The 115,343-nt window shown below is 34.8% G+C and carries 61 protein-coding genes (1 of these 61 only partly in view); 45 read left to right on the top strand and 16 right to left on the bottom strand.

The features are described from left to right. Window positions 1-150: 150 nt before the first annotated feature. From MY04_RS26250 to MY04_RS26235, 4 genes are all read left to right on the top strand, one after another. Complete coding sequence (locus MY04_RS26250) at window positions 151-1,632, top strand: arylsulfatase (RefSeq protein WP_066215944.1); 1,482 nt, start codon at window positions 151-153, stop codon at window positions 1,630-1,632. A gap of 286 nt (window positions 1,633-1,918) precedes the next feature. Then, window positions 1,919-3,508 carry a sulfatase family protein gene (locus tag MY04_RS26245; RefSeq protein ID WP_066215941.1) on the top strand — a complete coding sequence of 530 codons (1,590 nt, stop codon included), beginning with the start codon at window positions 1,919-1,921 and terminating at the stop codon, window positions 3,506-3,508. A gap of 252 nt (window positions 3,509-3,760) precedes the next feature. Then, the gene (locus tag MY04_RS26240) at window positions 3,761-7,312 is read left to right on the top strand and encodes an MBG domain-containing protein (RefSeq protein WP_158297929.1); all 3,552 of its coding nucleotides are present in this window, start codon (window positions 3,761-3,763) and stop codon (window positions 7,310-7,312) included. A 173-nt stretch (window positions 7,313-7,485) separates the two neighbouring features. Further along, a complete protein-coding gene (locus MY04_RS26235; protein ID WP_066215934.1) occupies window positions 7,486-10,233 on the top strand; it encodes a T9SS type A sorting domain-containing protein in 2,748 nt (915 codons plus the stop codon). A gap of 208 nt (window positions 10,234-10,441) precedes the next feature. On the opposite strand, the gene MY04_RS26230 is transcribed toward MY04_RS26235, so the two are convergent. Both MY04_RS26230 and MY04_RS26225 read right to left on the bottom strand, forming a co-directional pair. Beyond that, a complete protein-coding gene (locus tag MY04_RS26230; RefSeq protein WP_066215933.1) occupies window positions 10,442-12,076 on the bottom strand; it encodes a hypothetical protein in 1,635 nt (544 codons plus the stop codon). 2 nt (window positions 12,077-12,078) lie between these two features. Further along, entirely contained in the window at window positions 12,079-13,731 is a 1,653-nt protein-coding gene (locus MY04_RS26225) for a glycoside hydrolase family 31 protein (RefSeq protein WP_066215932.1), read from the bottom strand. Window positions 13,732-14,328: 597 nt separating this feature from the next. Between MY04_RS26225 and MY04_RS26220 the strand changes: the two genes are divergently transcribed. Continuing rightward, a complete protein-coding gene (locus MY04_RS26220; protein ID WP_066215930.1) occupies window positions 14,329-16,533 on the top strand; it encodes a sialate O-acetylesterase in 2,205 nt (734 codons plus the stop codon). 45 nt (window positions 16,534-16,578) lie between these two features. Then, complete coding sequence (locus MY04_RS26215; protein ID WP_158297928.1) at window positions 16,579-18,351, top strand: hypothetical protein; 1,773 nt, start codon at window positions 16,579-16,581, stop codon at window positions 18,349-18,351. A gap of 57 nt (window positions 18,352-18,408) precedes the next feature. On the opposite strand, the gene MY04_RS26210 is transcribed toward MY04_RS26215, so the two are convergent. Next, window positions 18,409-22,458: a hybrid sensor histidine kinase/response regulator transcription factor gene (locus MY04_RS26210; RefSeq protein WP_158297927.1), complete on the bottom strand. Its 4,050-nt coding sequence runs from the start codon at window positions 22,456-22,458 to the stop codon at window positions 18,409-18,411. A gap of 684 nt (window positions 22,459-23,142) precedes the next feature. Here MY04_RS26210 and MY04_RS26205 point away from each other — a divergent pair. From MY04_RS26205 to MY04_RS26120, 18 genes are all read left to right on the top strand, one after another. Beyond that, entirely contained in the window at window positions 23,143-24,441 is a 1,299-nt protein-coding gene (locus MY04_RS26205; RefSeq protein ID WP_158297926.1) for a hypothetical protein, read from the top strand. Between the two features lie 177 nt (window positions 24,442-24,618). Further along, a complete protein-coding gene (locus MY04_RS26200) occupies window positions 24,619-27,123 on the top strand; it encodes a T9SS type A sorting domain-containing protein (RefSeq protein WP_084006148.1) in 2,505 nt (834 codons plus the stop codon). A 45-nt stretch (window positions 27,124-27,168) separates the two neighbouring features. Further along, the gene (locus MY04_RS26195) at window positions 27,169-30,285 is read left to right on the top strand and encodes a SusC/RagA family TonB-linked outer membrane protein (protein WP_084006147.1); all 3,117 of its coding nucleotides are present in this window, start codon (window positions 27,169-27,171) and stop codon (window positions 30,283-30,285) included. 12 nt (window positions 30,286-30,297) lie between these two features. Then, the gene (locus MY04_RS26190) at window positions 30,298-31,902 is read left to right on the top strand and encodes a RagB/SusD family nutrient uptake outer membrane protein (RefSeq protein ID WP_066215916.1); all 1,605 of its coding nucleotides are present in this window, start codon (window positions 30,298-30,300) and stop codon (window positions 31,900-31,902) included. Window positions 31,903-31,912: 10 nt separating this feature from the next. Further along, window positions 31,913-32,662: a hypothetical protein gene (locus MY04_RS26185; protein ID WP_158297925.1), complete on the top strand. Its 750-nt coding sequence runs from the start codon at window positions 31,913-31,915 to the stop codon at window positions 32,660-32,662. A gap of 531 nt (window positions 32,663-33,193) precedes the next feature. Continuing rightward, entirely contained in the window at window positions 33,194-34,633 is a 1,440-nt protein-coding gene (locus MY04_RS26180) for a purine-cytosine permease family protein (protein ID WP_066215912.1), read from the top strand. Next, window positions 34,620-34,796 (top strand): hypothetical protein, encoded by a 177-nt coding sequence (locus tag MY04_RS26175; RefSeq protein WP_158297924.1) that lies wholly within the window; start codon window positions 34,620-34,622, stop codon window positions 34,794-34,796. The genes MY04_RS26180 and MY04_RS26175 overlap by 14 nt, the downstream gene beginning before the upstream one ends. Before the next feature lie 805 nt (window positions 34,797-35,601). Continuing rightward, the gene (locus MY04_RS26170) at window positions 35,602-38,742 is read left to right on the top strand and encodes a SusC/RagA family TonB-linked outer membrane protein (RefSeq protein WP_066215910.1); all 3,141 of its coding nucleotides are present in this window, start codon (window positions 35,602-35,604) and stop codon (window positions 38,740-38,742) included. A gap of 9 nt (window positions 38,743-38,751) precedes the next feature. Then, the gene (locus MY04_RS26165; RefSeq protein ID WP_066215909.1) at window positions 38,752-40,332 is read left to right on the top strand and encodes a RagB/SusD family nutrient uptake outer membrane protein; all 1,581 of its coding nucleotides are present in this window, start codon (window positions 38,752-38,754) and stop codon (window positions 40,330-40,332) included. Window positions 40,333-40,462: 130 nt separating this feature from the next. Then, on the top strand, window positions 40,463-42,505 hold the full coding sequence (locus MY04_RS26160) for an IPT/TIG domain-containing protein (RefSeq protein ID WP_084006145.1): 2,043 nt from the start codon (window positions 40,463-40,465) through the stop codon (window positions 42,503-42,505). Between the two features lie 216 nt (window positions 42,506-42,721). Further along, the gene (locus MY04_RS26155) at window positions 42,722-44,350 is read left to right on the top strand and encodes an arylsulfatase (RefSeq protein ID WP_066215905.1); all 1,629 of its coding nucleotides are present in this window, start codon (window positions 42,722-42,724) and stop codon (window positions 44,348-44,350) included. A 46-nt stretch (window positions 44,351-44,396) separates the two neighbouring features. Continuing rightward, complete coding sequence (locus MY04_RS26150) at window positions 44,397-48,623, top strand: PKD domain-containing protein (protein ID WP_084006144.1); 4,227 nt, start codon at window positions 44,397-44,399, stop codon at window positions 48,621-48,623. Beyond that, a complete protein-coding gene (locus MY04_RS26145; RefSeq protein ID WP_066215901.1) occupies window positions 48,620-53,182 on the top strand; it encodes an IPT/TIG domain-containing protein in 4,563 nt (1,520 codons plus the stop codon). The genes MY04_RS26150 and MY04_RS26145 overlap by 4 nt, the downstream gene beginning before the upstream one ends. A 250-nt stretch (window positions 53,183-53,432) precedes the next feature. Then, window positions 53,433-57,620, top strand: coding sequence for a PKD domain-containing protein (locus MY04_RS26140; RefSeq protein WP_158297923.1), 4,188 nt, complete (start codon window positions 53,433-53,435; stop codon window positions 57,618-57,620). A 223-nt stretch (window positions 57,621-57,843) separates the two neighbouring features. Beyond that, window positions 57,844-58,407 (top strand): glucose-6-phosphate isomerase family protein, encoded by a 564-nt coding sequence (locus MY04_RS26135; protein WP_066215898.1) that lies wholly within the window; start codon window positions 57,844-57,846, stop codon window positions 58,405-58,407. Further along, window positions 58,404-59,363, top strand: coding sequence for an ROK family protein (locus MY04_RS26130; RefSeq protein WP_066215896.1), 960 nt, complete (start codon window positions 58,404-58,406; stop codon window positions 59,361-59,363). Before MY04_RS26135 ends, MY04_RS26130 begins: the two co-directional genes overlap by 4 nt. Beyond that, window positions 59,350-61,095, top strand: coding sequence for a class I mannose-6-phosphate isomerase (locus MY04_RS26125; RefSeq protein WP_066215894.1), 1,746 nt, complete (start codon window positions 59,350-59,352; stop codon window positions 61,093-61,095). Before MY04_RS26130 ends, MY04_RS26125 begins: the two co-directional genes overlap by 14 nt. Before the next feature lie 11 nt (window positions 61,096-61,106). Further along, the gene (locus tag MY04_RS26120) at window positions 61,107-61,895 is read left to right on the top strand and encodes a glucose-6-phosphate isomerase family protein (protein ID WP_066215892.1); all 789 of its coding nucleotides are present in this window, start codon (window positions 61,107-61,109) and stop codon (window positions 61,893-61,895) included. Window positions 61,896-61,942: 47 nt separating this feature from the next. On the opposite strand, the gene MY04_RS26115 is transcribed toward MY04_RS26120, so the two are convergent. Together MY04_RS26115 and MY04_RS26110 are read right to left on the bottom strand one after the other, a co-directional pair. Then, entirely contained in the window at window positions 61,943-62,935 is a 993-nt protein-coding gene (locus tag MY04_RS26115) for a sensor histidine kinase (protein ID WP_066215890.1), read from the bottom strand. Window positions 62,936-63,166: 231 nt separating this feature from the next. Further along, entirely contained in the window at window positions 63,167-64,270 is a 1,104-nt protein-coding gene (locus MY04_RS26110; RefSeq protein ID WP_158297922.1) for a helix-turn-helix transcriptional regulator, read from the bottom strand. 561 nt (window positions 64,271-64,831) lie between these two features. On the opposite strand from MY04_RS26110, the gene MY04_RS26105 reads away from it, so the two are divergent. The 5 genes from MY04_RS26105 (at window position 64,832) to MY04_RS26085 (ending at window position 80,240) form a co-directional block, all read left to right on the top strand. Further along, window positions 64,832-66,589, top strand: a complete 1,758-nt coding sequence (locus MY04_RS26105; RefSeq protein ID WP_066215886.1) for a coiled-coil domain-containing protein — start codon at window positions 64,832-64,834, stop codon at window positions 66,587-66,589. Window positions 66,590-66,762: 173 nt separating this feature from the next. Continuing rightward, window positions 66,763-69,831, top strand: coding sequence for a SusC/RagA family TonB-linked outer membrane protein (locus MY04_RS26100; RefSeq protein ID WP_066215884.1), 3,069 nt, complete (start codon window positions 66,763-66,765; stop codon window positions 69,829-69,831). A 12-nt stretch (window positions 69,832-69,843) separates the two neighbouring features. After that, complete coding sequence (locus tag MY04_RS26095) at window positions 69,844-71,271, top strand: RagB/SusD family nutrient uptake outer membrane protein (RefSeq protein ID WP_066215882.1); 1,428 nt, start codon at window positions 69,844-69,846, stop codon at window positions 71,269-71,271. A gap of 33 nt (window positions 71,272-71,304) precedes the next feature. Beyond that, window positions 71,305-72,747 (top strand): FISUMP domain-containing protein, encoded by a 1,443-nt coding sequence (locus MY04_RS26090; RefSeq protein ID WP_066215880.1) that lies wholly within the window; start codon window positions 71,305-71,307, stop codon window positions 72,745-72,747. 17 nt (window positions 72,748-72,764) lie between these two features. Beyond that, window positions 72,765-80,240 (top strand): S8 family serine peptidase, encoded by a 7,476-nt coding sequence (locus MY04_RS26085; protein ID WP_066215876.1) that lies wholly within the window; start codon window positions 72,765-72,767, stop codon window positions 80,238-80,240. A 58-nt stretch (window positions 80,241-80,298) separates the two neighbouring features. On the opposite strand, the gene MY04_RS26080 is transcribed toward MY04_RS26085, so the two are convergent. Continuing rightward, window positions 80,299-81,159 carry an SDR family oxidoreductase gene (locus MY04_RS26080; protein ID WP_066215873.1) on the bottom strand — a complete coding sequence of 287 codons (861 nt, stop codon included), beginning with the start codon at window positions 81,157-81,159 and terminating at the stop codon, window positions 80,299-80,301. 457 nt (window positions 81,160-81,616) lie between these two features. Here MY04_RS26080 and MY04_RS26075 point away from each other — a divergent pair, with 457 nt between their 5' ends. After that, window positions 81,617-82,753: a T9SS type A sorting domain-containing protein gene (locus MY04_RS26075; RefSeq protein WP_066215871.1), complete on the top strand. Its 1,137-nt coding sequence runs from the start codon at window positions 81,617-81,619 to the stop codon at window positions 82,751-82,753. A 49-nt stretch (window positions 82,754-82,802) separates the two neighbouring features. Here the strand turns inward: MY04_RS26075 and MY04_RS26070 are convergent, their stop codons facing one another. Next, on the bottom strand, window positions 82,803-83,837 hold the full coding sequence (locus MY04_RS26070; RefSeq protein WP_066215866.1) for an L-dopachrome tautomerase-related protein: 1,035 nt from the start codon (window positions 83,835-83,837) through the stop codon (window positions 82,803-82,805). Window positions 83,838-84,164: 327 nt separating this feature from the next. Here MY04_RS26070 and MY04_RS26065 point away from each other — a divergent pair, with 327 nt between their 5' ends. Next, complete coding sequence (locus MY04_RS26065) at window positions 84,165-85,310, top strand: T9SS type A sorting domain-containing protein (protein ID WP_066215864.1); 1,146 nt, start codon at window positions 84,165-84,167, stop codon at window positions 85,308-85,310. A gap of 67 nt (window positions 85,311-85,377) precedes the next feature. Here the strand turns inward: MY04_RS26065 and MY04_RS26060 are convergent, their stop codons facing one another. The 4 genes from MY04_RS26060 to MY04_RS26045 form a co-directional block, all read right to left on the bottom strand. Further along, the gene (locus MY04_RS26060; protein WP_066215862.1) at window positions 85,378-86,142 is read right to left on the bottom strand and encodes an MBL fold metallo-hydrolase; all 765 of its coding nucleotides are present in this window, start codon (window positions 86,140-86,142) and stop codon (window positions 85,378-85,380) included. Between the two features lie 123 nt (window positions 86,143-86,265). Beyond that, window positions 86,266-86,835 (bottom strand): Crp/Fnr family transcriptional regulator, encoded by a 570-nt coding sequence (locus tag MY04_RS26055; protein WP_066215861.1) that lies wholly within the window; start codon window positions 86,833-86,835, stop codon window positions 86,266-86,268. Between the two features lie 127 nt (window positions 86,836-86,962). After that, window positions 86,963-88,396 (bottom strand): DUF1254 domain-containing protein, encoded by a 1,434-nt coding sequence (locus MY04_RS26050; protein WP_084006142.1) that lies wholly within the window; start codon window positions 88,394-88,396, stop codon window positions 86,963-86,965. Between the two features lie 88 nt (window positions 88,397-88,484). Continuing rightward, entirely contained in the window at window positions 88,485-89,465 is a 981-nt protein-coding gene (locus MY04_RS26045; protein ID WP_066215857.1) for an AraC family transcriptional regulator, read from the bottom strand. A gap of 488 nt (window positions 89,466-89,953) precedes the next feature. Here MY04_RS26045 and MY04_RS26040 point away from each other — a divergent pair, with 488 nt between their 5' ends. Genes MY04_RS26040 through MY04_RS26030 form a run of 3 tightly spaced genes read left to right on the top strand, consistent with a single transcriptional unit; the run spans window position 89,954 to window position 95,369 of the window. Then, window positions 89,954-91,015 carry an efflux RND transporter periplasmic adaptor subunit gene (locus MY04_RS26040; RefSeq protein WP_066215855.1) on the top strand — a complete coding sequence of 354 codons (1,062 nt, stop codon included), beginning with the start codon at window positions 89,954-89,956 and terminating at the stop codon, window positions 91,013-91,015. A 2-nt stretch (window positions 91,016-91,017) separates the two neighbouring features. Then, window positions 91,018-94,056: an efflux RND transporter permease subunit gene (locus MY04_RS26035; RefSeq protein WP_066215853.1), complete on the top strand. Its 3,039-nt coding sequence runs from the start codon at window positions 91,018-91,020 to the stop codon at window positions 94,054-94,056. Window positions 94,057-94,058: 2 nt separating this feature from the next. Further along, window positions 94,059-95,369, top strand: a complete 1,311-nt coding sequence (locus MY04_RS26030) for a TolC family protein (RefSeq protein ID WP_066215852.1) — start codon at window positions 94,059-94,061, stop codon at window positions 95,367-95,369. 62 nt (window positions 95,370-95,431) lie between these two features. Here MY04_RS26030 and MY04_RS26025 read toward each other — a convergent pair whose 3' ends face one another. Both MY04_RS26025 and MY04_RS28280 read right to left on the bottom strand, forming a co-directional pair. Continuing rightward, complete coding sequence (locus MY04_RS26025) at window positions 95,432-95,905, bottom strand: lipocalin family protein (protein WP_066215848.1); 474 nt, start codon at window positions 95,903-95,905, stop codon at window positions 95,432-95,434. Window positions 95,906-96,193: 288 nt separating this feature from the next. After that, window positions 96,194-96,328: a hypothetical protein gene (locus MY04_RS28280; protein ID WP_257794097.1), complete on the bottom strand. Its 135-nt coding sequence runs from the start codon at window positions 96,326-96,328 to the stop codon at window positions 96,194-96,196. Between the two features lie 442 nt (window positions 96,329-96,770). Between MY04_RS28280 and MY04_RS26020 the strand changes: the two genes are divergently transcribed. From MY04_RS26020 to MY04_RS26000, 5 genes are all read left to right on the top strand, one after another. Then, entirely contained in the window at window positions 96,771-97,871 is a 1,101-nt protein-coding gene (locus MY04_RS26020; RefSeq protein ID WP_066215846.1) for a hypothetical protein, read from the top strand. A gap of 74 nt (window positions 97,872-97,945) precedes the next feature. After that, window positions 97,946-102,196: a DEAD/DEAH box helicase gene (locus MY04_RS26015; RefSeq protein ID WP_066215844.1), complete on the top strand. Its 4,251-nt coding sequence runs from the start codon at window positions 97,946-97,948 to the stop codon at window positions 102,194-102,196. Between the two features lie 409 nt (window positions 102,197-102,605). After that, the gene (locus tag MY04_RS26010) at window positions 102,606-103,199 is read left to right on the top strand and encodes a hypothetical protein (RefSeq protein ID WP_158297921.1); all 594 of its coding nucleotides are present in this window, start codon (window positions 102,606-102,608) and stop codon (window positions 103,197-103,199) included. A 197-nt stretch (window positions 103,200-103,396) separates the two neighbouring features. Next, the gene (locus tag MY04_RS26005) at window positions 103,397-104,026 is read left to right on the top strand and encodes an AsnC family protein (RefSeq protein WP_066215842.1); all 630 of its coding nucleotides are present in this window, start codon (window positions 103,397-103,399) and stop codon (window positions 104,024-104,026) included. 3 nt (window positions 104,027-104,029) lie between these two features. Then, window positions 104,030-104,911 (top strand): DUF3307 domain-containing protein, encoded by an 882-nt coding sequence (locus tag MY04_RS26000; RefSeq protein ID WP_066215840.1) that lies wholly within the window; start codon window positions 104,030-104,032, stop codon window positions 104,909-104,911. Here the strand turns inward: MY04_RS26000 and MY04_RS25995 are convergent. Further along, window positions 104,908-107,214, bottom strand: coding sequence for a serine/threonine protein kinase (locus MY04_RS25995; RefSeq protein ID WP_066215838.1), 2,307 nt, complete (start codon window positions 107,212-107,214; stop codon window positions 104,908-104,910). The genes MY04_RS26000 and MY04_RS25995 overlap by 4 nt on opposite strands. 42 nt (window positions 107,215-107,256) lie before the next feature. Beyond that, window positions 107,257-107,814 carry a sigma-70 family RNA polymerase sigma factor gene (locus MY04_RS25990; RefSeq protein ID WP_066215837.1) on the bottom strand — a complete coding sequence of 186 codons (558 nt, stop codon included), beginning with the start codon at window positions 107,812-107,814 and terminating at the stop codon, window positions 107,257-107,259. Window positions 107,815-107,919: 105 nt separating this feature from the next. On the opposite strand from MY04_RS25990, the gene MY04_RS25985 reads away from it, so the two are divergent. The 5 genes from MY04_RS25985 to MY04_RS25965 all read left to right on the top strand — a co-directional run bounded on the left by MY04_RS25985 (window position 107,920) and on the right by MY04_RS25965 (window position 113,391). Beyond that, complete coding sequence (locus MY04_RS25985; protein WP_066215835.1) at window positions 107,920-108,618, top strand: protein phosphatase 2C domain-containing protein; 699 nt, start codon at window positions 107,920-107,922, stop codon at window positions 108,616-108,618. Between the two features lie 205 nt (window positions 108,619-108,823). Continuing rightward, window positions 108,824-108,982, top strand: coding sequence for a hypothetical protein (locus tag MY04_RS25980; protein WP_158297920.1), 159 nt, complete (start codon window positions 108,824-108,826; stop codon window positions 108,980-108,982). A gap of 204 nt (window positions 108,983-109,186) precedes the next feature. Continuing rightward, window positions 109,187-111,232 carry a 7TM diverse intracellular signaling domain-containing protein gene (locus MY04_RS25975; protein ID WP_066215834.1) on the top strand — a complete coding sequence of 682 codons (2,046 nt, stop codon included), beginning with the start codon at window positions 109,187-109,189 and terminating at the stop codon, window positions 111,230-111,232. 10 nt (window positions 111,233-111,242) lie between these two features. Then, a complete protein-coding gene (locus tag MY04_RS25970; RefSeq protein ID WP_066215831.1) occupies window positions 111,243-112,757 on the top strand; it encodes a membrane dipeptidase in 1,515 nt (504 codons plus the stop codon). A 211-nt stretch (window positions 112,758-112,968) separates the two neighbouring features. Continuing rightward, window positions 112,969-113,391 (top strand): hypothetical protein, encoded by a 423-nt coding sequence (locus tag MY04_RS25965; RefSeq protein ID WP_066215830.1) that lies wholly within the window; start codon window positions 112,969-112,971, stop codon window positions 113,389-113,391. A gap of 47 nt (window positions 113,392-113,438) precedes the next feature. On the opposite strand, the gene MY04_RS25960 is transcribed toward MY04_RS25965, so the two are convergent. Further along, the gene (locus MY04_RS25960) at window positions 113,439-114,302 is read right to left on the bottom strand and encodes a DUF302 domain-containing protein (RefSeq protein WP_066215828.1); all 864 of its coding nucleotides are present in this window, start codon (window positions 114,300-114,302) and stop codon (window positions 113,439-113,441) included. 400 nt (window positions 114,303-114,702) lie between these two features. On the opposite strand from MY04_RS25960, the gene MY04_RS25955 reads away from it, so the two are divergent. After that, on the top strand, window positions 114,703-115,343 hold the beginning of the coding sequence (locus MY04_RS25955; RefSeq protein WP_158297919.1) for a M43 family zinc metalloprotease. 907 nt of this gene lie beyond the right edge of the window; 641 of the gene's 1,548 nt are visible here — the first part of the coding sequence; its start codon is at window positions 114,703-114,705; the stop codon falls past the right edge of the window.

Raw genomic sequence — 115,343 nt, 5'->3', positions numbered from 1 at the left:
GATATTAACTATGCGATTTATTCCAAAAAGGTAAACAAATATTTCAAAGTAATCTCTATACCTTCTAATGAACAAAAAGGACCCATTGACTCAATAATAATACCCTACATTTGATAGTGTTATTTTGATTTATATTAATGAAATGTGAAAATGAATAAACTAATCATAAGTACTCTATCACTATTAATGTTTTTTTCATGTGCTAAAAAAACAAAAGATAATACTGCACAAGCAGTAAAAGAAGAAAGGAGACCCAATATTATTTACATTCTAGCAGACGACCTTGGATATGGCGATTTGGGATGTTACGGTCAAAGTAAAATTGAGACTCCCCACATCGATAAGATGGCAAATGAAGGAATGTTGTTTTTCCAACATTACGCTGGAAGTACGGTTTGTGCCCCTTCTCGAAGTGCACTGTTGACAGGTCTTCATACTGGTCATACGCCAATTAGAGGCAATAGAGAAAATAAACTTGAAGGTCAACATCCTTTAAGAGCAGAAGCCTTTACAATGGCAGAGATGTTACAACAAAATGGATATACCACAGGTGCGTTTGGTAAGTGGGGATTAGGTTTTGTTGGTACAGAAGGAGATCCCAATAATCAAGGATTTGATGAGTTTTACGGCTATAATTGTCAAAGAGAAGCTCATCGTTATTTCCCAAAACACTTATGGCATAATGACCAAAAAGTGTTATTAGAGGGGAATGATTTTAAAAATACGGTTACGTATTCTGGTGATTTAATTCATGAACAAGCCTTAAAGTTTTTAGAAGATAATAAAGACAAACCTTTCTTTATGTACTATCCTAATGTAATTCCTCATGCTGAACTGATTATGCCTGAGGGAGAACTGATGATGAAATATAGAGGTAAATTTGAAGAGACTGCACATGTAGACAAAAGACCAGGTGCGAATTATGGAGATGAAAACTTTGAAGTAAAGTACTACTGTTCGCAACCTGAGCCTCGTACTACTTTTGCTGCTATGGTATCTTTGTTAGATATTCAAGTGGGAGAGGTATTCGCAAAATTAAAAGAATTAGGTATTGATGATAATACAATCGTTGTCTTTTCTTCTGATAATGGACCTCATATTGAAGGTGGAGCAGATCCTGAATTCTTTAATAGTTCTGGAGGATTAAGAGGAGTAAAAAGAGACCTTTATGAAGGAGGAATTAGAATGCCAATGATTGTTCGATGGCCAAATAAAGTAAAAGGGAATTCTACTTCAGAACATGTATCTGCCTTCTGGGATGTGATGCCAACTTTTGCTGAGATAGCAGGAATAAATCAACCAAAAAATATTGATGGTATATCGTTTTTGCCAGAATTATTTGGTAAAGAACAAAAAACACACGAACATCTTTATTGGGAATTTCATGAGCAAGGTGGAAAAAAAGCAGTTCGTAAAGGAAATTGGAAAGCAGTACAATTGCATAGTTATGAGCCTAATAAGACAAGGGTAGAATTATATGATCTAAATACTGATAAGGAAGAAAAGAATAATATTGCTTCACAACATCCAGAAATAGTAGCTGAATTAGTCAAAATTATGGATGAAGAACATGTGGAAGAGAAAGATTATCCTTTCGTTCCAAAAGATGAAAGATACAAGAATAACATTTAAGTAATTAAATAAGAATAAAACTGTTGTTTTTGATAGGATGATTTACGGACAGTTAATGACAACATTTATCTAGTAGAAAATATAATAAAAAACAATAGATACATTGATTAAGTAGACCTAAGCATTGAGACCACACATATTCTTTTTGTGTGGTTTCATAGTTTATATTATTCTATGTGAGGCATGTTTTTTTGGACAAAAAATCCCTCTTTTTGAACTAAAATAGAATAAAACCTAAACCCAATGTATCTATTTTTGTGCAAGTGATTACAAAATTAAAAATGAAATGAAAAAGATTTTTTTATATACCCTAATGTTCACGTTAGGAATTAGCTGTTTAATTTCTTGTTCTTCAAAACCTGAAAAAATAGAAAGGCCAAATATATTATTTTGTATTGCAGATGATGCAGGTCTTCATATGGGAGCCTATGGTGCTAAGTTTGTAAAAACTCCTGCATTCGATAGAATTGCAGATCAAGGAATTTTATTTATGAACGCTTATACTCCAAACCCAAAGTGTGGACCATCAAGAACTGCAGTACTTACAGGAAGAAACTCTTGGCAACTTGAGCAAGGAGGAAACCATGCAATGGTATTTCCTCAAAAATTTAAAACCATCATGGAAACTCTAGAAGAACATAACTATCATGTTGGTTATGGTGGTAAAGGTTGGGGACCAGGCGACCCTGGAACTATCAATGGTAAGCCAAGGTTAGTAACCGGAAATTCGTACAATAAATTCAAGAAGACACCTCCAGCTAAACAAATGTCCTCAGATGATTATGCCAAGAATTTTGAATATTTTCTATCTCAAAATACTGAAAACAAACCTTGGATGTTTTGGTATGGATCACGAGAACCTCATAGAAGGTATGAATTCAAAGCTGGGGTAAATAAGGGAGGAAAAAAACTATCTGATATTTCTAAAGAAGAAATTTATAAATTTTGGCCAGACAATGATACAGTGAGACACGATCTTTTGGATTATGCATTTGAAATCGAACACAGTGATGATCACTTGGGGCAAATGCTTGCCCTTTTAGAAGAAAATGGACAGCTTGATAATACAATTATTGTTGTGACATCAGATAATGGTATGCCATTTCCGAGGGTAAAAGGTTCCGAATATGAAAGAGCTGCTCACTTACCATTGGCAATTATGTGGCCTAAAGGAATTAAGAATCCAGGTAGAATTGAGAACGATTTTGTGAGTTTTATTGATTTTGCTCCTACCTTTTTGGAAATCTCAGGGATTACAGAAAAAGAGAGTAAAATGGCTTCTATAACAGGAAAGTCAATGACTGATATTTTTAATCAAGAAAAAAAATATGAAAGAGATTTTGTTTTGCTAGGTAAAGAACGACATGATATCGGTAGACCTAACAATCAAGGTTATCCAATTAGAGGAATTGTAAAAGACAACTTTATGTTTCTTCATAATTATGAAACGGACCGATATCCTCATGGAAATCCTGAAACCGGATATCTCAATACAGATGGAAGCCCAACCAAAACTTGGATCCTAAATGATAGAAGACAAAATGGTCATAGTGTCTATTGGGATTTATCTTTCGGAAAACGAGGAGCATATGAATTGTATGATATTGAGAAAGATCCTGACTGTTTAAACAATTTGGCTTTAGAGGATAATTTCCAAGGAAAAATGAATGAATTAAAGACGCTTCTTAAAAAAGAACTTATTGCTCAGAATGATCCTAGAATGTTTGGCAAAGGTGAGATATTTGATAATTATCCTTTTGCAAATAAAGACTCTTGGAATTTCTATGAAGAATATATGAAAGGGACATCAAAAGCTAAAACCAACTGGGTAAACCCTTCAGATTTTGAAGAAAAAAACTTTATACTAAAGAAGTAGAATACTTTCATTCAAAATAATTGACTATCTATAAAAAGTGGTTTCTGTATCGACGATATATTTATATAGCGTTGATATAGAGATCACTTTTTTCTTTATATACCTTCCTTCACCAGCTAAAGATGTTTATACAAGTCGTTTTGGACTTTTATTTTACCAACTTGGACTAAAAAGCCCTAATAAGAAAGCTATTTTGGACAAAATTGTAGTCGGAAAAAATTATATGAAATGAGTTTTAATAAACTATGAATTATGAAATTTAAGAACTACTTTTTAAAACAAATTGGACTGTGTTTACTCTTCTTAATAATGGGAGTATACAGCGTTCAGGCTTCAGATTTAATCTATGATTTTTCGGGAACAGAAGTCCCTTCGAACATCACAACAACAAGTGCTACTACAGATTTAGTAGATGGTAAACTGAACTTTAATACCAACGGAAATTCTTCATGGAAGTCTATTCTTTATTTGGGTGTTAACCAAGAAATTCCCATTTCACCAGTACTTCGCTTCAATTATAAACCAAGTGTTTTTGATGTCAATAAAGAAATTGGTTTAGCAATTACAATTACAAAAGATGGTGAGGAAACAAAGAATATCAGTGGCTTTCCTAATTGGCGAATCTACCCTAATTTGGATGCATCTGATGATACTTGGAAATCTGTTGAAATTGATTTAGTTCCTTTATTAGATACATGGGCAGCTCAAAACCCAACGCTAGATATCAATAGTTTTGTAGATCAAATTAAAATCTATGTAGGTACAGGTAAGTCATATGAAGGAACAGTTTCGTTCTCTGAAATTAGTGTGCGTTCTGGTCGTAATTGGGATTTGGAAAGCCCCGTACCAATGCAATATGATGGAAATGACCGTTATTCTGTAACAGGGTTAAAAATTCAAGGGTCAAATGTGGGTACTGTTTTTAATGTAGCTAATAGTGGTTTAAAAAAGGGAGAAGGATTAAATAATTCTCAAGCCCTAAAGATTGCAACTCATAATACAAGTGGTGTAACAAGTCATGTTTCATTACTATTAAATAGAGTAAAAATTGATCAACCTGGTAAGTATGAGTTCTCTTATTGGTCAAAATCTCTGGAAAAACCTACTGCATCACCTTATTGGAATACTGTATCGGCATTTGATGCAGATGGAAAGAATGTTACATCAAGTTATCTAACGGTCGTGGATCGTGGAGGTACAGTGGACTATAATCAGATGGATGAAGAATATACAAAAGTGACAATCACTTCAATTATAAATCCAGATGAAAATGATAATCCCATAGTAAAATATCTAGATTTGAATGTGCAAATGGGTAAATTTGATAATGAATACTGGATCGATAATTTTGAGCTTCAGTATACACCAATTTATTCAGAAAAAGCAATAACAGCTTTTGATATTGATTGGGGTAAGACTACCATCGATGAAACAAATAAAACGATTGATGTTGTAGTGCCACAAGATATGGAATTAACTAATTTGGCACCTACAATTACTGTCTCAAAAAATGCTATAGTTTCTCCAAACTCTGGTATTGCACAAGATTTTACAAATCCAATTACTTATACTGTCACAGCTGAAAACGGTTCATCACAAGAGTATGTAGTAACAGTAACCAATAAAGTAATAGTTCCTAATTTTGATTTAGAACATGAAGATCCAATGACTTTGAATAGATCTGGTAACTGGGAGATTATGGGTATGGTTATCACTGGATCGAATAGAAATACTGATTTTGATTTTGTGAATAGTGGTTTAGTAGCAGGTGAGGGCGTAAATAACTCTCAAGCGTTCAAGTCTATTATTCTTGATAATTCTGAACAAGGTGGAAATTCATCTTCTGGAGTTACCCTCAAATTACATCCATTTGATATTGGAGCAACAGGCATTGGTAAATATACTTACACTTTTCATACGAAATCTGCTAATGAGCCACAAACCAATAGGCTAATGTGGCTAGATGTAAGAGCATATGATGAAGACAATATTGATGTTACAAACCAAACTTTGGGAAAAGTAGATAATGGCGGAACTTTTACTTCTGAAGGAATGACGGAAGGATTTGTAAAACAATCTATAACATCAAATATTCATTCAAATACTGAGGGAGGTAAAAATGCACATTATTTAGTATTGAATGTACAACATGGACAAAACCCTAATACCTATTGGTTTGATGATTTTGCTGTAGAGCATTTATCATTTTCAACAGAAAAAGCAATCACTTCATTCGAGTTACCTGATGGAAGAACAACCATTAATGAAGAAAATAAATTAATTGAAGTAATTGTACCTATCACTACAGATATTACTGCAATCACACCAGTAATTACAGTATCTGAGTTTGCATCTGTAGTAAATGAAATTAGAGACTTTTCTCAACCAGTTATTTATACTGTTACAGCAGAAGATGGTTCAACTCAAGACTACACTGTAGCAGTATTAAAAGAAGTAACAGAAATTACTTTTGAAAATACCACAGTGGTGTATAACGGTCAAACACAAACACCAACTGTAGTAACAGCACCAGAGGATTACGCTTTCGAGTTTTCTTTTCCAGAAGGAGAAGCAATTAATGTTGGTACTTATAAAGTAATTGCTACAATCACAGAACCGGGATATATTGGTAGTTCTGAAACCAATTTGACAATAACCAAAGCACCAATAGAAATCATACTTGACCACTTAAAGCAAAAATATGATGGATCAGGTAAAGAAGTGAGCTATAAATTATCACCAAATGTTGACGTAAATGTATCTATAACATACAATGGAAGTGAAACATTACCGGTAGATATTGGTACTTACGATGTGGTAGCTACTATTAACGATCATAATTATGAAGGTATCAAAAGTGGTGAGTTAACTATAGAATCGTTATCATCAAATAAGGAAATTATATCTTTTGAAATAACTAATGGAGAAACAATAATTAATGAAGAGGAGAAAACGATTAATGTAGTTTTACCAGCAGGATCATCTGTTACTGCTTTAACTCCAATAATTAAAGTCTCTGATTTTGCATCTGTTATACCAAATTCAAATGTCGTTCAAGATTTTACTAATCCGGTAGATTATACTGTAACAGCAGAGAATGGATCTACAATAACCTATTCAGTAATTGTTATAAAAGAAGTAGTAGAAGTAGCTATTTCATTTTCTTCATTAGATTTAGTCTACAATGAGCTAAAACAAGAACCTGTAATTACCACTGTGCCTGCAAATGTGACTTACGAAGTGTCATATCCAGATGGAGAACCGATTAATGCAGGTACCTATAGAATGATAGTAACTATAACTCAAGAAGATCATAAAGGTTCTGAAGAAGTAGAGATTACTATTGCAAAAGCACCATTAATTATCACCCTAGATAATTTAACTCATAACTACGATGGTAACATAAAGGAAGTAACATATACCCTCTCTGAAGATAAGGAAGTTGATGTTTCTATAACTTATAATGGAAAAGAATCGGCACCAACTGAAATTGGTACTTATGATGTTGTAGCTACAATTAATAATAATAATTATTCAGGAACAGCTTCAGCTGTATTTACGATCAAAAATGGTCAGATCACTTCAATTCAAGATGATTTGTCCAATATAAAAATTCAAGTGTTAGCACACCAAATAGAGTTATCGGGTGCTACAAATTATGATGTTGTGATTACAGATCTTAACGGAAGAGTTTTATTCAAAAAATCGTCTTCCCCATTGAATGTAATACCATTTACTTTCTCAAGTAGAATGATCTATATCATAAATGTAAATGGTAAAACGTTCAAGGTAATTAGAAATTAATCAATTCAATTTTCGAAAGGCTATCCCACTTTTTTGGGATAGCTTTTCTTATTGGTTAATAAACTCAAATCAGAATAAATCAAACCTCAATATATTGCTCCTAAGTTTTTTTAAATGATTCAATTTTTATTTTTTTGGAGCATTTTTTATCATCAGCTAAAAGTATGATTAAAATGAAAATAAAGCATATTATATTTTCACTATTATTTTTTCTTGTAAATAGTGGATATTCTCAAAAAATTATTCATGATTTTACGGAACCTGTAGATGGGATCGAATTTAAAAATATCACTTCCGATAGAACACATGATAATACATTAAAAGCCAACATTTCAGAAGAGAATAAAAGCTGGAAAGCAAAGATGTATTTAAATGTAAATCAAGATGTTTTTGCTCAACCAATAGTTTATCTAAAATATAAAGTTAACTCTCAGCACACACTTGATAAAGTTGGTTTAACTGTGATAATAAAGATTGATGGTATCTATGGTAAAAATGGAGATAGTGGAACTTGGAGATTATATCCAACATTCAATGCGGTTTCTAATGAGTGGGAAGAGGTGCAATTTGATTTATCTCCACTAATTACATCATGGAAAAATACTCATGGCAATAATCATGGAAATATTCAAGAAATCAAGATAGATGTAGGGACAAGTAATTTGCCATTTTTTGGTGATATAGAATTTGATTACATCAAAATAGGTGAGGTGCTCTCTGTTTCTAAAGTGGAATTAGATGCTACTTCAACCGATAAAATTAATGTATTTACTACTCAAAAAATCCAAGGTCAAGTCTTTAAAGAACACTTTGAGGTTAAAAAAGAGGGTGTAAACCAACTTCTTAAAAATGTTGATATAATTAACGACACCACCTTAGCAATAGAACTTCAACAACCTATTGAGGTACCACTTGATGTAATGGATATTGCAACAATCAACGTAAGTTATAACGGTCTTGGAGAGGTGAAATCACAGGAGGGTAACGAGTACTTAAAAAGCTTTACATTAACATTATCATATGAAGATTATGGAGAGAATTTGTGGAAATATTGGGGTAAATTTCAAACTCAAACTTATCCATACCCACAGCCTTGGTCAGAGGAAAGTCAGATTATTGATGGCTGGGACTGGTCTTTACCGCCAAATATAAAAGCAGATGATAAAGCATATTTTAAATACAAAGATTTAAGTCTTCCAGAATTTTCATGTAAAAACTTAGCATCAGTTTTAGTTAGATGGGATGAACTTGAACCAACAGAAGGAAATTATGATTTCGAATTACTTAAGAATAAAATAAAGGAGAGCGTAGTTGGTCATGATGGAGTTGTTTTAAGACTATTGTCTTCGGTATGGAAAATTGATTCTTACCCTGTCGAAGGACAATCAATTCCTAAATGGTTAGAAGAAAGAAAAAATGCTCCACGTTGGATGGATGATCTTCCAATTGCTAAAATACCAATGCATAAGGCTATTGATAACAAATATCTAATTACAAATATGGATATCATGGATGAAGAGTATCATTCTCGATATTTACGTTTTATAAGAGCATTAGGTAATAGTGGAATTCCGGAAATGGAAGAGCTTAAGCTAGTCAATGTGTGTTATCGTTCAGCATCTGCAGGAGAAGAATTTACAAAATATAATATCGTTCCGAACCATCATGTAGAATCTCAATATAGTGAAGAAGTAATAGCACAACGTTCAAAAGAACGTCTAAATGTTTGGAGTGAAGCGTTTGGTGATCATGTAAATAAATTACTGTATGTAGGACATGACAAAGATGCTTTTGTCGATCATGCAGGTGATATGGGGATAGGTACAAGATCCGGATTTATAGAGGTTTATACTAATTTGATGCATGCACCTGAATTGGGTATTTTTATTAATCAAGATCGTTACATGGAAATTGATGAAGAGAATAATTTCATTAAAAATAACCTCCCATTTGGTGATGAAAATGAAGAGTATGATAATGAATACAGATTCGGCTGGAAGGAATCTTTTCCATATCGCTATTATATCGCTTCATTTAGAATGATGCAAATGCGTCGTAATTACGTAATGCATGATGATAAAACTCTAAATCCTACTCTAACATGGTATGTAGGAATGGGGTTGTCAAGAAATATTCATAATTCTCCAGATGCTTGGGCACTTTTATCTGAGATGTATATTAGCCCATTTAGTAATAAAAATGAGGATGGTAGTTCTAATGAGGGTGAGGTAAAAAATATAGAACGTTGGCTCTATCAAAGAGATAAAGAAGGTTACGAAACAACACCATGTATGAAGGTGCCTGTTCCTAAAATATTATGGAGCCTTGATAAAAATAAACCTTATGAATATACCGCTAGAAAAGGTAAGAAGATGGGTTTTGATATTGATAATAGATTCTTTAATGGTCAAGAATATGAATCAGCCATTAAAGTAACCTATTATGATGGTGTAAAAGGTAATCTCAAACTAGTGTATCATACAAGTAAGGGGGAACAATATGTAAGTATTACAACCACAGGTCAAGATTTAGTAAAGACAGCTACCTTTATGGTCGATATCAAGACAGAAATATCTAATCAACCTTTTGATTTTGAGATTCATTCAGAAGAAGAAGTACCCATATTTTTTGTTCGTATTATTAAGCTTCAAGAAACAAATAACGATGATGGTATCACTAATAAAAATTCAAAAGAGTTTTCTTCTACTTGTAAATTTTATCCAAATCCTTTTAAAAATGAAGTGAAGATTGAATCACAAAAAAATATTAATGTTTCAGTATTTGATCAGAACCTAAAAGTGATTTTTACAGGTAATGTTAGTGCCTATCAACCGTATATTATTGACACCTCAACTTGGAGCAATGGACTGTATTACCTTAAAACTTCTAATGGTGAAACATTTCAAATTATAAAAAACTGAAATAAAAGGAGTAATGAAGAAAGCCCAAACTGCTTTTTAAGTTATATTCTTTTTTAATAATTTTATTTTCACAATAAAAAAGGAATTGATTTAATAAAATAGTATTAAATCAATTCCTTTTTGTATGTAAAATGATGAAAGAACAGTTTGCTTTAATAATGTGGGTAATAAGTTAATTCTAACAATTCATGATTTATTCTATTACTACTTAATATTTGATAGCTCTAAGCATACTTACCTCAGGAGCAAAATCATTATCTCCTATAATTTCTAAATCAAAATTTTCAGAGCTTTTACCAATACCATTCCAGATGACGAAAGTTGCAGTTTTGATTTTACCAGTATTGGAAACAGACACAGGATTACTTATATCTTTTTTATTTTCACCATACTTTAAAGAAAATGTACCATTGCCATTATCAAAGTAGCTTACTTTTATAACCCATTTTTTATGCTCTTTTTTAAGCTTTTCATCTACTTTAAAACCAATTTTATTGCCTTTTCTTCCGATATAATCATAATCATCACCTTCATCTACATACCAAGTTTTTACAGGTTGTTTCATTTTTATAACAGGTGTGGTTTCATATCCTTTACTATCTCTTTGATATACCCAACGCTCAAAGTTTTTTACCTTTTTGTTTGGTACATAATGATTTTTTAAACGACTTTCTCTAAGTACGGACCATCCTTCAAAAGCATCATTGACAGTTCTACCTAAAGAAGCAGAAACCCAAGCAAACATTTCGGGGTTAAGGGTAAATTCATTAAAAAGAACATAGGAACAACGCATTTGTAATAAGCGAAGATTGGAACTAAAATAGCGGTAAGGGAAGGAGTCGGTTGAATGTCCAAATCTGTATCCTCTTTTTGAGGTAGCCCAAACTGTTTCATACTCTTCATTTTCTTCTCCATGAAAAGAATTATTTTTGATAATCTCATTTTCTTCATCGACAATTAAGTACCCTTCTTTATTTACTTTTTGCCCGATTTCAGCAGATGGGATCTTGTAAAGATACATTTCAACAAAACCTCTTCGAATTCCAAAACCTTTTTTCAGTCCATATTGACTTACACCGCCCATAAAGACTTTTTCTTCAACACCTTTTGTGATTTTAGCCCATTGATCCAACCTTTCAATGACATGTTGAACAGTGTCAGGATTTTGATTGTGAGGACCTATACCTTCATCTCCGTTGGATGGAGAAGCATATCCTACAAATAGACCTTTAACATCATTCATGTGAGGAATTCCGGAATCACCTAAAGCCTGAATAAGTGCAAGATATCGTTTGTGAAACTCAGGATGACTCACATCATAGTTAGTTTTCATGGGATTTTTCTTATGTTCTGTCCTAATTGGGATATTGTATTTTTTAATCCAATCGGGAGCAAAATCAATTGCAGAACTATGTAGTCTTACAATAGAACCATATCCTTTTTCTGCACAAAGCTCAATATTCTCTTTTAGAACACTGAAGTCATATTTTCCTTCTTCTGCTTCCACATGATGCCACTGCACCCAGTGGGAAACTACAGGGGTAATCGGAAATTGATATTCCCAAGCATTTGGGAGTTGATCAATTTTCTTTCGTTGTTTTAATGGATTGAATATGCGGTTAACACAGATCAAACCTTTAGGCATTGCCTTAATATGATTTGGAAATGACCAATCCCAACCATCAATCACATGATCTTCAGCCTTCCAAAGCGGTGTCTGAACTTCTATGAGTGGCGTCTTATTATATTCTCCCCAATAGGGATAAAGAGGGGGAACCTCTTGTGAAAAAGAAGGTGCCCCGATCATTAATAAAAGACTAAAAATTACAAATTGTCTTAGCATGATTATGAAGTTTTAGCCTTTGTAAAATAAGGAAGAACATGTAATGGTGCATCCACTGTAATTGTTTTTCCTCCTCTATACGTTTTACCATTTTGATCTTTCCATTTTCCTTTTGGTAAAACCACCTGACGTTCTCTTTGTCCTTTCTTTACTACTGGAGCAACAAGAATATCTTTTCCTAACATGAATTGATCATCAATTGTATCGAAACCTTGATTAGGAAATTCAAAAGACAAATGTCTGATAATTGGTTCTCCTGTTTTAGAAGACTCATGAGCTAAATTGATGATGTAATCGGCATATTTCTCATGAAGTATAGCCATATCTTTACAGTATGCTGAATTTTCTTCAGACAATACTCTCCATGGTCCAGCAGAGAACTGCATCATTGGCATAAGTGCATGTACTTGTGCAGAACGAACTACCAATTCTTCATCTATTAAAGCTCCATTTAAGAAGGTTCTATACTGTCCCCCACCAATCATATCAGGACATACATAATTATACCCTAAAATGCCTTGAACAAGAATACCAGGTACTAGTTTTTCAAGATCTCCCCATTCATGACCTTTATCTCTAAGGCGTTGAGCAAGTGGCAATCCAGCTGATTTCCAAGCTGCTCTGTATTCATTAAATTCATAATGAAGTCCTAATCGGGCAAAACCTTCTGTTTGATCGGATGGATATACACCATTTTTATAAATTAAATCGCCTTTATACTGATGAACATCTCCAGCATCAAATTTAAAACCATCTATTCCATAATCGTTTACTAGAATATCTAATTTATCTTTAAACCAAGCTTCAGCATCTGGGTTGGATAAATCTAAAGCAGCACTTGCACCATTCCACCAACGAAGAACGGCAGCCTTATTTTTAGTATTTGCCCATAAAATGTTTTGTTTGCCGTTACCATCTCCATCCATGATTAAAAGACCTTCTTCAGCCAAGTAACGGAATATTTCTGAATCAGCACTAACAAATGGACATACCCATAGCATCACTTTGAATCCCATATCGTGAAGTTTTTTGACCATACCTTTGGGATCATCAAATTTGCGAGGGTCAAATCTCCAGTCACCGTAATCTTCTTGCCAGTTATCATCGATCATAATCACACCTGGAGGGAATCCATTGTCCAAAATATTTTGAGCATATTGTAAAATATCTTTTTCATTTTGGTTATACATCAGCTCAATCCATGTATTGTATTGAGGCGCTGTAAACATAAATTCGTGAGGGATTTTTCCATTTGAAGGGAAAAATTTTTGCGTTACAAAATCTTTCACCTCTATGAGATTACTACCCTGCTGTCCATACTCAATGCTTTTTCCTTTTTCAGGAGTAACTGTAATTTTACCTTCTTTAATAGAGAATTGAATAGGATCCTCACTCCAAATAAATCTACCTCTATTTGATAATAAAAGAGGTTGTGATTGATTCCCTTTATTGTGGAGCTTCAAATTGCGAGATAAATCTGTAGTGGAATCAAAAGGCATTAAATCTGCATCGACAATATTACCACCCCACCATAGTTCACCTTCCAACATATTTGTTGAATATTCTTGAGTAGTCTGTTGGACATTCTGTCCCCAAACATCATTAAGTAATAATAAAAGGCCGATAAAAGCGGTATTAATTAAAAAATTTTTCATACTTAAATTGATTATAAATGTCACCTGATGAAAAGCATTAGAATGAAAATAAAGGGGATTTTTATTGATTTATTATGGTCAAAGAAAAATTACAGTTTATTTTTCTTTCTATTGCTAACAATACAATATTACGGCACTTAAAACAATTGTATGTTCCCATTTAGCTCAAAAAAGTAAAGAAATTGTACGCAAGTATTAATGCGATGTGTGCAAATAAAAGTGATAAAGATGTTTCATTAATCACTAAGCTAAACGTATTTAAATTTTCTATTTTAAATACGTATACCCCGCTTTTAAGCTCAAAAATGAAGAAGTTGACAAAAATGACTAAGCATTGGACAAATTGAACCGTCCCATCAATATAGAACCTCCTAGATTTGAGGTATTACTTTCGAGTACCTTTTTCAAGGTTCAATCATTGATCTTAGATAAAATGAGTAACATATAATTTTGAGGAATTATTTTGATGTGTGATGAATTAAACCAACTTTCCTTAGCTGGAGTTAAAACAAATAACCTCTGATTTTATTCATCATCATTTTAGATTAAAAGGTATTTCAGGAAGGGTTTATATGAAATAAATTTTACATATTACTTATGAAATCTTTAAGACATTTTTTGGGTATACTTTTATTACTCACTCTTACTATATCTAGTCAGGCACAGAATAAGGTTAGGCTTTTTATTGAGTCCGGGCAGTCTAATGCCTATGGGGCAGGAAATGGAGCACTTTTGCCCGAAAAATATACTACCCAAAATAAAGAGGTATTGATTTATCATGATAACAAGAAGAATTCAAAGCTGATAAAGATGCAACCTTATGATCGTGTTGCTAAAAAATTTAATATAGAAGGGAAAGCATTTGGTGTTGAAGTACCCTTTGCTTATGAAATGAAAAAGAGATACCCCGATGATATTATTGTGGTAGCCAAAGTAGCAATTGTAGGAGGAACTTCTATTGTTGCTTGGGATAAAAATCATACACGAGAGGATTGGATAGATGACTTAAAAGAGGTCGATAACGAAAATAAAGCTCACTTTAAACTATATGATCGTTTAATAGAGGGGTCTAAAAAGTGTATTAAACTTGTTAAGGAAAAATACCCAAACAAGGAAATCGAATTTGGCGGTTTATTATGGTTACAAACCGAGAGAGACGGTATGAAGCTCGAAACTGTCAATAAATATGAACCTCGTTTAAAACAGTTTATTGCCAATGTGAGAAATGACTTGGATTTACCACAACTACCTTGGTATATTATGAATGCTCATATTGAAAATAGAAAGCATTTAAAGACTCATCAAGCAATGCTTAAAAGGGTATCCGAAGAAGTTTCTAATGTTAGAATAGTGGATGCTAGTAATTTGACAACATACGAAGGTGTGCATTTTGATACTGAGGGTGTTATTGGCCTAGCGAATCGTTTTGCAGAAGCAGTATATGGTTTTGATAGAGCTCCAAAGCCACCTTTGGGTTGGAATAGCTTTGATAGTTATGGTGTATATCTTTATGAAGAAGCTGCAATGAAAAATGTTGAAGCATTTGCAAAAATACTTCAACCACATGGATATGAATACTTTGTGATAGACGCTGGTTGGTTTGGTGAGTTTGAACTGAAGGAAGGAACGAAATATCCTTTGGAAAAACATGCTCGAAAGATGAAATTTAATGAGTATGGCTTATTACAACCTTCAGATACTTACTTTCCAAATGGACTAAAACCAATTATTGATAGATGTCATGAATTAGGGATCAAATTTGGACTTCATTTAATGCGAGGTATTCCTAGGGAAGTGTATGAATTGGACTTACCAATCAAAGGAACAAACTATACTGCTAGGGATATTACTGATACTACAAGTATATGTAAATGGAACCATCAAAATTATGGTATCGATATGACAAAGCCCGGTGCACAAGAGTTTTATAATAACTTAATGGATCAGATGGCTGAGTGGGGTGTAGATTTTATCAAATATGATGATTTAGTACCTTTCCCTGCAGAAGTAGAAGGGATTGCAAACGCAATTGCTCAAAGTGGTAGACCGATGGTATTTAGTCTAAGTCCGGGTGGTTATATTCCTGAGAATGCATTGACATTTTTCAAAAAGGGAAATATGCTAAGAGTAACTCATGATATCTGGGATGATAGAAAGGGAATTAACCAGTGTTTTGATGCATGGAAAAAATGGGAAGGACAATCGGATCCAGGATTTTGGATAGATATGGATATGATTCCTTTTGGTAAATTACAATTACAATCACCTATGCCTGATTGGACGACTTCAAATGATGACTTTGATGACATCAAAAAGAAAGTAAAATCTGGAGAACTAACAGATGTAGAGTTATTGGCAGGGAAGGGTTGGACAAGAGAATCGGAATTTAATACAGATCAAAAGTATACATTTATTACACTTAGAGCACTTTCAGCTTCTCCTTTAATGATGGGAGGTGATCTTCCATCGTTGGATAAATTTTCATTAGAATTGATTACTCATCCTGAAGTGCTTGCATGTAATCAAAATGGAGTAATGGGACATTTAATTTCAGAATCTGAAAACAAAGTTGAGATTTGGCAAACTCCAAAAAAACATTCGGAAGATGGATGGATAGGTATCTTTAACCGTTCAGATGTCCCTCAAAAAGTTATGCTTGATGCTAAAACCTTAGGATTGGAAGATTCAGAATTTTCTTTAGAAAACATCTGGAAAGAAAAGAAAATAAAACTAGGTAAAGCAAGTAAAATTCCTGCTGATGGTGTTTTGTTTATCAAATACTCTCGTCAACAAAATATTTAAGTTTTCATTTTTTAGATCATTGTCAACAGTTTTCAATAATAGTGTATGAAAACCAAATTGATATTTCTAGTAATTATGCTGTGCTCCTCAAATATGTTGTGGGCACAGCATATTTTTCCTAAAGATGCATGGGGTGTATACTCTTGGGGAAACTATCATCCCAAATACATCAATAAAAAGCAGGCTCCTGAAATAAAGGGAGCTCCATTGATTCTAAATTGGAGAAAACTTGAGCCAGAAAATGGTGTTTTTAAATTTGATGAGCAAATAGGTGAGAAGCTATTGAAACTTGAAGAAGAGAATTTATATACTCATCTGATGGTTTGGGTAGCTTTTTCTACAAAAAGAGTTACAGAATCGGACACCACTTGGGCATTTACTCCTAAGTGGATTTTTGATAACGGTGTTCCTCTAGTCTCCTTCGATCCAAGGCCTAACCCATTTGGAGAAACGGTTTCTTACTATTTCCCCTATTACCTTGATGCAAACTATAAGTATTATTTTCACCGTTTGATCCACGCAATGGGAGAATATGTTTTAAGCCTTCCTCCTCATCTACGAAAAAGAATTTTATTTTTACAAAGTGCAGAAGGATCTACAGGTGATGGTCAGCCTTATAAAGGAAAACCACATAATTCTCAATATAAAATAAGCAAGGAGCAATGGAGTAAATTTAGAATAGAAACATGGGAAACTTATGTTGACGCATTTTCTAAAGAGGGAGAATTACAAATTCCAATACTGACGAACTATGATACCAATAGAGAAGTAGAATATAAGTGGATTTTGAATCATCTCCCCAAAGCAATAGGTCTTAAAAATGGAATGTTTTCCCATGGGTATCATATTAGCGACGCACAACAGCGGTTGGAAGAGTTTAAAGGTTTCCAATCAAAGGTGGAAGAACAAGGTAAAGTATTTTTTTCTAGAGGAGAACAAGATCAAGAATATAAAACCTACGGATGGAGTACAAAGAATATCCCTCAAGGTTTTTATTGGTCAGCACTTTATGCAACACACTGTGGACTTAGTTTATGGAATATACCAAAGTCAGCATGTATAGACGAAAAGAATTTTGAAGCATTTAGGACATTCAACCGATATGCAGCACAAGTACATCCAACATCTGCAGACTATGCTTTTTGTGCTTTAAGAAGAGGATTGGATGTGTCTGATACAAATAGTTTTCCAGAGGAGATTTATGGAAAATCACTCAAAAGTAATCAAGAGCGATACATTAAAATTGCAAAAGCATTTGAAGCTTTTGGGGCTCATATGGGAGATCCTTCTAAAGCAATAAAAGGAGGAATGATAAATCGCAAACGTCAAGATTATAATGATGCAGGATGGAAAATATTAAAAGGCAATTACGAACGTCATTTAAATCAAATTAATCCAGAAGAAACGAGTATTGCTTGGTGGAATATCGACAAATCCATTTATGGACGGTTTGCCAGAGGATTTGATTATAAATCAGGTAAAAATACCATGTACTTTGATCTTATAGATGATTTTTTTGGTAAGAATAGAAATAGTATAAAGAATAATATCAACTTAAAAATTATTTACTTTTCTGATGATGGTGGAAAGTGGGAACTAAAGTACCATGATGTTGAAGGTAATATGCAGACTGCTTGTGAGGTGACGAATATAAAAGGGCAAGGTTGGCAAACAAAAAATGTAATTATTAATAATGCTGCTTTACAAAATGGAGGTAAGCATGGAGCAGATTTTATCTTAGAAAATAAAGGAAAGACCAATTGTCGATTTCATATGATTGAAGTGGATAAAAGTAAGGTGGAGTATGTAGAAATGTAAAATAAAGATTAAGAATAAAGAAGTTAATCTTTATTCTTAATCTTCGACACAAATAGTTTATTCTTTTAATGAAGTTGAATCCGGATTTTCTAATTGTTTCTTATACTGTGAAGGAAGCATTCCATATTTTGTTTTAAAGCATTTTCCGAAATATTTTGGAGTTGAGAAACCCACCATAAATGCGACTTCTGAAACTCGTATTTTGGGATCATCTTCCATAATTTGATGTGCTCTTTTCAATCGCATATCATTTAAGATCTCTTTTCCAGATAGGCCAGTTAAACTCTTAATCTTACGATAAAAGTTAGCATGACTCATGCCCATTTCTCTTTCTAAATTGTCAACGGTAAATTCAAGATCAGATAAGTTTTGCTCAATTGCATCATGAAGATTATCTAAAAATATTTTATCAGTAGATGGAAGATTTACCTTACTTGGAGTAAGTGTAATGACTTCTTTCTGACCTTTATCTTCAAAATATTTTTGTATAAGAATTTTACCATTAAGAATATTACTGATTTTCTTTAATAATAAATCCAAGTTGAAAGGCTTAATAATATAGTCAATCGCTCCTTGTTCCAGACCCTGAATTTGAGAAGAATAATCAGCTTTTGCGGTCAATAATACTATTGGGATATGGCTAATATTAATATCACTTTTTATTGCTTTACACATTTCAGTACCCGACATTTTTGGCATCATTACATCACTAAGAACGATATCAGGGTTTTCATTTTTTACAATTTCTAAACCTTCCATTCCATCAGCAGCTTGGAGGACATTGTAAAATGTACTTAACTCATCAGCCAAAAATTTACGTAAATCATTTTGATCTTCAACAATTAAAATCGTTTGTTTGTTTGAAGTGTCCTTTGGAGTATTTTCTTCTGCTTCTATGTTTATTTCTTTAGGAGTCTGTAAACTTGTTGTAGTAGGAGTAAGGTCTAACGGAATTAAGCAGGTGACCGTTGTGCCTTTTCCAAGATCAGATTGTATAGAGATATCTCCTTTATGTGCAACAATTAGATCTTTAGTATGTGATAATCCAATTCCATAACCACCACGGTTATCACTATTCTGATAGAATCTTCCAAATAGTTTATTTGGATTGTCTAAATTAAATCCACAGCCAGTATCAATTACTTTAAAACATAAATGCTCTTTATCCTGATGAATTACTCTAGAGATTTCAATATTTATTTCACCTTCATCAGTATATTTAATAGAATTTGAAATAAGATTAGAAAGTACTTTTGATAGTTTTCTACTATCAAAAACACATTCATCAATATCCGATTTATTAATTACATGATACTTTAAACCTTTTTCTTCTAAAGCATTTTGGAAAAGCTGAATTTCAAGGTTGAAGAAGTTTTCGATATGATGGTTAGTTGTACTCAATGTCATATTGCCAGTCTCAGCTTTTCTAACATCCAAAAGTTGCTCAATAAGATCTTGCAGTTTAGTGACATTGTTTAAGATTAAAGATAGACGATTTTTATCTTTGTCGTCCTGCTTTTTCTCTTTCAAAATTTGTTGGAGAGGAGCACTTATTAGGGTAAGTGGAGTTCTTAGATCATGAGAAATATTGACAAAAAAGCGAGTTCTCATTTCATCTAATCCCCTTAATTTTTCATTGTGTTCATTCTCAAGTATGATTTTATTTTTAGTGGTAATTTTAATGATTGAGAATTGAGTTACTAGATATAAAATGATGACGATAATTATACAGTAAATTAATATAGCCCACCATCTTAGGTAAAAAGGAGTGGCAATATGAATATTCAAACTTTGATTATAATCACTCCATAAACCATCGCTATTAGACGCTTTTAATTCGAAAATATAATCTCCATGAGGCAGGTTCGTATAGGTTGCTATTCGATCTTCAGAAGTTGTTTGATGCCATTTATCTTCAAAATTTTTCAACCTGTATTTATATAATATACTTTGAGGGTTATTATAATGTAACCCAGAGAATTCTAAACGAATATTATTTTCTTTTGGCGATAGATATAAATCCTTTAAAATCGAAATGTCTTTTTCAATATAAGGCACCCCAACTATATCAGAAAGAGGAGTAACAGTTTTATTATTAATTTGAAGTTGTGTGATTTTAGGCTTTAAAATTACATCTGATGATTTAATTTTTTGAGGGTAAAAAGAGTTGAAACCATTTATGCCCCCCATAAATATTTCATTATTATCTAACTTAAAATGACAGTTTTCTGAAAACTCTTTTCCTTGTAAACCATCATATATATTGTAATTATTGAATTGTTCTTTTTCTGGGTCAAAAGCAGAGATTCCATTATTAGTACCTAACCATAAGATATCATTATTATCTTTTACGATGGATTGTATCATATTATTAGGTAAACCATTTTTGGTGGTAAACACTTTATTCTTTCTTTCACCTTTTAATGAAAGTTTGTTTAAACCTTCAAATGTACCAATCCATAACGTTTGTTTATCATCTAAAATCATTGATCGGATAAAGTTATTACTCAAAGCATAATTTGGCGTATTTGTCGTAATTATACTTCCATGTTCCACTAATCCTTTATTATTTAGTTTTATGATTTTTAGACCATAGCCTTCAGTACCGATATATAAATATTTATTTTTTTTATCTAATGCTAATACTCTGGAATTATTTGGCTTACTAAAAGAGGAACTAATTGATTCTTGTAAAACTTTAATCTTATTATTCTCTATTTTTATTAAATGAACTCCTGATATTGATGCGATATAATATTCATTGTGGTGAATACCTTTTATGATATTAAAAACAGCAATATTATCCCAAGAATCTATTTTTTTGATAATACTCCCTTTCATGTAAACATAAGAAACACCATAGTTGTTGGCTATTAAAGAATAATTTGGGTCTGTTGTTTCACATATATCAAAAATAGCTTGTGAGGTGAACCCTTTAGAGATAAAGGTATTTTTTTCTCTATCATAGAGAAACAACCCATCGTTGTGTGTACCAATCCATAGATAATCCGAGTTTTGTGCATATAATGAACGGATGAAATTTGATTGATATTTATCGATATTTGGTGGAATCTTATAGGATATAAATGGTTTAAAAGCTTCATGATGTACTGAAATACCACTACCTAATGTACCTACCCAAATATTATCTTGAGAATCTTTATATAAGGAATACAGTAAGTCTGAACTTAAAGAACTATTATCGTGATACGAATAATTAATATGTTGAAAAATGTAATTTTTCTTTTTGAGGTTTTCCGCTGTAATAACATTAAGTCCACCATTATTTGTGGCAAAAAGTAAGTTTTTATTCTTATCGTAAATAATGTCTTTTACATGGTTGGAACTCAATGTAGAGTTTTCCACATTAATGTAAATATTAGACTGATCTTTAGGGTTGTAAATGGATAAACCTTCGCGATTATAAATACACCAAATTTGCTTATTATCATCAACAAATATCTTATATAGAGATTTTGGTGCAATAGGTAAATTATTTATTTCTTCATTTTCTAAATTTATATTATAGAGTTTTGTAAACGATACTGCATACATATGATTCCCATCAATAACTCCATGTTTTAGTTGTTTATTCTTATATAGATGTTTGAAGGAAAACTCATCTTTTGGTTTTTTCAGGTCAAGTCTGAACAAACCTTCTTTCGCGATGAATGCATATAAGTAATTCTTATAAATCAGTAATTGATTTATCCTTGGATGTTTTAATTTATTTGAAATATCAACCTGATATATTTTATGTGAAGGGATGTTATAGTAACAAAGACCTTGTTCAGTGGCAATCCAAATGTTTTGATTATCATCTTCTACCATGGCACGAATTGTACCGCTTGGAATTGTATTTGGATTTCCCTTTTCAGTATGAAAGATTTCAATTTTATAACCATCATAAACATTTAAGCCGTCCAAGGTTCCAAACCACATATATCCACGACTATCTTCTAAAAAGGAATAGATTTCACTTTGTGAGATTCCATTTGATGAATTAATATGTTGGAATCGATAACTTTTTACATCATCACCTGACACTACAAAAAAATGGGAAAGCATCAGGAAAGTGAAGTTTACAAAAAAATATAATTTTTTCAATTGATTTGTCGTAAGTAATAAGTTCAAAAAATATAGGAAAAATTAGATCTTAAAAGATCAATTTGTATTTAAAGACGATATAAATAATGATATCAATTATGTTCTATCAAAAAATATCTATAAAACTGAATGCTTTGAAGGTATCAAGCTTACTTTAGCTAAACATAACTGCCATAATAGTATAATGTGTAATTCTTTCATACCATAGTAAAGATACAATTATTAAAGAATATATGCATCCATATAATCCTTTTTTATGGTATTATAAGAATAGAATTTCTTACTATTTTATTAAAGTAATTAGATATAAAGAAATTATTTTTTTAGTTTCCTTTTTTAAAGGATCTGATTAGAATGATTCTAATTAGATATATTATTAACTTACATAATGATTCATTTTTTACAATTAAAATAAGGTATAATTAAATAACTATTTGATTTTTCTTCTCGTTTTTAAGCTTAATATAAATACTTAAAATCAGACATTTTTTTAACTTAATCATGACTTATGTATCTAATAAATAATTAGTTAGTGTTTGTTGTGTGAACTATAAAGCCTTATAGTATAGAGTAAAGTGAACAAAAAAGACTATTTATTGAACTAAATCCATGCTTTATTCTAACTGCCATGTTATTTTTTTGCAGTATGGATAATCTATTTTTTTAAACAAAGAAGAAATGAATATGAAATTATTTTTTATTTCCCTCCTAACATTAATAGTATCTACTTTATCATACAATAATGTTAATGCTCAGTCAATACCGTCTCTAGAAAATACTGATTTTGAAAATGAAACTGATTTATATAAATCTAATGATGTCTTTAATATTCAAGGATATACAATAAGCGGTACTAATGCAGAGTTAATGCTCGATGTAAAAAACTCAGGTTTAATAAAGGGAAAAGGGGTTAACGGATCACAAGCATTAAAAATTGTAACAAAAACGCCTTCTAGCTTAAAAAGAGCTTCACATAATATTTCTTTATTCACTGATCCGATTTCAGTAGATGTAAGTGAAAACGCAAACTTTTATTTCAACATAAAAGCAATGTCTGAATCTGAGGAAGAGTTTACTACAAAAAAACCTTTTTGGATTGAAATAAATTATTACAATGAATTAGGAAAAAGAGTGGAAAAGCCTTCTTACATAAAGGTTAAAAACAGAGGAGGTGTTCAGAATTTCATGGGAATGAGTAAAGATTTTAAAAACTTTTCTATAACTCTTGAAGTAAATACACCAAAAGAAAATGATGTGATAATTACTTCTGTACGTTTCCAAATGCAATTAGGCAACTATGACAATACTTACTACTTTGATGATTTTTCATTTATACCTCTAAAACAAAAAAGACCTTTAATAACGAACGTACCATCAGATGGAGAAATATTACCTCTTGAAAATGGAGACTTTGAAGTTCCAAAAGATTTAATAAAATCGAATAAGGTGTATAGAATTCCAGGCTTTTTAGTTAGTGGAATGGGTTTAAATGAAATGTTGGATATTGATCGGTCAGGTTTGGTAAAAGGTGAAGGTGTAAATGATTCACAGGCTTTGAAATTGACTGTAAAAAACTCAAAAGGAATCTCTCATCAAGTAGCCTTAGCAACAGATTTTACAGAGGTAGAAGCAAACGATGAAGGTGTATATACTTATCGTTTCAAGGTTAAAGCCACTGAGGTAAAATCATATGATAATCAACCTCCTTTTTGGATAAATTTGGAAACTTATGATAAAAAAGGAAAAAGACTGCAACAGCCAGCTCATCTTGAAATAATCACAAAAGGAGGGAAACAAAAAGACAGAAATTTACATGAAGGTTATAAAGAAGTTATCTACAAATTTATTTTAAATAAACCTTTAAAAAAGAATGAAGTTATAGGGAAATTTCGTCTTCAAATCCAAGCAGGAAAGTTTGATAATACGTATTTTTTTGATGACTTCAGCCTAATAAAAACACCTCTTAATAAAGAATCTAAATAAAAGGTTTACGACACCATATTAAGATATTTTGAGGTTAAGCAAGGATGGTTTAGCATGTTCATATTTTGTACATGTAAACCAACTATGAAAATATAATACTACATAAACAGCGTAACTTTTATTAAAAAGTACGCTAACAAAACTTCTCTTTACTAAAAAGCAAAAAACTTAAATGAAATGAAAAAAATTTTTACAATACTATTAGTAATGATAGGTAGTGCTGTATTGGCACAAGTACCTATTCCAATCCCTAATTCAGACTTTTCTGACAATACTTTTACTGTAAGTGGTAATAGGATTGATTTAGGTGGTGGTTTTCAGGTAAATACGAATCCTGTAAGCCCTCAGACTATAGAAGATTATATTGATCTCAATGCATCTGAAATTACTACAGAAGGGGGTGTTGATAACTCACCTGCATTAAAATTGATTACTAAACAGGATTTGAGTAACCAAGGTTATAGAGTATTAGTAATGACACCTTTTATCAACGTAAGCGAATATGTATTGAGTGGTGCGGTTTTTAAATTTAAATTTAAACTAAATGACGTCCCTTCAAGTAATCCTTTTTGGGGAACTCTTGATGTTGAAGATAAAGATGGAATAGAAGGTGTTACGGTTATTCCCAATGGAGGAAACATAAACCAAAAAATACCAAGCTTACCTTCTATGGTAGATGATTATGTTGAATATGAAGTAAGTTTAGATGAAAGTTATTCCTCTCTAGCCCGAACTATTCGATTAAAAATGCAAGCTGGTAAACATGCTCAAACATCAATGTTTGACGACTTTACTCTTGAAGTTAAAGGTCAAAAAAATACTGAAATAGTAAGTAGTTCTATATTTGGTGTAGAAGGTATTATCGATCATGAGAACGGAACGATAAATTTTGAACTTCCCCGAGGAACAAATATAGAAGCATTGACACCGAGTTTTGATTTAATAGCAAATTCCACTTTAGACAAAACGGGAGAACAAGATTTTACTTTACCTCAAGAATACACGGTAACTAATATCTTTGGAGATACAAAAACATACACAGTATCCGTTTCAACAATAAAACTAACAGAAGCAGACATTATCTCTTTTGAAGTAGCAGGTGTAGAAGTACCAATTACTACAGAAGGTGATGTAAATTATTTACGTCAAGAATTACCCTTTAATGTTGACTTATCTAATCTTACTCCTAATATTGTCATTTCAGAAGGAGCGACAATTTCTCCAGAATTGGGGCCTCAAGATTTTTCAACACCAATTACTTATACAGTTACAGCAGAAGATAAAATCAATTCTAATGATTATGTTGTTGAGCTTTCAAATTCGGTACCTTCAAATGCTGCAAATCTTTTAAGTTTTAAAGTGAGCTTATCTGATCGAGAAGTTTATGCAGACATCAATCATGAAGATAAGTTAATTTATAGTAATCTTGAAGATGGTACTGACCTAACTAATTTAATGACTGTTTTTGAAGTATCAGAGTATGCTTCCACTAACCTAGAGTCTGGAACCGTAATTGATTTTACTATAGAGAATGAGTTAGTGATCACCGCTCAAGATGGAGAAACAGTGAATAGATATACTATTCAGTTTGATAATTCATTTGTAGGATCAGATGAGAATTTTATCACTTACTTTAAAGTACATGACAAAGAGTTAGCCATTGATGAGGAAACAGGATTAATATCTGCAATATACCCTTACGAACAAGATCTGACAGGGGAAGTTGTACCAGAAATGATTATCTCAAATTATGCTACTGTTTCTCCAGGTTTAAATGAAGCAGTAGACTTCTCTCAAGGGATAGTAGAGTATACGGTCACATCTTATAATGGTGGCACGAATACCTATCAAGTTGTTTTAGAAAAGGAATTACCTCTGGAAGGCAATCAAATTGAAAGTTTAAAAATTTCAACTTTTTATTTAGATGCAGAAATAGATCATGAGGAAGGAACAGTAAAAGCTAATTTAGGTGAAGGAACTAATCTATCTATGATTACAGGAATTGAATATACACTTTCTAAAGCAGCAAAAATTATCCCACTACCTGAAGAGGTAAATGACTATTCAAGTCCAGTTGTTTTTACAGTGACAGCTCAAAATGGTGAATCAAAAGAGTATACTTTCATATTTACAGATAACCCATCAAGTGAAAATAAGATTGTAGCTTTTAAACTTCTAGACCAAGAAGCTTCTACAATTGAAGAATCATCTGAAGAAGTATATGAAGGAGCAGGACGAGTAGTGATCGATTTTGATGAGGGATATGAAGTAAGTAACGCAACTGCCGAAGTTATTTTATCACCATATGCTCATATATTTCCAAATCCTACAGAGGAACTTAATTATTCAAAACCAATAATTTTTACAATCACAGCTCAAGATGGTTCAGAAAAAGAATATGTTGTTTTTGCAAATGTGAAAGGTGATGTAACTTCTGTAAAAGATTTTGATAAGCAACAAGTTCATATGTATCCTAATCCCTCATCTAATTATATAACGGTGAGTAGTAAAAATACTATTGAGCAGTTGATGATTTATTCTACATTAGGAATTCAAGTGACGAAGTTATCTCCTTTGGAAAAGCAAACAACTCTTGACATTAGCTCTCTGCAAAAAGGAATGTATATCGTAATTATTAAAACGATAGCAGGAACAGAAAAAATGAGATTAATAAAGCAATAAGTAAATCAAAGCATAATATTATTTTCCTTTAAAAGATAAAGTAAAATGAATAATAAACTCCAATTCATCTTTTTATTCCTGATGTTTTTTTTGCTAAACATAGGGATAAAAGCACAAGATTTTTATACTGTAAAAGGAACTATTGTAGACAAGAATACAGAAGAACCTCTTATAGGGGTGACAGTTCTTTTGAAAGGGACAACAATAGGTACTATTACATCTTTTGATGGTAAGTATACGATCAGTATACCAGTTTCGGAAGATAGAAAAACATTGTTATATAGTTTTATTGGTTATAAGTCTATAGAAATTGATTTGACAACCCAAAAAGTTATAGATATATCTCTAGAGGAAGATATTGAAAAACTAGATGAAGTAATCGTTGTAGGTTATGGTACCCAAAAAAAACGTGATCTTACGGGTGCAGTGACTTCTCTTAAAGGGGAAAATGTCACGAAAGGAAATAATAACTCTTTACAGGAAGCACTTGCTGGTCGAATTGCCGGTGTGCAGGTAACTCAAACAGATAACGGTCCTGGAGCTGGAATAAATGTTACTATACGTGGGGGTAGTACTTTAACTGGCGGAAATCAACCATTATATGTGATTGATGGCTTCCCAATTTTACCAAATGATGATCCCGCATTTAATCCTTTAAACGACTTTAGTCCAAATCAGATCGAATCAATAGAGGTCCTTAAAGATGCGTCATCTACAGCAATTTATGGTTCTCAAGGAGCAAATGGTGTAATTATTATCACTACAAAAAAGGGTATTGAAGGTAAACCAAAAATTACTGCCGAATTTAGTTATGGAATTTCAGAATTAGCAGAAACACCAGAAATTCTTAGTCCAAATGAATATGCTGATTGGCAAATGAAGTTGCTAACAGACAGACAATTCCTTCAACCAAATGGAGCGAATGGAACGGAATACTTCCAATCAATTTATGATGGAACATATGGTTATGAGGGTGTTGTTTGGTTAGATGAAATAACTAGGCAAGCCAATACTATTAACGGTAATGTATCATTAACAGGTGGAACAAATAGTACTAAATATAGTGTCGGAGTAGGTTATTATGAACAAGAAGGTATTATTATTGGCTCAGGGTTTAATCGCTTTAATATTAATACCAAGTTAGACCAAAAAGTAAACCATAGACTTAAGATTGGAGCCACATTACAGTTCTCATCTTCACGTACTCAAGGTTTTAATAATTCATGGGATGAAAATTCAACAATAAAGAAAGCTTTACAAACTAATCCATATTTACCAAAAGATTTGGATGATAAAATTCTTCAAGAAATTGAAGAAGAAGCGGGTGTACCAATCAATAACTCTAATGCAGTAGACAATGTGATCACTTATGTAAATGAAGTGGACAAGCAATTAAATACAATGAGGGTAATGAATAACATCTTTTTGGATTATAAGATTGCAAATGGACTTACGTTTTACACAAGTTATGGTATAAATTATAACTTAAAAGAACAAACAGAATTTTATCCTTCTACTGTTAGACAAGGTTCACAAGTGAATGGCCTGGGTAAGATAAGAGATAATAAAGGCACTAACTCTGTTTATCAAGCAAGGTTGATGTATAATAAAACTTTCAATAAAGCACATAAATTGAACATTACTGGAGTATTCGAATCGAGAACAAGTGAGAATATTAACAAACTTATGCAGGTTCAGAATTTTGGAAATGAAACAAATGGAATTTTTGATTTATCATCGGCTCAGACAATTTTGCCACCATCAAATTTTTATACAGGATTTAATACATTATCAGGTTTGGGGCGTCTGAATTATGGGTATAAAGGAAAGTATCTAGTCACTGCGTCATTAAGAGCGGATGGTTCATCAAAGTTTAGTAACAATAACAAGTGGGGCTATTTCCCATCTCTTGGTATAGGATGGGTGGTCTCTGATGAAAATTTCATGAGTGATGCTCGCGCTTTTGATTTAGTAAAACTAAGAGCATCGTATGGTGTAACAGGCAATAATCAAATACCTCCATATAGATCAACTACTCAATACGGTCAGAATAATTATGTTTTTTCAAATTCCATGCACGCAGGTATTGTTCCTGTATCCATAGCGAATGAGAACTTAAGATGGGAGACAACATCACAATACAATGTAGGTTTAGATTTAGGTTTCTTCGAAGGGAAATTACAAATAACTGCCGAGGCATATTATAAGTATACTACCGACCTACTTTTGGAAGTTCAACTTCCTCCGACAACAGGTTTTGATAAAGGTCTTGCAAACATTGGTTCAATAAGTAATAAGGGGGTAGAATTATCTATCAATACAGTCAATATTGATAGAAATGGCTTTAAATGGACATCGGCATTGACATTTTCAAGAAACATCGGAAAAGTGATAGATCTAGGTGAAAGTGAGGAAATGTACTTCTCTAGAAACTTCTTCCATAAGATTAAAAATGATGTTGTCCTCAGAGAGGGAGATCCTATTGGTATGTACTATGGTTATGTTCAAGATGGAGTTTATAATAGCCAGTATGAAATTGATAATAGTCCAGAAAACAAAATAATATCAGCTGAAATAGGACAAATTAAATACTATGATGTAAATGGCGATGGTAAAATTACAGAAGCTGATAAAATTCCTTTGGCAAGTACCTTACCTGATTTTATTGGAGGATTAGCCAATGATATCTACTATAAGAACTTTGATTTAAGTTTCTTTTTTAGATGGAGTTACGGAAATGATGTGGTGAATGGTAATATCACTTACCTAGATAGAATTGGTTTTGGAACTATGAATACACTTAGATCTTTTACAAGCAATACTTACTCACCATCTAATCCAATGGGAACAATGCATGGTCAAGGAGACGATACTTATTCTGCTCAAATGAGAAGTAATTATATAGAGGACGGATCATTCTTAAAATTAGATTATATCACATTAGGGTACACCTTACCACAAAATGTGTATACAAAATCAGGCATCACAAGGTTAAGAGTTTTTGCTAGAGTTACAAACCCTTGGATGTGGACAAGATATACTTGGTTTGATCCTGAAGTAAGTACGGGCTATGGTACTGTAGCTAAAATTGGTCCTGGTGCTGATGTGGGAACTTATCCTAGATCAAGGACTTATAGTTTAGGTTTAACAATTGGGTTGTAAAATTTAAAGGAAATGAAAAAGAGATTATTATTAACATTATTCATAGGAGTTATATTTACTTCTTGTTCTAATTTCCTAGAAGAGGAGGTGCAGTCGAACCTTACTTCCAAGAACTATTATAAAAATAGTGCTGATGCTGAAACGGCTTTAATAGGAGTTTATGCTCAGTTACAAATTGATGGTGTTTATGGACAACATCAGCAGTACATAACAACTGATATAACACATACTGCATTTTGGAATACCAAAGGAGGAATTGGAAGCTACACCATGTCAGCAGAAAACTCCGAAGTTTTATTACCTATTTGGAAAGATCATTTTACAGGGATTAATAATGCCAATGATGTAATAGACAATGTTCCAAATATTGAAATGGATGAAGATAGAAAAATGGAAATATTAGGGGAGGCTAAATTCTTAAAATCCCTTTACTACTTCAATCTCATTCGATATTTTGGAGATGTACCTTACTTTGAACATTCTTTTACTTCTATTAATCAGGATTTACATTTTTCTAGAGATAAGGTGGATTATATATACCAACGATTAATAGAGAATCTTGAGTTTAGTATAGAAAATTTAAAAGGTAAGGGCGAAATGACAGTGGGGCGTGCAACAAAAGGAGCGGCACAGACTCTTCTTTCAAAAATCTATTTGACAAGAGCAAGTATGTCAGTTAGAGATAAAAAAGGTGATGGTAAAGAAGATTTTATCAAAGCAGCCAACTTAGCAATGGAAGTGATTAACTCGGGAGGTTATAAATTGTGTGATTATTATCCTGATGCATTTATTCGTGAAAATAAGAATAATGATGAAATCATCTTCGATATCCAATATCTTTCTGGAATTGGAGAAGGTAATTTTATAGGAATCCACATGGGTATTGGTGGAAATGTAGAACAAGGAGGTAGTTGGAACAATATAATTGCAACTGACTTTTACCATACTATGTTTGAGGAAAGTGATAGTGTACGTAAGGATTGGAATTCACCTCACTGTGAGGTAGGTTTTCAAGATGGAGAATGGAAACTTCGCTTTTATGATGAAAACCATTTTAGAGATTGGCGTTTGGCAAAGTATAGACGTTTCCCGATTCGTGATTCAAATTATATCTTTAAAGATTATGATATTCATTGGCCTGTTTTCCGCTTGGCAGAGGTGTATTTGATTTATGCTGAAGCAATGTTAGAAATTGAAGAGATGCCAACTCCTGATATTTTCGCACCTTTAAATAAGTTGAGAGAAAGAGCACGTTGGACCAATATAGGTGATATTCATGATGATATTTATCCAAGAACATTGACCTATAATGCTGATCAGTTACCTGATATTACAGCGAAAGATTATCCTAACTATGATGCTCTAAAACAGTATATCATGGACGAACGAGGTAGAGAATTAGGAGGTGAATGTAAACGTTGGTTTGATCTTGTTCGTTGGGGTAAATTACAAGAACGTATTCGTTTTTTAGAAAACCATATTCCTGAAGGTCGAAATAACCCAGAAAAACAATGGGATAAAGTAGCACCTAACATTAAGGATTATCACAATCTAATGCCCATCCCTTCTGTTGAAATTTTGGCTAATCCAAATATGTCTCAAAATACTGGTTATTAAAATTAAAATTATGATGACAACAAAAAATATATCATTTATACTATTATGTTTTATTACTTTAATATCGGCATGTGAGAATAAAGCCATTCATCCTGAGATAGAATTTTTAGCTTCAAAAACTACAGTTGAAGTAGGGGAAGAAGTAGATTTTTTAATCTCTGGAACTGCCGAAACTTTTGTGATTTATACAGGAGATTCTTCTCGTGAATACGAAAAAAGTTATATGGCTGTAACTGCAGGACATGATATTGAAAGGGAAACTATTACCCTAACAGAAGAAGGGTTCGAGCTAATCAAAGAAGAAGGTTGGTTAGAATTTGAAGTTGAAAGACACAATAATGTTGCGACAAATGATTCTGTAGATTATTATCAGGTTTTAACTGATATTCAAAATATGATTGATATCACATATCTTACAACTGAACAAGCACAATATGAGGTATATTTGGTAATGATACCTTTACCTAATGTGGCTAAGAACGTTGTGACAAAATATTTTGAGAATCAAACAATATCCATAACACCCGAGGGGGGATATGCAATCGGAGAATCGTTAAGTCGAATCAATCCACAGTATAGCTATAAATATAGTAAGCCGGGTGCTTATCAAGTGACTTTAATTGCAACAAATACGAGCAATAAAAACTATGGTAATGGTGGTTATAACGGAGATAGAACTTCTTCGGCTGATGAATATAATTATGGAAGAACTTTTAAACATATCAATATTACTGTAGTTGATCAAATAGCTTTAGATTAATAAAAACATTTAATTTTCATCTACTTTATTATTTATTGACTTACTTAACCTGAATGTGTTTTATCATATTCAGGTTATTTTATTATATTTTTCTATTCAAAGATTAGTAGCTGCATATTTATTATAAGTCTTATTATAAAATGTTGTAGTCATTTTCAGTTTTGATAATGACATTTTTTAGGGGAAAATTTCAAATAGAATTTTTCCTAAATAAACTATTAAGGCTACCTCATAGTATTTGAGGTAGCCTTTACTATAAAAGTAAAATAATTGTCTTTTTTAGTGTAATAATCCAGTTATCTGATATAAAAAACTACAGGATTCTATTATCAAGAGGATTAAATGAGGTAATTTAAAATCATCAAAAATTCTAATTAAATGGCTATTTCAGCCTAAATAAGCACTTTTTTACTCTGATATTTCAAAATCAAAAGAAAATAGAATGGTTGATTTTCTTCGGCTTTCCTAAATAAAAGTCTTTTGTACACTCATTCCTCTACTTTTGATTTAGAGTAAAGTAATATATTCAATATGCAACTAAAGAAACTATTTAAGGAGCAGGTCAACAACGTAAATGAATACGAAAGAGAACCTGTACCAAAATCTGAAGTAAAAGGCTTTAAAAGCTTTGTGGGCATGGTATCGGGAGAACATATAGCAGGAACCGAATTTGTAATCGGACCTTTGTTTGTTTTGCATGGTGCAGCTGCAAAAGATGTATTTTTGGGACTACTTTTAGGAAACTTGCTAGCAACCTTAAGCTGGGTGTTGTTTTGTGCACCTGCAGCAGTAAAAACTAGAACAACTATCTTTTACCAATTAGAACGAATTAGTGGAAAAGGGATTGTCACTTTATACAATAGTGTCAATGGCCTTTTGTTTTGTGTGACCGCATCTGCAATGATCGGTGTTTCAGCATCCGCAGTGGGGATTATGTTGGATATTAAAGGTCCTGGACTAAACGATCTTTATCCAACGAGTCCATTGTGGGTAGGGATTATTTTTGCCATTGGAGCTGTTATTACTATTGTAGCCACTTTTGGTTTCGATAAAGTATCGAAATTTGCTAATATTTTTGCTCCATGGATGCCTGTAATTTTCTTTTCGGCAGGTGTTGCTATGTTACCACAATTAGGGGTGACTTCTGTAAGTGATTTCTTTCAGGTAGCGGAAGAAAAAATATGGACGGGTGTACCTGTAGATGGACAAACCAAGTACACTTTTTGGCACATCATGATTTTCGCTTGGTTATGCAATAGTGCCATGCACTTAGGCTTAGCAGATATGTCGATTTATAGATATGCTAAAAAATCTACTTACGGTTTAGCTTCTGCATTTGGTATGTTCATTGGTCATTTTATGGCTTGGATTGCTTCAGGTATTTTATGTGCTGTGGCTTTACAAATGGGAGAAACCAATCCGTCACCAGGACAAATTGCTTTTATGGGAGCGGGAGTTACTGGTTTAATTTGTGTGGTCATTGCAGGTTGGACAACTGCAAATCCAACGATCTATCGTTCGGGTTTGGCCGTTCAAGGTCTATTTCCTAAAATGAAAAGATGGAAAATTACATTAATTGTAGGATGTGTGACTACAATTTTAGCTTGTTCGCCAGCATTTGTGGCCAAGCTCGATCAATTTTTAGGCATTTATGCGTTATGTGCAGCTCCAATAGGTGCGATTGTATTGGCTGACATATTTATATTTCCAAAGCTAGGTTTAATATCTAATTATGCAGAAAAGAAAAAGTCTATACTTAATCTGTCTGTGTTAATCTCTTGGGGGCTTTCCATTTTTGGATCCTACTTAGTGTATAAGGTATTCGATTTAGATTTTTATTTCTTCGCAGCCATTCCCGGATGGTTATTAGGTTTTGTGACTTATGTGACTGCATCAAAACTATTGCAGAGAAATTCAGGAAATGAAGAAGATGTAGAATTTCAAAATATTACAGTAGATGAATTTAACTAAACACTTACTAAAGCCATTATCTTATATTGGCTTAGCGATTACTTTAGTTCCTTGTATTTTAGTCTTCCTTGGAAAAATGGAAGTTGAAATATATAAACAAACGATCTTATTCGGATCTCTACTATGGATGTTTACAGCTCCATGGTGGATTAATAAAAGTTGAAAATCAAACAAATTATTTTTAATGGATATTTTTTAGATGATTTTCTTATTGATGTCATCTCATTCTAAACTAATTGATCTGGAGACCGACGACGACTTTTTTAATTCAGTTCAAGTAATAGAAACAAAGAAAGTGATGAAGGATGAAGAATGAATCTTTGAATTATTATATTATTAATAATTAATTTTTACGCTGTAAACGTAAACAACAAATACTCTTTTTAGAAGGAGACAATTGGTATTTATTTGAAATAAGCAGACCGACGACAGGGATAAACTTTCGGCTTTTTCATAAAAACATTACAATTGAAATCTTTCTTTTAAGAGTATTTTTATGTTTGTGTGATAATTGATATTTTGTACTATACTAATAATGGAACAACATACTTATAGTCAAGTTGTATTTAATTTTCTGACACAGACAATTCAATTTTTTTAATATGATTTTTAATTACTGATATACCTTTTACACAACTACTTAGTCATTTTTTAGTCAATTTCTTTTCAACGATAAAATTAAAATTAACTACTTATATAGCCTCTAAACACTTCTAAAGTCTATTTTTTGGAAATCCGAAGAAAATAGAAAACGGTTCAGAACCTTTGTTTTTGGTGTGTTTAAGACACTTTTGCTTCAATTTTATAAATGAAAAGACTTTTGAGGGAATTTTAGACGATCATTGTTGTAAGAAATTAATGAAGTGAAAATATATGCGAACTCTTCTCAAATAAAGGCAAGCTTTATGAACAGTGATAAACTTATTTTAAGAACAAAGATTTTCATTTTCCTCAGTCTACTACTGGGAATGAATTCTTTATATGCACAAAGCATTATATCTGGTAAAGTGCTTTCGGCAACAGACGGTGCAGCACTTCCTGGTACTTATGTAATCGAAAAAAATTCTCCTAATAATAATGGAGTGGTTACAGATTTTGATGGGAAGTATAAGATTAATCTTGAAAATCCAAATAATGCAATTTTAATATTTAAAACGATTGGATTTAAAACAACTGAGGTTTCTGTTAACGGACAAACAGTGATTGATATTAAACTAGAAGAAGATCTTCAAGAATTAGATGCTGTAGTAATTACAGGTTATGCTACTGAATCGAAGAAGATGAGTACTGGTAGTTATCAAACAATTGAATCAGATCAACTTCAAGAGTCAATTCAAAACTCTTTCCAAGAGGGTTTACAAGGTATGTCCCCTGGTTTGGATGTAACCAATTCAAGTGGTTCAGTTGGTGGTGCGGTAAATATTAGAGTGAGGGGTACGGGTTCGTTCTCAAGTAACTCTTCTCCTTTATATGTAATTAACGGTATTCCATTCACATCTTATCCTACAGATGGTACAGGTAACTTCGGTACTTCTTACAACCCGATGACCAACATTAACCCAGAAGATATTGAAAGCGTAACGGTATTGAAAGATGCTGAAGCTACAGCAATCTACGGTTCTCGTGGTGCAAATGGTGTAATTGTCGTGACTACAAAACAAGGTAAAAAAGGAAAAGCGAAGTGGGAAGTAAATTATGCTCAAGGTATTAACCGCCCCACTAAAATGTTGGAACACCTTCGTACGAATGATTGGTTAAACTATTTGCAAGAAGGTTGGGAAAATGATGGTACGCCATTAGATAAAAGAGTTTTACCTTATACTACTTCAGCAAACAATCCATGGTATACTGATGAAGAAGCAAGACAAACAGATATTGATAAATATGATCTAGCATACCGCCAAGGAGCAACGATGAATGCATCGGTAGCTGTTGCTGGTGGTACTGAAGGAATGACTTATCGTATTAATGGTACTTTTGCCAAAACAGAAGGTATTTTAAATGCCAATGATAACGAACGTTTAGCTTTTGCTGCCAACTTTAAATTTGATGTTAGTGATAAATTAAAGATTGGTATCAATACAAATATCAGTAATGTTGAAAACTCACAATATCCAACAAACATTTATTTCTTAAATGTTCAAGGACAAGGAGGTGGTGTTTTCCAATATTGGAACAACCCAACAGGTTTAAACTTTATCAGAAACGCAACGCCACAATTACCAGTGTATAATCAGGATGGTTCTTACTTCCAACCGACATCGTTGAATAATATTGTTCCTGCAACGAATGAAGAATACTTTTATCATCGTTCGAACTCAATGACAACGATTAATTCAGCAGATTTATCTTATAAGATCTCGAATAACCTAACATTAGATGCAATGGTAGGTATGACGTATACAGGTTATGAAAGAGAAGTATGGTACTCGCCATTCCTAACAACAATAGCTATTAAAGGACAATGTGATGAGTGTTTTGGTTATGCAGATAAAATTCAGCAAGCCCGTACCTATATCAACTACAATGCTATTTTAAAGTACAATAAAGAAATAGGCGATCACTCTTTTGATGGATTACTTGGTTTTGAGAGTTTTGGTGAGACTCAAAAATTCTTATCAATGAAAGGGGTTGGTTTCCCTCCAACAAACTCAATTAAAAATGTAGGTAATGCACAAGAAATTATCGAATGGAGATCAGGTCAAAATGGTGTGATTTTCTACTCAGGTTTCTTTAGAGGTAAATATGCTTATAAACAAAAATATTTACTTGGGTTTAGTGCTCGTGCCGATGGTTCCTCAAGATTTGGTGCTAAAAATAGATGGGGTGTTTTCCCTTCAGCATCTGTTGGTTGGAACATCTCAGAAGAAAATTTCTTACAATCATCTGATGTATTAACCTACTTAAAACTAAGAGCATCTTATGGTGTATCTGGTAATGCAGAGATTGATCAGTCAGCAGCATTTGCTAACTGGGTGTACAATAGCCAATCGTATGGTAATAACCCAGGTATTTCACCATTGAGATTAACAGGTTCTACAGATAATATTGGATGGGAAAGAGCATATTCATTAGATATCGGTGCAAACTTCGAATTATTTAATGGAGCTGTTACAGGTGAAGTTGCTTATTATGATAAGATCAACAGAGATCTTCTAGCAAAATTAGATTTACCTCCATCTCAAGGTGGTGGACAGTTTATTACCAATTCAGGAGCGATTAGAAACAGTGGTGTGGAGACATCATTAACTTTCAATATGTTCCAGAAAAAAGCATTTAACTGGAGCTTAACAACCAATGTGGCCTACCTTCAAAATGAGGTGTTAGAATTAGCAGTAGATCCTGCAGTTTTGGAACAATCTAATGGTCTAGCTTTACCACAAATTGGGGGTTCAGTAGCTTCTTATCAGATGGTTAAATTCTTAGGAGTAGATCCTCAGACAGGTTATGAAATGTATGAAGATCCTGAAACGGGTCAACCATATCAATTTGAAGACCCTGCTAAACCAACTCCTGCAGAAATGGAAGGTTTGATTCAGACTATCGATAATAAAACAGGTTTACCAAGCTTTACAGGTGGTATAACAAACAGATTCTCATATAAAGGGATTTCATTCAGTTTTATGTTCACATTCCGTCAAGGCAACTGGATATATGACGATGAATTGAACTTGATGGCCTACATGAGATCTGAAAATGCATTAACCAATGTGCCACAATACATGTACGATCAAAGATGGCAACAGCCAGGTGATCAGACAGATGTGCCAAGAGTAGTATATGATCATCCATTTGGTAAGAGAGATCCTTTCCAAGGTTCGAGATCAACAAGGTTCTTATATGACGGTTCCTTTATCAGATTGAAGAATGTAACCTTAGCTTATACGTTACCTAAGTCAATTTCTAGTAAACTTAGAATGGACATGATGAGATTCTATGTAACAGGAACCAACTTACTAACATTCACAAAGTACCCAGGTTGGGATCCTGAAGCCATGAACTCTCTAGGTAACTTCTCGCCAACAGAGGCAAACATTGCACCGGGTGTTGTAAAAGGTAATCCACCTCAAGCAATGCAACTTAAAGTAGGCGTAAACTTAAATTTTTAGACTAGAAAGATGATGAAATTAAAATCAAATATTGCAAAATCAATCGCACTTATAGCAGTGCTTGGGCAATCACTCTTCTTTTCTTGTGTGAAATTTGAAGATGTTGGACCTACTGATGAATTTCCAGGTAGTGAAGTAGATGCTTCTACTTTCAATATTGAATTGGTCATTAATGAAGGGTATTTATTATGGGCTAACGCTCACCTTTCAAACCATTTACCTGATGCCAATCTTATTGCAGATCATACGGCTGCAAATATTGATGGAGCTAAACTTGGAGGAAATAAAAACAAATTCGAATACATCCGTACAGAATTTCAGAATGGAGGAATGTGGTCGAATGCATATAAATCAATTAACCAAGCCAATTTGGTACTTAGTGTAACTGAATCGGATGGAGGTATTGATTCCTATTACGAATTTCAAAGAGGTCGTTTAAGAGGTGAAGCATTGTTCTTAAGAGCTGCAAATACCTTTTTATTATTAAGATATCATGGAGCTCAATATTCTGCTCAAACCAAAGATATGCCTGGCGTGATCATTAAGACAAAGCCAGCAGAAGATTTTAACGGTGGTGGTAGAAGTACAGTGCAAGAATGTTATGATTTTATTTTGGATGACCTAACAAAAGCAGCCGAATTGATACCTGTTACTTTTGACAATACCATTCATCAGAACTTCCCTTCTTATAAAATTAGAGCAAGAAGATTTGATGTATTAGCCCTTAAAGCTAGAGTATTGTTCCAAATGAACAGAATGGACGAGGCGGAAGAATTGATTACTTCTTTAATCGGTTTCCAACCAGGAGTGGTTACGATAGAGGAAGCAATATCTCCAGCTCCAGTAATGGAATTAACAACTGCACAGAATGCCACTACACTATTTTCAAATAGTGGAGCTACTGAAGCCTTAAATCTTCGTTCATTTGTTGCTGGATTTGCAGTTTCTGATCCATACAATTTAATGTTCAATGTTGATCAAATTACTGACGGTGAATTTTCAGCCATTTTCTTATCGAAAGATTTCATAAGTAATTATGTAGATGATAAAGGCTTGGTGATCAACGATGAATATTTTAGAATGAGTTCTTTCATTCGTGAAGCAGAATTAGAAGACGCTGAGTCAGGTGAAGTTACAGATACAGTATATGTTTTCAATAAATTTAGTTTAGACTTAGGATCAACAACCAATTGGCCAACACTTCGATTAGAAGAGTTAATTTTAATGAGAGCAGAGATCCGTGCATTAAACGGACAAGTGAATGGAGCACTTCCAGATATCAACTTGTTAAGAGCCAATCGTGATGCAATGGAAATAACATCTGCTCCATCTAAGCAACAAATGATTGAAATTGTAGCTCACGATAGAGCATTAGAATTGATCGGTGAAGGCGAAAGATTCTTTAATTGGAAAAGGATGGGTGCCTACAATGAAACGGTAGCCCAAGTTTATCCAGAATCGGTATATAAACCTTTTGATAGAGGGAATGTACTTGAAATAAAATGGAACAGTCCAGAAACTTTATACCGATTGCCATTAAACGAAATTCAAAATAATCAGGATTTATCTAACTCAGATCAAAATCCATAAAAGTTGTTTTGATGGTATTGAACAATACTCTCAAAAGGACTTAAACCAATTGAGCGTATCTACTTGTGGTAGGTGCGCTTACCACAACACTTTTTAAGAAACTATTATTATAACTTTAACTTTTACTTTTATGAAAGGATTACAACTACTCAGCAAAATGAGTAAGTTGATGCTTACTACACTAGCGATAGGATTAGCAACAACTTTTTCCGTAAATGCACAAGAATATTTAACGAAAGATCATGATACAGGAGTAACCACTTTTCCTGATTTACACGATTACACACCAAATGCTGGCTTTCCAGGAGATACAATTACAGTAACGGGTACAAATCTTATTACGAAGATCAAAACCATTAAAATTGGAGCTGCAGAAGCAGAAATTATTACTGAATCTACAGATACAGAATTGTATTTTGTAGTTCCTGAGCCAGACATGGATGCTGAAAAAGATACCATCAGTTTTACTACAGACGATGGTTCTATTTTTGGTTCACACCAACCTTTCTTATATCCTAAACAATATTCTGATGCAGAACAATTGGTAATGTATGAGCCATTTGAAGATGCACCATATGGTGGTGGTACACTATGGTGGGGTGTTGATGCGAACAAAGATTATCAAGAGCACAAAGAGATTGATTATTCAGGTTCTGCTTCTAGAATCTGGTTTGGGGTAAAAGAAGCAAAGTATGAAGGTGCCTCTCAAAGAGCAGTTTATGGGATGAAAAAGGATAAAAACATTATCATCTCTAAAATCAATACGTTAGGTTTAGAAAATATCAGATTATCTTTTAGTATGGGATACTGGGGTTGGTTAGTATTAGAAGGTCAACTTAAAATGTATTATTCAGTAGATGGTGGTGAATATATTGAATTTGGTGGTTCTTCAATGCCTTATGGTATTGGTGGAGATATGAATTTAGTAAGAGTAGGTTTTAAACTGCCTGCTGCAGAAAACTTATCAATTAAGTGGGAAGTTGTTCAAGAAGTAGAACAATTCATTATGATTGATGATGTGAGAATCACAGGTTACCCTGAAGGTGCAGCTCAAATCACAGGTATCGAACCTATGAAACAAAAAGTAGGTAAAGAAGTACAAGTTTTAGGTTCAGCTTTAACTAACGTATCTAAAGTTTGGTTAGGAGAAATAGAGGTAACGGAATTTACTACTTCTCAAGACGGTAAATCACTATCATTAGTAGTACCATTTGGTGCGGATACAGTAGGAAAAGCAACAGTATTAATAGAAAGAACTGAAGGAGGAAATGTATCATCGGTTGAAGATTTAGAAGCACTGCCTGCTTTACCAGCGATCAACGCATTTTCACCTGCTAGTGGTCCAATTGGCGGTTTAATTTACTTACATGGAGACAACCTCTATAACATCGAAAGCTTAAAATTTGGAGATGTTGAAGCGACTGAATTTATGTCACTAAATGATACTGTAGCAGAGGTATATGTTCCAGAAGGAGCGACAACAGATTTTGTAACGGTAAAAACATTCAATCACGAAATGGATTCTACCTCTCTAGAAGAATTTATTGTTGATTTAGCATTCCCAATTATTACAATCACTGCTTCTGCAGATGAAGCATTTGAAGGTGATGATGCTATTGAAATCAAATTAACTACTAGTGCAGCTGCTTTATCAGAAACTAAAGTAATGCTGGCTGTTTCAGGTGAAGGTATTTCTGATGATGATTACGAACTAGATAAAACAGAATTAACTATCGCGGATGGAGCTTCTGAATCTGATGTAGCAATGTTAAAAATCTTAGAAGATGGTGATGATTTTGAAGAAGAAGAAACACTTGTATTGACTATGGCTTCTACAATGGGTGAAGGTGCTGTAATTGGTGAGACAAGAAGCGTTTCTATCTTAATCAAATTACCTGATGATCCAACTTCTATTGATCTTGAAAGAGCATTGGATAAATTAAAAGTGCATGCCGAGAATAATCAATTAAGCTTATTCATGGAGAATAAATTGAACTTGAAAGAGGCTCAAATTAGTATCTATAATGCAGAAGGTAGAATCAATATGATCTCTCTAGTAAACGTTGTAAACGGTCGTGCTTCAATCAATGCACAAAACTTACAAAGAGGTATGTATATCATCAGATTAAATACCGGAAGCGAGATTCTAACAGGTAGATTTATCCACCAATAGAAACAAGACTTTAAAAACTGTATTTGTATGGACGTTGCATTGCAACGTCCGTACTAAGCAGTAACCGACTATAAAGAGACAACAAGGAGACTATAAGGAGGTATCACAAGTGCAATTGAACAATAAACTTTTTAATGCTTTTGTGATACCTTTTTACTAACAACGATTGAAGGCGAACGATTTTTTTAGCCTCGAGACTTACTTAATTATAATGATATGAAACGAAGACTTTTACTACTAGCTGGGGTAATTATATCCTCATTCTTGGGTTGTACACCTCAAAAAGGACAAGTAGAAGAAACTAATCCAAGACCAAACGTAATTCTTATCCTGGCGGATGATATGGGCTACTCAGATTTAGGTTGTTATGGAGGGGAAATTAAAACACCTTCTATTGATCAACTTGCAGACAACGGCATGCGATTAACCCAATTTTACAATGCATCACGTTGTTGTCCAACAAGAGCGAGTTTGTTGACAGGCTTATACCCACACCAAGCCAATATGGGTTTCATGCAAGAGGATTGTCACCTACCAAATTATGGAGGTTATATTCCTAAAAATGCAGTAACTATTGCTGAAGCACTAAAACTAAACGGTTATAATACAGCCATGTCTGGTAAATGGCATGTAGGCAATAAAGAAGAATATTGGCCTACAAAAAAAGGATTTGATAAATTTTATGGGTTCCCCCATCATGGTGGAGCGTACTTCTACCCATTCCCTGGAGACCAAGTAGTGGCTATTAACGACAGTCTTTTAGCACATCCTGGAGAAGACTACTATTCTACTGAAGCAATAAACGAATATGGTGCTCAATTTGTAAAAGAAATGAGCCAAAAAGATGCTCCTTTCTTTTTATACTTAGCACATGTTGCTCCTCATTTCCCATTGCAAGCGAGAGCTGAGGACATTGCAAAATACAGAGGAAGTTACAAAAGAAATTTTGAAGAGGTAAGACAAGAACGCTTCAAGAAACAAAAAGAATTAGGCATTATTCCTCAAGATTATCCTATCTCTAAGACAGATCGATTGGTAGAAGATTGGGATAAACTATCTGAAGAAGAAAAGGACGATTACGATTTGAGAATGTCTATCTATGCGGCACAAATCGAAAACATGGATAGAGGTATTGGAGAGTTAGTAAATACCTTAAAAGAAATTGGAGAATTAGACAATACCATGATCATTTTCCTTTCTGATAATGGAGGTACTCGTGAGGATTATTCATGGGGCGATCCAAACATTCCACTAGGTCAACAAGGGTCGTTTGGTTGTTATAAATTACCATGGGCCAATGTAAGTAATACTCCTTATAGAATGTTTAAACATTGGGGACACGAAGGTGGAATTAGAACACCATTCGTAGTACATTACCCAAAAATGATTCAACCGAAATCAATAGATAACCAACCTGCTCATATTGTCGATGTGATGACTACCATAATGGAAGTGACTCAATCGGATTATCCTACAAAAGTAGGTGAAAATGATATACAACCTATGGAAGGGAAGTCTTTACTTCCTATTCTAGCAGGTGATGTAAGAACGGGGCATCAAGGAATTTTTTGGGAGCATGAAGGTAACAAAGCAGCTAGGCTTGGTGATTGGAAATGGGTGAACATTTACCCTGAAGGAACAGATGAATTATATCATTTATCAGAAGATCCAATTGAAGCACACAATATAGCAAGTCAACATCCAGAAAAATTAAAAGAACTACAAGAGGCTTGGCAAAATTGGGCAGACCGTGTCGGTGTAGTACCATGGGAACAAGTTTTGGAACACGAGCCCTCTCAAGGAAGACTTCAAATTTGGTACGAACAACCTGTGCCAAAAAGCTAAAAACCTCAACCAGCATTCTGAACATTTTTTAGACAAAAACTTAATTATGAATTTAATATCATTTTTTAGATCAACTTTTATTTTGATCTGTTTGCTTGCCTTCCAACAGAAGGTAGCTGCACAATGGTATAATACAAATCCCGGACATGGAGGTCAGTTACAACACGTAATATGTGATCCAAACATCGACGGAAAAATGTATTTGTGTAGTGATATGGAGGGATACTATGTCTCTCACGATTATGGACAAAAATGGATTTATGTCCCTTCTGCTCCATTCAATAACGTGTTTAATATAGCAGTTGCTCCTTCAAATTCGAATACCTTATTGATGGGGGCAACTTACGGTGTGGCACTTTCTAAAGACGATGGTGAAAATTGGGAAGTGATTGATGATGTCATTGGCTACCCAGTGCAAGCCATGGCCATCGACCCGAAGAACGAAAATAATATGTATTTCGCACCCTCTTGGTTAGAAGATGAAGTGAGAGATTTTTCTGCCACAGGTGTAAGAGAAGTATTCTCATCTGTAGATGGAGGTGCAACTTGGCATAAAGCAAATTTTGAGGTGGGTAGTGGCAAAAGAAATGTATTAACTATTTCTGTTCACCCGTCAAATGGAGAGGTCTTACTAGCAGCACAAACAGGTTTGTATTTATCTAACGATAATGGTAATAGTTGGGCAAAGCAAACAGCACCAAGCAATACGGGTGATTGTATGGGTGCCGCAATTACAGAAGACGGTCAGTGGGTATATTCATTGTTCATTAGAAATGATGGAAATTCTGGATTATATGTAAAAAAATACAACGAATCGACTTGGACAGAGTTAGATGCAAACGGTTTGATGCAAGCAAAAAATCAAACGCATTGGCGTCCTATGATTTCAGGTAAAAGTACAGCCACACAACATTATGTAATGATGGGTACTTTTTACAGAGGAGGAAATAACGAAGAGAATGCTTTATTAGAAGGTGCATTCTCTATTTCAGGAGATGTAGTGGCAGGTACTATTTCTGAAGTATTTAAATATCCTGGAATGGATATCAAAGAGATTGGTTGGAATGCTTATCAAGGAGTATCTAGAACGTATAGCTACTACCCTGCATCATGGACGAATCATTCGTATACAAGAGGTGCATTTATTATGTCACAACAATCGGCCTATGTAGGAGATGTAACCGATGAAGGAACATGGGATTGTGTCACATCAACGTATGTGAAAACCTTAAATGGCAGAAGATTTTTTAGAACAAACGGTACAGCATCAACTTATAACTGGGATATGACAGGTTATAAAAATTATGTGGTGCAAGGTATGGCCGATAACGGTTTGGTAGAAAGTTATGATGGTGGGGAAACATGGAATCAACCTTCTATCGTTTTCCAAGGAAACTGGAATTCGGATGCTTTAGAAACTATTGTAAAAGACGGAGAAGACCCATTAATTTTAGCAGCAACAGCTAACGGTTTTGGGGGAGCGACGGAGAAGTGGGATGGTCGTTTATTGATGAAACGTCTGACTAACTTAGATGGACCAACTAGTAATTTTTCTATTTTAATTGATGGTAATACGCAAGCAAGAAGAGGTTTAGAAGATCAAAATAGAATTAGCTCAATTCATAGCGATCCTTTGATGCCGGAAAGAGTATATGTTTCCACTATTGGTGGTGCTTATGTAACGGACGATATCTTTGAGTTGATCAAAGGGAATTCAGCTTACTATTTTAGAAAAATTTCTAATGGAGCAGCACAATCACAAGGTAGAAGAATCATTTCTGATCCCAACGACTCAGATGTAGTCTATTTAAGATGTGGAAACGGTACATTTAGAGGAGATCGACAACCTAGTGGTGATTATGTGTGGACTAAATTATTAATCAACAATTCAGATGCGGGCTTAGAAGGTCAGTGGGGATCGAATGGAGATTTTACCACTTGGGCTGATGGAGAAACGTCTTATCTATTGGTGACGAAAGGAAATTCTTCTAATGAGGATTACGAATTGTGGTTATCTGCTGATAAAGGAGCAAACTTTACAAAAGTAGTAGATAGAGCAACTGCACTTCAATTTAGAAACCCAGAATGGTTAGAGACTTTTAATAAAAAGACAGGTTTCGGTGGTCTTGTGGGACAGAATGATGAATTCTATTTCACCTTCCATTCAAGAGAACACGGAGAGGGAATTACAAGAGGTATTTCTTTCTTAAAAGCCAAGATTGGTGATACTTTAGACGATATCACTTTAGAAGATCTTACAGGAGATTACAATGGTAATTATATCGAATTCCCAGTGGCTCGTAGAGGTAAGATCTGGAAAGATGATATGGAAAAGCAACACTTGTATATTGCAACAATGGGTACAGGTATGTGGAAGTTGGCCTTACAAAAACCTGAAGCACCTGTTGGAGTGATTAAGGTGGATCAAGATAAAGCACAAATTCCTGCAACCATTCAATTCGATGCCTCAGAATCTATGCCTTTTGAAGGAAGAACAATTGAGAAATACGAATGGGATTTCGGAAATGGAGCTACTGCAGAAGGGGCAACAGTAAACTATACTTATGAAGAAGAAGGGGTGTATTCGGTCACATTAGTGGTAACAGACAACTTGGGTGATCAAGGCCGAACAACCAAAAGAATTGAGGCGATAGATTTACAAGTGAGAAGTGTAATCAACTCGACACATACCACTGGATTCTCTCCTTTATATATTGGCTTGGATGGAACAGATTCTAAATCAACGGACAGTGAAATTGTTACTTACCGTTGGATGTTGAATAATCAAATTGTAGCTGAAACAGAAAAGTATAATCCTTATCACCCAACGCCGGGTACTTACAAATATGTCTTGGAAGTTGAAAATGCCAATGGTGAAATGGCGAAGGATACTGTAGAAGTGGAAGTATTACAATTTACAGGGGAGTCGAGCGGTTATAAACGTTTGATGCGTGAAGACATGGAAGGTTTTTCAATTATTGATCCTAATGATAATGGACAAATGTGGGGTGGTCTGCCAAGACATGCAGAATTTGCCGATGATAATACCGCGAGAATTCATTTCGGTCCCAATTGGGGAGTACATGCAAGTGCCGGATATGAGCAAGCCTCTGGGTTATACTCCGCTTTTATTCAAAACGATGAAGTCTTCTCTTTACAAAGTTTTGATATCTCTGGTCACGATCATGTTAAGATATCTTTAGGGATTATGAAATTTTCTGTCGTAGATGGCAATGCTGTAGCTAATGAGGACAATGGTGAAAGCTTAAAAGCTGAATGGTCTACGAATGGTAATGAGTGGAATGAAATAAATCTTGCCAATAAGTTTACTTACAATAATGAAGAAAATGGCATTTGGTATTGGGTAGAATTAGACGAACAATTCCCTTCAGTAGAAAATTTAAGATTGCGTTTTACAAGAATAGGTGATGCCAACAGTTTAAATACACTTTGGAGAATTGATGATATCTATTTCGGAGTGCCGACAGGTGTTACCATGGATGCACCAACAGTGAATATTTCTGCATCTAAAACTTCGGTGGATAGAAACGAAATGGTTACACTTTCAGCAGAAGTTTTTGGTACAGCATCAAAAGTAGAGTGGGATTTTGGAAACGATAGGGACATCGCTTTTGGTCTTGGACCTCATGAAATCTCCTATGAGGAACTTGGAAATTATGATGTAAAAATCAGAGCGATCAATCATATGGGCGATCGTCAAGAAACAGTAACTATACGTGTTTCAGATCAATTCCATAGCATAACAGGAGAAGTTCACCCAAGTAAAGAGGAAGTGTTCATGAACGAAAATGTGGTGCTTGTTCTAGATCATAATGGAGAAGTATTTAAATACGAGTGGGATTTTGGAGAAGGAGCCGTGGCAGAAACCACTGAAGGAGAAGGTCCACATGTTATCAAATATTCTACTTCAGGGGTGAAGAATGTCTCTGTGAAAGTAACTACAAGAAGCGGTCAGGTATTTACGATAGCTAATGAGGATGTACTTATGGTGAAAGAATCTGACATTACATCATCAGATGATCTGCAAAAGCCACAAGTTGTGATCTATCCAAATCCAGCATCAGAAACTATGCAATTGAAAGGAGTAATTGATGGATCATTAGAGATCATCAACCTTCAAGGACAATTGATGCAAGAGAGTTCATTTAAACAAAATAAAGCAATCAATTTAGAGTTACCTAAAGGGATCTATTTTGTGAGAGTGTATCAAAATGCTTCATTAATTCACCGTCAAAAACTGATCATCAAATGAAACAATCATTAATAAAAATATATCTTCTTTGCTTTGCACTGTGTTTTGGAACACAGAGCATAGCACAAGAAATTACAGACTTTTATCCCAAAGAAACAACTACCTCAGGTATCGTTACTGTAGTAGGTAGTGGTTTATCGAATATGAGTGGGGTAGTGTTTAACGGTATAGATGTGTTATACAAAGAAAAGGTTTCGGATACCCAAATTATTTTTGCCGTTCCTCCTGGAGCGACCACAGGTACTTTCTTTATTAAAGGACCAGATGTTACTTCTACAGAGGAAGTAATTGTAGATAATTTCTCTAAGGAAACACTAGGAACCATCGATTTTACGAATGCATCGGGTAAAGATGGAGATGCTACATTAGACCCAAGTTCTCCTTACAATTTCTATCAGGTGAGTGGTTCTGGACTTGCTTTTGGTAACAATGGTTATAGTGGTGGAGCTGGAGATAATCTGGGAATTTATCAAGGAGCTTCGGGTGTAAATTATGGTGTGGTGAATTCTGCAGATCCAGGGTCTGTGATCATCATGGATGGGATCAGTACAGAAGGATATGGTGAATTATCATTGGCCTTCGGTTTTTCTAAATGGAAAGATATTGACCCAAGAACAGGAGTGAGTATCGAATATAGAGACAAAGCCAACAATGGTTCATGGACAGCATTAGATATCCCTTATATTAAAGGACAAGTAAATAAATGGTATTATTGGATTCTTTCGGATGGAATGATCCCTCAAACCTCTGATTTAGAATTTAGATTCACATTAGTTGACCCAGAATTTAGATATAGAATTGATGACATTAGTGTGATGGGTAAATTATTACCTCCTTATGCCAACTTCCAAACTTCTAACTTGTCAATTAACGAAAACGATGCTCCAATAGAAATTGAAGTATCATTATCAAAAGCAGCTGCAGAAGATATCACCCTAACATTATCAACTTCTGGAACTTTAGAAGAAACTGATTTTTCTCTAACAGATATGGGCGGTGTTAATGCTGAAAATACGATCACAATTTTAGCTGGAGAAACAACGGGTAAAGCACTTTTAAGTGTGGTGGATAATGATATTGAAGAAGACACAAGAACACTTGATATCGAGATCACTTCTGCCTCCTCACCGGTAGAAATTGGTCAGAATAATCAGATTACCATCACAGTATTTGATGATGATTCTCCAGCTACTTTATATAACCTTACTGTAGATAAAAGTGAAATTGTAGAAGGTAGTGGAGAAACGATAGAAGTGACTGCCTTGTTCACTAAAGAAGTGGAAGGTGATCAGACAGTTACTATAGAATTACCTGCAGATAGAACACATCAACGAGCATATACATTAGATACAGATTTTTCATTTACGGTAAATAGTGGCACTAAGATAGCCACAGCAACATTTGCTGTAGTTGACGATGAAATCTTAGAAGTTTCAGAGGAAGTAGTGCTAAGTGTAAAATCTATTGAGGGCGGAGCTCTAGTTGGTGATCCAGTGCCATCAGTATCATTTATGGTTCATGATGACGAATTACCAAAAGTATCCCTTTCAATTAGTGAAGATGTAGTTTCAGAAGCTGATGCACCTGAAGTGATGATTACAGTTACATCTGAAGTACCATTAAGATCAACTGAAACAATACAGTTTTCAATTACAGGAACAGGTATTGATCAAGACGATTATGAGGTCTACAGCAGTACAGGAGATAAAGGTGTGGCAGAATTCATTATCAATGCGGGTGAATCTCAAGCGACAGCAACGATTAAAATCATTAGAGATGGGGTAACGGAAGGGAACGAAATCATGGATTTTGATATTACTTCGGCTACTTCTGGTATTCATACCGATTTTCCTGAAACAATATCACTAACTATTTTAGATGAGTATTTTGAAATATTCGTGTATGGACCAGAAACATTTGGTTGGAGAGAAAATCCTAGTATCGAAACTTACTATAATAATGGTTATTTTGATATCACTGAAATTGCTTATTCAGGTACAGCGAGAATTGGCAAAAGAACTGCGGCAGAAGGTTCAGCACAACAATTTGATAGTTATGTCAATTTCGAAGGCAATAAATCGACCAACATTGTGATGTCTGGTTTAAATACTTTAGCACATGATGATTTAAGATTAGGGTTTGACTTAATTCCTGTTCATACTAGAGGTCAATCAAATGCTGAAGCTGATTTTATAGTAGAATATTCTACCGATGAAGGCATAACTTTTAAAGCATTATTACTAGAGTGGAACCACACAGGAACCAAGGTATTTGAAAGAATGCAAATAGCAGGTTTCTTACCTCAATCCGATAATTTGACTTTACGTTTTACCAACTTAGAAGACAATAACGATATCGGTTGGTGGATGGATAATGTGGGTGTTTATCATGATAATCCACGTCCAGAAATCACTTTGTCGGTAGACAAAAATTGGGTATTGGAAGTGGGTGAAGAAGTGGTTACTTTAACGGCAACTTTGTCAGAAGCATTACCAACTAATGAATATGTATTCTTAAATAACGCTAGCGGTATTCACATAGTGGATGGTGAAAGTGTGAAGATTATGGATAAAACATTATTCTTCCCAGCGGGTACTACAGAAGTTTCTACAACAATAAAAGTATATGATAATGATTTAGAAGAATATGGCAAGCAATTGCATATTTCGGCTGCATCAACGAGTGCGGGCATTTCGGATCGTGTTATTCCTCATCAATTAGTTATTGATATTTATGATGATGACAAACCTGGACCGGGTGAGTATTTCTTCAAGGAAACTTTAAATAACCCGAATAACTTAGAACCAAAATCATGGGGAGACCGTCTTCCTCCAACCTACTTAAACAGAAGTAATCGTCCATGGTCAAATATGAATGACCACGTTCGTTACCAACACTTCTGGAACGCAAAAGACTTCCTGATTACAGGTAATGCAAATATTTCATGTGAGAGCCTTTTAGGAGGGATGTCTAGAGAAGAACACTCGGATTGGAATATGGGAGCAGAGAAGTACGAAGGTGCATCTGGGGCCCACTATTTCTTCTTCAATGAGAACGGTATGTATGTTATTTTCGATAATATCAATGTGTATAGACCGGGTACTACTTTACGATTTGGTATGTATCGTTTCGAAAACTGGAATACAGATGGAAGTGAGCTAATTGTAGAATACTCTACAGACGGTTTACGTACTTGGCATCAAATGACTTTCGATGGTCTTCCTTATCAACCGAATTGGTTTAGAGTAACTATGAACGAAGACATTCCAATGTCGGGTAATGTGGCTATTCGTTTTAAAGTGGAGCACCTAACAGGAGCCAATATTGTAAAAGTCGATGACATCGAGATTATCGCGAGAGAAACAAAAATTACATCTATCTCAAACGATTATGCGAAACGTGGCGACGAGATTGTGATTAAAGGAGAAAGCTTTATTGGTGTAAATTCTGTTCAGATTGGTAACGTTCAATATACTTCAGAACACTATACCGTAGAGAATTCAACAACCATTAGATTTACAATTCCAGCTAACCTTGAACAAGGTGGAATGATAAAAGTAAATACTTCTTATGGACAAGCTGAGGGTCCTCTGTTTACTTTGGACGATAGAGCATTGGCTTCTTTATTTATCGAAAAGAACGAATTACAAGAATCAACACAAGAACAAACAGTGATTTATGCAGAATTGGATGTTCCTGCTCGAGAAGATAGCTATATTCAATTGGCACTTTTATCGAATCCGGACGATATCACTTTATCATCAGATAGATTATTTATTGCAGAGGGAGAAACGATGTCAGAAGAGGTGACAGTTACGGCTGTTCTTGATGACTTTATTGCAGAACCAGACGAAATTGTAACGATAGGTATGTCAAGTGTTATCAGTGGACATGTTGATATTAGTGCACAATCTAATGTGGATGTGACGATCATTAACGAACATCGTTTCCCTATCACTTATAGAGTGATCGCAGCAGACACTCTTTACGAGGACACAAAAGATGAAGTCTTGGTATTTGCAACGACTCCATTTGAATTACCTGAGGCCGTAAACATCAATTTTACAATTTCAGGAACAGCAGACGAAAATGATTACACTCTAAGTAAAGAAACACCAAGCATTCAGTTTGGTAGTGGTGATCAAATCTCGGATACTTTACATATCAAAATTGTAAATGATGGAGTGAAAGAGGAACTCGAAACATTAGTCATCTCATCTGATGAAGATATTTCAAGTGAACTGTTTATTATTCCAGCTTATGAGAGAATGTTCTACATTAAAGATGGACATTTTATTGAGGACGAAGAAGATCCTACAAGTATCGAAGATCAGATGAAGTGGATGAAAGTGTGGTCAGCCAAAGGTCAGCTGAATATCGTTCATCAGAAAGATAAAGCCATTGGCGAAGTATATGTTTACAATACTACAGGTCAATTGATACAGACATGGAAATCAAATACGCCACAATTTAGTCAACCTTTCCCTTACAGAGGTATTTACATTGTGAGAATATTTGATGGAGAACAAGTTTATAACATCAAAGTAATAGCGAAATAATAGTAAAAAGTCAACGCTAACGACTTGGGCCACCTCATGATTTTGAGGTGGCCTTTTTCGTAAACACAAGAAAAACAGTTGTTTGTGTTTCTTTGAGTTATTGAATTTATCCGATTATAGAAAATAAAAGACTTTTCTAAGCGCTTTTTACAAAATTGATATGGAGAAAAAGAAATGAAATTTTTTATTCGATATAGAGATGACAAATAATTACTTCACTACGATTGTTTTGTTTTGCTTAGTACTACTGATGAGTAGTCAAGTACTAGCACAATGGAAAAACGCAAACCCTGGTCACGGGGGGCAATTACAGCATGTAGTATGCGACCCAAATGTTGATGGGAGAATGTATTTATGTAGCGATATGGAAGGCTACTACTACTCTGATGACTATGGTCAAAAATGGCATTATGTTCATTCTTCACCTTTTAATAATGTCTTCAATATTGCTGTAGCTCCTTCAAATTCTAATACCATGTTATTAGGAGCAACAAATGGTTTGGCAGTATCAAAAGATCAGGGTGATACTTGGACGATCCAAGAGGGTTTTAAAAACATTCCGATCTCTGCAATGGCCATCGATCCTTCAGACGAAAACAATATGTATGTTGCTCCATCTTGGTTAGAAGATGTGGTAGGACACTTCTCTCAAAATGGAGAAAAGGCTGTGTATTCCTCTAATGATGGAGGAGCTACTTGGAATAAAAAGGTATTTAGTGGTGTGAGCGGAGAGCGTAATGTAAATACCATTACTGTACATCCAACAAATGGAGAAGTTCTTTTAGCTGCCACAGAAGGTTTATTCTTATCTTCTGATAATGGTGCGAACTGGAATAAATTAGAATCACCATCAAATACTTCTTTATGTAGAGGAGCTGACATTACTCCTGACGGGGAATGGGTGTATGCGTTGTATGTAAGAAATGATAATAACTCAGGTTTGTATGTTAGAAAATACAATGAAACCACTTGGACAGAGTTAGACGCAAATGGTCTACTTCAAACAAAAAATCAAACACACTGGCGACCACTTATTTCTAAAACAAGTACAGAAACAGAGCATTTCATGTTAATGGGTACATTTAAGAGAGGTGGAAATGGAACAGAAAACGCTTTATTAGAAGGTAGATTTACAGTGGCAGGAGATGTTGTTTCTGGGGCTGTTGTAGAAGTGTTCAAAAATCCAGGGATGGAGATTCAAGAAATTGGTTGGAACGATTATCAAGGTGTCTCTAGAACGTATGATTATTATCCTGCATCATGGACGAATCATTCGTTTACTAGAGGTGCTTTTATCATGTCTCAGCAATCAGCTTATGTAGGGGATGTGACAGAAACAACGACTTGGAATTGTGTGACATCAACCTATGTGAAAACATTAAATGGTCGCCGTTTTTATAAAACAAATGGTACGGCATCTACTTATAACTGGGACATGGTGGGCTACAAAAACTACATCGCTCAATTAATGGGAGATAATGGTATCGTAGAAAGTTATGATGGTGGCGATACATGGAATCAACCCACAATTGTGTTCCAAGGCAATTGGAATGCGGATGCAGGTGAAGTAGTATTAAAAGAAGGTCATGATCCTCTATTATTAGTAGGAACTGCCAATGGTTTTGGCGGTGCACAATCAGAGTGGTCAGGCAAGTTCTTGATGAAAACACTCACTAATTTATCGGGACCGTCTGATCAATATAAAGTATTGATTGACGGAAAATCACAAGATTTAAAAGGTCTAGGCGACCAAAACCGTATTTCTAGTATTCATTCAGATCCATTGAAACCAGAAAGAGTATATATATCTACAATTGGTGGTGCTTATGTAACGGATGATATTTTTGAACTAATCGACGACAATAGCGACTATTATTTCAGAAAGATTTCTAATGGAGAAGCCAATAGTCAGGGTAGAAAAATATTCTCAGATCCTAATGATTCCAACATTGTTTATTTAAGATGTGGAAACGGTACATTCAGAGGGGAACGTCAGTCTAACGGAGAATATACATGGACGAAATTATTAATCAATGGATCATCAAATGGCTTGGAAGGTCAGTGGGGATCGAATGGTGATATGGCGATTTGGGCTCAAGGAAATAAGAGTTACTTATTAGTGACAAAAGGGAATTCTTCCAATGTAGATTACGAGTTACATTTATCAGATGATAAAGGTGAAAACTTTACCAAGGTTGTAGACCGTGCAATGGCAGAACCTTTTGGAATGCCTGAATGGGTGAGTATCTATAATAATAAAACTGGTTTCGGAGGTTTAGCAGGTAAGGAAAACGAATTCTATTTTACTTTCCATGTACGTGAAAATGGAGAGAAAATGTCGAACGGCATCTCTTTCTTCAAAGCAACGATAGGAACGGATCTTTCGGATATCACGTTAGAAGATTTAACCGGAACAAAAGGTCAAAACGATTTAGAATATCCTTTAGCAAGAAGAGGTAAAATTTGGAAAGACGAAAACAACAAAGAACACCTTTACATTGCCACAATGGGTACAGGTCTTTGGATGTTACCATTACAATCAGAAACTCAGCCTATCGGTGTGATCGAAGTAGATCAAAATTACTTACAAGTTCCTGCTGAAGTAACATTTGATGGTAGTAATTCTTATGCTTCTTCCGGAAGAACAATTACTGCCTATGAGTGGACTTATCAAGATGAGGTAGTTTCTACGACTTCAGAAGCAACCCTTTCTTTTGATGAAGCTGGAGCGTATTCTATCTATTTAAAAGTAACGGACGATCAAGGAGAAGAGAATACAGTAAGTTTCCGTTTTGTTGGGGTAAACGATAATGTCAACACAGTAATTACAGCATCAGAAACCATGGGATATGCTCCTTTCTATGTGAAGCTAGATGGAGAATCATCATCAAGTGATCAAGGTGAAATTGTAGGCTATACTTGGTATCACGATAGTGAAACTGTAGGGACATCCTCTTCTCTAAATGTTGATTTCCAAACTGCTGGAAAATATTTATATGTCTTGGAAGCAGAAGATGTCAATGGCAGAAAAGCATTAGATTCTTTAGTAATTCAAGTGTATGATTATGATGAAGGGAAAATATATCAAACAATGTTCACAGAAGACCTGGAAGGATATGTGTACACAGGAGTCTTTGATTGGGAAGTATGGGTAGGGGCACCTAAATACGGAACCTTGGCAGATGATAATGTTACGAAAATTCATTACGGTCCACAATGGGGAATTCATGGAAGTTCGGGTTACCCTAATGCTTCGGGCAATTACTCTGCATTTATTCAAGCCAATGGAGTATTTTCACTAGAGAATTTAGATGTATCTGGAGTAGATAAGGTCAAATTATCTTTTGGTATGATGAAGTGTTCTGTCGTTGACGGAGAGGCACTACAAAATGAAGATGATGGAGAAAGTCTGCGATTTGAATATTCAACGGATGGAGTAAGTTGGACAGAAGTGTCATTATCAGGTCACTTTGATTATGTAAATGAACAAAATTCAGTTTGGTATTGGGTAGAATTGGATGAAGAAATTCCATCAGTAGATAATTTACGTTTGCGTTGGACCAAGCTAGATGATAGTGATCCATACAATACACTTTGGAGAGTGGATGATATTACTTTTAAATCAGAATCTTCTCTAGAATTAAAAGCGCCAACCGTATCGATTTCAGCATCATCATTAGAAATTGATAGAAACGAATCGACGACCTTCCAAGCGGAGATTTTAGGTACAGCAAGTTCTATTGAATGGGATTTCAAAAACGAAGAAGTGGCTTCAGATGTCGGACCTCACGAGGTGATGTACAAAGATGCAGGTGATTATGATGTTACAGTGACAGTTAAGAACTCAGGTTTCGAAAAATCAGCTTCATCAACACTTACCGTAAATAATTCTTATGGAGCTATTGATGCTGATATTAGCATTAATAAATCAGAGGCCTACAATTTAGAAGATGTAACGTATTCTATCACTCACAATGCTGATGGCAACCTTCAATACAAATGGACTTTTGGAGAAGGGGTGAAATATGCTGACGAATCCGAAGAAGTAACTGAAGTAACGACAACAACACCTTCGGTAACCATTCAATATGTTGAAGGAGGTACAAAATCGATAGCAGTTACCATCATCACAAACGATAACAAACAATTTGATTTTTCTGGAGAGGATATGATTGAAATCGAAGAAAGAGAAATTACGTCTATCGATGACCTTCATAAATATGGAGTAAAAGTGTATCCCAACCCTATGGAAAATGATTTTAGAATCAAAGGAATTTCTTCGGGATCATATCAAGTGATAAACCAAATTGGACAGGTGGTTTGGGAAGGACAATTCCAAGAATTAGAAACGATATCCTTGGAAATTCCTAAAGGGATTTATTTCATGAAAATATCGGATGGAGAGAAGGTGATGACCCATAAATTTATTCGAAAATAACGAATCCTAAGTATTCGATAACTGAACAATTAAAATTCAGTGATTTATATAACTCCCACATTATCAGAATTTACTGTTTGATGTGGGAGTCTTTTTTCTTTCGAAAAATTAAACAAAAGACTTTGTTTAAACATACTAAATACCTTGCCATCAGTAATCCACCTCATACTTCCTCTAGAAGTCTGGATTTTTTGGAACATGTTTAATCTAACATCAATTACTTATGCCAACTATACAATTAGAAATTACATCAGGAAAATTAGCAGGTGAGGGAGTCATCACTGCTCAAAAAAAATTAAGTCAATTGGAAAATGTATTCCAAGATGAAGCTACTCGAAAATCGATGAACCAAGACCAATTAATCTATGAGGTGCAAGCTTACATGCCTATAGAGGAAGGCAAAGAAGGTGGTTTATATTTTGGAAACTCTACCATTTTTCCTGGGAAAGTCAACAATGAATATTTTATGACGCGCGGTCATTTTCATGCTCAGTTAGATACGTCAGAATATTATTGGTGCATTCAAGGGAAAGGGGCTTTGATTCTTATGGATGAAGAAGGTAAAACTTGGTTAGAAGAAATGACTCCAGGATCTGTGCATTATATCCCTGGAAAAATTGCCCATAGAGTCGCCAACACAGGAGACGAAAAGTTAGTGTTTAATGCGTGTTGGCCATCAGAAGCTGGACACGATTACGCCACTATTGAAAAAGACGGTTTTGGAGCAAGATTGATGGAAGTGGATGGAAAACCTCAGTTGGTACAAAATAAAAAGGAGATGGTATGAGAAATATCTGTATAGATCTCGGAGGAACCAATATTAAGGCAGGGATTATTGATAACGATCAACTACTGTATTCATGTTCAGCTCCCTCCATGTCGGATCAATCCTTTTTAAAAGTAATCTTAGTACTTGAAGAATTGATTGATCAACTTTTAGAAAAGACAACTACTAAAATCGATAGTATTGGAGGTATCGGCTTATGTATGCCCGGTATTGTTGATGTGGATAATAACAAGGTCCTAGCCATTAATGCCAAACATGAGGAGGCGATTCAATTCGATTTTAACGATTGGGCCAATTTTACTTATCAGTTACCCATTGTGATGGAAAACGATGCAAGAACTGCTCTTGTAGGAGAGTGGCAACAGGGTGAAGGAAGAGGAACAGACGATATCGTGATGATGACTTTGGGAACAGGTATCGGTGGGGCAGCCATGATCAATGGAAAACTATTACACGGAAAGCATTATCAAGCGGGTTGTTTAGGCGGACATTTTACGGTTGATATTAACGGAAGCCAATGTAACTGTGGAAATATTGGCTGTGTAGAATCTCAATCAGCCTCTTGGAGGTTACCATCTTTAATTGAGGAAACTGAAGGGGGAAAAGAGTTACTTGAACAAGAATCAAAGATCGATTTCAAAAGATTATTTGATTTAACCCGAGAGGGAAATCAAGTGGCTAAAAATGTGGTGGAGAAGATCATGAAAGTTTGGTCTGTTGGAATTGTCAATATGATTCACGCCTACGATCCGGATAGGGTAATTGTAAGTGGCGGTATCATGAATTCCAAAGACATCATTTTGCCTTTCATGCAAGAGTGGGTAGATAAATATGCTTGGACTGCCAATCATCATGTAGAAGTAAAAGCATCTATTGATACTGAAAATATAGCCCTATGGGGTATCAACTATTTAGTGAACGAAAAAATTAATCAACAAGTCAATGACAGCGTTTAATAATCAACCAAGAGTAAAGGTAAAAGGGAATTACGCTTGTGCGAAAGGTTGGGAAAACATCTCTTCTCAAATCTTAGAAGTGGCCAACAGCAAGAAAAATCAGAAGGTAATTATTGTCGAAACCTATCAGGGAGTTCATATCGAAGAACTGATCGGTGAATTACAAAAAGGTTTGAACGCTGAACGTCTCATTTACACAAAGCAATTGATGAAATCGGAAGAGAACATTTCATCAATGGTTTATCCTGATGTAACTGACGATAGAATTTTTGGTTACCTCACTCGATTAAATATCGAAGATTATTTTGATGCAGCCAAAGTGGAAGAAGCGAAAGAGGCAGTAGCGAAAGAATCTAATTCGGTGTTGATTATAGGACCTGGAGCAGCGCAATTATATACGGGTGAAGAAACCTTGGTGTATGCGGATATGGCCCGTTGGGAAATCCAACAAAGAATGAGACGTCATGAAGTAGACAACCTTGGGGTAAGTAATCGTGGTTCAGAAGATTGGATGCTACTATACAAGCAAGGCTTCTTTGTGGATTGGAGAGTATGCGACCGTTTTAAGAAAAAGCTTTTTGATAAAATTGACTTGATATTGGATACCAACTTAAAAGGTAGTCCTAAAATGATTTCAGGCGAGGCGGCTTTAAAAGGGTATGCACAAACCGTCAATCAACCGTTCTCTGTAGTGCCATTTTTTGATCCAGGTCCATGGGGTGGTCAGTGGATGAAAGAAAAGTGTAATCTAGATCCATCGGCACAAAACTACGCTTGGTGTTTTAACTGTGTACCAGAGGAAAATAGTTTATTACTCGAAGTGGATGGAGAGTTAGTAGAATTACCTTCCATTAATGTAGTATTCAAACACCCAGTAGAATTAATGGGCGATGCTGTTCACGCAAGATTTGGTGATGAATTCCCTATTCGTTTTGACTTTTTGGATACAATGGAGGGAGGAAATTTGTCCTTACAAGTGCACCCATTAACAGAGTACATTCAGGAGAAATTTGGCTTGCATTATACCCAAGACGAAAGCTATTATATGATGGACGCCAAGAAGGATGCTATTGTGTATCTAGGTTTTAAAGAAGGCGTAAATCCAGAAGAATGTATCAATGATTTGAACCGAGCACAACAAGGTTTGGAAGAGTTTGATGCCGATAAACATGTGGAGGTGTGGCCTGTGAAAAAACACGATCATGTTTTGATACCTGCAGGAACAATTCACTGTTCGGGTAAAGATTCTATGGTGCTAGAAATTAGTGCGACTCCATATATTTTCACATTTAAGCTTTGGGATTGGGGACGTGTTGGTTTAGATGGTAAACCAAGACCGATCAATTTAAAGCATGGTGAGAACGTGATGAAATGGGACAGAACGACAGAATGGACGAAGAATAATTTGGTGAATGCAGTGCAAGAGGTATCGCAAGGAGATGGTTGGAGAGAAGAAAGAACAGGCCTTCACGAAAGAGAATTTATAGAAACTCGTCGTCATTGGTTTACAAAAGAAGTACATCATAAAACTCCTTTTGGAGTAGAAGTTTTCTGTTTGGTAGAAGGGGATCAAGTAGTGGTAGAATCACCAACAGAAGTGTTTGAACCTTTTGTAGTCAACTATGCTGAAGTAGCTGTAATACCAGCAAACATCTCAGAATATACTATCCGTCCTTGTGGACCAAGCCAAGGCAAAGAGTGTGCGACACTTAAAGCATATGTGAGATCTTAAAAGCAAACATCATGGAAAAACTCTTCGATCAAGGCATTAATATATTTGCCAATTACGAATCCTTCAATTTTGAATATGGAGAAGGCTGCTTCGGTCCAGATGTAGAAGTACGTACGTTAGATGCTATAAGAAAAAGCCTCTTAGAACCCAATTGCGATGGACCAGAAAAAGTATATTCTATTGCAATGGATGTGGGGAAAAAACAACATCAGCAACAACTAAACGAGCAACATTTATTGTTTGGTTTAGTGACTTACTCTAAAGGTCGTTTGGGACAAGAACCAATTCGTAGTCAAGGACATATTCATAAAACATCGGCTTATGCGAACGATTGGTCCACACCAGAAGTGTATGAGATTTGGAGCGGAAAAGCCATTATTTACATGCAGGAATATGCCAAAGATAATCCGGGTAGATGTTATGCCGTAATTGGCGAGCCTGGAGATGTGATTATCGTTCCTCCATTTTGGGCGCATGCGACAATATCTGCAGACCCCAAAAATCCTTTAACATTTGGTGCATGGTGCGATAGGGACTATGGTTTCGATTATGATGATGTTAGAGCCCACAAAGGATTGGCTTATTATCCTTTATTGAATCAGGATAATGAGATGAAATGGCAAAAGAATCCGATGTACGAAAAATCTGAATTGGTAGTAAAGAAACCTCGTATCTATCGAGAATTTGATATTCAACCGAATAAACCCATCTATAAGCAATACGAAGAGGATAACGATAAATTCAAGTTTGTTCCTCGACCCGATTTGTTTAAAGAAAAGTGGTTAGATTTTATACCTTAGTTAAAATGAGTGTTGTGTCTATTTCTAAAATAGATGCAGCACTTTTTTTAGGATTGACTAGTAGGTATTTCAAAATAAAAAGTTGTTCCTTTACCAAGAGTTGATTCTACCCAAATTTTCCCATGGTGAAGATCGACTATTTTTTTACAATGAGCCAAACCTATACCTGTTCCTTGATATTCATGGGAACTATGTAATCGTTGAAAGATGATGAATATTTTATTATGATGTTGTTGATCAATACCAATACCATTGTCTTTAACACTGAAAACCCAACTGTTTTGCTTTCTTACTGCATTGATTTCTATAATTGGATGATCGTCAATGGGACCAAATTTAATAGCATTGGAAATAAGGTTTTGGAATAATAAACCAAATTCATTTTTGATGACATTCACCATAGGTAAATCGTTAATAAGTATAGAAGCATTATTAGCTTCAATCTTTTGATGTAGATCTTCAAGTACTTCTTTTACCAATAAATTACAGTCTACTTCTTCAAGTATTAATCGTCGACCAATACGTTCGTATTCTAATAAATCTTTGATAAGTGTGCTCATTCGTTGACTAGAAAGATGAATATAATTCACACATTTTTTACCAGTCTCGTCTAAAACAGAGGAGTATTTATCTTTTAAAATACTAGTAAAGCTAGATATAGTGTTTAATGGTTCTTGTAGATCGTGACTTGTAATGTAAATAAATTGCTCTTGTTCTTTATTGTTTTGCTCTAATTTTTTGATGTATGATGCTTTTTCATCATTTAGTTTTTTGTGTTGAACAGCAATAATATAAAGGATCCAAATCGATAAAATGGAGATTCCTCTATTCACAAAAGCCATCCAAGTGGTTCTTTCATCAAAAGTTAAAACCGGAATAATGCTAGTGAGAAATGTGGATAATAATGATAATTTAAGGGTGACTTCTTTTTTTTCTCTCAGTAATAAGGCAATACAACACACATACATTACACCCACAGCAACGCCTAATGGGATGTAAAGATCGACCATGAAAATAGTAATCATGGCAAGCGAACTCATGTATATTGGCTTCCTAAATTTTTGTAGCATTACCGTTAAGAAAAAGCTATCAGTCTAAAATTAGTTATGTGTACGGGTTATCAATTTTTAATTTGATAGTTGAACATCAGAGTAATGTAGTATATACTATATAAGTTATTCCTTTAGAGTTGTCTAAGCAAGTGATTATCATTGAATTGACAAAGTTGTAAGCATTACTATAGAATAATCATTTATATAAGTAGAATAATCCTATTTATCTATAGACGTAACTTTTTCTAGTGTTTTGATATATTCCGACGGTGTCTGTCCAATCTTTTGTTTGAAAGTTCTATTAAAGGTGGTTTTAGAATTAAACCCAGCTTGTTCGCCAATATGAGGTAAGGTATATTGAATATGTTTTCCTTCATCTATCAAACGCATTACTTCCTTTAGTCTAAAATCATTCATTAATTCATAGAAAGAAGTATTGAGATCGTTATTCAGCATTTGGGAAATCTTCTTATAAGAAAAGTCTGAGATTTCGACCAAATCCTGCATTTTGAGGTCGTTTTTTAAATAAGGTTTTTTAGTCTCAATAATACCCAAAAGAACTTGACTATCAGCACTTGAATGCGTATTAAATGAAGATGTGATGTGTTCATTATCAATAAGAAGTTCTTTAGGAGGTGCTTCTTTATTTATATTTTCTGTATCAAGCTGCAAGAATAATTTAGGCCATTTGAAAGCACAAAAACCAATGGTCATCATTAAAAAGGTTAATCCAAAATAAAAAAAGTGGAAAAAGTTGACCGTCACTTTTACTTCTAATATCTGTAAGACAACACCCGCTGTCCCTACTGCCCACAATAAGATATTGCTGAACATGAAAAACTTCATGAAGCGAACAGATAATTGTAATTCTTTGGTAATAGACGAATAGTCGTTAAACTGATAGAGTATTTTGAATGATTTAAGTGAATAGATAATTCCTTGAATAATGATGATTAAATCGAATAGCAAGCTATAAGACAAAAACCACTCAGGTAATCCATTGATAAGATGATCTAATTTTTGATCTGATGATAATATTAAAAAGGGAGAGAATACAATCAAATAGATCAAAATCGGTAAAAAGTGGAAACTTATCTTGTAGCTAATTTTTGATGTCGGTATAAAAAAGAACTTGATATAAAGATACATCAAAGGAAAGAAAAGTAATACCACTGGATCTATTAACGAATACAAGTGAGGATGATTAATAAAGAATTCATCCGACTTAAAAACGTAAATAAAAACTGTTGTTGTCCAAACTAAAATGAGACTTCCTAATGTAATATTAGAAGGACTTTTTGGTGGGACAAAATAAATATACATAGAGAGTAAAAATGACAAAATTACCCCTACTAATAATGAAAAATGAAAAATACTGTCTAAAATCATGGTAGTTAATTATGCAGAATGTAATGTTTACACAACGCATTAAAACCTTCTATAATAGTGTAAATTAAAATCGAAACTACACTAGCGATGAGATGATATTGGTTTTAATCTTAGTGGTTTGTTTGGAAGTTTAATAATCGAAACTAGTAGTAAAACTTCAACTGACAAATTTATAAGATGTGCTTAAGAAAACATAATTCACAATGTTAGAAATACCTAATATTTAAAATTGATTCCTTATTAAAACACAATTATCATTAAATGATTTATTTCTTCGATAAGAAAAGTGTGAAATTTATAAATAGCAAATTATTAGTTACTTAATGTGTACCACTGAATGCCGTTTAGGTGTGTCACTCGTGGAAAATGTATCATTGAATGTATTGGTACGACTTGATATAATACAAGTTAGGCGGATAGGTTTATTTCGAGAATCTTTACGGTCAATACTATTTATGTAACCACTCGTAATCTATTTATTTAAACTTTTTAATCATGTTTCGTAACAAACTTATACTATTATCACTTGCACTTTCTTGCTGTGTAGTGAGTTGTCAGATCGACGACCAAGATATCCAAAGTCAGTTAGATGACTTAAATGGAAAAGTAGACGAGCTAAACCAAAACTTGGATAGCTTAGATCAGGAATTGGCTGCTTTACAAGAGGCACATCAACAAGCTTTATTAGTGAAGCTTCAAGAAATGGACGATGCTATGGCTGACCTAATTGCAGAGAACGAAAAGTTATCTGAACAATATGGTGAAATTGCTGATAGTTTAGATTCAATCAAAGAAGAAGTTGAAGGAGGGAATAATTCTATTTATTATGGAGATTTATTAACTGCAGAAAATTATGCTTCTTATAAAGCACAAGGAGCATCGATTGTAACAGGTAATGTTCTTGTAACTTCTGCTGAGCAAGTAGAAGCGTTATCGACACTTCGAGTGATTGGAGGAAACTTACAGATTTCTGAAGTGATGGATGCTCAACTGTTAGCACTAGAAACTATTGGTGGAGACGTGGTGCTTTCTGAAGTAAAAGGAGGAGTAACTTTCGATAACCTTTTCACAATTGCTGGGCGTTTATACGATAGAGATAATGGAGAACACACTTCAATTGTTGCTAATAAACTAGCGTTTGTAGCAGAAGGCGTTGAAATCGTAAATAACATTTTATTAGAAACGGTGTCATTCGAGTCGATTTCATATGCTCAATCTTTAGTGATTGATAGTTACTGGGCAGAAGATCCTGATTACAATAACTATGGTGCATTAACTACAGTAAAAATCAATGGTCTTGATGTTGAAGGTAACCTAACGATTCGTTTCGGAGGCACTGGAGCCGTTAATATTGGAAATGTGGGCGGTAAATTGAGTTTGGAAAAAACTAAGTTTACTGACATTACTGTTGAGGGAACTACATTGGGTGAACTTGAAGTGATTTGGAATTCCGAGTTAGTCAATCTTTCTTTAGATGAATTGACTACAGTGAACGGTAAATTGAATATTGGAAACAATGCTCCAGCAGGTGGAATTGGTATTGGCGGAGGTTCGTCAGTAGCTTCAACAGGGTTCTCAGTATTCCCATCTTTCGAGAAATTAACTACGGTTTTAGGAGATATTAATGTAGAAGGAAACTCAAATATTACTGCAATTGAGTCATTTAACAATATGATCAATTACTCTGGTGAGAACATTACCTTTATCAATAACGGAACATTAAGCGTTATGGATGTATTTAATGAATTGCTAGTTGCTGAAAACAGGATTTCTCAATATCAAGTAACAAAAACAAGAATATTTATTTCTGAAAAAGTGAGCTGGTTTAACGGTTTCTCTAAACTTACTGAAGGTGGTGAAATTTGGATTACAATTAATAATCCTTCAGAAGAAAGCGGTGGAATTGGGATTTCAAGTGTAATTAAACTAGAAGGTTTTTCTGCCATTACTAAAGCGACTAATGTTTCATTAAATATTGGGGAAGTAACTGAATTAGATGCATTTAATGTATTAGAAACGTTAACTCCTAAATACCCTAACTATACCTACTTCACTTTAGATATGCCTAAGGAATCAACAGTTTCATTCTGTTCTTTATCTATGATATTGAACAAAATTAAGAATGGAGACTTTGATAATCCTTATAACGCGAGCGTGAAGGCATCTATTAGAGATCTAAATGAGTGGGGTTACTATGGAGAAGTAGATGATCGTGATGCGGCCATCGATGAACTTCTATCTGTATGTGAATAACTGACACCTATTTTTACCTATGAAAAGGTAGCCTTTTAACTCTTGATATTCATAGAGAATTAAGAGTGATTCTCTTTGTATCGATGAGTTGTTGGGCTACCTCAACTTAAACCGAATATAAATAACCAGTTATCTATTCCATCATTTATAACTACCAATTCAAATCATAATTCATGAAGAATCTATTCGTATTCTTTCTGCTTCAGCTTATCACAGTTTCTGCCTTGTTTGGTCAGAATAGAATTGTGAAAGGTAAAGTTGTCGACGAAGAAGGAGCTGAACTTCCTATCGTAAACATTCAAATTCAAGGTACAGATATCATTACTGTGACCGACATGGAAGGGAATTACAAAATTACTGTACCTTCCGATTCATCTACTTTGGTGTATACTTTTATTGGTATGGCCGATGTATATGAAAAAGTAAATAACCGTTCTGTGATTAATGTAAAGTTAAAACAGGACATGCAACACCTAGAGGAAGTAATGGTGGTTGCTTATGGTACTTCGACCAAAGAAGCTTTTACGGGTTCAGCGGAAGTCGTAGATGATGAAGTGCTAAAAAACAGAGCTGTAACCTCTTTCGATAAAGCATTACAGGGAACTACTCCTGGTTTAATGGTATCGAGTAGTTCAGGTCAGCCGGGTGCTACTTCTACGGTGAGAATTCGTGGAATCGGTTCATTAACGGCGAGTAGTTCTCCACTTTATGTTTTAGATGGTGTACCTATGACGGGTTCCATCTCTGATATTAACCCAAATGATATTGCAAGTATCACTGTTTTAAAAGATGCTGCTGCTGCCTCTTTGTATGGTTCACGTGCCGCAAATGGTGTAATTATAATTACGACAAATCAAGGAAAAACAGGAGAAACTAAAATCTCATTAAACTCTCAGTTTGGGGTGTCTAGTCGTGTTTCTGATGGATATCAATTGATGAACTCGTCTCAGATCTATGAGCATAGCTGGATGGGGTTATACAATCAAGGTTTATTGGATAATATGACTGTTGAAGAAGCACGTCAGTTTGCACATAACAGTGTAGAAGGCATTGTTGGTTTCAATCCTTTCAGTTCGGAAAATCCTTTAGATCAAAATGGTAAAGTGATAGATGGAACACATGTACATACCAACACCAATTGGAGAGATGAGCTTTATAAAAATGGTTTGATTAATAACCATAATTTAAATATTACTGGAGGAAATGAATTAACTAAAGTATTCTTTTCTTTAGGTTATTATGATGATACCGGAACAATTCTTAGTTCAAACTTTACCCGATACACAAGTAAGGTAAATGTTTCTCATAAGATCAATGACTTCTTGACTGCCGGAGTAAACTCTATGTTGTCTTACTCAAAAACAAACGCACCTCCAAGTGGTTCGGGTGGAGCCAATCCAGTGAGATCTGTAGAAATTATCAATGCTACCTCTCCGGTATATAATTCCGATGGCACATATAATTGGGACAATAATGCTGTATTTGACTTCAACCCAATCGGGTTAGCTGAGAAAGATAAATACTTGTATGAGACCAAAAGAGGACTTTTGAATGCCTATCTTAATGTTGATTTTACTAAGAATTTTGCATTTAAAACGACACTTGGAGTAGATAATTCCATCAACAAAGGCTTAAACTACTACAACCCGGAACATGGTAATGGTGCTGGTGTAAATGGTAGAAGTAGCATGTCTCAGACCGATAATATGGCTTGGAACATCTCTAACCTATTTATATATAATTATTACAGAAAGGATTTCTCTTTTGAAATCTTAGCTGGTCAAGAAGCAGCAGGACAAAGTATCTCTACACTGTCGAGTGGAGTAACCGATTTTTCTGTGGATGGCTATTACGATTTGGTTTGGGGATCGAAACCCTCTCAGCCTGGAAGTTTTACTTCGGAATGGACGTTGGTGTCTTATCTAGGACAAGCTAAAGTTGATATTAAAGATAAGTATTACTTCAGTGGTAGTATTCGTACCGACGGTAGTTCTAGGTTCGGTAAAAATAATAAATACGGAATGTTCTATTCGTTAGGTGGTGGATGGAGAATCAATAATGAGACTTTCATGCAAGATATTACTTGGATCAACCACTTGAAATTAAGAGCAAGTTATGGTACTTCAGGCAATAACTCTATTGGTAATTATCAATCACTTGGTTTGTATGGAAGTGGAGCCAATTATGGAGGTTATGCAGGTCTGACACCAGTATCTAGAGCCAATGAGGACCTACAGTGGGAAAAAATCACAAGCTTCAATGCAGGATTTGAATCGAGATTATTCAACAAAATGTCGTTGTCTGCAGAATACTACATTCGTCACTCAGATGGCTTATTGTTCAATCAGCCATTATCAGCATCAAAAGGTTTTGGTTCTATTCTAACCAACCTTGGTGCAATGGACAACAAAGGTGTGGAAGTCGCTGTATCTTATGATATTGTTACAGGTCCTAAATTCTATAGTACTATTGGTTTTAACTTATCAACAAACGAGAATACCATAAAGACTTTAACTACTGAGAGAATTATCAGTGGAACTAAAATTATAGAAGAGGGAGGTAGCATGTACCAATTCTATTTGAGAGAATGGGCAGGGGTGAACCCTGAAAATGGTCGTCCGATGTGGTATGTAAATCATTCTGGAGAGCAAGGAGAAGTGATGCCAAGTTCAGCATTTAACGATCCACATGGTTCTGGTAAAATGGTTACAAGTGAGTATAACGATGCTGAAAGAGTTCGTTTAGGAACTGCATTACCTTCATTATTTGGTGGACTGAATTATACATTAGGCTACAAAAATTTAGAGCTAAGTATGTTTGTTTCTTTCAATTACGGAAACAAAGTCTACAACCACGATTACGCTGTAAACATGCACGACGGTGTTCATACTGGGTATAATTTAGCTGCTGATGCCTTGAATGCTTGGACTCCAGATAATATTTATACCAACGTGCCTAGATATGTTGCCAACAACACGGATAGAGGAAACGAAATGTCATCTAGATTCTTAGAAGATGGATCTTATGTGCGTTTGAAGAATGTCACTTTAGCTTACAGATTACCAAAACGTCTTTGTGAAAAAGCAAAATTAAGTGGAGTAAGAGCATTCGTTTCGGGAGAAAACTTATTGACATTCACCAACTATAAAGGATTCGATCCAGAGATGAGTATTAATGGTGTTACTGGAAGTAATATCCCAGGTGTAAAAGTCATCTCTACAGGTTTCAATTTAGATTTTTAAGGAATAGGAATAATGATATCAACTATAAAAAATAGCTTCATCACCTTTTTATCACTTACGGTTTTATTTTCTTGCTCTAATGATTTCTTAGAATTGAAACCAACAGATGCCATCGAGGAAAATGAGGTTTTTACCAACTATAATAATGCTAGAGCAGCGTTAATAGGTGCTTATGATCAATTAAGTTCTCCAAATTTCGGAGGACTTTACAATCCCATCATGTCAGATATTATGGGAGAAGACTTGATGATCAATTCAGTCGATAACTGGAACTGGTTCACTCAGGTATATCAAATGAATGTGCTCCCTACTTATACGTATGTAGATGCACCTTGGTGGTCGGGTTATAAATTGGCTTACGATGTAAATAAAATCGTAGAAAATGCACAATCTATTCCAGGAGCCTCACAAGAAGAGATGAACGAATTGGAAGGGCAAGCCCGAGCATTGAGAGCCTATGTTCACTTAAAATTGGTGCAAATGTATTCTCAGGCTTACAAACGAAATCCTAATGCTTTATCGATCATGGAAGCGGATAGAATTTTAGGGATTGATGAAGAAGACTTAGGAAGATCTACGGTTCAAAATACCTATGAATTTATTGCCTCAGATTTATTAAAATCGTTGGAGTTATTGACGGATTTGGATCAGGATGAGTTCGACCAAGGATTCTTTTCTAAACGAGGTGCCTATGCATTATTGGCGAGAACCTATTTAGATATTGGTGAATGGGAGAAGGCCAGAGATTATGCTCAAATGGCACATAAAGACCTAGATTTAATGTCGATTAACGATATGTATGCTGGGTTTATGTTTAGAAACTCAGAGACTATTTATGCTATTGCTTACACTCAGGAAGATAACAACATCTACCTAAGTTTACCCTCTTTCTATTGGCCGGTAGCAGGTTATAGTTCGATGAGAGCAAACGATAAGTTTGTAGAAAAGTTTTCTAACGATGATGCGAGAGCAGGTTTCTTTTTGATGGAGCCTGAAATTGATGAAAATAGACATTTGATCTTAAAGTTTGGTCACAATGCCGTAGTTGGAAATGCCGAAAGAATTGTCATTCGTGCCTCAGAAATGCATTTGATAGAAGCCGAGTGTGAAGCAGAATTGGGTAACTATTCAAAGGCACAAGATGCTTTGTATTTAATTCAATCTCGATCGTACCCTGGCGTAAGAAAAAGCACAAATACAGGTCAGGAACTCATTAATGAAATCCTATTGGAGAGAAGAAAAGAGTTATTCGGAGAAGGCTTTAGATGGAACGATATCAAAAGACGTCAGTTGCCATTTGTAAGGGAGGGTAACCATTGGGTGAAATTCAATTTTACATCAAATGATCCGGATTATTATAGAATGACTTTCCCAATTCCTCAATCAGAAATTGATGCCAACAGTAATATCTCGGAGGCAGATCAGAATGAGGGTTACTAACATCAAACAACCAATTGATTAAATAAACTTCGTATGAGTAAAATCACGATAAGAACAATCGGTTTTCTTTTTACACTCTTGCTAGGCTTTGGGTGTAAAAAGGATGCCGAATTGATAAAAATAAATGCCGATGCAGGGCCAAGTTTTATCGATATAGAAACCGAAAACTATATGATAGAATTAAATGCTCAAGCGGTAAAGACAGGACAAATTGGAACATGGAAAGTGTACATCGGAGAGAACGGAGTTTTCGAAGATGCACACTCACCCAATACCAAATTTTATGGAGAACCTGGGGTGACGTATCAGTTAATATGGGAAGTGAGAGAAGGTGATCAGTACCAAACGGATGTGATTACGGTTTCTTACAAAGCGCTGGAACCAACGATCTTAACTGTCATTCCTCAAGACACTTTATTCAATAATATCTCAACCTACTTAACGGCAGAAGCACCCAAATTTGGTACAACTGGAACATGGGAAATTGTCGAGGGTAATGGTGGTCAGATCACTATGGTCAATGATAGTACTGCTGCATTTGTCGGTCTGAAAAACAACGCTTACAGAGTGCAGTGGACCATGACCTTCGGTAATCAAATAGTCTCTGAGGAACTTGCTTTTGTGACTGATGAGTTAAGAGCATTTGCTGGTGATGATCAGTTAGATATAATTACTGATTTGAACGATAAAGACCAAAAATTCTTCACTTTAGAAGCTTTTTTACCAGCAGGTGGTGTAGGTAGTTGGACTCTATTAAGTGATGAAAACGCTCAAATCTACAACAAAGATTTACCTCATTCTTTGTTTAAAGGCGATCCTGATACTGAATACGAATTGGCTTGGAAAGTAGAGGTAAACAATACCGTTTCCACAGATACCGTGAAGCTTCGTTTTAGAGGGAAATGGGGTGTTTGGGTAGACGCTCGTGATAACCAAGAATACCGTTTTGTGGAGATCAATGGTCTGGAATGGATGGCCGATAATTACAATTATGCGGAAGATCCAGGGAACATGTCATGGTACTACGGATATGCTTATAGAGCAATCATCGAAGATGGTCATGCATTAGATGATGAAGACGAGAGAAAGTACTACGGCCGACATTATTTTATCACTTCTATGTTGAATAACCCACCCGAAGGATGGAGACTTCCTACTTCTATCGAACTAGATGATATTATCAGATTGTATGGGGGTGAATTGTATGCAAAAGAAGCCTTAAGAGAAGGTGGTGAGTCAGGTTTAGAGATCAATCACCCAGGGTATTTATCGTTTAGCGATCCATCAGATCCGGCCTTCCGACACATTTTCAAAGCGCAAGATAGAGAGACGTTAATCATGACTTCCGATATCAATCAGAATACAGGCATGGGGTATGTTTTCCTCATGAATACGAGTATGGATAATGTCGGTTTTGCTGTAATGAATACGTATTACAATGCCTTAACCGTTCGTTTTGTGCGTGAAAAACAATAGAAGCTAAAATTAAGAAAATGAAGAAATTATTGATATTACTGTTCTTAAGTATTGGCTTTGCTTTCAGTACTTTTGGACAACAAAATCAGCCTTCGGGGGACGATATCGTAAGTGGTAAAATCAGAGTGAAATTTACCAAAGATGCCATCAATACCTCATCGAATTTGCGTTTATCATCTTCTGGTAACCAAGTAGGTATTGCACATGTGGATGATGTGAACCAACAAGCAGGAATTTATTCTATTAGAAGAGTATTCCCTTTTTCTACCAAACATGAAGCGAAACATAGAGAATATGGGCTTCACTTGTGGTACGAAATAGATTTTGATACACTCATCGACCCTTATGTAATGATAGAGAATTACAAAGGTTTATCGGAAGTGGATATCGTGAAACCGGTATACACTAAAGTGAATATCGACAATGGTTCTCAACCTGTAATTTTTAAGCAAAATGCTTTTAAAGCAACAAGCACTCAAGAAGAGGAATTCAAGTTTGATGATCCTTTGTTGACTGATCAATGGCACTACATTAACCATAGAGAAATTGGTGGTGAATTCCATATGGATATCAACTTGGAAGAGGGTTGGGAAGTAACATCTGGAAGCTCAGATATTATTGTCGCAATTGTTGACCAAGGGGTAGATCCTTACCATGAAGATTTAGTGGGTAACATGTGGGTGAACGAAGCAGAAATGAACGGTACACCCGGTGAGGATAGCGATGGAAACGGTTATGTTGATGATGTATACGGTTACAACTTTATTGTTCCAGGACCAATAACTCCAGGCGACCACGGTACGCACGTAGCGGGTACAGTTGGAGCTGTAAACAACAATGGAGTAGGTGTAGCTGGTGTTGCTGGTGGTGATGGATCGGGCAATGGTGTAAAGCTAATGTCTTGTCAGGTGTTCGATTACCGCGAAAGAAACGGAAATAACTTTGCCGAAGCAATTGTATATGGAGCCGATAACGGAGCTGTTATTTCTCAGAACTCTTGGGGATATAATGTAGACAATTACTACGAGCCAGAAGTTTTAGAGGCCATTAGATATTTTGTAGCGGAAGCAGGTCAGTTTGAAGGTAGCCCAATGAAAGGCGGTATTTTATTCTTTGCAGCAGGTAACACAGGTACTGAAATGCAGAACAAATATCCCGGAGCATTTGATGAAGTAGTGGCAGTTTCTGCCTTAGGTCCATCAGGTTTACCATCGTATTACACCACTTCAGGCGATTGGATCGATATTGCTGCTCCTGGTGGAGATATGCTTAATTTCGATCAAGAAGGAGGTATTTTGAGTACCCTAACCAATAACAACTACGGCTATATGGAAGGGACATCAATGGCTTGTCCACATGTAAGTGGTGTGGCAGCATTGGTGATTTCTAAATTTGGTGGTGATGATTTTACTGCGGATGATCTTAAGAGAATCTTATTGAATTCAGTGGATCCTTTCACTTTCCAACACAACGACAAGTTCGGTCGAGGAGTATTGAATGCGGCCAATGCTTTGGTAGACGACAACCGTATTCCACCCAATGCAATTGATGATTTAACGGCAGCTGAAATTCTTCATGATGAAGTAACTTTAGAATGGACAGTTCCAGAAGACGAAGACAGTAATGGTCCCGGCGTATTCTATTTAGCTTTTTCGACAGAAGAGATTACTGAAGAGAACTTCAATAGCCAGTTAATTTTTGGAATCGAAAATAATATGGCTGAGGGAGATACGTTCAGAGTGCGTTTCAATCAGCTATTGAAGAAATCAGATTATTGGTTCGCGGTGAAATCTGTAGATCAGTTTTCTAACCTTTCGGAAATATCAAATATTCTGAAGGTGACGACGGTTGACGAACCTCATTTCATGTCGAATACAAATCAGATTTCTGTGCTTATCGATGTAGAAAATCAAACTACTGTTGAGGCTCCATTAGAGTTTTCAAATATTGGAGACGGTGCGGTGTATTGGGCAGCAATGGTGACCAACGAACACAATTATCATGAAGAATATGGAATAGCAACACAAACGGCTTCAGTTGCTCAAGAAGAAGTGAATGAGGTGTTAAGCATGCCTTTGAATTTTAATAATGAAGTGAATCTTAATTCTGCTAGTCGTACCATGGAAATCCCGACTTCTATGGAAGTGACGGAAGTGTCAGAAGCGATGCTTCATTCGAACGAGCATTGGAAAAATGATGTCACAGAATATGTATCGGGTATGTCGTATGAATTGTACGAAGGTCCAAGTATCATTGCAGGTTCTGGTAATCCCAATGCAGGTTTAATTTTCGCGACACGTTTCCATATTCCTTACGATTATGAATTCAATTTAACACATATCGAACTAGGTATGATTCCAACGGTAAGCGATAAACCGTTCTTTATAGAAATCAGAAAAGGCGGGTATAGAAACTTGTTGGAGTCGGAAGTAGTCTACACTCAAGAATACTATCCTGATACGGTGGATGTGATGAAATACTACAGAATGCCTCTGTATCAACCTCAATTTTTTGATGAAAATGAGACATTTTGGGCAGTCATTCATTTTCCTAAAGAAATCGAAAGACCACTATTATTGCAGTTTGGATTTATTCCTTCAGAAGTCGATAACTTTATAGTTTCGAGAGATAACGGTAGAACTTATCAATCGTCGTTGGTACTTTCTGCTAGAAGTACGATACCTTTATTGAGAGTATTAAGTACGGGTAGCAACGGTTCTTTCGTATTTATCGATCCAACCTCAGGTAAAATCGAATCGGGGGAAACTTCTTCGGTAACTGCCACTGTAGACGCACAATCTTTAACCAATGGTAAACACTTGGCTTCTTTGGGTATCTTAACTAACGACATCCATAAACCTATTGTAAATATTGAGGTAGAGGTTAATGTCACAGGACATTCTGCTGCTATTGATTTAGAGAAACAGTACGAGCTAGAATGTTTTACGAATGTTGAAAAGGTACATCAAATAATCTTAGAGAATACAGGATTGGGCGATTTGCTGATTAACGGATATGAGATCGATGGACAGGCAGTGACGTTAGAAGAACCGATCACTGTAGAAGCAAAATCAACTCAAGAATTTAGTTTTCCTTTCACCATATCATCTGATGGAATCCATAGAAAAACATTAATTCTAGATACGGATGCAGGTAAAATCAATGTTCCACTAACAGTAATGAGTGTCGTGCCACCAACACTGAATGCAACATTGGAAGATACGGATATCGATATTGATTATGGCACAACTAAAGAGGTGATATTAACGCTAGAAAATACCGGTTCACAAGCCGATTTGGAATACGATTTAACGCCTTATAGTCAGTTAGCTTTAAAAGGTGGTGTATTGCCAGAAGCGTTAAGTTATTCCATTAAATCTGCACCTTTTGATGGTAAGCTTTGGGATGAACTTCAGCAAATTGGTCAAGATATCGATCCTGAAGTAACCTTTGCAACATATGATTTCGGAATGGAGTTTCCTTTCTTCAACGAGAAGTTAAGCAAGTTCGATATCACCTATAACGCTCGAGTATTCCTTTATAATTATGTGGCCTGTAGTCCGATCGATTTCGAAGATGGTTTCCAAAGGGCGATTGAAATGAAATACCATGCGTATGGTGATAAGTTTGTGGTTTCCATGAAGACCAATCACATTATCTATGAAAATTCTAAATTCAATATTAGAAATGCGGAATTGGAGTATCAAATTGTATTTCATAGAAACGGATTGATCGAATACAACTATGTGAATGTTGAAGACATCGATCCGGAAACAAGATACAGAGTCTACACGCTTGGTTTTACCACTGAAGATACATTGATGTACAAAGATTTCGACGACGATGCCTTGTTGTTGAAAAACGGTACAACGGTCGCTTTTGAGCCATCTCAAGATATCAACATGGTATTTGATGTGGAACCTTACAAAGGTGTTGTAGCTCCAGGAAATAGCGTCGATTTAAAGGTTACTTTAGACCCTGAGTTCAACCAGCAAATTAATGGAACATACCATAACTCAATTGTGGTTTCATCGAATACAGTAGAAGGATCGACAACCGTTCCATTTACAGTAAATGTACACGGTGAGCCAGAAATGAGTGCAGTCGATTCTGTTCTTTTTGCTGATGTAAAAATCGGTTTATTCGAAAAGAATTTTATTCATGTAGAAAATACGGGATCAGCAGCAGTAACGATTTCTTCTATAGATATCAACAACGATGTGTTCTCTTTTGATAATGAATTGATAGGAACGGAAATCAAAGGTCAATCGAACTTCCCTTTGCCAATAATCTATACGCCAACATCAAATAGTAAGGAGGAGGCAGTGGCTACTGTTACATTTAGTGATGGAAGTATCACTCGTTCAACCATTATTGGAGAAGGTATTTTTGATGCTGATTATTCGCATAACTTCCCATCAGAAATAGTTGTAGATGCTACTATCGGAGAGGTAGAAAATGTTGATGTCTATATTCAGAATGAAAGTAATGGAGTCGACTTCGAATATGTCATTCAAGAAGGTTTATTTACTTCACTTCGAAATGAGTCGATTAACGATGTATTCGATAGCACAGCTTTCGGTTTTATGAAAGACAATTACGGATACACTTGGCATACGAGCAACGAAGAAAATAACTTCTATCGTTGGGAGAATATCAAAGATGAAAACGTACTTCCTGTAGAAGACAACAAGCCTATGGCGATCGGTTTACCATTTAATTTTCCTTTCTATGGTGGTGAATACGACAGTATTTGGGTGTCTGTTCATGGTATGGCCTCAGTACTTCCAATGGAAGAAGATTTCCTTTACCAGCGTTTTGAAAAAGAGGATGGTGTGAGTGGTATTCTTGCTCCTTTCTGGTCTTACTTAAAGTATTCGGGAACAGATAGTATCTACTATAAAGTGACAGACGACCGTATGTTGGTACAGTGGAACAACTTTATAGGTAAAGACGCTACATCAAGTCCAGGTATATTAAGTTTTGGTTTGGAAATCGTGAAAGACGGTCGTATTTATTTCCACTACAAAAAGCTGGATACATGGGGTGGATTGCTAAAATATGGTTTAGAAAGTCCAGATGAGAAATACACTTTAGAAGACGAAAGCGTACTTATTGTGAATCAATCGTACCTAACAAATCGCTCTTCGATTGCTATCGTTCCTCCTGTACATCATAAAGCAAGTGCAAATGCAAAAGACAATTATGTACTATCGGTCAATACATCAAGATATAACTATAATGGGACGTATTTTGATACGCTAAGAGTACGTACAAATAGCGATATCAAACCATTGATTGAGGTACCTGTAAAAGTAAATGTAACAGGATCACCGGAATTATCTGTACTAAATGATGTCGATTTTGATGAGGTAGTATACAAGGAAAACTTAAGTATTTCAGATGAGATCCAATTGATGAATATTGGGAATAATGATCTTAAGGTCACTAAAATAACAAGAACTAATTTAGAGGCTGCTAACTTCTTTGATGAAGAAGGTAATCAAATGATTATGAACAGTTCAGGGACATTATTGTCTCCAATTGTGATTCGACCTTGGGAAGTAGTGAATATTAAGTTTGTCTTGCCTGTATCAGAAAAAAGTGATGTAAATGGACAGCTGAACTTTATAAATACTACAGGTGAAGCTTCATCAAATATCACTGCAAAATTAGTGGACTCACCTGTTTTTGTTTGGGATGCTACCGATCAGGAGTACACAATGAGAAGTACAGACACATTGGACTATAAGTTTTCTATTGAAAACAATGGAGAATCGAAACTGAAATATTCTATTATTCCAGCAGTGTTACCAGAAATTGACCCAACGGTTATTCCGGGAGCTATTGAGGAAATAGGAGAAATTACAAGAACAAACGGAGTGGTAGTCGATTCATTGGCCTTGGATCGTAGTGAAGAAGCAGATGGTGTATTTACTCCTTTTGTAGTGGGTGCAAAATTAGGATTTGCCAATCGATTTGTTGCTCCTTCAGGTGGATTTGATGTGACTCATGTGAAAGTCTATTCTTACATTCAGAGCATCAATGAGTATGTGCGTATTATGATTCACCAAGGTGGAGATTTACCTCAAGATGGTCAGTTATTGTTGGATCAAAGATTCAAAATCACCGAAAAAATCGACGAAGATTGGATGTACTTCAAATTAGATCAACCTTTCCATATTCCAGAAGGGGAGACTTTCTTTATTGGTGTTGCACTTCCTGTTGCTCCTAAGTACATGGGTTTTAATAGTACTGAAGATCGTGCAATTCTAGACAATTGTTACAGTGGAGTTTACGGCGGAGAAGCAGTAGATGGAAAATATAATTGGTGGCAAGCACATGGTTATGAGAAGTTTGCATGGAAGATTCGTCCTTTAACGGCTAGTGGTGAAAACAATTGGTTGTCATTGGATCAAAAAGAAAATGTGCTCTTACAAGGAGGACAATCTGAAGTAACTGCTACCGTTAATGCTTCGGGAGCAAAACCGGGCGAGAATGTAGCTTCAATTATTGTGTTGACCAATGATGCAGCAAAAGAGAAAGACATCATTAAGTTAAAAGTGAATGTAAATGGACGTCCAGAATTTTTACATACACCAAATAGCTATCAAGATACACTTCGAGTGAGCGAAGATGGAGAATATACCTTCAATTATCTTTTTGAAGATCCAGAAGGAGATGCGATGAGCATTCAAATAGATTCAAATGATATTCAAAATATCGTTTATCATTTCCAACAAGATGGAGATCAGACGGCTTCTTTAAAAGTGATAGCTGATTACGAAAGTGAGGGCTTGTATCATCTTCCAATCTCAGTAGCTGATGAATTTGGCAACATCACAGTAGATACGACATTGATTGAGGTGACGCATAAAAACAGACCTCCGATGTTGAATATGGATTATGCCATCATCAGAGTGAATTTGGCGGATACAGTTCAAGCAATCACGATCAGTCCAGACGATCTATTTAACGATCCCGACGGTGATGAACTATTGATTTACGCGGGTAACTACACTCCAGATATTGTCGATTTATCATTGGGTCAAACCTTTATTAATATCAACCCAATCCAAGAAGGAGTAGGGCAGTTGGTATTTGCCGCTGATGATGGTAAAGAGAACGGTTTCGTTGCCTACCTTATCTATGTAGAAATCATCGACGATCCATCTGCAGTGATGAACAGCACAGATAAAAACGGTCAGCCAATACACTTGGATTTCGGCACTTTTGATCACTCAGTAGTTTATCCAAATCCGGTGACTGATGGTAAGTCAGTAGTGGCTTATAAAGTGGATGAAAATACAAGCGTAGAAATGGAATTGGTTGATATCAATGGTCAGACAATATTTAGAAAAACATACGATCAGCAAGAAGCAGGATTGTATTCAGAATTGTTGCCATTAAAAGAATTGTCAAGCGGAATGTATATCCTAAAATTAAATGTGGATAAGCAATTCGTGGAAACACATAAAATTATTATTAAGTAACATTGAATTGGTGAAAGTAGTAAATGCACTAAGAGTTTTCTTAGTGCATTTCTTTTTTCTAAAGGAAACTACTTGCAATCATATCACGAAGTTTTGTTCCGTCGGGATCTGCTTGTGTTTTTAACTGACAAAAACGTTCGGCCCATTCGGAACTTCTTATTCTTAAAGGAGGATTTTCATTTTGAGCGACTTGAAGGACTACTTCAGACACTTCTTTACCTGTTTGATAAATCGGAATTTCACTACTTTTAGCTCTTTCCTGACTGCCAGCCATGTACTTCTCAAAGATTCCTTGATACTCACCCATAGCAAACTGCCCGTTGGAAGAAGTTTTCTGAACAGTTGAAGCCATAAATTCTGTTGAAATACCACCCGGCTCAACATTTGTAATTTTAATGTTGAAAGGTTTTGAAACATAGGTCGCCAATGCTTCCATGTAACCTTCTACAGCGAACTTGGCTCCACAGTAGAACTCATTGAAAGGTTGTCCCACTAAGCCTCCCACAGAAGTGATCGTAATAATTTGTCCACCATTCTGTTTTCTCATATGTGGTAGCACTTCTTTGGTGCAGAAGACTACACCGTGGTAATTTACATCGGTCACCCATCGAATTTCTTCTTCAGATGTTTGTTCGGTAGTTTTTGCAAATCCGGCCCCTGCATTATTAAATAAGACGTCTATTTTTCCATCATTAGCTATAATAGTATCTACAGCCTTTTTAATAGACGATAAGTCGGTGACATCCAAAGGTAGAATCTCGATATCCAATTGCTCTTTTTCAATAGCGTCTTTCAGAGCATCTGCTTTTTTGAGATTTCTCATTGTAGCATAGACCTTAAATCCATTTTTAGCAAAGAGAATAGAAGCTTCCAATCCAACACCTGTGGATGTACCTGTGATTAAAACATTTCTTTTCATATAGAAGATAGTTTTGGGTTGATAATGAAATATAAACAAAAAAAATTACGACTAAAATATAGCCAAAGAGAATATCTAAAATTAAATAGATCAATAAGTAATTGATTGTAAGTGTATTGGGATAGGTCTATTATATCTCTTTTTAGAAGGGAAAAAAGGTTACGTTTTTAAAAAAATGATCCTTTTAATAGTGTAAATTATTTGATGTTATAAAATATTATCGAACAATAAATGAGTAATTTATAATTTTTATTACACCACTGAACTTAATAATCAATCATATTCAGAAGTGTACAAAATGTTATTTTCTGATTAATATATAGGAATAATTAAGTAAAATCGACGTATAATTTTCTCTCTAAGAACTTTTTTACCCTAAAAATGGGTTTGATGACCGAACCGTAATTTAGAACGCTACTAATTTTATTACACTTATATCAGCAAGACCAAAAACACTATGAAAAGATTTTTACTACTAATATTATTATTATCAGTTAATTTAATATTTGCCGAACCTGTAATTACAGGATTTACAAGTTTAACGCCTGATGCTACGGCTGATCAAGAAATTAATTCAAATGAATATCTAGAATTGATTTCAGGCACTTATGATTACAATGGAAACGGACAAAAAAGTATTACCATCGAAGGCAATGGAGTTCTAATTGTTCGAGCAGGAGTTACGTTAGATGTAAAGGATTTAATTGTTAAGGATCAAGGTATTCTTTATGTTGAAAGAGGAGCAATTGTTATTGTTGAAAGAGACTTTGAGATCACCTCAACTGGAGATAGCGAAATTCATACTCTATATTATTATGCTAACACTAAAATTAGCATAGACAACAGTGCATATAAATTAGATGGAAACGGAAGAATTACTTTTTCAGGATCAAGTTATGATGTTCAATCTGGTGTATCTGTTTGTATTGGTACACAAGATCCTACATTTTATGATCCTGACCATTCTAATTTTGGTACAAATGGTACTGAACCATGTAATAGAAATGGTGATTCAGATCGTTTCACAACAGATTTACCTGTAGAAATGATCTCTTTTGAATCTTCAATCGAAAATCATAATGTCATTTTAAATTGGGCGACAGCAACAGAAATTAATGCTTCACATTTTGTGGTTTTTAGATCAACGGATAAGGAAAATTGGGAAGAAATAGGTGAAGTAGAAGCGGGTGGTAACACTAATTATAGACAAGATTATTCTTTTACAGATATTCCCAATGCATCATCAAATGTTGTTTATTATAAATTAGAACAATTTGATTATAATGGGAAAAGTGAAACATTTGGTCCTTTAGCAGTTAGCTTTAGATCGATTAATCTAATGTCAGCACAAGTTTATCCAAATCCTGTAAGGGATCAATTAAATCTTTCGATTACTGGATTACAATTGGGAAATGATATGACTATCTCATTAATGGATAAAATGGGTAAGGTAATACATCAAGAATATAAAAAATTAAACGGTAGTAGTTTGATTTACAATGTGGATGAAACAGTTGATTTAGTGCCTGGAAACTATCTTTTGATTATTACTTCAGGATCAGAAAAAATTACGAAAAGGTTTATTAAACAGTAAACAAAAATGGCTGACACATTTAATTATTTTAATGTGACAGCCATCAATATTAAAGAGCTACTTTATAGATACTAAACTCTATCTCTTCCACATCCTCACCTGCTTCGTTAATTCTAGAATTGGTATAATAAAGATACTTATTATAGATACTAAATGTATCGGCCCATTTCACTTGATTTCCTTTTACAAATGTAGACATTGCATGATTTTTTAAATTGATTTTCATAATCTTATCATGCTCTAAATCGGCTAAATATAATTGTCCTTTTTCGTCTACAATCATACCATCAGGAGCCGGTGTTTTCATTACAAATTCAACATCTGCTTCTATTTCTTCATTCGTTTTATTTATCAAAGAATTGGTAGGTATACGATATAAGCTGTATCCCGTTAAAGAATGGAAGTAGAGCATATCATTTTTGAGATCCAAAGCGATACCATCAGAATGCACTGTATTTTTCCATTCAGTCGCCCCAAAAGTTAAATGATCTGCCTCTGCTGTTGTAGAGAAGTGATTATCTAATACTCTTTTACAATTTCCCGATGCTAAATCAAGTACGATTAACCCTGCGTGGCCAGAATCTGTAAAGTAGGCTTTATTGTTTTTCTTATCTACCCTTAAATCGTTTACATAAGATTCTGGATGATAAGTACCCACTGAAAGAGGATAAGTTCTTTTTAACTCGTTGGTCGTTAAATCGAACACAAAGATTTTAGGAGCACCAATAACTCCTTGAAACAATGGGTTTCTAGTATCCAATACATATAATTCATTATCAAAAGCAACTACCGACTGCACTGCTATAAATAAAGAATCCGTCATGGGCATTCCTATTTTCCAATTATTCCACTCTTTAGAAGGGTAAGGAATTGACGATCCATTTTCATCTACTTCTAACACAGAGTACATGACTCCTTTTCTCCAACGGGGAAAATTAGCGAAAACTCTTCCTTCATTAGAAACAGTAACACCTGTAACTTGTTGTCCCTTAAAGTTTGCAACTAAAGTGGGTATTTTATTTTGTTCTTCAGAACAACCAAAAAACAGAAAAGAAAAAAGGAAAAGAACTATTAATCGATTCATTGGATGTATTTTATGTTTTTTTACTTTCAAATTCGTTCAATTTCAATATGATAATTCAGTGATTACCTAGAATAATCATGTATTAAAACATGCATTATTCTAACAATTTTATATGAAAATATTTATTTTAATCAATAAAGTCACACTGATGAACTGTTAATATAAATCTTTAACATAAGTTTACTGTACAACTTATTAATTACTGAATACAAATAAAACCCAAAAGAGAATTCTATACCTAACTGCAGAACTAAAAGTTTTTTTGTAAACAGCCTAAAAGTAAACAAATCTATTCATTAACATACATGTTATCTAAAAACTATTTCTATGAAAATCTTCTTACCCTTCGCCCTTATACTATTTTGTATAACTGTTTCTAATGCACAGCCTATTATTGGTCCTGACCATTCTGAAATATTTCCTGATGAGGAAATTGATCAAACAATTGGTGAAAATGAATACATGGACTTAACCACGGGGTCTTATAATTATAATGAGAATGGTGAAAAAAGTATCACCTTAGAAGAAAATAGTATACTATTTATTCGATCTGGTGTAAACTTAGAAGTGAGTAAATTGTCTGTTAAAAAGACCGCTGTTCTTTATGTTGAAAGGGGAGCAACGGTGATTATTAATAAAGATTTTATTTACGAATCAACAGGTGAAAGCGAAATACATTCGCTTTATTTTTATGCTAAATATAAGATACAAATTGATAAAGATGAGTATAAACTTGGAGGTACTGGAAGGATCACATACACCGGATCAGATTACACTGTTTCATCATCGGGAACATCAATATGTATTGGCACTGAAGATCCAGAATTTTATGATCCTGATCATGATGACTTTGGAGATAGTGGGGTAGAAGCATGTAATACCAATGGAAATTCAGCCCAATATATTGCTGACTTACCAGTAAAAATGATCTTCTTCGAATCAGTAATCAATAATAATATAGTTACTCTAAATTGGGCAACAGCAGCAGAACAAGATGCCTCTCATTTTACCATTTTAAGATCAACAGATAAAATGAATTGGGAAGAAATTGGAGAAGTTGAAGCAGGAGGGAATACTAATTTTAGACAAGACTATTCGTTTATTGATACTCCAGAAAAATACTCAACTGTCTTGTATTACAAATTACAACAGTTTGATTATGATGGGAAAAATGAATCGTTTGGTCCATTAACTGTAAATTTGATTGCAGTAAATACAATGTCAGCCCAAGTATATCCTAACCCTACCAAAGATAAACTCAATCTTTCTGTAGGTGGATTAATATTGGGTGATCAATTATCTATTTCTTTAATTGATAAATTAGGAAAGGCTGTGTATCAAGAACATCAAGATGTTAGTGGGAATAGCCTTGTGTATAACATCAATAATATCTCCGGCTTACAATCTGGACATTATTTATTAATACTGACTTCTGGTTCACAAAAAGTGGTAAGAAGATTTATTAAGCAATAGATCCCCAAAATAATAATAAGGTTGTTTATTATATCAAAAGCCCCGGATTTTAATCCAGGGCTTTTGATTATAAATTAATCCACTCTCCATCTTGAGGGATAAATACTTTATCTAATAATCCTTTCGATTGTAATTCTCTTTTTAAATCTGAACGTGTAGTAGGACAGTGATTAACCGCTTCCATATGATTGTGAAGTACTTTATTTGGAGCGTTTTGTGTGAACTTCACAATATCTTCCATATGCATCAACAAAGGTTTAAAAATATCGAATTGTGCCGATCCTGAGGCACAAACACTTAAAGCTGGATTATACTCTTTAAATACTTTATCAACATGTTCAGTATAAATGGTATCAGAACTTAAATATATTGATGGTTGATCTGGAAGTTCAATATAATAACCCATTACATTACCGGCTGGCTTCGCTACAAATCCGTAACCATGAACGGCAGGGATACCTTCAATTTTTCCACCAAGAAAATCAACTCTATTCCAGTAATCTATTGTCTGAACAACGTTTAGTCCTCTTTTTCGCAATTCTTTTTCGTCTAATACACTACATATTACAGGAGTGTTTTGATCGCGTAAAAATTGCTCTCCATCTTTGTCTAAATGATCAGGATGGAGGTGTGTAATTAAACAATGAGTCACTTTATCCAATATTGGTAGGCATGCTGCGGGCAATTCGACCAAAGGATTTTTCTTTGCTTTAAAACGAATGAATGAGAAAGGAGGCATGGTAGATTTAGGGCCTAACATTGGGTCCACTAAAATTACTTTATCATTGGCTTCAATCACCATAGTTGCGTTTCTGAAATGTTGAATTTTCATTTTACTGATCGTTTAATTTGAGATAATAGAATAAGATATTATTGAGTGATCAACTTTATCCTCATGAATATATTACAAAAGAAAACGATGGGTGATTGGGATGCCTTGATTCAAATCAAGAAATCAATTTCGTTTTCGAATTCGGCTAAGCGTTTCGGGGGTCATTCTTAAATATGTGGCTATATGATATAAAGGAATCTCCTGTAACCATTCCGGTTTATTTGATAATAAATCGAGGTATAACTCATCGGGAGTTAGACTGAAATGTTTGAATTCTTCATCTTCTTTTTTAGCAATAATATCCTTGAAGATCTCATCAACAAAATTCTTCCCACACTGATATCTTTCTAAAAAATCATGAAAGACATCAATATTTAATTCAAGAACTGTAACTTCAGTAAGTGTTTGAATATTTTTCTTGGTAGGAGTAGCATGCATTAAAGAGTAAAAGTCGTTGATGAATTGAGGTTTCACGAAAAAATCAGTATTCATTTCCTTATCGTCTTTAGCAAAGAATTCTCTAAGCGAACCTGAAGAAAGGAACATCAATTTTTTAACTATGCTTTCTTGTTGAATGATTAAAGTGTTTTTGGGATAAGTCTTCGTTTCAAAAGAAGCAGCAAACTCTTTTAACCCTTCTTGATTAAAAGGGAATAATGAATTAAAGAAATGAAATATTTTTTCGTTGGTCATCGTCATCTTTTATTTAACTATCAACAATTAACGAAAGAATAGTTGTTGTAACAAGAGAAGTATGTTAAGATCTTTAATAGCAAAAACGAGACTTCTAAATTAGAAGCCTCGTTATAACATGGAAATGCTAGTTTATGTTGTATAATTGTGGTAGGGCGAACTGTACATCGACAACTTCTATTTTGGGTTCATAGAATCTGAACTGTAACATAAAGTCACCTTCAGGGGCTGGTAGCCAATTTTTCTTTTGCTTTTTATCTTTAGGAGCTTCAGGTGAGATGTAAATAGTTAATGACCCGTCTTTATTATATTTCAAGTCTTTCATCATACTACCCACTTTATATCTTTTGATGTTGTTTTCTACCATAAAACGATCTTCAGCATCATACATTGTCATTGACCAGAAACCACCAATCTCATAGTTAATAGGCATGTCTGCAGGAAGTGTGATTTTGTAAGCATTTTTACCATTCAACACTTCACCATTATTGTCGTGGTATCTTTTTGGATACATCGCTCTTTCTGGAGAGTTCAGTCCAATACTATTCATATTAATTGCTGATCTTTGCAAATAGTCAGCACCATATTTACCTGCTTTGTATTCCCAATTCCAACCATTTACAGGAGTGCTGCTATACTTAGCTGCATTTACGATCATAGCAAAAGCATCTTTAAATGCAGCTTGTAATGCTTCTCTTTTATGAGGTGCCAAAGTGTTAACACCACCTTTTCCGAAACCAATATATTCGAATTGTTCTGTAATAGGACGATCAGATTCTAGGTAGTTTTCGTTTAATGCTTTTTCAAAACGGTTGTACCAATCTAATCCCATTGGGAAGTTTACTTTTGGAGCACCCGACACTACTTTTGGAGCAGGTTGAACACCACCATTAGGGTAATCAGCTAATGGGAATAATCTAAACTGAGTTTGAAGATCTTGAGCGATTTTTTTATCACTTTCCGATCCGTCTGTTCCTAAACGTCCTGCTAACCAAATATATCTTGTGTTAGAGTAGTATACAGGAAGGTTGTTTGGGTTATCGAATTCTTGTCCTTTTTTGGCTAAGATGAAATATCCACCTTTATCGCCTACAGTGGCATTACAAAGGTCAACCACAGATTCAGTATACATATCTAAAATCTGTTCGATCCAATATCTATTTTTTACTTCTGGTACGAATAATACCAAAGGTTGTTCCTCTAAATCACCCCATCCTTGGATATAATAAGTATCGTTGTTGGGAGTTGTGTAAGAGCGATCTCTATAATCCCATAGTCTTGTAATTGGCCCTAATTGGTTAATAGGTGCCTGACCATTATTCGAAGGGGCATCAACGTTAGTTTGTAACTCTAAAGCTACATCCATCATCACTAAAGCCCAACCATATATAGTGGCTTGCACACCCACATTGTATGTAAAGTTGTATTCGTTTTGCTCTTTTTCGTTTAAAGTGTTTTGTTGAGCAACAGCACTAAAGTTTCCCAAAAGGAAAATACCTAAGATAAATAAGGCAATTTTTGATTGGAGTACGTTCTTTTTCATATCGATTATTATCATCATCAGTAGTTTGTTCTACCAACAATTATATAAACGATACTCGAACGCCTACTTTTTTCCCTTTAAGCTCAGATAAAGTACTCCAAAGCTCTTACTTCTGATATTTTAGAGCGATAGATTTTGGAGTGACTCCAAATTGTTTTTTAAAGGCAAATGAAAACTTAGAAACAGTGGAATAACCAAATTTTCGGGCGATGTCTGTGATTTCGTAGTTTTTGGTAGTTAATAATAATTTAGCGTTTTCCAGTCTTTGTTGTTGATAAAAATTGTGGGTACTAATACCAAACACACTCATAAAGTCCCTTTTTAATTTTGAACTTGAATAGCCATAAACTTCAGCTAATTCGTCTAAGGTAGGTTTTTGATGTTCCAAGTGATTCATCAAATACTCTTTTACTTTAAGAATCTGATCGAAATCTTCGGGATGAAGACTATGCTGAATTGTGTTTTGGGTCACTCGTTCATAAAAAATACCAATACACTCTATCAGTCTAGATAAAATGATACTATTGTTCTTAGGTGATGGAGAGGATAAATCGAGTTTAAAGATATCGGCCAATAATAAATGAACTTCAATTGGAGCGATGGAATACTTTACCCAAAGCTTGGAAGAAGGAAATAACGTTTTTAAGATATTTTTAAATTCTGGGAAAGAATCGGCTATCTGATTTTTATGAAAACGAATGGATACCCACTGGTTTTTTTGATTGGATTTTAACTCTGATTTGAAAGAATAGAAGGATTTATAAGCAATCATTGCCTCTGTGGATACACTATTTTGTTGTATTTGATCTGTTGTGTTTCGACCAATTTGTGCATCATACTCAAAGCGCATGATATAGTAATCATTTTGGTTTTCCTCACTTTCAATAACTAGTTGTACATCCTGTTTTGGCTTACAATAATAGACAGAGATATCCGCTCCATTGATTAGTGAATATAGTTTTATATCTAATTCAAAAGTTTGATTATTAAGCACTAAGGATTCTTTTGAAAGTTCTCCTCCAAGTTGTTGATGTAATTGCTCTAAAAGTGAAAAAGCAGATCCTTCTTTGATTAAAATAGTATCCAAATCGATATCAATTTTTATTAAATGGGTGAATAAATATAGAATTCATTTAAGAGAAAATCATTTTTATGAGGAGTAATCTCTGTAAGAATACAAAAAAGATTACCGTTTTAAGAAAAGAATTACAAAAAATATTATTTACAAAACCTTCATATAGGTTACAAAATCGCAGTATTAAGAAATAAATTATAAAATATTTAAAAATATTTAATCAAAATGTTGCAAAATTAAAATCAAGACTACATATTTGAAGTATGAATCGTTAAGCAGTGTGCCCCCTTCGGGGGGCATCACAGTATTTAGAATTCCTTGCATTGCAGTGGAATTCTTTTGTTAAAGGGGTTTGGTGTTATGCATCAAACCTTTTTTTTTCAGCCAACTTTTTCAACGTTTCAAACCTCAAAAAATCCTTTTCAGTAAATAGTTTAAACGCAAACAAAAAAAGTGGGGTTGGTATATAGGTATTATTATCAATTATCATCAACTACCAAATGAAATTTGCATTAACCGTTTTTACCATCTCACTGCTTTGCTTTTCGTGTGCGAAGGAGGAAGAAAATAGACAAAATAAACCTCAAAAAGTAAAAATCACTAGCATTCACCCGAGTTCAGATCAACTGATGAAGGTGGTGACTGGTACGTCACACCCTAATAAGGAGGTGAACTTATCTTTTAGAGTACAAGGTCCTTTAATCGTTTTTGATGTAGAGGATGGACAATATTTTAGAAAAGGAGAAATCATTGGTCAGATCGACCAAAGAGATTACCTTATAGCATTCAATAACGCAAAAGCGAAGTTGAAGTGGTCGAAACAAGAATTTGATAGAGCCAAACAGCTTATCGACCATCAGAACATTTCACAACAACAATATGATCAGCTGGAAATGAATTACATTACCGCTGAGCACAATTTCAAAAATGCTGAAAATGCATTAAAAGATACCAAATTGGTTGCTCCTTTTAATGGATATGTGAAGAACACTTACACAGAAAAAGGGGAACACTTAAGAGTGTCTCAGAAGGTCGTGACTTTCCAAGATTATTCTAAAGTAAAAGTAAACTGCGTAGTAAACGAGGATATAGCACTACACCCTGGTAAAATATCAAATATTCAAGTAGTTTTTGATGGTAAGAAAGAAGAAGTCTTCCAAGCTAAATTGGTGGAGATTTCTAGAGATACAGAGGGGCTTACAAACGCCTATCCGTGTATCGTTGAGGTGAAAGTAAAAGATCGCAATCTTATTGGAGGTATGACATCAGAAGTATATTTTGATTTGGCAAAGGCTGACAAAAACGATGTGATCGTACCTTCTACTGCGGTAATTAACAAAGCAAATGGTGAACAATTTGTATGGGCGGTTCAGTCCAAAGATCATACATTACATAGATTGAAAGTGAAAGTCAATACTCTATTAAACGACGGACAAATGGAAGTAGAGTTATTGGAAAAAACAGACGCAAACATCATTGTTGCAGCAGGCGGTACCTACCTTTCGGAGGGACAAGAAGTGAGATATACGATAGACGAACCAATGATGACTGCTAAGAACTAAGTATGAATATCACGAAATTTACTTTAGAAAATAAACCGTTCTCATGGTTTGTCTTGCTATTGGTAATTCTTGGAGGTGTAGTTTCTTACGAGAAAGTAGGTAAGCTAGAAGATGCTCCATTTACCATCAAACAAGCCGTAGTGTTAACGACTTATCCTGGTGCGTCTGCAGAAGAGGTAGAACAACAGGTAACAGATAAACTGGAAGAAGCTATCCAAGCAATGGACGGTGTGGATTTCTTGGACTCTGATAGTAGAAATGGGGTATCAAGAATTCTGGTAGTACTTAAAAAGACAATTCCTGGTGATGAAATTCCACAAATGTGGGATATCCTGAGAAGAAAAGTTGGAGACGTTCAAGGTCAGCTTCCTGCGGGGGCATCAATGTCCATAGTAAATGATGATTTTGCCGATGTATTAGGTTTGTTCTATGGCATCTATGGTGAAGGATTTACTTACAGAGAATTAAACGATATCGCAGACGATTATAAAAAAGAATTACTTAAAGTGCCGAATGTGGCCAAAGTAGTGCTTTTTGGTAAGCCTCAAGAAAGTGTCGATATCAAATTGACGTTTGGAAAGATGCACCAATTGGGAGTGTCTTTGGAAGAGGTAGTCAATGCTTTAAATCAACAAAATAAGTTAGTCAACTCTGGCTTTGTCAATACCGATAAACAACGTCTTAGAGTAAAAGTGGCTGGCGACTTTTCTATGGTTGATGAAATTGGACATTTATTCATCACCAATAGAAATGGCAAGCAGATTCAACTGAAAGATGTTGCCGAAATAGAAGAAAGTTACGCTTCTCCTTATACGACAAAAATGAAAATTCAAGGCCAATCGGCAGTGGGTTTTGCTATCTCTGCATCAGCAGGTGCCAATGTTGTAGAAGTGGGGGCAGCAGTAGATAAGAGACTTCAAGAATTAAAAGAGGATTTACCCGCTGGTATTCACCTGAAGAATATTTATAACCAAGGAATCGAGTCTAAAACAGCCAACGATGGTTTTGTATTCAACTTAATTGCTTCTGTTGGTACAGTAGTAATTATCCTTCTGTTCTTTATTGGTTTAAAGAATGGATTGTTGGTAGGATCCGGTTTGGTCTTCTCTATCCTTGGTACCTTGATATTCATGTTGGCATTTGGAATTAACATGGAGAGAGTAAGTTTAGCGGCCTTAATTATTGCTATGGGTATGTTGGTAGATAACGCCATCGTAGTCATAGAATCCATCTTGATGAAAATCAAGCAAGGAATCCCTAAGAAAGAAGCTATTTATCAGTCAGCACAATCGTCGTCATGGCCTTTATTGGGAGCAACAATTATTGCCATTCTAACCTTCCTTCCTATTCGTATTTCTCCGGATGCGACAGGTGAATACTTATCTTCTTTATTCTCCGTTTTGGCCATTTCATTGTTCTTAAGCTGGATTTTTGCCTTAACGCAATCGCCTCTAGCTTGTGATACCTTCTTGAAAGACAATACAGAAAATAGTGGAGAAGAGGTAGATCTTTATGGAGGTAAGTTCTATCAGAAATTTAGAGCTTTCTTAATGTTATCGATCAAACATAAGTTTGTATCCCTAGCGGTGATATTGGGTATTTTCGGTACTTCTTTATTGGTGAGTAAAAACCTGAAAGTAGTCTTTATGCCTGAGTTGGAGAAAAACTTATTTAAGATCAATGCTTTCACTCCAGAAGGATCATTTATCTACTACACAGAAGAACAAGGTGATAAGATATACAATTGGTTGAGCGAACAAGAAGAGGTAAAAGATGTAACGATGACGGTCGGTATGACTCCTCCAAGATACTTCTTGGCATCATCAAGTTATGGTCCGCAAACCAACGTGCTTAGCTTTATCGTAGAGTGCGAAGACTACGAAAATGTAGAGAAAGTATTCTCAAGATTAGAAGATCAGAAATACGACCTTTTCCCAGAGGTTTTTGTTCGACCAGAACTTTATTCGGTAATGTCGCCATTAGATGGTAAAGTCGAAGCAAGATTTATGGGTAAGGATATAGAGGTACTAGACTCATTAAATAATATCGCTTTGGATATTATGAGGGAGTCGAAATTATCTCGTCATGTCCACAGTTCTTGGTTCAATATGTCGCCCGTTTGGGAATTGGAATATGCTGATGCGAAAGCAGCTAAATCAAACATTAGCAGAAAGAACATTGCCGAATCGGTAAGAGTGATGAGCGAAGGTATCACTGTTGGTACTTATAGAGAAGAAAACGAGTTGCTTCCTATCGTTTTAAAAACGAATGAAGGGGAAGTTGCTGATTTTAATAAACTTCAGAACATCAACATTGTAACGGCCAATAATTCGGTGCCATTACAACAAGTGATTAAGAAGATTAATATTGATTACGAATATCCATACATCCAAACTTACAACAGACACCGTGCTATTTCAGCACTATGTGATCCTATTGAAGGAGTAACTACAGGAGAACTACAAAAAGATGTTCAAGCCAAGATTGAAGCTATTGAGTTACCTGAGGGTTATTCTTTCATGTGGGACGCGGAGAAGAAAAATCAAGGAGAAGCAGTGGAAGCGATTGTGACGTTCTTCCCATTGGCTTTCCTTCTGATTATCGCTATTCTGATTGCATTGTTTGGTAATTATAAACAAACCACCATCGTCTTATTATTACTTCCACTATCGTTGATTGGAGTGATCTTCGGTTTGGTTGGTTTAGGTAAAGCCTTCGACTTTATGTCGTTTATCGGTTGGATTGGTCTACTCGGTATGATCATCAAGAATATTATCGTACTACTTGATGAAGTCAACATACAATTGAAACTTGGAGAGACTCAGTTAGAAAGTATCTTGAAAGCGACGATTTCCAGAACACGACCTGTATTAATGGCGGCCATTACGACTATGTTCGGTATGTTCCCATTACTTCCTGATAGTGTCTTTGGTGCCATGTCAGTGACCATTATCTTCGGATTAGGCTTTGCAACCCTACTTACATTGTGGGCAGTACCAGTAATTTATTCCATTTTCTATCAAATTAAAATCAAGAAATAGCTATGAAAAACTTAGGAGTATTGATAGGAGTGATGTGCCTTAGTTTATCATCACTTTATGGACAAATTGCCACGGACCCTTTCCTTCAAGAATACAGAAAGGATGCCGTAAACCACGAACAATTAGTAAAAATGGCCGAAGGAAATGTCGAAATTTCCTATCAACAATATAAAACAACCATTGCCGATATGATGCCAAAGCTTGATGCGAGTGCGGATTATTGGTATGTACAAAATCCTATGACTTTCAGTCTTCCAGACGATGCAAGATTGGGAGAGTTATCAGGTGCTGAATTGGGTGGTTTAGCCAATCATCAATATGGTTTGTACACGAGTGTTACTCAGCCGATTTATCAAGGTGGAGTGTTGAAAGAGCGTAAGCAAAAAGCAGCCGTGGCCAATCAAATTAAAATGGATGAGTTATCGATCACTACTCAAGATGTGATTATGGCAACGGATCTTCAGTATTGGCAGACAGTGGCTCAAAAGGAAGTGGTGAAAGCCATGAAAGACTATGAACACGACTTGATTAGAGTACAAGATTTGGTCTCACAAAAACTATCGTTCGGACAAGCGAATAAAAGTGATGTCTTGATGACGGAAGTGAGAGTGAAACGTGCCCAATTGGCCGTGGTGCAGTCAGAAAATACGTACAAGTTGTTTTTGATGTCTTTGAACAGATTGATCGGAAAAGAGTTCGAAGAAGGTACTGTGGTATCCGATTCTATCTTGATTAATCACCCACAGTATTCTGAATTGCAACATATTACTCGACCAGAATTATTGGTAAAAGAGAAAATGTTACAATTGGAAGAGCACGACAAGAAGATTATTAGTGGTATGTATCGTCCTCAATTATCAGGAGTAGGTACAGCTTCTTACTCTTCTCCAGGTTACAATATGTTGCCAGGTGCAGTTCCTAACGTTCAGGCAGGGTTAATGTTGAATATTCCTATTTATAATGCAGGGAAAAAGACACAATTAAAGACTGCCCAACAAATAAAAATACAGAATGCTTCTTTAGCAGTAGAAAGAGAAAACGAATTGCAACAATTGGAAATCGCTCAGAAACGAGTGGCTTACGAAAACGCAATGAAAGAAACCGAAATAGCGTATTCTTCACTAACAAAAGCAAGAGAGAATGCAGCGGTTCTTGAAGATAGATTTACAAAAGGGATGATCGAAATTCTAGAAGTAATCGATGCTCAGTTATATGTTGAGCAGGCGGTGGTAGAATACATCCAAAGTAAATTAAAGGCACAAATCCAGATGACTTATTATACTAGAGCAATAGGACATCTAACTATCAACTAAAGAACAACTATATTATTAATTGCTATAAACCACCTCTAACTTAGAGGTGGTTTTTTTATACTTTACATTAATGGTAAAGCATGAATATTCTTTACTTTTCGTTCGATTCTCTTATATTTTTCGATGATTAAACGATCTACTCCTAATGATTCGATTTCTTCTTTACCGATTTGAACCAGCGTATCGCCTTCAAAATACAATCGGAAGGTAAATTTGTGTCCTTCCCAAGGGCGATAACTACAATACTCTAAATTTTCGGTATACTGATCTCCAGAAAGACGATAAGTGCCTCCTCCAGAAGCGTAATATTCTGTACTATCTTTTCCTTGATGTACATCGTGATTAAAAAAGGCAAAGTGTTGCTGACTAAACATTTTAATCATTCTGCGATCGCTTAGATCCATAGTTTTTGATTCTTCGTTTTCCACACTCTCCGCAGAAATTAATTCCCATGTACCTTGAATATTGGGTATATTCGATTTTTTAATACACGAGGTAAAGGCAAGAAATATTAGAATACAAATAGTACGTTGCATAAGTGTTAGTGATGATGATTTAATTTCTAATTGAAACTGATTTATTTAATGAAGCTTTAAGTTCACATTTTCTTAGTTTCCATTTCACAAGTACTAATTTGATGTTTAATTGGGGAAATTGCAGTTATTTTCGACTAACAACGCACATATATATTTAAACAGTATTTATCGATTACTGAAAGAAAGCAAACAACAAAAAAAGAGAGACAAACGAATGTCTCTCCTTGAGTGAGTTAAGTTTTTGTATGGTTATGTGAGTTTATCTTAAAGGTTAAAGATTTTAGTGAATTAAGACTGTTTTTCTTTCTTAGACTTTTTTGTTGCTTTGTCTTTTTCAGCCTCTTTTTTCTTTTTATCCTCATTAAAAAGAATTTTTGATCCCCATTCAAGGGTACTTTCGCTCATTGTAAAAGAAGTGCTCATGATAGTAAAATTTATATTCAAGGTTATTAAAATTCTTATTTAATCGTTGACACAAAACTAATTGAAAGTGAATAAAATACCTAATGCAACCGATTGAAATTTGATTTAATAACAATTTTTTTGTTCGATATTAAATTATATTTAACAATCTAATTTAGAATTGAGATAATGGTATTTTAAAAAATATACTCTAATGTATCATCAAATAACGTTTTATACTTTGTTTTTTTGACAAATGACATTTTGACAAAGAATAATGAAATAACATATGCATGCTTGAATTAATTTTTTTTTAACATCAGTTTCTCATCTATTATTTTAGGTTAGTAAGAAAATTACGATAAATTTGTTTTCGCTTATGTTTAAGGTGAGGAGTTGCCTTAGTATTAAATCAATTTTTTATTTCACGAGTCTTTAAGACTCATTGTATATAGTTAACAGAATGAAAGATATTATTACCCAATCGGGTTCGATTTCTTTAGAATTAACGGATGAACTTACAGATGATGTAGTGGATATGTTGGAGGAAACACTTTGGGGCACCGAAGGCGGTCTAAGATATGTACATACAGAAACAAGAGAAAACTTAGAGAGAACCCCTAAAGCTTATTTTCTGAATCTTAGAAGAAATAATTCACTTCTAAGTACAATCACTTTAATTCATAAAAGCACTAAGCTAAACGGGAATCCAATAGAAACATACCATATTCGTTATTTTGCTTTCTTGCCTTCAATGCAAAGTAAAAAGCAGAATGCGAACAAAAAGAAAAAGAAAAATAGCTTTCTAGATCAGCAATTGATCAATTTCTTTAATAACTATAGAATGCCTGAAAGTGCAGAAAATAATACACCACAATGTTTTCATGCTCAGGTAGAAAACGATAACCTTCGATCAAAGATGTTTACGGAAAAGGTGGGTTTTGAAACGGTGGGTCGTATGACTACACTGACTTTCAGCCGTATCACACCAAAGAAAAGTGAGCATTTGGTAAAACTATCAACCAATGAAAAATCTTTGATCACACAAAAGGCAGATGACTTTTATAAAAACTATGCTTTTTATTCTAACGAAACCATTGGCTTAACCGATGATAGCTATGTGCTTAAAGAAGACGGTGAGGTAATCGTTGGAGGACAGGTGTATATCGGAAACTGGAAATTTAAACATCTTCCGGGAGTAGAGGGAGTGATCGCAAAATACATGTTGCCTTATATTCCTTATGCCAATAGGTTATTCAATTTTAAACACCATACTTTTGTAACGGTAGAAGGATTGTTTTGGAAGAAAGGTTACGAACATAAGGTGCAAGACTTTTTATCTTCTGTACTTAAAGTAAAAGGAAAAAATGTAGCCTTTATTTGGATGGATCCAGATTCAGAAGATTACAAAATAGTAAAAGATAAAGTAGATTGGGGAGTGTTGGAACACTTAAACAGTGGATCTAAAACATCAGTGATACTCCGAACGGAAGAAGCTTTGCCTTCTGACTACGAAACGTATCGACCGATGGATAAATACATTTCCGGTTTCTATATTTTATAAATTCATTATTCACCATTGGAAGATTGCTTAGAAGTGATCTTCCAATGTCATTTTATAGCTTCCATTGACTCAGTATGACTTTCAATTTTGATCAATTTAAATCTGTAGAAAAACAGTTTGAAGGTGTAAATCAAGCCACTCTCGATATTTATACAACCGTTCTCCTTACTGTAGGTTTCAGAGGGGAAGCACGCAGTATTGTCGAAGGAATTATTGCACCTTATTTTTCAGATCAGACACGATCAGCACAAAAGAGGTCGGTGCAACAAGCTTGTGAAGAAATGGAAGTTTTGGGAATGATTACCCCTTTTCAGGTACAAAACGGCAAGTATTATCACGCCAATTCTTTAGAACATTTTCTTTTTGCTGTTTACCATTTTTCTAGAAGAAAAGATGCAGTAGTATCAGATTGCCTAAACATTTTGCAATCGACACTCCCTCCTTATGTAGAATCATGGGGTAGGTCTGAGTTTAAATTAGAAAATGCGTTAAGGGATTTCGTCCTTTCTGATGGTCAGCTTCAATATATTTTTACTCAATATTTGAATTTTGATGGGGTGGGTTCAAACTATAAAATGAACCTATTCTTTGGTTATCATACGCTGGTTCAGTTTGGTTATTTCGATACCCAAAGATTCTTTGATTTAGATGCGGACATCAAGAATCGATTGCCATTTATTCTTTTAAAAGAGATTGAAAATGGAGATGCCGATCTAAATCTTATCGAACCTTTAATTCCATCTGTTATTCATGATACTGTTTTACAAACCTATATCAAGGAGTACATATCAGTTTGTCGATTGGATATTGATGCTTCCTCTTTAAAATTATCAGATGACATTGAAGTTGATATCAGCCAACATAAGAGTGAAGCACTCTTCTTATCAAAAAAATATAAAGAAGCTTTAGCCTTATATCTTTATCAGGCAGGGATTAAAGATGCATCAAAAGAAAAAACAAAGAAGAGTTCAAAAGGCTGGTCATTTAATAGTGTAGATAAAGAAGCAACTTTAGGAGTGCTTATCTTGAAGCAACAACCCGACAATATTCAAATCCAAAGAAATAGATACAATTCAACTGCAGCTAAAAAAGAAAACTTCAATACGAAATTAGCTCATATTGTTCTGGATCTACAGATGATCTACAGAAACAATAGTGCAATAGATTGTGAGCACGATCGCTATTCTTTAAAGAATTTAGCCATCGAATTAATCACGAATAGATCCATCAAATTACATCCTTTTATCTTAGCTAATGTCGCTTGGTTATTGGCTAAAGTATTTGGAAAGGAATTCAATTTATCGCCTTTAGATTTTAGTATCATACCAGAACAGGTACTGAAATTCTCTAAATACGGTTATGAATGGTATGCTTCGATTTTAGCCGAGGCACATCAAGCATTAAAGGAAGAAGGTTACGACGATGAGTTCGATCTAGAATACCTAATTAACGATGAATTTGTAAAGATTACCGAGTTTCTATCTGTCTCTGAGGAAGAAGAGTGGGAGGTGGTATTGAAGAAAATCAATACACTTGCGGAAGACTTTAAAAAGAATAAGAAACAAGCCTCAAAAGGAAAATCAGAATCTCGTTTACTTTGGGTAGTGGCCGATCATCAATTGTATGTTCAGCCGATGGAACAAACCAAATTGAAATCAGGCAAATGGTCCAAACCCAAGAAAATCTCTGATCGTAAATTGATGACCAAGCAGATCAAAGGCATGTTGGACATCGATCAGGATATTCTATCTAAAGCAGTAAAAACGTATGGTAGAGGATATGTGGATTATGATGTTTTAGAAGTATGGAAGCTACTTCCTGGCCATCCCAATGTGGTTTTAGAAAGCGATGATAACGTTTCTGTGATTGTCGAAAAACGACCGATGGAACTGCACATCACAGAATATAAAGACACGTATAAATTATTCTTTGATAAAGACGTCAACATCGATTTCCCTGTAAAAAGGGAAACAGCAACTAGGGTGATTTATAACGATGTGGATAAAAACGTCAAGTCATGGTCGGTAAACTTCCCTACCGATGTGATCATTCCGAAATCGGCTAAAGAACAATTAAAAACGGTCGTGGCTTCTTTGGGGCACAGCATCAACGTACATTCACATGTAGAGGAGATCCAAGAGGAGTTACCAGAAGTGATGGCCGATAATACCATACATGCTTTATTATCTCCAAGAGGGAATAATATCCTTTTAGAGATCTTTATGAAGCCTTATAAAACGCATCCACCTTATGTGACTCCAGCAAAAGGAAAGGAAGTTTTAGTCGAAGAAATTGATAGAGAACGTACAAGATGCAAGCGTAATTTAAAGCAGGAAGAAGAAATCATTTCTCAATTCTTTTATCATCGTCCTCATTTGGAAATGACCCACGATGGTCATTTTGCCTGGGAGTTGAGAGATAGAGAAGAGACTTTAAACACCTTACTCGAATTGCAGAAAGGTGATGTTCAACCTGTAGTAGAATGGCCAAAAGGTGCTCGATTTAAACTATTGGGTAATGTATCGGGAAGCAACATCAATATGCAAATCCAAAACAAGAAAAGAGATTGGTTTGCTATTGGTGGAGACGTTCAGATCAACGAGGAAGTGGTGGTTTCATTAACCGATTTAATGAAACAATTCCGCAACGATCCGAACAGTAAATATGTAGAGATCAAAGAAAACGAATTCGTTGCCCTTACCGATAATTTAAGAAAGCAATTGCAAGCCCTCACAAGTATTGGGGTAGAAGATAAATTAGAATTTAGAGTCCACAGAATGGCTTCTTATGGGGTGCTGAATGCTTTATCAAAAGAAGCTTTGGTGAGAGCCGACGATTCTTGGACCACTCTTCAATCCAAAATTGAAGAGACAAACGGTAAAGTCTATCCATTACCAACTACCTTACAAGCCGATTTAAGAGATTATCAACAAGACGGTTATCAATGGTTGTCACGTTTAGCCACTTGGGGTGGAGGCGCTTGTTTGGCCGATGATATGGGTCTGGGTAAAACATTGCAAGGTCTAGCACTAATGCTCGATAAAGCATCAGATGGTCCTTCTTTAGTGATCGCTCCAACTTCTGTAACGTTCAATTGGGTGAGCGAAATCAGAAAGTTTGCACCGACAATCACACCTAAATTATTATCAGCTTCAGCGGATAGAGATCAACTGATAAAGGATGCTAAGGAGTATGATATCATCATTTGTAGTTATGGGTTGCTTCAAACCAACTACAAGAAAATGGTGGAGAAAGACTGGAATATCGTACTACTTGATGAAGCCCAAGCCATCAAAAATAAAACTACGAAGCGTTCTCAAGTAGCCATGCAATTGAATGGTAAAATGAGAGTGATTACTACAGGTACACCTATTGAAAACAACTTGGCCGAACTGTGGAATTTATTTGAATTCATCAACCCAGGCTTACTCGGAAATTGGGAATCGTTCAACAAGAACTTTATACTTAGGATTACCGAGTCAGGTGATGAACACCATGCAAAATCAGCCAAAAAAGTACTTAGAAAACTAATTGCACCATTCATTCTTCGTCGTAAGAAAAGCGAAGTATTGGATGAACTTCCTCCAAAAACTGAATCGGTATTGTCTGTCGATTTCAACGACGATGAACTTACTTTATACGAAGCACATCGACGAACTGCACTAGAGGAAATCGAGGGCATTCTGCAATCCAAAGAGCAAAAAGATGCCACACTTCAAGTATTGGCAGAACTCACAAAACTTCGTCAATTATGCTGTCACCCTCAGCTGATAGATCATACTTGGACGTTGCAAGGAAGTAAAATTAAACTACTATTAGAAACCCTCCACGAACTAAAGAAGGGCGGACATAGAGCCCTCATTTTTAGTCAGTTTGTTGGCTTCTTACAACTGATAAAAAATGCCATCGAAGACGAGGGTTTTACCTATCAATATTTAGACGGATCGACACCACTTAAGAAAAGAGAAAAAGGCATCTCCGACTTCCAAAAAGGTTTAGGCGATGTTTACCTCATTTCACTTAAAGCCGGAGGCACAGGTCTAAACCTCACTGCAGCCGATTATGTGATCCATATGGACCCATGGTGGAACCCAGCAGTAGAAGATCAAGCCACCGACAGAGCCCACCGTATTGGTCAAGACCGACCAGTGACTGTTTACCGCATGATCACCAAAAACACCATCGAAGAAAAGATGATCGCCCTCCACTCCGACAAAAGAGAACTCGCCGACGATCTACTATCGGGAACGTCGAAAGCGTCGAAGCTGAATACGCAGGAGTTATTGAAGCTGTTGCAGGCGAATGAGACGTTGTTGAAACCGTAGAATTTAGGTAATGGGGAATAACTAATAACTAATAATTTTATTTCTTAATTTGAGTTAGGAGTTAGGAGTTAGGAGTTAGGAGTTAGGAGTTAGGAGTTAGGAGTTAGGGGGACACTGGCGCTGATGTTAAGCGCAGCGTCATCAGTGCCCACTAACGTTAGAGATCTCCCGATCTCGTGTTCTTTTGTGCTAATAGTCCGCTCCTCAAACGCGAGCACTAGTCCGAAGACTAACGCTAGAAATCGCTCTTCACTTTTCCCTCTTCACTCTTCACTACTTCCCCCCCCCTCACATTTCACGTTTTTCATTTTTAACTTTTCATTTTTAATTTCTTCCCTAAAACATTTTCCTTAAACAAAACAACCCCAAAGTCAGTTATCTGTTTTTCAACCATTAACCCCAACCTTCCATGAAAACGCTATCGCTCATTACACTCGTTTTACTACTTTTCTCGTGTTCTACCTCCAAAACTGTACTCGTCATTCCCGCCCAGCAGACGCTTGATTATGATATTTCGAATTATGATATGTATTCCTGCACAGTCGACAATCTGAGTGGGGAAGAACTAGGCGTTCAGGTGATGAACAAATTTTCTGGGGAGAACATCAGAGGATTTGGGTTAAATGCTCACCGGAAAGAAATTGTTCTTGTCGAGAAAGAAGGGGTTTTACATTTAAGTAATTCATCTGATAAGCCAATGAGGGTGAGGATTTCTACTCAAGAAACTACTCGAGAGGCAGTGGCTATGAAAGAGCCTTTTGTCACCTTCACTTTGAGAAACAACACGTCTAAATCTATTCCTTTGATTATTCCAGGGGTGATGAATCCCAATTTATCTCCTTTTTCGAATAGTGGTGTCGATTTAAAAATCGGACAAGAAATTTTATTCAAGGAAAAAGGGAAAACTTACCAATTGTTGGTAGTGGATAATACCATAGAAAAGAATTCTAAATTGGATGTTGCCCAATTAATCAAGACAAGAAAGACAGAATTAGGGTTATAATCAAATAGGTTATATATTGACGAAATAACCATATAAGTTATATTTCAAATTTATAACTTATATGGTTATTTTTTGTGATTCATACAATCCTTATTCCTATAAAATTTCACCAATATAACTTAATAGGTTATAATTTTATTTAATAACTTATTTGGTTATATATTTTGATTATAACTCCTAAGGTTATATTTTTAGTCATGATTGCAATATTAACAGCAGACATTGTTTCTTCAACAAAGACAAGAGACAACGATCTTTGGTCGTCTTGTATTGAGGAGGTCATGAACCTTCCATTTTTTGAGGATATTCGTTGGGATATATTTCGTGGCGATAGTTTTCAGATCGAATTAACAGACCCGAGTAAAAGTCTTTATTTAGCGGTTCTTTTGAGGGTATTTATTAACGCCAAGAAGGAACTTTACGATTTAAAGATTGATGTTCGTATAAGTATAGGAATTGGGAAAGAAGGGTTCGAAGGAGATAATGTGATGAGTTCCGATGGACAAGCCTATAAATTGTCAGGTAGGAATTTTGATAAATTTCATCAATCTCAAAGGCGACTTTCGATAGCGACTACTTGGGATTATGACCTTATTGGTTTCCAAGAATCCGTTCAACTCATCGAACATTTGATATCCAATTGGTCATTTAGTAGTTTTACAGTAGCAAAACACTACCTTTTAGGAGTAACAAAACAAAAAGAATTGGCAGAACTAGTCGGCGTTTCTCAGCCAGCAATCCATAAAAGAATACAGAAAGATAACTTGGAAGGCTTGGTGAATTACCTCAATTGGTTCTCTCAGAAAATAATTCTTCTTATCAACTAACTTATGAATATCCTCTTTTTTAAGCTCTTATTCGCACATTTTTTAGCAGACTTCATTTTTCAAACAGAGAAGATGGCTAAAGAAAAGGCAGAAACGTATTTCTCCCAAGCGTATTGGAATCATATTCTAATACATGGGGTTTGTTATACAGCCGTTTTTGCACATCAGTTTATGGTGGTGGAAGAAAGTGGGGCAGGGAAAGTGTTTTTTTCGACAATTTTACTGACATCCCTTCATGCTATTATTGATTTAATCAAGACGTTTGCATCAAAAAGATGGGAGAAATACAATACCTTATTTTTCTTTCTGGATCAAGCACTTCATATCATCACTTTAGGTTTCATCTCCTACAAACTCAATTATACAGCCATATTAAAAGACTTGTATGCTATTGAACTCCCATGGAATATTCTAGCGGCTTATCTTTTTGTGACCGTTCCCGTGGGAATTATCATGAAAGTATTATTGAAAAGATGGACTCCTCAGAGCTCGCAGATCATTCAAGATGCTTACGATAATACGATGGAAGTGGAGATTGATCTCAAAGAAAATGATCCCAAAAGATTAGAGAAGAAGTTTAAATTTCAGAAGAATACCAAGTTCCAAAACGATCGTTCGGTCTATGCTTCATTGGTCGATGCGGGGCAGTGGATCGGAATTTTAGAACGTATCTTGATTCTTACTTTTGTATTGAATGGCGATCTACGATCGATTGGCTTTTTATTGACAGCGAAGTCAGTTTTTCGTTTTGGAGATTTAAAAGGAGGAAAAGATCGTCAGATGACGGAATATATATTGATTGGGACATTAATCAGTTTCTCCTTGGCGATTTTCACAGGTCTATTATGTTTGGGCGGAGATGCTTTAAAAGTATTCCAAGACTAATTGATGGAATACTCATCATATGTTTTCCACCAATCTTTCGCCATTTTTTGCGTCCACGGATATTGATTTTGAAGTTGCTCCAATAAATCAATGAAATCGTCAATATGTTGCACCCTTTTCTCAGGATCAAATCGGATACACTCTAAAAGCATGTCTTTTAATTCTTGTGGAACATCCTCACGGTCAATTAACTTGTCTCTAAAGTTACCTTGGATAGTTTCTTCTCCAGACATCACTTTTTGAGAAACTAATTCCACCAAAAAGCGACCACTCAATAGATATAAACCTAAGGCGCCAATAGAATAAATATCGACTCTATGGTCGTTATTGTAAGGATCTCTCATACGTTCTGGAGCCATAAACATAGGTGTACCTCCAATTTTATGAAGCTGAGTGTTTTCCTGACTTTCCAAGTCTTTTACCAAACCAAAATCCAATAATTTTACTTGGTCAAATGCCCCTCCTTGTTGAGAAAGCATAATATTTAACGGTTTAATATCTCTATGAACCAAATGATTCTGATGTGCTTCTCTCAAACTGTAACACACCATTCTTAAGATATAAACGATACGTTCAATAGGTAATTTTTTCTCGATCTCAAGGATCTTAGATAAAGTGATGCCATTAATGTATTCCATCACATAGTAGAATTGTCCTTGAGGTGATCGTCCAAAATCATATACTTTAATGGTATTTGGATGTTTTAGAGAAGAGGTGATTTTAACTTCTTTCTCAAAACGTTGAATACTGTCTTCTGAGCTTCCTTGTTTTAATAATTTGATCGCCACAGGCATCTTCAATAAACTGTGTTCAGCCTTGTAAACCTCACCAAACCCACCTTCACCAATTTTATCAATTAAGTGATATTGACCCATTTCACCCAATTTCTTGATGCGTTTGTTATACTGTAACAAGGTAATGTTGGAGTGATAAAGTAAGAATAGAGACACACAGATGATCACATATAGAATACCTAATAGGAAATCTATTTTTGGAAGAATGCTCATCGCTTCTTCCTCATCCACCTCTGAGATAATTCCGATATTCAATTGAGGAAGGTATTCGTATGCTCCAATTACTTTTACCCCTCGATAGTCATTATAAACCTCAGGGATTTTTCCAGAAACAGGACCATCTTCATATAAATGTGTACCTAATGCTTTTGCTGCTTTTGTCAACTGGCGTTCCATTTTATTTTGAACAGGGATACCACCTTCCATCAAGTTGGCTCCAGGGTCTTCAACGAATAGATAATATATTGCAGTTGGACGTTCAAGGGTATCCAATTGATAAGGTTCTTTTATCTCCTCTAAAAAGCGACTCTCAGAAGCCATTCGCCCTTCTCCGTCTATAGCATATGTTTTAGATGATTTTCCATAATGACTGTATTTGAAGATATCCGTAAACCCTTCTTGTGCTACAATAGCAAAGAAAAGGAAAGCAGAAATTTTACCTTCATCATCATAAATTGGTGTCATAAAACCACAATCCGACTCTTCATAAAAGACAATACCATCATAAATGAGGTTGTTATGATGCATAGGAGGGAAGAAAATGGTTTCACCATCCGTCAGTCTTAAATAATAATCGTAGAAGGCTTTACTTAATCGAATATTGTTCGATTCTGCTAAAGTAGAATCAGTAGCTAAATAGGTGTTTAATAAAATTCTTGGCGATTGAGCATCCAATATGCCTAAATCTCCAGAATTGAGAATTCTTGTAATTTCTTTTAATCGATTGGAATAGGGTTGAAGGAGTTTATTTTTCTCCTTAGTCGTGAGATCTAGGTTATCGATGCTATCTACTGTTACAGCCAATCGTTTTATTATTTTAGCAGAGGCATAACGTTGTATGGTTTCTTTTTTATGATTCACCCAATCGTTCAATATCAGTTTATTCGATTGGATGAGCGCAAATCTTTCTTCTAAAACGTCGTTAAAAATACTGTTATACACTTGCTTTCTGATGAAGAACCCTAAGAAAAGAAGTCCAATCATCAAAGTGAAAATAACGATAAGTCGACTGCCTTTTTTAGATAAAAGTTTAGAGCGAAGAGTAGAGAAAAATCCCGAGCTGCTCTCTACAGATAATATATTAAAGTTGGGATTAGTTTTGGGCTTGCTTTTTACTTTTTTTGCAGGCATTACCGTAAACTCACTATACAACGATAAGACTTCATCCTTTAACGAATGATCGTCCCCGCATAGTTCATCTATGTGCTTTAAAGCCTCTTCTTTAGGTAAGTCCATGATCTTACCTAAGATTTCAGTAGCCCTTTCGTGTAAATTGTTCCCTTCTCCCACTCTAATGTCTGTGTATGATGGTATTAATTAGTTATGAAAAGTTTATTGTTCGGTCTTCATAAACTTCTTCAACCAAGCTTTGGCTACTTTCCAATCTACTTCAATGGTTTTGATGGAAACCCCTAATTCATCGGCAATTTCCTGCATTTTTAAGCCACCAAAGAACTTTAGTTCTACAACTTGTGCTTGTCTAGGGTGAACTTTTTCCAAATGTTCCAAACCCTCGTGGATATCCAAAACCATCCCTTCTTTTTCAGGAGTGAAAGCAATACCTTCTTCTAGTTCCAAATTATGTACGCCGCCCCCTCTTTTCTGAGCATTTTTCGTTCTTGCATGATGCACTAAAATACGACGAATAGCTTGTGCACCCACAGCAAAGAAATGTGTTCTACCTTGCCAGTTGATTTGATCTTGATCAACCAGATTCATATAGGCTTCATTGACCAAAAGCGTAGGTTGTAAGGTATGATCACTTCTTTCTCTACGAAAAAGCTTTTCAGCTATTTCATGGAGGTTATCATATACTAAGGGATATAGCTTTTCCTTAGCCTGAGAAAATTCAATTTGATTCAGTAACTGAGATATTTCTTTCTTATCCATTTTGATGAAGTTTGTTTAAATCTAAATGATTTCAAATTATTACCCAAAGAATTATACAACCTTAATAGGGGAATCGATCAATAAAAACCCTATTAAAGAAAAAAGATGATAGAAAAATTTTATAAAAGAGGTGAAAATCACGAGCATCATAACGAAGATGCGATGTTTACTACTTCATTATCAAAACACATTTCATTAATTGCGGTAATGGATGGATGTTCGACAGGAGAGGAGAGTCATTTCGCTTCTGCACTATTTTCAAAACTATTAAAGAAGATTGCTAAAAATCTTCCCGATCAGACCGATATACATGGAGAAGAATTATTGAAATCATATAGTCTGTTTAGTTTAGGAATGCATATTACGCGTTCATTTTTTGTGCAATTACAAAATGTACAACAGCACTTAGATTTATCTTATTCAGAATTGGCTTCCACTCTTATCGTAGCTATAATTAATACACGTACAAAACAAATATGGTATTTAATGGCTGGGGACGGATGTATTATCACGGATAATAAAATTGAAGAATTCGATCAGAATAATTATCCTAATTTTATTTGCTATCATCTAGGTGATTCCTATAAAGATTGGGTTAAGGATCAAGTGATCATTCAGGAAACTTATTTTAAAGAGTCTTTTGGGATAGCGACTGATGGTTTATTGAAGTGTACCTCCAAAGAGGAAGAAATAACTGAAATTTTAAAAGAGGAAAATTGGCAAGACCGTTTAAATTTATTAGAATTTTCTGATGATGTCAGCTTTTTTAAATTTACTAAAAAAGAGGAGCTAATTAGTGTATAATTTACAAATTTCATAAACCAATGAAAAGATTGATGTAGCCCATTTAAAATCACTGATAAATATCATGGTAATCAAGTGATATTGATTGATATTCTATTTTTTGCTTGTTAGACATATTGCCAATGAAAACGAAAGAGTTAAACCTAATCAATGGAATAAATTTCTCTTTTATTACTAAATATCGGTCAATAATCTAACTAACAAAATGAGACAATTAAATAATGGTTTGTTCGGAACCATCATATTCAGTATTCTGGGGTTGCTATTAATTCCACTTTTATTAATGCCATTGTTGAATCAAAAAAACGAACAAGGCGAAAAGAAACGAGATTTACAAAAGGAGATTTCAATCTCTAGAAAATAAAATTAAGGCTATTTTAGATCAAATAAAATGGCCTTTTTTTGTGTCAAATAAGAGTATTTTAAAAAATCTATTTATTTCGTATTAAACTTTAAATTGATAATTTTTTTATCCACTCTTATATTGTTATCTTTCGAGAGATAAACTATTATTTTTTTAATAGGTTTCAGATTTTTTACTGAACCAGTATTGAATAAAAGCAACAGAATGTTCTTAAAGATTAACTACATACTTCTTCTTTTATCTATTTTTTGTGGCTCTTTATCAGCCAAAAATGCGAATAACCCAACTAATATTAGTGTTGATGTCGATTATTATGTGGATGAAAAGCATGAAGTGGATATATCAAGTATAGAATTAACCAAATTTCATAACCATACAGATGATGTTCTAAACTTCGGAAATAACAAAGCGACCATTTGGTGTAGGTTTAAACTAGAAGATTTTAGACAAAATCAAGTATTACATCTTAAAACAGCATTAATCGAAAATGCTGAATTGTATATTCCAGTAGGTAAAATCGATTTTGATACTAAAGAAGCAGGATATAAAAAGTCCTTTTCATCATTAGAGTATCAAATTCCGAATATATATTTCAATATTCCTGACAATTTTAATTCGGATAGATACTTCTATTTAAAGATTGATGCCACTTATTTACAATTTTGGACGTATGTAGGGACTTCATCAAACTACTTGGAATACATTTACAGAACATCTATTGCAGATGGTATCTATTATGGTATTATCATCATAATGATGTTGTATAACCTCATTATCTATTTAACAGCAAGAGATAAAAACTACCTGTATTATGTGTTATATGTGTTAGCCACAGGTTTAATGGTAGCCCACTTCCAAGGGCATGATGCCCACCTTTGGGGAGAACTGAAATTTATAGCTGATAGAGGACCAATGTGGCCTGCAATAGGGGGCTTCTTCTCGGTACTTTTTGCCTATAACTTCTTGAAAATAAAATCGTCTTTCCCGATTTTTAATAAAGTCTTTTACTTTTTATTTGCCCTTTGGGGAGGTAGTATAATTAGTGTTCTTTTAGGCTTCAACCTGGTAAGTTCACTGATGAATCAGACATCAGGATTACTTTGTATCATTACGTTTACTTATACTAGTATTCAATTGATGAGTAAGGGAATGAAGTCAGCTAAGCTATTCTTATTGGCTTGGGGATTTTATATGACAGCATCCGTTTACTTTGTATTATGTGGTGCCAATATCTTCGAATATACTCTATTAACTGATTATGCTTGGCAAATTGGGTCGACACTAGAAATGTTGACTTTATCTTTTGCCGTTGGTCAGAAGATAAATGATTTAAAGAAAGAAAAAGAAAATATTTTATTGGATCAGAATAAGGTATTAGAATTTAAAGTAAACGAAAGAACTGAGGAGCTGAAGTCTTCCAATGAAGAGTTGAACACGATGATCGAGCAAGTTTATGAACAGCACAGTATCATCAAAAAGAAAAACTCAGACCTGAATGCTTCTATTTCTTATGCCAAAAGAATTCAAAATTCGATGTTGCCAACTGCTGACGATATCAACAAACATGTAAAAGATCATTTTGTGATATACAATCCTAAGGATGTAGTTTCTGGCGATATTTATTGGTTTACCCATTTTAAAGGAATGAACTTTATTGCTGCCATAGATTGTACAGGACATGGTGTTCCAGGTGCTTTTGTATCTATGATGGCTGTTAATATAATAAGAGAGGTAATTACTCTAAAATACCTTTCAGATCCTGCCGATATTCTTGAAGCAATGAACAAAGAAGTGGAAACTATCTTAAATCAAGAATCATCGAAAAGCCGTGAGGGGATGGACATGAGTATTTGCATGTGGGCAGATGGAGGCGTTAAACTACATTATGCTGGGGCTAAAAACCCACTATATATTGCTAGAGATAATGGAATAATTGATGTGATTCCAGGAAATAAAAGAGCGATCGGAGGTGAGTTTGGTATTCGTAAAAAAGGAGATCCATTTATCACTCACGAAGTCGAAATAACTGATGATATCAAGAGTTTCTATATCATGTCTGATGGTATTCAAGATCAATTTGGAGGACCGAATGACAAGAAATTTACAAGAAAGAGATTACAGAATGTCATAAAAATGAGTGCCCATCATCGTTTGACTAATCAAAAAACAATTTTAGAAAAAGAGCTTAAAAACTGGCAAGGAGAACAACATCAAATTGACGATCAACTTTTAATTGGTTTCTTGCCGTAACCTAATTTAAATGAGAAAATACGCTGACTTACATATACATTTAGCACTAAAACATTTAGTCGATAAGGGGTTAGAAGGTAGAAAGAATATTTGGGATAGAATTGTTTATAATCCTGATATTCATAAGCCTGAAAGAGCTGCTTCGGATCAATATGATCAATCAGATCTAACCTCTTTAGTAGAGAACAATGTCAAGATTGCCGTAGTTGCACTTCATCCTGTGGAGATTGTAGCTACCAAATCTTGGAAAAATAGATTAATCGCGAAAATATTTTTCGGATTTGAAGTGGACCGCTTAAAAAAATGGTCAAAAAACGGGGTCAATGCTTTTACTATATTGAATAGAGAATTAGCAGTGATTACGCAAGAGGAAGGAGAAATTAATACAAAAAAGACCTTACAAAACATTCAAAAGAATGGGGATTTTGAGGCTAAAATTGCGGTTGATAGGGAAGATTTTGATAATGAGGAGATCACAAAAATTGTATTAAGTATTGAAGGAGCACACGCATTAACTGATTTGCCATACAATACAGAAGGAGAGAAACTTAAGCAGGAAGTACTAAAGAATTTACGTTTCCTACAATTCGAAAGAAATCTTCCAATTTTCTCTCTAACGCTGTGTCATTTTGCAAACAACAGAATGGTAAAACAATCTTGGGCTTTGCCACTACCTGGGATTACTAAACTTATTCCAATACCAGTAAAACGGGAATTAGATGCACCAGATTTCACTTTTAATGATATTGGATTAGCTGTTTTAGATCAATGTTTAAATCAGCCAAAAGAACATCGAATTTTAATCGATTTGAAACATACACATGTTGATGCAAGAAAAGAGTTCTATGAAAAGCATATTAGAAATACTGATGGTAGCTTTAAAGCACCAATTCTAGCATCACATTGTGGCGTAAGTGGTATGTCTGACTTTGCATCTGCTGCTGCTGTAAAAAATGTAAAAAGAGAAGGAAAGAAAAAGAAATATCAACGATTTAATCCTTGGGCAATTAATTTCTGTGATGAAGAATTAAAGATCATCATGGAATCTGAAGGTTTGTTTGGTGTTTCTTTGGATCAAAGAATACTTGGAGCTGCCAACGATGAATATTATCGTGCAGTTAGAGATCATCTCAAGGAACAATATGGGAAGTCGAAATGGGATGATTTTTATGACAAAGATAGGATGGGACGAATCCATGCTGCTATGTTTTTAGATAATCTATTGTACACTGTACATAAAATGGGTGATGAAAAAGCATGGTCATGCGTTTGTATAGGTTCCGATTTTGACGGAATTATCGATCCTATAGATTGTTGTCCAACCGTAAAATACTTCCCTGAATTTGAAGAATTATTATTTAAAGAATTTAATCACTTAAGATTTAGAAATGAAGAAGATATTTTTATACCAAAAGATAAAACTTTAGAGACTGTTTTAAGAGATGTTTTTTATAACAACATCAATAATTTTATGAAGAAAAATATTCATTGGTACGCAATGGATAAGGTAGAATTATCCGTATAAATGTGAATATTTATTAATTTCACGTTATTCATTTCTCTTCTAACTCTTCATGATCTATTTTTGTTACTTACCCAAGTAGAGTTGCTGTAGTACATATTATCTCAATCTTCGGTAATTAACATTTTTTCTCTTTTTGAAAATTAGTTCAATTTTTAAAATGAAATACAATGTTTAAAATTTCACTATTAAGCGAACTTTTACCCTTATTAAAATGAAAAACTTTATTCTAACCCTTGCTTTTATTTGTTTGTTTTCAACAATCTATGCTCATACAGGAGAGGGACAAAAACTGTCACACGACGCTTTAAGTAAATTGAATGGATCTGTAGCAGAAGGTAAAGCTGCTATTGAACTGTTGAATGAATACTTAAAGGTGAATCAGGAAAACGATGTCGATTATTTGTATAATCCAGATAATGGAGAATTGGTTTTATACCTAAACTCTGGCGTAGAAAAAGTAGAAGTTAAAAGTTTCCACATTACTTCTCATGTAACGAATCTTGATTTTATGGTTAATGATAAGATTCTATTACACGTGAGTTATTACAAGGATTCTGGTAAAATACTTCTTACAAGATCAATGCAATACAGCGAATTTTGGCAAGAATCTATTCCTGTCATTACAGAATTATAATGACTTAGAAAAAGGTTGTCACATGAGTATGAGACAACCTTTTTTGTTTATTTAGAAATGGCTTTCGTAAAAGTGGTAGTTAATCTTTTATTTATCACTTGATGAGGCATGGCAGATGTGTCATAATGTAATTTGGCAAAAGCCTCTATGTCATTAAATGCAATATGTATTTTTTGATCTTCTGCTTCATAGACCAATATTTTTTGGCAAAAAGCATCCAATCCTAATTTAGGGAACTTGTTCATTGCCTTACCTCCTGGTGCAGGTCCACCAAACAATAACAAACCACTTTTTGGTAGTGCTACGCCATATTCCTCTGCTTCTTTCTTGTAATCAATATCAGAAAACCAACGGGTATCGCCTTGTGAAAGGATAGCCTTTTTTAATCGGGCAATGGTTTCATCATAGTTGTAATCAGATGTAATATCTATGATACCGTAATGCTTGGTCAGACCTTCTGTATTTACTTTAGAAATATCTTCTTTTGGTAAATGTTTAATGGCTTTTTTATAATCATGCTCTAGAGTATTTAATGCATGATGATCAATTGAATATCTTTTTTGTAAATAGCTTTTATCGGCATAGGCAACAGTTGGATGATTCGCCTCCGGTTCAGCGTAAACTAGTACTCGATAGGGTAAATCTAAACCAATAAGTATGTCTTCAGAAAGCAATTGACTATTCACTTTTGGATTGGAAAAGATATTCACAATAGAAGGAGGCATCTTTACTCCTTGTTCTTGTGCCAATCTTGAATGGTCGATGATCACAATTTGTTTAAAGTCTTTGGTATTTTCTTTTACTGCTATAGTGAAATCGTCTACAGAATTTTGAATATCTGAGTTTATCAAAATAAAACTTGATAAGAAACCTAGTAAAAGTAGACCGGTAAGAATATTAAATTTTTTCATTTCTTTTTGATTGTTGATACACCCTTCTCAACGCAATCATTCCGGAATCAGTTTCGAAATCCGATTTTTCTTAACATAGATCAATTTTTTGTACAATTAGACGAGCTATTAAAAAGACAATTGACATCTATTCAAATAGGACTTATACCAGGAAATTTAGAAATAAGTGTATATTTTCTTTTGAGATACTATTAAAAAAAGATACATATAACTGTTTAATAGATATATGTTTAGATTAAACATTTTGTGTATACAACTATTGTAGTGAATAAAGTTGAGGGTGTGGTTAATGTTATAGTATTTTGATGAATTGTATAATTTAAAGGAGCAATCCTTGTCATATAAAAAGACTAAGCAACTTTTTTCGTATCTTGTAAGTTGCCTATTCATGATTACGAAAATGACAAGATCTATATTTTTTATATTACTATTATTTACGACATATAGTTTCTCTCAAACAATAACTCCAAAAAGGAATAGTTGTTTAACAAAAAGTATAAATTCTCCATATTATAATGATGTGACTCACCCTGGAGATGAAGCTTTTGAAGCTAAAATGCGTCTGCTTACTAGTGAATACAATAACGCTAGAATAAAAGAAGATGTTATACAAATTCCTGTGGTCGTTCATGTGATTCACAACGGAACCGATGTCGGTGTGGGTGCTAATATTGCAAATGCCCAAATTTTATCTCAAATCAGAATTTTAAACGAAGATTTTCGAAGAACCGAAAATACGCCTGGTTTTAATGATCATCAAGCGGGAGCGGACACGAAAATCGAGTTTGTAATGGCTTTAAGAGATGAAGGCGAAAACATTTTAACAGAGCCTGGTGTAGACCGTGTATTCATCGAAGAAGATTTTTTTACAGCAGATGATTTTCAGATGTCTGTAAAGCCTCATACAATTTGGGATCCGACAAAGTATTTAAATATATGGACTTGTACTTTTGGTGGGGTAAATTCAGATCTTTTGGGGTATGCTCAGTTTCCAAATGTGCCCTCAGGAGTGGATGGTTTAGATGGCTTGAACGCTATGGG

Origin of the sequence: Flammeovirga sp. MY04 (assembly GCF_001682195.2) — a bacterium.
In the GTDB taxonomy this organism is placed as follows: Bacteria; Bacteroidota; Bacteroidia; order Cytophagales; family Flammeovirgaceae; genus Flammeovirga; species Flammeovirga yaeyamensis.
This window is presented reverse-complemented; position numbering and strand designations above follow the sequence as displayed.

Excerpts from the sequence above, each read along its gene's own strand:
- MY04_RS26130 (WP_066215896.1), top strand. The coding sequence starts at position 58,404 with ATGAGAAATATCTGTATAGATCTCGGAGGAACCAATATTAAGGCAGGG.
- MY04_RS26100 (WP_066215884.1), top strand. The coding sequence starts at position 66,763 with ATGAAGAATCTATTCGTATTCTTTCTGCTTCAGCTTATCACAGTTTCT.
- MY04_RS26145 (WP_066215901.1), top strand. The coding sequence starts at position 48,620 with ATGAAACAATCATTAATAAAAATATATCTTCTTTGCTTTGCACTGTGT.
- MY04_RS26125 (WP_066215894.1), top strand. The coding sequence starts at position 59,350 with ATGACAGCGTTTAATAATCAACCAAGAGTAAAGGTAAAAGGGAATTAC.
- MY04_RS26095 (WP_066215882.1), top strand. The coding sequence starts at position 69,844 with ATGATATCAACTATAAAAAATAGCTTCATCACCTTTTTATCACTTACG.
- MY04_RS25990 (WP_066215837.1), bottom strand. The coding sequence starts at position 107,814 with ATGGATAAGAAAGAAATATCTCAGTTACTGAATCAAATTGAATTTTCT.
- MY04_RS26250 (WP_066215944.1), top strand. The coding sequence starts at position 151 with ATGAATAAACTAATCATAAGTACTCTATCACTATTAATGTTTTTTTCA.
- MY04_RS26010 (WP_158297921.1), top strand. The coding sequence starts at position 102,606 with ATGAAAACGCTATCGCTCATTACACTCGTTTTACTACTTTTCTCGTGT.
- MY04_RS26245 (WP_066215941.1), top strand. The coding sequence starts at position 1,919 with ATGAAAAAGATTTTTTTATATACCCTAATGTTCACGTTAGGAATTAGC.
- MY04_RS25960 (WP_066215828.1), bottom strand. The coding sequence starts at position 114,302 with ATGAAAAAATTTAATATTCTTACCGGTCTACTTTTACTAGGTTTCTTA.
- MY04_RS26225 (WP_066215932.1), bottom strand. The coding sequence starts at position 13,731 with ATGAAAAATTTTTTAATTAATACCGCTTTTATCGGCCTTTTATTATTA.
- MY04_RS26085 (WP_066215876.1), top strand. The coding sequence starts at position 72,765 with ATGAAGAAATTATTGATATTACTGTTCTTAAGTATTGGCTTTGCTTTC.
- MY04_RS26020 (WP_066215846.1), top strand. The coding sequence starts at position 96,771 with ATGAAAGATATTATTACCCAATCGGGTTCGATTTCTTTAGAATTAACG.
- MY04_RS26240 (WP_158297929.1), top strand. The coding sequence starts at position 3,761 with ATGAAATTTAAGAACTACTTTTTAAAACAAATTGGACTGTGTTTACTC.
- MY04_RS25970 (WP_066215831.1), top strand. The coding sequence starts at position 111,243 with ATGAGAAAATACGCTGACTTACATATACATTTAGCACTAAAACATTTA.
- MY04_RS26135 (WP_066215898.1), top strand. The coding sequence starts at position 57,844 with ATGCCAACTATACAATTAGAAATTACATCAGGAAAATTAGCAGGTGAG.
- MY04_RS28280 (WP_257794097.1), bottom strand. The coding sequence starts at position 96,328 with ATGAGCACTTCTTTTACAATGAGCGAAAGTACCCTTGAATGGGGATCA.
- MY04_RS26185 (WP_158297925.1), top strand. The coding sequence starts at position 31,913 with ATGATGACAACAAAAAATATATCATTTATACTATTATGTTTTATTACT.
- MY04_RS26025 (WP_066215848.1), bottom strand. The coding sequence starts at position 95,905 with ATGCAACGTACTATTTGTATTCTAATATTTCTTGCCTTTACCTCGTGT.
- MY04_RS26160 (WP_084006145.1), top strand. The coding sequence starts at position 40,463 with ATGAAAGGATTACAACTACTCAGCAAAATGAGTAAGTTGATGCTTACT.
- MY04_RS26080 (WP_066215873.1), bottom strand. The coding sequence starts at position 81,159 with ATGAAAAGAAATGTTTTAATCACAGGTACATCCACAGGTGTTGGATTG.
- MY04_RS25965 (WP_066215830.1), top strand. The coding sequence starts at position 112,969 with ATGAAAAACTTTATTCTAACCCTTGCTTTTATTTGTTTGTTTTCAACA.
- MY04_RS26005 (WP_066215842.1), top strand. The coding sequence starts at position 103,397 with ATGATTGCAATATTAACAGCAGACATTGTTTCTTCAACAAAGACAAGA.
- MY04_RS26075 (WP_066215871.1), top strand. The coding sequence starts at position 81,617 with ATGAAAAGATTTTTACTACTAATATTATTATTATCAGTTAATTTAATA.
- MY04_RS26055 (WP_066215861.1), bottom strand. The coding sequence starts at position 86,835 with ATGACCAACGAAAAAATATTTCATTTCTTTAATTCATTATTCCCTTTT.
- MY04_RS26030 (WP_066215852.1), top strand. The coding sequence starts at position 94,059 with ATGAAAAACTTAGGAGTATTGATAGGAGTGATGTGCCTTAGTTTATCA.
- MY04_RS25985 (WP_066215835.1), top strand. The coding sequence starts at position 107,920 with ATGATAGAAAAATTTTATAAAAGAGGTGAAAATCACGAGCATCATAAC.
- MY04_RS26120 (WP_066215892.1), top strand. The coding sequence starts at position 61,107 with ATGGAAAAACTCTTCGATCAAGGCATTAATATATTTGCCAATTACGAA.
- MY04_RS26200 (WP_084006148.1), top strand. The coding sequence starts at position 24,619 with ATGAAAAAAATTTTTACAATACTATTAGTAATGATAGGTAGTGCTGTA.
- MY04_RS26235 (WP_066215934.1), top strand. The coding sequence starts at position 7,486 with ATGAAAATAAAGCATATTATATTTTCACTATTATTTTTTCTTGTAAAT.
- MY04_RS26215 (WP_158297928.1), top strand. The coding sequence starts at position 16,579 with ATGAAAACCAAATTGATATTTCTAGTAATTATGCTGTGCTCCTCAAAT.
- MY04_RS26180 (WP_066215912.1), top strand. The coding sequence starts at position 33,194 with ATGCAACTAAAGAAACTATTTAAGGAGCAGGTCAACAACGTAAATGAA.
- MY04_RS26230 (WP_066215933.1), bottom strand. The coding sequence starts at position 12,076 with ATGCTAAGACAATTTGTAATTTTTAGTCTTTTATTAATGATCGGGGCA.
- MY04_RS26000 (WP_066215840.1), top strand. The coding sequence starts at position 104,030 with ATGAATATCCTCTTTTTTAAGCTCTTATTCGCACATTTTTTAGCAGAC.
- MY04_RS26035 (WP_066215853.1), top strand. The coding sequence starts at position 91,018 with ATGAATATCACGAAATTTACTTTAGAAAATAAACCGTTCTCATGGTTT.
- MY04_RS26105 (WP_066215886.1), top strand. The coding sequence starts at position 64,832 with ATGTTTCGTAACAAACTTATACTATTATCACTTGCACTTTCTTGCTGT.
- MY04_RS26140 (WP_158297923.1), top strand. The coding sequence starts at position 53,433 with ATGAGTAGTCAAGTACTAGCACAATGGAAAAACGCAAACCCTGGTCAC.
- MY04_RS26190 (WP_066215916.1), top strand. The coding sequence starts at position 30,298 with ATGAAAAAGAGATTATTATTAACATTATTCATAGGAGTTATATTTACT.
- MY04_RS26050 (WP_084006142.1), bottom strand. The coding sequence starts at position 88,396 with ATGATGATAATAATCGATATGAAAAAGAACGTACTCCAATCAAAAATT.
- MY04_RS26175 (WP_158297924.1), top strand. The coding sequence starts at position 34,620 with ATGAATTTAACTAAACACTTACTAAAGCCATTATCTTATATTGGCTTA.
- MY04_RS25975 (WP_066215834.1), top strand. The coding sequence starts at position 109,187 with ATGTTCTTAAAGATTAACTACATACTTCTTCTTTTATCTATTTTTTGT.
- MY04_RS26195 (WP_084006147.1), top strand. The coding sequence starts at position 27,169 with ATGAATAATAAACTCCAATTCATCTTTTTATTCCTGATGTTTTTTTTG.
- MY04_RS26220 (WP_066215930.1), top strand. The coding sequence starts at position 14,329 with ATGAAATCTTTAAGACATTTTTTGGGTATACTTTTATTACTCACTCTT.
- MY04_RS26115 (WP_066215890.1), bottom strand. The coding sequence starts at position 62,935 with ATGAGTTCGCTTGCCATGATTACTATTTTCATGGTCGATCTTTACATC.
- MY04_RS26015 (WP_066215844.1), top strand. The coding sequence starts at position 97,946 with ATGACTTTCAATTTTGATCAATTTAAATCTGTAGAAAAACAGTTTGAA.
- MY04_RS26065 (WP_066215864.1), top strand. The coding sequence starts at position 84,165 with ATGAAAATCTTCTTACCCTTCGCCCTTATACTATTTTGTATAACTGTT.
- MY04_RS26060 (WP_066215862.1), bottom strand. The coding sequence starts at position 86,142 with ATGAAAATTCAACATTTCAGAAACGCAACTATGGTGATTGAAGCCAAT.
- MY04_RS26205 (WP_158297926.1), top strand. The coding sequence starts at position 23,143 with ATGAAATTATTTTTTATTTCCCTCCTAACATTAATAGTATCTACTTTA.
- MY04_RS26090 (WP_066215880.1), top strand. The coding sequence starts at position 71,305 with ATGAGTAAAATCACGATAAGAACAATCGGTTTTCTTTTTACACTCTTG.
- MY04_RS25980 (WP_158297920.1), top strand. The coding sequence starts at position 108,824 with ATGAGACAATTAAATAATGGTTTGTTCGGAACCATCATATTCAGTATT.
- MY04_RS26110 (WP_158297922.1), bottom strand. The coding sequence starts at position 64,270 with ATGTATATTTATTTTGTCCCACCAAAAAGTCCTTCTAATATTACATTA.
- MY04_RS26170 (WP_066215910.1), top strand. The coding sequence starts at position 35,602 with ATGAATTCTTTATATGCACAAAGCATTATATCTGGTAAAGTGCTTTCG.
- MY04_RS26155 (WP_066215905.1), top strand. The coding sequence starts at position 42,722 with ATGAAACGAAGACTTTTACTACTAGCTGGGGTAATTATATCCTCATTC.
- MY04_RS26165 (WP_066215909.1), top strand. The coding sequence starts at position 38,752 with ATGATGAAATTAAAATCAAATATTGCAAAATCAATCGCACTTATAGCA.
- MY04_RS26040 (WP_066215855.1), top strand. The coding sequence starts at position 89,954 with ATGAAATTTGCATTAACCGTTTTTACCATCTCACTGCTTTGCTTTTCG.
- MY04_RS26150 (WP_084006144.1), top strand. The coding sequence starts at position 44,397 with ATGAATTTAATATCATTTTTTAGATCAACTTTTATTTTGATCTGTTTG.
- MY04_RS26070 (WP_066215866.1), bottom strand. The coding sequence starts at position 83,837 with ATGAATCGATTAATAGTTCTTTTCCTTTTTTCTTTTCTGTTTTTTGGT.